This is a genomic window from Vibrio mediterranei (assembly GCF_900088415.1).
In the GTDB taxonomy this organism is placed as follows: Bacteria; Pseudomonadota; Gammaproteobacteria; order Enterobacterales; family Vibrionaceae; genus Vibrio; species Vibrio mediterranei.
Genome location: NZ_FLLQ01000004.1, coordinates 173014 through 288356, shown reverse-complemented (window position 1 = coordinate 288356; position 115343 = coordinate 173014). Strand labels below are relative to the sequence as shown.

Genomic DNA, 115343 nt, shown 5'->3' with positions numbered 1-115343 from the left:
AACACGCATGCTCTCTTGCTACTGAAATTTCAAAAAATTTTAATTCCGAAATAAATGTTACACCTAAAGAAGAAAAGCTGTGGGAAGCTCTACTTATAGAAACCGGGGGACAAGCTCATTCTTTATTGCGAGCGCCTGAAATCGCAGTTCCCCATAATGCGTCTATGTTAAAGCTCGAACGAGAGTTAGCTGAAAGTATGTATCGCCGTGAAAGTGGTGCAAAAGTCATAGTTGCAACACCTACTCTTGCTCAGGGGCTAAATCTACCTGCTCAAATCGCTATTTTAGCTGGAGATAAACGCGCTAACTTAGAAAGTGGTGGACGTGAAAGTCTAGCTTCACACGAATTATTGAATGCGGCAGCTCGCGCAGGAAGAGCTGGTCATCTTGCTAATGGGATAGTGTTGCTTATCCCTGACCCTGTCATATCATTCCCTGAAAACAAATTTTTAGATAGAGGAGTTGTAGGCAAGCTTCAATCTTTGATTCCAGAGGACGACAGATGTGTTGTTATTAGTGACCCGTTAACTGAAATTTTAGACCGGATATCTGAGGGTAACATCTTAGATAGAGATGTTCTCTATATGGTTAATCGTGTCGCTATCCTTGATGAAAAGGAAGTTAGCAACGAGTCTCTATTGAAGCTAAGAAAGTCGTTTGCAGCTTATAGAGCCAAACAAAGCAATGCTTTTGAAGAGTTTGATTCAAAAATTAATTCTCTTTTAACTCTTACTCAAAGTAAGGTTCATGAAGATGTCGATATAGCTCTATCAGTCTTGGCTTCTCAAAGTGGACTCCCAGTAGACACAATATTCCAGTTAAAAAGAAAAATTGAAGTAGAGTCTCACTGCTTACCTTTAACTATAGAAGGGTGGGTTCGTTGGCTAATTAGTTGGTTAAAAGGTGACAAACAAGTGAGAGACTTGTTGCTATATGATGTAAAACGTTCCATTTTGGGAGCTGTAGGTAAGAATAAAGATATAGAGATCCAAGAGGAAGATCTTGATAAAATTTGTAATGGAATCGTGTCTTGGATCAATGGTAAGTCTCTAAAAGACATAGATTTGTCTTTAGGTGGTAATCCAATGGCTAGTGCAGTAACTAGGCAACAGTGTCCACAAGGACGAGAGTTGATAACTAACGTCATTCCGAGAAGCATTTCATTTGCTATGGGGTTAATTACGAGGGTCGTTATAGAAGTAAATCCTTTCAGTCATATGCCGCTACAAAGCAGTGAGATGGTTGAATCGTTAAGTACAGCAGTTAGATTGGGTTATGACTCGGTTGAAAAATTGAATTTCGCTTTAGCTAATCCACAATTACTGTCTCGCGTCGCGACACATATCGAGTTTGAAAAAGTAACAGGATAAATAAACGATCTAACGTTTAGAAATGAGCCCGTAACGTGCTCACAAGATGAGCATGTTACGGGTAAAGCCTAAACTGTTGGAACTCCGCTATGAAACTTGAAATCTAGATCAGAAGAGGTGATTAAGTCAGCTTCAATGGATGTAAAAAAATCCACTCTTTCAGTTATATCTTTATCAGAAATTTGTTCGGCTAGAGCCAAATAATCTTGGTAATGACGTGCTTCTGAGCGAAGTAATGAGATATAGAACTTGTTCATGTCGTCATCCAAGTACGGGGCAAGCTTAGCAAATCTCTCACATGATCGAGCTTCTATAATAGAGCCAATAATTAACTTATCGACCAGTGCATCAGGTTCAAAGGTTTTGACGTGCTTGATCATACCACGAGCATAACGGCTAGCTTCGATTGGCGTATATGGAATCCCTTTACTTTCCATTAATTCAAGAACTTGATAAAAGTGATGTAGCTCCTCCTTAATCAGCATAATCATCTTATCGATCAAGTCTTGCCCATATGAACAAGATTCTTTTGGTGTGATTTGCTTTGTGAAACTACTATTGCTACGAAGGCTTTCTACATCACCAGTCTTTTTATAAGCGAAATCTTCATAAGGACGAATCCACTCGTTAAGACGATTCGCACTTTCAGGGTCTACAGCATATTTGCGAATCAAAAACAGCGCACTTTGAGCTGCTTTCAATTCACAAAGTAAATGGTCCCGTAAAATAATCGATAAGTTTTCTGGCTTTCTCGCCTCGATGATCCACTGTTCTGGAGTGGGTACTTTGAGAAAGTCATTAATGGGTTGTAGTAGGGTTGAAATCATAAGAAAAAAGATAGTTAATTTCGATTACAAAATCATACCATATAACGATACACAATTAGCTAACTAAGCTTCTTGGACGGTGCTTACACCTATCTACTGATGTGTAATTATCCAGAGTAAATTCCCATTCTCTAACTTCATGCGGAGATAACTGCCGGATTACTGTTGGTTTGCCTGTCAGAACCTCGCCTGTTGATATGTCAATGATTTCACATGCATCAATAGGTTCAGAATAGCTATAGAGTTTGAAGTCTTCTCTACATAATCTTGCCCACTTGATAGCCTCATCATGACTATTTAGTGAATACATCGCTTCCATGAACTTTTTTTGCCATTTGGGCTTACAAGAAAGAAAGGTAGGGTTAAGCATAGGTACAGGCTTACCATTAACGTTTACCACTGTTTTAAGTAAGCCTTTACTTTTCAATTTGCTGAATAGTCGATGAATTTTGCTCTTACTTTCATCCGTGAGCTGTGCAAGTTCACGGTAAGTACCCTGTCTAAAACAATTATCGTGTTTATCGAACACTTTCTTTGATTGTTTTCTTCTTGAATTGACAAGGCGCAGCAACAATTGATATTCACTTTTAGTGAGGGAATAATTCATTTTGATTCGAAAGCTCAACATTACTGCAAGTTTAAAGTCTTTTTAGAAAGCTCTTCCAAGGACTTAACTCTAGGATCATGACAACTCATAGAAAACATTTCCGAAACTAGGTTCTGAGTTTCGTTGTCGAGACGATAGTAAATTTGAGCTAATGTAAACTCATCATTCTCGTCGATATAGCTGTGCTTGTAGTCCCTAAAGCTCAGTAGCAGCTGAGCTAATAGGAGAGAGGAGTTTCCTCCAATAAGAAGACCTTGTTTGTAACGAGATTCAAAACTGTGCATGTTTTACCTACTGTTAGTTGAAGAGCGGTTAAATATAACAGCAAACACACAAGCTTCTGTGATCTGAATCACACCGGGGTTGATGTCAACATGTAAACAAACCATAAATATATCAATGACTTACATGTTTACATTTGATGTTTGAAGGCAAATTCTATGCGCAAAATGGGACAAAGGATTCTCCAAATTATTCAATTAAAACAGTCGATAACGCTAGATTTGGATTTATAATGCTATTATACAATTACATTTTTATTATATATTTAACGCGCGCTGAGATATCGACTGCCAAAATTAACCCGTATCTTGACGTGATGTTACGTGAAAATTATTTATTATTTTCACTAGGAAAACCAGCATTTATGCTGGTGCGCCATAGAAATAACTGACTATAATTTAAGCTTTGAACCTTTTCTTTGGTTTGGTACATTGTTTCTAGCCTTCATATGCTTGTCAATTTCCATAGCTATCCTTTCTTGTTCCTTTGATGCTGAGAATTTTTCTATCACATCAAGTTGATATTTCTGTTTACTTTCTTTCCATTTATCTCGATATTGCATAGCTAATCCTCCGAACTCATTTTTAAGCTTAGACTCTAGCTTAGACACATATTTATCGAGAGATGAAAGGAGACCTTCGACATATGATTCTACGATTTCATGTCTTTTCTTTTCTAGATCTAATTTTAAATGGTTAAGACTGTCGTTGACTAGTTTGTCCTTGTCATTGTTTAGTTGCTCGTAAAAAGCGCTAACTTTATTGTGACTAGACTTTGAACCGTGATTTGGGGGAACAAGGTTAAATTTTAATTTCATATGCTCAAAAAATGTTTTTTGATAGATAGATAGTCTCGAAGGGCTAAAGCTATCTCGTGCAGATAGATGCGCCTTGTTTTTTTTCATTACTAGGGGAACAATTATTGCGTGAATATGAGGTGTTGACTCGTCTAAGTGTAATGTGGCATTTATACACCTTCCTTTGAAGTATTTATTTAAATATTCAATGCTACTTACCTTAAATTTTTCAATGCTCGTATCTCCATCAAACGCCTCCGGAGATAAAGTTATAAGGCATTCCATTGCTAATACTGAGTTTTTTCTTGGAGTGATTCTATATTTTTTAAATATGTAGTCTAAAGAGTTGATAATATGGCTATTGCCAATCAATACTTCGTTTCTAAAATATTTATCTGGGTCAGCATTGGGTGTTTTTGAGAAGCGATTAATATGAGAAGCGCATTTTGAAATAGATGCTCTTGATTTTAGTTTTTCAAATCTAAGTATAGTCGTGGCCATTTTCTTTAAGAATAATATTTGCATACGCATACTACAAACAAAGTTTGTATACTCACTATACAAACTTCGTTTGTGTGAGGCCTTTCAGGCAAGAGAGCTAGTTCGAAAAATTTGATCTAACATGATATTTATCAGTGTCTTATGTGGTAAAATTCCAAAATGATTGAAATTATTGGAATAACCTAATGACATCTCAGGCTATCTCACCTAAAACCTTAGGCAAGTGTATCTATGAAGGTGATATCTACAATTGTGTCGATATACTCGATCCTGAAAAGAAGAAAGAGCTCATCGATTCGGCTTATAGTGCCTCTTTGTCCTCTGAACTATCTTTCTCTACTGTGCAGATAAAAAGAAATGGTAAAAGCTGTTATACACTGAAAGATTTCGATCAAGTTTTAATATCACGGAGTTTGGCAAACAACTTAAGAAAGGTATTAGATAAATCTAAAAGTAGGAATCAAATATCTAGACAGTTAGTACAACATCTGAAAGAAGGCACTAGTTATCGAATATATCGATTGGATATTAAGTCATTTTTCGAAAGTGTGGAATTTTCAACCATTCGAAGTTCATTGGAAAAAAGTAAAGTCAGTAATCAAACAAGATTATTAATTAGCTCTATTATTAAAGGGTTAAATCAACCTGATAATAAAGGTATACCAAGAGGGTTAGAGTTTAGTCCAAGTCTAGCAGAGCTAGTATTAAGTGATTTTGATAAAGAAATGAAAAATCACAAGGATGTCTTTTTCTATTGTAGGTATGTAGACGATATAATTGTTATTACTACTGGTTTTGAAGATAAAAAAACCTTTTTGAAATGTATAAAAAGCAAATTACCAAATGAACTTTCCCTTAACTATAACAAGCAGAAAGTTATTTTCGTTGATAGTAGAACTAAGCAAGATAAAGTCGTAGCGACATTTGATTATCTTGGATATAACTACTCAGTTAGAGATACTGAGACCAAAGCGAATAAAAATCTTTTTCGTGAGGTTGATATATCACTTTCTACTTCAAGAATGAAAAAGATAAAAACAAGAATATCAAGATCTGTTTTTTGTTTCTCTAAAGATGGTAACTTTGAAATATTAAAGCAACGCTTAGACTTTCTTACGTCAAATAGGTTGATGAAAGATAAAAAATCTAAACGTATTATTGCAACAGGGATATATTACAATAACGTTAACTTGACTGATGATAGTGAAAGCCTAATAGAACTCGATGAATATTTGAAAAAAATAATTCTAGGTTATTCATGTAAGCGTGGTGCTAATTTTACTAACATACTCTCTAAGAATCAGAAAAGAGAGTTGCTCAAATTCTCTTTTATGAACGGCTACCGAAATAATAATTATAAGAAGTTTTCACCGAATAAATTGGGTGAGATTAAAAATGCTTGGAGGTATTAAATGAAAAGTATAAAACTAGACAAAAAAGATTACTCTAGAGCATTGTTGACCGATACATATCCAGCAGATGTCCCTATTATATTTAGTAATGATGGTTTATATATAAATGGTCATATTGTCAGGAAACTGGTATCCGATAGTAAAACAAAAGTTGTGTCTGATATCTACATAACACTGATAAATCCCGAGCTAAATAATTCTTTAAATGTAGCTGATAGAAAAAGAGACCAGCTAAAGCAAACTACACCATTTAAATATAAGATAATAAAAAATGATGTAAGCTTAAGAACATTGTCTCTGATCCATCCTCGCTCTCAAATTAACTATTCAGATATATATAGAGAGCATTCTGATTATTTGGTTTCTCTGTGTGATAAGAGTGACTTTTCTATAAGATCTCCAATGAAAGTTTGTAATTCATTCTATATTAAGGGTGAGAAGCAAGTAACTGGCAATGCCTATAAAGAAATAAAAATAGAAACAATAGAAGAAGAAATATATAAAAAGCACGCATCTTCATTTTTTTCATATAAAGGATTTAATCGTATTCACAAACTATATTCTTCTCCTTTATATAAGGAGCTAGAGTCTAAGTTTCCGTTTATGTTTTTCCTTGATGTAGCTAATTGTTTCGATAGTATCTACACCCATACAATTGCTTGGGCTGCGAAAGATAAAGACTATATAAAGGATAATTATGTCAATTGGTCTAACCAATTCGCTCAGAAACTTGATACCACTATGCAAAGAAGTAATGCCAATGAAACAAATGGCATTCCAATTGGTTCGGAGTTTAGCAGGATCTTTGCTGAGGTGATTTTCCAACGGATAGATATTAACATCGAAAAGACTCTCAAGAGCGAATATTCGTATGTTAATAGGGTGGACTATCAAGTTTTAAGATATGTAGATGACTATATTGTATTCGGTATGACAGATGAAATATGTACTGTCGTCTCTAATACTATAAGCGATTGCCTTTCAGAGTATAATCTTTACATTAATTCTGAAAAGGTGACTAAACTTGAACGTCCTTTCTGTACAGATAAATCTAAAATAATCATTTCGATGTCTAAGTGTTTAGATTACTTTGAAAGCACGATATTTTCAAAAGATCACCTTTCTTCAAGGAAATACTTCCCTGCACAAATATACAAAAAGCACAACTTCATGAATAAGTTCATGAATGAAGTTCGACTTGTTGCATTAACAAGTAATAAGAATGGTTATTCAGAGGTTTCATCATATTTAGTTTCATTCTTCTCAAAACGAATCGAAGCTGCAATGAATTGCTATTCAGAATATATTGAACAAGGTGGAAAGACGGGCATTTTCATAGCAAATGTTGAGATAATGATCGAGTTGATGTTGTTTTATTATAAAGTTCACCCAACGGTGAACGCATCCAATAAAATAGCAAAAGTTATTGTTTCGCTAATGGATTTTTTGAAGTCAAATCAATCACTATCTACATTTGAACCTCAAATAAAACTGTTGATTACTAGTTCAATTATAGATTTTACCTTTGATAGAAATAAAAATGGAAAAAGGAAAGGTTACCTTTCGATCGAGCGTTTGAATATCATTCTATCAACTAGTGACTTTGGTGATTGTTTCCGACTACCGGAATCTTACTTCGTTGATCTAGTACAGAGCTCTTGTAAGCTTAATTACTTCGAAGTGATTTCTTTACTTTATTACTTTAAAAATCATCAGGAATACCTTGATATTCAGAGTCAAGTTGTAGGCTTTGCTATTGAAAAGCTTTCTTCGTTTGAAAAGATAGAAAACGACTCGGAGCGTGTTCATATGCTCCTTGACTTAATTGCTTGTCCTTACTTATCTGAGCCTCAAAGGGTTAAGCTACTCTCCATTGTTTACGATGGGATTGCTGCCCCAAAACCGTCGGAAGAATGTTTACGGTCATACCTTGAGGCTATCGATAGCGTGTATTGGTTTGTAAACTGGAAAAATCTAAACATCAAACAACTAATTGAACGTAATGAATTGAAATCTCAATACTAATGCTATAAATTATGCGTGTGGTGGAGGTCACGCCATATTACTTCTTCGACTCCTGCTCTTGAAGGCTACGCTGATGACAGTTTACTTGATTCAGATTGTTGGATGGGGTGGGGGGCGACATTCGGTAATTGAAAACAGTGATGATTTACCGGAAACGGGACGTCATTTCGGGCCGCAAGCCCCTCATGAGCAATTGCCTGAGAGCGCCGAAAGGTGCCACACACCAGATGTTGAAGCGTGACCTTTTCCCACCGCACCTATTAGATTTTCTCTTTGTCTTCAAGCATCAAAACTTCTTCATTGAAACTTGCAGTTGGCATAAAGTACTTTTTACCTAGTACCTCCCACTCATATGCTCTTTTCTTGCGACTGTATCCTAGATATTGCCACTCAGGAGCTTTATCGCTGAGTCCCTCTGTGTTGAGAGAGTACTCACCAACAACAATTTTGAACCCCAGCTTATGCATTTCAAGATTAAAATTTCGTGGCGTTAGTACGAGGTTATTAGCTTCGTCTGAGATGAAAAGGTTATTGCTAGCCTTGATTGAACTTTGAATTGAGTCTCTTTCCCTCTCTAAATCTTGAATCCTTTCGTCTGTTTCGAGCATAATTTTAAGTATTAATCGGCCACTCTTACCTTCTGATGACGCTTCATCGTATAGTTGTTTTTCTTCTTTGAGTTGTGTTTTTAGTTTGACTAGATCATTGTCAATTTGACCTAATTTAAGAGCATTTTCTTTTGAGACTGTTTTCTGTGTATATAGACGAGATGCTCTTTTTCTAACCGTGTTGAACATATAAAGGTGCGCAAGAGCGTACGGGAAAGTTGTTTTACGTTGGCATGACTTATCCCTCTGTTTTGAGCTACAACGAATCACAGGCAAAGAGCCTTTCGATTTTTGTATGGACATACCTCGACCACAAACACCACATTGTAGAAGTCCACTAAGGGGCCAGTTGCGATCAGGTTTGACGTTGTGATACAAACGAGAGTTATGTACGGTTTGTACATTGAAATATAAAGTATCGTCAACGGCTGCTTCATACACTTTGTACCCTCGCCACATCCCACGGACAACGTCAGAGTCCAACCATCTCATAACAGTTGAAGGATTCATCTTCTGTACTGATGGAACCGATTGATATTTTTGTTTTAGTTTGACAATGATCCTTTGTTGCCCCAAACCTTCCATATACCAATTAAAGATATCTTTGATTACCACGTGGTGGTCATTCAAAGTACCATCTTTATTTAGCCAGAAAGGTCTTCTCATTCGAGGTGTTAGACCATTTTTAGCGTCTTTTTCCCGTTTGACATATGAACCTTTTACTTTTGCCGAACGCCACTCACTCTCTTTGAAGGCCTGTTCAATTTCAACAATTAGCCTTATGCGCAATGGCATATCATTAATAGTTGAAGGAGGATACAGACCATTATCGCGAATGGTGACAATGGTTATTCCGTGTTGCCAGATTTTACGAAGTAGCTCTTCTGTTTTGTCTATGTTTTGACGAGACAGTCGCGAGAAATGCTCAACCAATATTAATGTTTCAGGCTGTACTATCCCTTCTTCTATTGCCTGTAAGAGTTTTCCTAAAGAACCTTGTTCAATATGCTTACCACTCCACCCACTCATTGCTTCATCAACATACTGATCGATGAGATCGACGTCGGGGTTTTGTTTTAACCAGCTTTTTATTGAATCTGATTGGCGATCTAATGAGCTATTGTTTCGTTGTCGATCACTACTAAATCGTTGATAAGATATAGCTTGTTTGCGTTGTCCCATAGTGCCTTAACTTCGTAGAAAAGAGGAATACTGATGAGGAGGTTACCATCATATGCACACCTAAGCTATTAGCTCACACAATAAGTGGTCGATAAGTATGGTAGGTAGGTTGTCGGGCTTTTTTGCTTCTTCAACCCACTCGTTAGGCGTTGAACATTGTAGAAACTGATTAATCGGAGAAAGAATCGCGTCTATTTGAGATGAAGTAATCATAATACTTTTCGTTGAGCTAATTGAAAAAGGCCGCCAAAGCGACCTTTTATGAACCGGTAAAGATTACCATTTTTTCTTTTCACCAAACAGTGCGTTGATGTCGTCATCACGCTCCCTATTGGTTTGTTGCTGTTTTTCTTCGGCTTTAGCTTGTCGGCTATTTTGAAGTTGCTCTAGCATTTCAGACAGCTTCTCTTTGGCTTGCATCGAGTAGTTGTCATTTTTTGTGCTTAGCGCATCAATGCCCTTTTTAAGCAGTTGAGCGGCGGTACCTGGTTGACCTTTTGCGATAGATTCGTGAGCGCGTTTAACCACATTTTCGATATTGATTCGAATCTGAATAGTTTCGAGTCGAGCATTCTCAACCATATACGACTGTGTATCCATCCGGCCTTTATTGTGTTCAGTGCGAACAGTGTCTCGTAGGCGTTTAACCAGTTTAAGCATGATAATGGCTTGCTTATCGCTCGTTGGTACTTTAAACGATGTAGCGTCGTTACCTTCATAACTGTCTTGAATCTGCTGAACTTGACCTTTGGCAGACTCAACTCTTTGGGCAAGGTGTTTATTCTTAGGATCGAGCTCATACATGTTCATTAGAGCATCGAGAATGCGATTATGAAGGCACAGCATCAATTCCTTGCTGTAAGGAAGGTAACTAGCACCGCTTATCAGTTCTTCAGTAGCATCAATTAAGGCTACGTAGCGAGCGGATTCTTGACGTCGTGTCGCTTCCGCCTTTAATTTGTACTGTAGCATGATGTTGTACCCAAGGATCAGGACAAGCAACAGTGCAACCAGTGCGATGATTAAACCAATATTCATAACGTTTTGTATCTACAATGAGTTTCCCTACAATTCGATAAACAGGATACACCAAAGACAAAAGCATCAACACTGCTAAGTTGTCGATTCGGTCATAAAGCAAGGAATTCGATAGCTTTTCATCCAGCAAAAATGCAAATGAGCATTTTGTAGTCAAAAAAACTGTTAATCTTTCTAGTAATTCGTTATAACTAATAATTATATGCTTGTTTTGAGTTGTGATGGGCTCAATGCAATATCAACAGGGATGATGAGAAGCCGATGAAGTTACAGCAGTTAAAATACATTGTCGAAGTAGTGAACCATAACCTGAATGTGTCTGCCACGGCAGAGAGTCTTTATACCTCTCAACCGGGTATTAGTAAGCAGGTTCGCTTACTAGAAGACGAGTTAGGTATTCAGATTTTTGAGCGCAGTGGCAAACATCTTACGCAAGTCACTACGGCTGGTGAAGACATCATTCGTATCTCTCAAGAAATCCTTTCTCGAGTTGAGAGTATTAAAGCGGTTGCCGGTGAGCATACTCACCCTGAAATGGGAACACTTAATATCTCGACTACCCATACGCAAGCTCGCTATGCGCTTCCTGAGGTCATTAAAGGATTTACGGCTCGTTATCCTAAAGTGTCTCTGCACATGCACCAAGGTACACCGTCACAAATGTCAGAGGCGATTGCCAAAGGCACCGCTAACTTTGCTATCGCGACAGAGGCATTGCATCTTTATCAGGACGCCATCATGTTGCCTTGCTACCACTGGAATCGCTCTATCGTGGTACCAAAAGACCATCCTTTGGCACTGAAACCACAGATCACCATTGAAGATTTAGCTGCGTATTCATTGGTAACATATGTATTTGGCTTTACGGGTCGTTCAGAGCTTGATACTGCTTTTAACAAGGTTGGATTGACGCCTAAAGTAGTCTTTACTGCAACTGATGCTGATGTCATTAAAACGTATGTAAGAATGGGGATTGGTGTAGGTGTTATTGCTAGTATGGCCATGGATGAATCGCAAGACACCGATCTTGTCGCCATTGATGCAAGCCATATATTTGGTGCTAGTACTACCAGTATTGGCTTTAGAAAAGGCACGTTCCTGCGTTCGTATATGTATGATTTCATGGAGCGTTTTGCTCCTCATTTGACTCGCCCAGTTGTTGAACAAGCCATCTCTCTCAAGTCCAATGTGGAGATTGAAGAGATGTTTAAAGATATCGACTTACCCGTTCGATAGCATAAACTCCTTTCGTTGTTGAACACTTCCTCCTACAATCGGTGCGATTAACGCATTGCACCGGGAATAGGGGGACGCAAATGCATCAGTCGTTTGCAGACATCACTTCATTTCTTCTTCGTCATCAAAACTATTGGCGCCATGATCCTTTTCATCAAGTGATCTCTGAACAAGTATTATGGCGAGAGTCAGCGCCTCAATTGTTTGAATGGCTCCAAACACTGTCCCCGCAAGAGATACTGGAACTCAAATCATCGACTGAGTGCGCCATTGAAGCGTTAGAGCCGTATATTTCCGATGTTCGAACTGCTCATATCGCAATTGAACTCAGCTCAATGCATTCGGCAGAGGAGCTTGTGTTGCCAAGAGGTCTCGATGCCGGGATTCCTGGCCGTAAACTAGAACAAATAAAGCAGATGACAACGGCGTGTTTGAATGACCATGCTGGTAATGAATGGCTAGAGTGGTGCTCAGGGAAAGGATTTTTAGGGCGGTTATTGGCTTCAGAGTCGAAGCAGTCCGTTACAAGCTTTGAGTTTCAATTAGCACTTTGTAAAGCAGGGCAGGAAGAAGCCGATAAACGCGCGTTACCCATGCGGTTTGTTCAAGGCGATGCTTTTTCTCCGCAATCTAAATTGGTCTTTAAGCCAACTCAACATGCTGTTGCGCTTCATGCATGTGGCGATCTACACGTTACTCTTATTAAACATACCGTAGAGCAGCATTTATCCGCACTGACGATATCACCGTGTTGTTATCACCTTATCCAAGGAGAGAATTACTCGCCATTGTCCAAAGAGGGGAAGGCCGCAAAACTGTCACTAAGTAAACATGAGTTGCGAATCCCACTTCAAGAAACTGTGACAGGAGGAGAGCGTGTTCGTCGTCATCGTGAACAAGAGATGGTGTTTCGTTTAGGCTTTGATGCTTTATGCCAGAGTCATAAGTTAAGTGAAGGCTACTTACCTATACCGAGTATAAAAAAATCGCAGCTATCGAGTGGTTTTAAAGCATTGTGCAAATGGGCGGCTAATAATAAGCAACTCGACTTACCTGATGTTGATTTTGGCCATTTTGAACAAATGGGTCACCAACGATATCGGCAAATGGAAGCATTAAGCGTAGTACAAGGCGTTTTCAGACGACCATTGGAAGTGTGGCTGGCTTTGGACAAAGCCTTATACTTACAAGAGCAGGGGTATAATGTGGGGCTCAGTACATTTTGTGAACCCAGTGTGACACCAAGAAATATTCTGATTCACGCGAAGAGAGCGTATTAAAAAACGGGCATGACGCCCGTTTTTAACTTTTGAGGTTTAGAACATAACGTTCAAAATAGATTTGCGATTAGTTAAACATCGCAATAGCCGTTGCTGGCTCGACGTATTCTAGATCGAAGCTCTCTGCTACTTCTTTACAAGTCACTTTACCGTGAATAACGTTCAAGCCATCTAGGAAGCCTTTGTCTTCTGTCAGTGCTTGTTGATAACCTTTGTTCGCCAATTTGATGATGTAAGGCAGAGTTGCGTTATTCAGAGCGAAAGTTGATGTACGTGCAACCGCGCCAGGCATGTTTGCTACGCAGTAGTGAACCACATCATCAACAATGTAAGTTGGGTCTGCATGAGTGGTTGCGTGCGATGTCTCGAAACAACCACCTTGGTCGATAGCAACGTCAACGACTGCGGCACCAGGCTTCATCTTAGCGATGTGCTCTTTGGTGACTAGCTTAGGTGCAGCAGCACCAGGTACTAAAACAGCGCCAATGACAAGATCAGCTTCTAGAACATGCTTCTCTAGAGCGTCTTCAGTAGAATAAACGACTTTTGCACGACCCTGGAATTCTTCGTCCAAAACGCGTAATGTATCAATATTGCGGTCGAGGATTGTGACGTCTGCACGCATACCTACAGCCATGCGGGCAGCGTTAGAACCCACTACGCCACCACCAACGACGACGACCTTCGCTGGTTCTACACCAGGTACGCCACCTAGGAGTAGACCACGTCCACCATTGGACTTTTCGAGTGTTTGTGCACCAGCCTGTATAGACATTCGCCCAGCGACTTCAGACATTGGTGCTAATAGTGGCAAGCGACCCATATTATCTGTTACAGTCTCATAAGCAATGCAGACAGCTTTGCTCTTGATTAGCTCTTCAGTTTGTGGAAAATCTGGTGCTAGGTGAAGATAAGTGAATAATATTTGTCCTTCGCGTAACATAGCACGCTCGACAGCTTGAGGTTCTTTGACCTTTACAATCATCTCTGCTTTCGCGAAAACGTCAGCAGCGGTAGGAAGAATGGATGCGCCTACAGCGATGTAATCATCGTCTGAAAAACCGATACCAACGCCAGCGTTAGTTTCAACGTAAACATCGTGGCCGTTTGAGATTAGCTCTCGAACGCTTGCTGGAACCATACCAACACGGTATTCGTGGTTTTTAATTTCCTTAGGTACGCCAATTATCATCCTGACTCCTCATTATATTGTGGTTGTATTAACTGTTTGTAGGGTGTTATTGTCGAATTACGTACTAGTATAGAAGCTAATAAACAAAATTTGATACTGAATATTACAGAGTTGTAGTATATTTTTTTGCAAGGAAGTAACAAGGTGGAATAAAAAATGGCAGACAACTATAAGAAGCCGTCCAAGGAACTAGACCGAATTGACCGCAACATTCTAAATGAGTTGCAGAAAGATGGTCGAATCTCAAACGTCGAACTCTCTAAACGAGTGGGACTTTCTCCTACTCCGTGTCTAGAGCGTGTACGTCGACTTGAGAGACAGGGATATATTACGGGCTATACTGCTCTTCTTAACCCTCAATATTTAGATGCGTCACTACTTGTTTTCGTGGAGATTACACTAAACCGTGGTGCGCCGGATGTGTTCGAGCAGTTTAATACTGCAGTACAAAAGCTGGATGACATTCAAGAGTGTCACCTAGTTTCTGGTGATTTCGACTATCTTTTGAAAACAAGGGTGTCGGATATGGGTGCTTATCGTAAGCTTCTTGGGGATACTTTACTTCGTCTACCGGGCGTCAATGACACTCGTACCTACGTTGTAATGGAAGAAGTGAAGCAAACCAACCAACTTGTGATTAAAACCCGCTAAACTGTAGTTACAGTAAGTCTTACAGGAAGCTGACTAAAGTAATGAAAATCCATGCTTTATTCTCTACCTAGATTGGGTTTTAATCCTTGATGTGGTTAAATCAATGAATACACCGAGCGGCTTTTGCCGCTCGGGCTGTTTTCAATAATTAGATGTTGGTTATGTTCAAACAGGACAAAAAAAGAGTCGAAACGATTATCAAGACGAGCGAAGAGCAAGACGCGCTTCGCCTAAACGGATTTCAACGGCTGAGAGAGTGTTGCTTTATCTTGGCTGTGCTTACGTCCATTCTACTCGCTGTAGCGCTATTCACCTTTAACCCTGCTGATCCTTCATGGTCACAGACCTCATGGGGAGGAGACATTCAAAATGCAGGGGGTATTGTCGGAGCGTGGTTGGCGGACACCTTATTTTTTGTCTTTGGCTCTTTGGCATACCCAATACCATTCATTGTGGCTTTTAGTGCCTGGGTCTTTTTCCGCAATCGCGATGAAGACGATGAAATTGACTTGATGATCTGGGGAACGCGTATCCTCGGTCTGGTGATACTCATCTTAACCAGTTGCGGTCTTGCAGATATCAACTTCGATGATATCTGGTATTTTTCATCGGGCGGCGTAATTGGTGATGTTCTGACGAGCCTCTCTCTACCTACGCTTAACGTACTTGGCACAACCATTGTTCTATTATTTCTTTGGGGCGCTGGGTTTACGCTACTAACTGGTGTCTCATGGCTGAGTATTGTCGAATGGATTGGCGATTCTGTGCTGTCTATGTCTTCCAACGTCGTTAATAAAGCACGTGGTACCAAAGAAGAAGTGTATGAGCCTGTTTTATCGCAGCCTGAGCGAGAAGAGTCGGCTGAAGATATGCCACACTTCTCAGCAAAAGCGAATGAGTCTGAAACCGATAATGTAGATACGGTGCCGGTTGCGAAGAAACAATACAACATCCATGTACCAGAACCAGTTAACACTGTCGCGGCTCAACCCGCATCAAACAAAGAAGAAGAGTTCGACCCACTGTTCTCTTCGGATTGGCAACAGCTAGACACGGACACACAGCGTATTGAGCCGACGATGACAATCCCTGAGTCTGAAGTTGAACCAGAGCCAGAATATCATCCTGCAGCACCGATTATTGAGCCTGTCACGCCTGTATTTGACGCCCCAGTACAAGAGCAGCCATCGGTTCATTCTGAGACCAGCAACGAACCTCAGGTTGAACGAACTCGTCAATTGGGCGCTACTATCGAAGAACTCGAGATGGCGGCGCGCTCTAGTGATGACTTTGCTGCACAAGATAATGATGAGCCGGAATCGGATGCCTCTATACCACTAACCTCTACGGCCATTGGAGCAGCATTATCGTCTACCTCCGCACAGGCTGAAACTGCGACTGAGAGTGTCAATATTGATACCATGCCATGGGAAGTGAGTGAGCCGACAACGCAAGCTGTATCGGTGGACACAAATCGTGTTGATGAGGCGACTAACGTTGCTCCATCAGAGCCGGTGCCTAAAGCAAGTAGCGAGTTGGGGAATTTTGAGGAACTTGAAGTTGAACCGTCTCGTACCCATGTAGAGCCTACATTCGATATTGATGCGCTCGAGCAAGAGGAAGCGTCGCATGCTTCAGTGCCTCAAGAAAGTAATGAGCCTGAACCTGAAGCCGTCGACCCAGATTCCGCTGCGTTCCAGAACTTAGTCGCAGATGCTCAAAAAGCACAAGTGGCTAAGATGAATCCGTTCTTAGTACAGCAAGAGCAGAATCTTCCTAAGCCAGCAGAGCCAATGCCGACCTTGGAACTTCTTTACCATCCAGAGAAGCGTGAGAATTTTATTGACCGCGAGGCATTAGAAAACATCGCTCGTTTGGTTGAATCGAAATTGGCTGACTACAAGATAAAAGCCGAAGTGGTGGATATCTTCCCTGGTCCAGTGATAACCCGTTTTGAGCTTGATCTTGCTCCGGGCGTTAAAGTGAGTCGTATTTCAGGTCTGTCGATGGACTTAGCGCGTTCACTGTCAGCAATGGCAGTTCGTGTGGTGGAGGTTATCCCTGGTAAACCATATGTTGGACTAGAGCTGCCGAACATGTCTCGTCAAACTGTCTTCTTCTCTGACGTAGTGGGCAGTCAAGCGTTCATTGAAGCGAAATCTCCTACTACAGTCGTGCTTGGTCAAGACATCGCAGGTGATGCCGTCGTTGCAGACTTGTCGAAGATGCCTCACGTGCTGGTGGCAGGTACAACCGGTTCGGGTAAGTCGGTCGGTGTGAACGTTATGATTCTGAGTATGCTATATAAAGCGACACCAGAAGACGTTCGCTTTATTATGATCGACCCGAAAATGCTTGAGCTATCGGTCTATGAGGGTATCCCTCATCTGTTATCTGAAGTTGTGACGGATATGAAAGACGCCTCAAATGCACTACGTTGGTGTGTAGGAGAAATGGAGCGTCGCTACAAGTTAATGTCGGCATTAGGCGTGCGTAACATTAAAGGCTTTAACGACAAACTTAAGATGGCTGCTGAAGCTGGGCATCCAATTCATGATCCACTGTGGCAAGCCGGGGACAGTATGGATCCTGAGCCGCCATTACTCGAGAAACTGCCTTACATCGTCGTTATCGTCGATGAATTTGCTGACTTGATGATGGTAGTTGGCAAGAAGGTTGAAGAATTGATTGCTCGTTTGGCGCAAAAAGCACGTGCGGCAGGTGTACACCTTATTCTTGCGACGCAGCGACCTTCTGTTGATGTTATCACTGGTCTTATTAAGGCGAACATCCCAACACGTGTGGCTTTTACTGTATCGACAAAAACAGACTCACGAACCATTCTCGATCAAGGCGGCGCGGAATCGCTATTAGGTATGGGTGACATGTTGTATTTGCCGCCTGGTTCAAGTCATACCACGCGTGTTCACGGCGCATTTGCATCAGATGATGATGTGCATGCGGTGGTGAATAACTGGAAAGCTCGTGGTAAACCTAACTACATTGAAGAGATTACCAGCGGTGAACAATCACCAGAAACTCTACTTCCAGGTGAAAAAATGGAAGGTGACGAAGAGATGGATCCGTTGTTCGACCAAGTAGTCGAGCATGTTGTTCAGTCTCGTCGAGGCTCGGTATCAGGCGTACAAAGACGATTTAAGATTGGCTACAACCGTGCCGCTCGCATCGTAGAGCAACTTGAAGCGCAAGGCATTGTTAGTGCGCCAGGCCATAATGGTAATCGCGAGGTACTCGCACCGCCGCCACCTAAAGATTAATGATGATTGATAAGCTCTGAGGAGACTACATGAAGAAATGGTTAACGCTCGCCGCTTTGAGCTTTTCCACGCTAGGTTTTTCTGCACTAGCAACTGCGACGCCTCAGCAGGAGCTAAGCGACAGACTACAGCTAAACGATGGATTTAGTGCTACCTTCACTCAAAAAGTCACTAGCCCTGAAGGTGAGGTCGTGATGGAAGGCAAGGGCAACGTTGAAATATCACGTCCTAGCATGTTCCGCTGGGTGACAACCATGCCTGATGAAAATGTCTTGGTATCAGATGGCAACAACTTGTGGTACTACAGCCCATTCATTGAGCAAGTCAGTATTTACAATCAGGAGCAAGCGACCGAGCAAACCCCGTTTGTATTATTGACTCGTAATCGTGCCAGTGACTGGGACAATTACAACGTCAATCAAAAGGGCGATGTATTTACTCTGATTCCTACTGCTGTTGATTCAACACAAGGGCAGTTCCAGATTAATATCGATAGTAAAGGTATTGTGCATGGCTTTAATGTTATTGAGCAAGATGGTCAGAAAGGGACCTTTGCGTTTGACAACATTAAGGTAGGCAAACCTTCTGCCGATCGATTTACCTTTGTGATTCCTAATGGCGTCGAAGTGGACGACCAAAGGAACTAGGAGATTGCGTGAGTAATTTCAGTTTTGACTTTTCAGGGGACGAAGATTTTCGTCCCCTTGCTGCTAGAATGCGCCCAGAAAATGTTGAGCAATATATTGGTCAGCAGCACATTCTGGGTGTGGGAAAACCGCTTCGACGTGCGCTTGAAGCGGGTCAATTGCACTCAATGATTCTCTGGGGCCCACCAGGTACAGGTAAAACGACGCTTGCTGAAGTGGCTGCAAATTATGCGGATGCAGAGGTAGAAAGAGTCTCGGCAGTGACGTCAGGTGTTAAAGATATCCGTGCGGCTATCGAAAGAGCTCGTGAGAACAAGCTGGCTGGTAAACGAACGATTCTGTTTGTGGACGAGGTCCATCGTTTTAATAAAAGCCAGCAAGATGCGTTTCTACCTCATATTGAAGATGGCACAGTAACCTTTATTGGTGCGACTACCGAAAACCCGTCATTTGAGCTTAACAATGCACTATTGTCTCGAGCTCGAGTCTACAAGCTGACGTCTTTGGACAAAGCCGATATTTTATTGGTACTGGAGCAAGCAAGAGATGATGAAAAGCGAGGCTTGGGAACTATCGCGGCAAATTTCCATGACAACGTTCTGGAGCGTTTAGCGGAGCTGGTTAATGGCGATGCGCGTATGTCGCTGAACTACCTAGAGCTGCTCTACGATATGGCCGAAGATAATGCACAGGGTGAGAAGGACATTACGTTAGCTCTATTAGCGGAAGTCGCAGGCGAGAAAGTCAATCGCTTCGATAATAAAGGCGATATCTGGTACGACTTGATTTCTGCGGTACATAAGTCCATTAGGGGGTCAAACCCAGATGCGGCGCTATATTGGTCTGCGCGCATGATAGCGGCGGGTTGTGACCCTCTCTATATCGCACGCCGACTATTAGCCATTGCGTCAGAGGATGTAGGCAACGCTGATCCTAGAGCGATGCAAGTTGCACTTTCTGCATGGGACTGTTTCACTCGTGTCGGACCCGCAGAGGGTGAGAGGGCCATCGCTCAAGCGATTGTCTATTTGGCATGCGCTCCAAAAAGTAACGCCGTGTATACCGCGTGGAAGCAGGCTTTAACTGACGCCCATAACCTACCAGAATATGAAGTCCCGCATCATCTTAGAAATGCACCGACTTCACTGATGAAAGATATGGGGTATGGAGCAGAGTATCGGTACGCTCACGACGAGCCGGGTGCGTATGCGGCTGGTGAACGATATCTTCCGCCCGAAATGGAAGGAACTCGCTATTATCAGCCAACAAATCGTGGTCTCGAAACCAAAATTGGCGAAAAGTTAGATTATCTGGCGGATTTAGACGCAAAAAGCCCACAAAAGCGCTATGAAAAGTAGTGGCTTTTAGTTATCTTTATCCGGTTAACAAATCAATATCTACAACTGGTTGGAAAGTAATCAGTTGTAGAGGTATTCACAACTAAAAAGCATAGGATTGGCAATGCTGGATTCTAAATTACTTCGTACAGAGCTGGATGAAACAGCTGAAAAATTAGCACGTCGCGGCTTTAAGCTAGACGTAGAGACTATCCGTAAACTTGAAGAACAACGTAAGTCCATTCAAGTAGAAGTTGAGAATTTACAATCCACGCGTAACTCCATTTCCAAGCAGATCGGCCAGAAAATGGCTGCAGGCGACAAAGAAGGCGCTGAAGAGATCAAAAAGCAGATCGGTACACTAGGTAGCGATCTTGAAGCGAAGAAAGAAGAGCTCACTGCGGTAATGGCTCAACTTGAAGACATCACACTGTCTGTTCCTAACTTGCCAGCGGACGACGTTCCTCAAGGTAAAGATGAAAACGACAACGTAGAAATCTCACGTTGGGGTGAGCCTAAGTCTTACGACTTTGAAGTTAAGGATCACGTTGATCTTGGTGAGATGGGTGATGGTCTAGACTTTGCTAGCGCAACGAAGATTACTGGTGCACGCTTTATCGTTATGAAAGGCCAATTCGCTCGCCTTCACCGTGCAATCGCTCAGTTTATGCTGGATCTTCACACGGAAGAACACGGCTATACAGAAATGTATGTTCCTTATCTAGTGAATGCGGACAGCCTGTTTGGTACTGGTCAGTTACCTAAGTTTGGTAAAGATCTTTTCCACACTGAGCCACTAACTGAAAAAGCGAGCGATGAAGAGCCACGTAAACTGTCTCTTATTCCAACAGCAGAAGTGCCAGTGACGAACTTAGTTCGTGACACTATTTCTGAAGAGGCGGACTTGCCACTTAAGATGACGGCGCACACGCCTTGTTTCCGCTCTGAAGCGGGTTCTTATGGTCGTGACACTCGTGGTCTTATTCGTATGCACCAGTTCGATAAAGTTGAATTGGTACAAATCACGAAGCCAGAAGATTCAATGAACGCGCTTGAGGAGCTAACAGGTCATGCTGAGAAAGTACTTCAGTTGCTAGAACTTCCATACCGTAAAGTGGTACTTTGTACTGGTGATATGGGCTTCGGTGCTCGTAAAACTTACGATCTTGAAGTTTGGGTTCCTGCGCAAGAGACGTATCGTGAGATCTCTTCTTGCTCAAACATGTGGGACTTCCAAGCTCGTCGCATGCAAGCTCGCTTCCGCCGCAAAGGTGAGAAGAAGCCTGAGCTGGTGCACACTCTAAACGGTTCTGGCCTAGCGGTTGGCCGTACTATGGTTGCTATCCTAGAGAACAACCAAGAAGCAGATGGTCGTATCGCGATTCCAGCTGTGCTTCAAAAGTACATGAGTGGCGCAACACATATCGGTTAATGATAACCTACTAATTATTAAGCCCAGCATTGCTGGGCTTTTTTATATCTAGAAGTCAACTTTCCCCTTGTGTAGGTATGCGACGTCTGATTTAACTATTACAACAATGTAATAGTCTTTCCTAATTTCGACTGATTATTAACCTAACCCCAATAGTTATAATGTCCGCCTTACCACGGTAAGTATTCATTTCTCGACCTAACTGAGGAGGGCATATGGCCGTAGGGTGGGCAAATGACGATAGTGTCAGCCAACAGATTCAAAATACCATTGACGATGAGATTTCACGGGTAAGAAGCGCGACGAGTCGCGGAGAAAGTGCGCTTTATTGTGATGAGTGTGGGGAGTTAATTCCTGAAGCGAGACGCATAGCGATAAAGGGTGTGAGATTTTGTATTCAATGTCAGCAATCGCTAGAGCACTTAACTCAACGTCAGGCGTTGTTTAATCGTCGGGCGAGTAAAGATAGCCAACTACGTTAATTATCATCGATATACAAAGCGGTTTGAAACCAAGCGTCAAACCGCTTTTCAGTACACGTTATCCTGCGCTTGATTCAACGAAGCAAGCTTCATTTTCCAACGCTAAATCAATCGCTTTAACTAAGGCGTCAATATGTTCCGGCTGGCTTATGTAAGGTGGCATCATATAGATCAACTTGCCGAAAGGTCGAATCCAAACCCCTTGTTCGACGAAATGCTTCTGAATCACTTCCATATTTACGGGGTGTTTGGTTTCAACCACACCAATTGCGCCAAGCCAACGCACGTTCTCAACTTGTTGGTGGCGAGTTAAGGAAGGGAGCAGCTCAGCAAACAGTGCTTCGATACTGCTGACTTGTTGCTGCCAGTGGTTCTTGGCAATGAGTTCTAAGCTGGCTGAAGCAACAGCGCAAGCTAAAGGGTTCCCCATAAAAGTAGGCCCGTGCATAAAACAGCCAGCTTCCCCGCCACATACAGTATCAGCGACATGCTTCGACGTGAGTGTAGCGGACAAAGTCATATAGCCGCCAGTTAATGCTTTGCCAACGCACATAATGTCTGGCTGGACATTGGCGTGCTCGCAAGCAAACAGTTTTCCTGTTCTTCCAAAGCCCGTAGCGATTTCATCCAAAATCAGCAAAATACCGTATTGGTCGCAAAGCTCACGCACTCGGGAAAGAAATTTGGGGTGGTAAATTCGCATCCCACCAGCGCCTTGGACAATAGGTTCAAGGATTACTGCAGCGATCTCGCGGTGGTGTAGGTCAATCTTTGCTTTAAAGTCGGCAATATCAGCCTCTTCCCACTCTTCGTCAAAACCGATCGTTGGCGATTTCGCAAAAATATGCTCCGGAAGAAACCCTTTATACAAACTGTGCATCGAGTTGTTGGGATCGGTTACCGACATAGCCGCAAAGGTGTCACCATGATAACCGTGACTTAACGTCAGGAGCTTAGGTCGGCTCTCTCCCTTTGCATGCCAATATTGCAGAGCCATCTTTAGACTTACTTCAACAGAGACCGAACCAGAGTCAGCTAAGAAAATGTGTTCCAGATTATCAGGTGCCAGTGCTAACAACCGTTTGCTGACGTCGATTGCCGGTTGGTGAGTAATGCCACCAAACATGACGTGAGCCATCTTTTCACTTTGTTGAATCAACGCTTGATTGAGCTTTGGGTGGTTATACCCATGTATCGCAGACCACCAAGAAGACATGCCATCTACGAGTTCAAGGCCATTTTCTAGTTTAAGAAGTACGTCATTAGCAGAGATGACGGGGTAACAAGTTAAAGGGTTAAGGGTAGAAGTGTAAGGGTGCCAGATATGCTGTTTATCAAACTCTAAATCCATGAAATAAGCTCTGATTGAAAATTAACCAAGTGTAAACTTGTTGATGTGGTCGGTGTTGACAGTGTACCGCTTGTCAGTACACTAGCCAAGACTAATTATAAGTGAGCAAAGGATAAACCAGTGGAAGTACGACACGATTGGACCCATGCCGAAGTGCAAGCGTTGATGAACAAACCCTTTATGGATCTGCTGTTTGAGGCGCAATTGGTGCACAGGCAGTTTCAACAAACAAATCACGTCCAAGTTAGCACTTTGCTGTCGATTAAAACCGGTGCGTGCCCAGAGGACTGTAAATACTGTCCCCAAAGTGCACGTTATAAAACAGACGTAGAATCTGAACGCTTGATGGAAGTGGAGCGTGTACTAGATGCTGCTAAAAAAGCGAAAAATGCAGGCTCAACGCGATTCTGTATGGGGGCTGCATGGAAAAACCCCAAAGAGCGCGATATGCCTTTGCTAACTGATATGATTAAAGGCGTGAAAGATATGGGTTTAGAAACCTGTATGACCTTAGGCATGCTAACGCCAGATCAAGCAAGTCACTTAGCTGAGGCTGGACTTGACTACTATAACCACAACCTTGATACCTCACCTGAATTTTACGGCAACATCATTACCACAAGAACTTACCAAGACCGCTTAGACACTCTTAGCCATGTTCGTGATGCTGGTATGAAGATTTGCTCAGGTGGCATTATTGGCATGGGTGAGAGTGCTAATGACCGCGCCGGTCTGCTGATGGAGTTAGCCAACTTACCAGTGCAACCAGAAAGCGTGCCTATCAATATGTTGGTCAAAGTAAAAGGCACGCCGTTAGAAGAAGTGGATGATGTAGAACCGTTCGACTTCATCCGTCTAATTGCGATTGCCCGTATTATGATGCCAAAGTCAGCAGTGCGCTTGTCTGCTGGGCGAGAAAACATGAATGAGCAAATGCAGGCCCTGTGTTTCATGGCCGGAGCAAACTCAGTGTTCTATGGTTGTAAGTTGCTGACGACCCCTAATCCAGATGAAGATACCGATCTTCAATTGTTTAAGAAGTTGGGTATTAATCGCGAAGAGACATCGCAAAAGCCAGATGAAATCCAAGAAAGCGAGTTACTAGATAGAGTAGTAGAGCGTGTTGCTGCGCGTCCAACAAAAGACGATTTGTTCTATGACGCGAGCGTTTAACCAGCGCATCTCGGATGCTCTAATGGAAAGGGAGCGGAGCAACTTGCTTCGCTCTGTCCAAACATTGGAGTCAGGGAATCAATCTGTTTTTCATAAAGACGGTCAGTCATTCCTTAACTTCTCTTCCAATGACTACTTAGGTCTAGCGTCAAGTTCTGAGCTAAAAGACAGCTATCAGCAAGCCATCTCAGAGCTTGGAGTGGGTAGTGGAGCCTCTCCTTTAGTGACGGGTTATTCCACACAGCATGAGTCATTGAAATCTGCGCTTACTGAATGGTTGGGTTTTGATACTGCACTGTTTTTTTCGTCAGGTTATGCTGCCAATCAAGCGCTGCTGCTCACGCTATTAACTAAGGGGGATTTGTTACTTCAAGATAGACTCAATCATGCCTCACTGATGGAAGCGGGTATGCTTTGTGGCGCAGATATGAAGCGCTTTCGTCATAACGATCTTGCCCATCTGGAGTCATTGGCTAGAGCCGAGCGTTCAACACTCGCGGTCACCGAAAGTGTGTTTAGTATGGATGGCGATCTATCCGACATCGAAGCGTTTGTCGGAATTTGCCAAACGCTCGGTATGTTGTCGATGGTCGACGATGCTCATGGCATTGGGGTAATTGGCGACAATGGATTGGGAGCTTGTGGGATCAGTGAGCTCAAGCCAGAGATATTAGTCGTGACGTTTGGCAAAGCGTTTGGTCTTAATGGTGCTGCAATACTTTGCTCAGAAGAAATGGGCCAATATCTAACCCAATTTGCTCGTCACTACATTTATTCAACGGCATTTTCAGCAGCTCATGCCCGTGCTCTGTTAAAGGCTCTGTCAATGATTCAAACGCAACATTGGCGCAGAGAAAAATGGATGGAATTGTCTACCATGTTTGAGGAGCTGTTAAGCGATTGCCCAGAATATGTTTCCACCTCTACGCCAATTAAGCCTTGGGTTGTCGGTGACTCAGCTCGCGCTTTAGCGCTTTGTTCTTCTTTAAAAGAAAAAGGTGTGTGGACCACGGCTATTCGTCCTCCAACGGTACCCAGAGAAAGTGCAAGGTTGCGTATTACTCTCTCTGCGTCGCATCAGCAACAAGATGTGCTAATGCTTGCCACCCATTTGACACGTTTTTCGGAGGAAGGATAAATGACCGAAGTGTTAGCTCATTTGCATACTCCATTACCAAATAAAGATGCAATTTCCGCAGCGTTTGGACGCGCTGCGGAGCATTATGACCAGCATGCTGAACTGCAACGAAAAGTGGCGGACCGTTTGCTGGACAAACTGCCCAATGACTTATCTGGATGCCGAGTGCTCGATCTTGGCTGTGGAACGGGATACTGCGCGCAGCAGTTACTGCGCAGAGGCGCTAACGTGGTCTGCGCTGATCTCTCTGCTGAGATGCTAGCAGAGGCTCAACGTCGTTGTGGTATCGAAAATGTGACTTATCAATTGGCAGACGCTGAGCAGCTACCTTTTACGTCAGCTGAATTTGACTATGTAGTCTCCAGCTTGGCATTACAGTGGTGTGCGGATTTGTCGATACCACTGCGAGAGATGAAACGCGTGACCAAAACTGGAGGCGCTGTATTCTTCTCATCTCTTGTCGATGGCTCTCTTAAAGAACTCAAGAGGTCATGGGGTAAAATTGATGCATATCAACATGTAAACGACTTTACGACGTTGAATCAGGTAAAAATTGCGTTAGCGCAATCTGGATGTCGTGACCATCAACTAGACTTGCCGGAAATGGTTATGTGGTATCGCACCGCACTTGGTTTGATGAAGGACTTGAAAGGCATAGGAGCCAATCACGTAGAAGGTCGCTCAAAAGGGTTTACTGGTAAACAGGCTCTCAAGGCACTTGAAATGGAATATCAAAAATACGCAAACCAAGATGGGTTGCTACCTGCTAGTTATCAAATTTGTTTGGGGTCAGTTGCATTATGATGAAAGCACTATTTATTGCCGGTACGGATACTGAAGTTGGGAAAACCGTTGTATCAAAAGCGATATTAAGTGCTGTAGGTGCACAAGGAAAATCAACGATAGGGTATAAGCCTGTCGCAGCAGGATGCGAAATTACAGAACACGGTCTGAGAAATTCAGATGCGTTACATCTTCAAGCGGCTGCGAATCAAGATATCGACTACGACTTAGTCAATCCTTATGCGCTTTCGTTACCTGCGTCGCCGCATATTGCTGCGATAGCCGATGATGAAGTAATTAGTTACGACAAGCTCTCTACAACCTTACACCAGCATAAAGAAAACAGTGACTTTGTGTTAGTTGAAGGCGCTGGTGGTTGGCGCGTACCAGTTTCGAAAGACGATTGTCTGTCGACTTGGGTTCAACAAGAAAAGTTGCCAGTTGTCTTGGTCGTAGGTATTAAATTGGGCTGTTTGAGCCACGCTATGCTTACTGCTGAAGCGATTAAAGCGGATGGTCTTGAATTAGTCGGATGGGTAGCTAACCGCGTAAACCCTGGTGTGGAGCATTACGCTGAAATTATAGAGATGCTAGAAAACAAAATTGATGCACCCAAGTTAGGGGAGGTGCCTTACGTTCCTGGCTGTAAGAAGCGAGACTTAGGCAAATATATCAAGTTAGATGTACTCGAAAGCATATAAATGCAAAGGGCTGTCATTATGACAGCCCTTTTTAATTGGATAACATGTAGGAAGTTACTTATCTTCCGATAGGCCCATAAGTGCAGACTGAGTTTCCATAAGATGAATGTCTAGCTCAGTAGTGTCTTGAATACCTAGTTGCTCACGAGCTTCGTCTTCGCTGATACCGAGGTGGCAGCAAAGCAAATCAATTGCCATCTGAAAGTTGTTGTTCTCTACCATGGTATTTTCCTTTTCTACATGGAGTGTTCAATCTCACTGGACTTTAACTCGCACACTTATCACTCACAATACGACCAAAGTCTAAGACCTTTTCATCAATCACAATGAAATCTTAGCTCCATATTTTATATGCGTATAATTGCAATTGTCGGTAGTTGATGTGCTTTTCTGTTATTTCATGGGCTTATAGTTTATGAAGTAATCAAGATATTAACTGTTTGTTTCAATTTAAAGCTTAACCTTGATTTTTAAATCTAAGACTATATGTATATAGTGAAATCGAAAAATGCCACACGGATCTCAAACTTGGGCCGTAGAACTTTGACTAAAACTATAAGCAAAATGGCATTTTCGTCATAATCAAGCTTCTTAATTTGGAGAAATGTGAATGAAGCGAGTATTACTCTTCCTAGCAACTAACCTTGCTGTGGTTCTAGTGTTAAGTGTTGTTCTTAACATTGTCTATGCAGTTACTGGCATGCAACCAGGCAGTTTGTCGGGTTTATTAGTCATGGCGGCAGTATTTGGATTTGGCGGTTCATTCATCTCTTTGATGATGTCAAAGAAAATGGCGCTACGTTCAGTTGGTGGAATGGTGATCGAAAGCCCTCGTAATGAAACAGAGCATTGGTTACTAGAAACCGTTGGTCGACAATCTCAGCAGGCGGGCATCGGTATGCCAACCGTTGCGATTTATGATTCTCCAGATATAAACGCATTTGCGACGGGTGCAAAGAGAGATGACTCGTTGGTGGCTGTATCTAGCGGCCTACTACACAATATGACACGAGACGAAGCAGAAGCGGTACTTGCCCACGAAGTTAGTCATATCGCGAATGGCGACATGGTTACTATGACGCTAATGCAAGGTGTCGTGAATACGTTCGTTATCTTCCTGTCTCGCTTTATTGCAAATATTGTTGCGTCAAACAATAACAGCGATGAAGGCGAAGGCGGCACTAACATGATGGTGTACTTCGGTGTTTCTATGGTGCTTGAACTGGTGTTTGGCTTCCTAGCGAGCTTTATCACTATGTGGTATAGCCGCCATCGTGAGTTCCATGCGGATGCGGCAAGTCTTGTTGGCAAGCAGAAGATGATTGCAGCATTAGAAAGATTGAAAATGAGCCAAGAGTCTCATCTTGAAGGTTCAATGATGGCATTTGGTATCAACGGTAAGCGATCGATGACCGAACTTCTAATGAGCCACCCGCCTTTAGAAAAGCGTATTGATGCGTTACGAAATCAGCAGTAATAATTCTTAGAACTTGTTAAAAAGCTTGGAAAAATTTCCAAGCTTTTTTTTTGATCCTTTCAAACCTCCCCACCGTAACACTTATACAAAAAGTTGTACTTTCCAAATCTTGTATAACTTTCAGGCTGTACTAGCTTGTACTTTAGAGACTTTTGAAAAAACGAATTAAGGGTTGTTATGAATATAGAAATGGTTAGCGAGGTGTATCAGAAGCTAAACAAGAACAACCTACATCTTCTTGAACAGATTTATCACAAGGATGTGGTGTTTGAGGACTCAGCTCATCGCTTAGAGGGGTGGGTTCAGCTTTCCGCTTACTTTGACTCTTTGTATACCAACGTCATCAAATGTGATTTTGACATTCGCCATCATCAACAGGTGGAAGACTCAGGTTTTCTTACTTGGACCATGCAACTACAGCACCCCAAGCTTAATGGTGGGGAAGCCGTAAACGTAAATGGAGTTAGTCATATCAGGTTTAGTGGCGATCGAGTCATCTATCATCGAGATTACTTCGACCTAGGGGAAATGCTGTACGAAAACATACCGTTGCTCGGTTTTGTGATTAAGAACATCAAACAGAGGTTGGGTAAGTAATGGCGCACTCGCATCAATCCGTATTCATTACCGGCGCGTCATCGGGCATTGGATGGCAGCTGGCTAATGATTACGCTGAACAAGGTTATCTCGTTTACGCCTGTGGACGCTCAAAGGAGAAACTTCAGTCGTTGCAAGCGGGTAGGGAGAACATTGTCCCACTGTCGTTTGACGTAACAGATAGGGAGGCGGTAGCGCAAGCATTTAGCAAGATTGAACAACATCCAACGCTGTGGATAGTCAATGCTGGTGATTGCGAATACATCGATGAAGGGCTGATCGACGCAGCGTTGATAGAGCGAGTGATGGCAGTCAATGTGATGGGGACGGTCAATGTATTGGAACAAATGCAGACAAGATTGAAATCGGGGCATCATGTTGTGGTCGTCAGTTCAATAGCGGGTGAGTTGGCTCTGCCTCGCGCTGAAGCTTACGGTGCCTCGAAAGCCGCTATTACCTATTTGGTGCGCACTCTTCAGCTCGATTGGAAAAACAAAGGGGTTGCCATCAGCTGCGTTTTCCCTGGATTTGTGAAAACCCCACTTACTGATAAAAACGATTTTGATATGCCGATGATGGTATCGGTAGAAGAAGCTTCAAATGCGATTCAAACGGGAATAGACAAACGGTCTGCTTACATCTATTTCCCCAAGCGCTTCACATGGATTCTTCGCCTCGTCGGTATCATGCCTTATGGCTTACAAACTAAATTAGTAACACGCTTACTAAATCAATCGTGATAGGTATAGGACATTCTTCTATGAAAATAGCAATTATCGGTACAGGAATTTCAGGCTTAACGTGTGGTTACTATTTACACAAGCATCACGATGTAACTCTGTTTGAGGCCAATGATTATATTGGTGGTCATACTGCCACAGTGGATGTTGAGGTACAGGGAAAGTCCTATGCCATCGATACTGGATTTATCGTTTATAACGATAGAACTTATCCCAATTTCATGAGCATGATGGAAGAGGTTGGAGTAAAGGGCGTTCCTACACAAATGAGTTTTAGTGTAAAGAACGCGGCCACGGGCTTAGAGTACAACGGCCACACGCTATCAACTTTGTTCGCCCAAAAACGCAATCTACTCAATCCAACCTTTTACCGCTTTATCTTTGAAATTTTGAGATTTAATAAGCTTGCTAAATCGTCTGCGGAGTCAGACACATCCCTGCTAGCAACTCAAACGCTAGGTGACTTTTTAAGTCACCATCGTTTCTCTGATTATTTCACTCAAAACTACATTCTACCAATGGGCGCAGCAATTTGGTCTTCGACTCTGGCCGATATGCGAGCATTCCCGCTTGGCTTCTTCCTGCGCTTTTTCCTAAATCATGGTTTGCTTGATGTGGTTAATAGACCGCAGTGGTATGTGATTGAAGGTGGGTCACGCAGTTATATCGGTCCGCTGACGCAGGGCTTTGCAGATCAAATTCGGCTGAACTCTCCTGTCACCTCGGTATCTCGCGATTCCGCTGGTGTAACAGTAACGTCTAATGGCAACTCAGAGCGTTTTGACAGAGTGATTTTTGCTTGTCATAGCGACCAAGCATTAGCGATGCTTGCTGAGCCGACACAATCCGAATTATCGATTCTTGGTGCCATGGAGTATCAATCAAATGAAGTAGTGTTACATTGCGATGAAAGTCTACTTCCAATGAGAAAGTCTGCATGGGCGTCGTGGAACTATGCGTTAGATGGCTCGGAAGATGAACAATCTCGATTGCCGACATTGACCTATGACATGAATATTCTTCAGCATATTGAATCTGATACGACATTTTGCGTGTCGCTCAATTCATCTAACGTGATTGACCGCTCTAAAATACTCAGGACCTTCAACTATAGCCACCCGGTGTTCTCGACCCAAAGTATCGAGGCACAGCAACATAGAGAAAAACTGTGGGGTCAAAATAACACGTGGTTCTGCGGAGCCTACTGGTATAACGGATTCCATGAAGATGGAGTGAGGAGTGCGTTAGATATTGTTGAAGGTATTTTAGCCAGTGTTGACGATGATTCCGGCTTCGTACGAGGAGCTGCGTGATGGTTTCCAACAGCCAACTTATGGTTGGGCACGTAGCGCATCGCCGTTATACGCCTACCAAGCACCATTTAGATTATCCATTATTTATGCCTGCTATCGATTTAGATGAGCTCGATTCCTTGCAGCAAAAAGTTTGGGGTTTTGGGGAACGTTGGTGGCATTGGGCTCGATTTCGTCGAGAAGACTACCTAGGTGAAGGCGATTTGAAGTTGGCGGTGCAGGATAAAGTTGAAGCGCTCACTGGTAAAAGAATCGAGGGTAGAGTGGTTGCGGTTTGCCATCTGAGATACCTAGGTCTGTATTTCAGTCCGGTCAACTTCTATTACCTTTATGATGAAGAGTGTAACTGGCGTTATCTGTTGGCAGAAGTAAGTAACACCCCTTGGAATGAAAGACATTATTACGCTATAGAGGCTGACAAAGGCGTAGACCATCAAAACTGGCGCCATGACAAGGCCTTCCACGTCTCGCCGTTTAATCCTCTGGATCAGCAGTATCAGTGGCGTCTAAAGCCGCTCGGGCAGCGCCTGTTTGTATACTTAGCGTGTCACAAGTCAGAAAAAGTATTTGATGCCACTTTATCAATGAAAGGGCGTGAGTTTACCTCGAAGAATTTAATCGGACAACTGGTCACAACCCCAATTATGACGGTGAAAGTCGTGGTTGGGATTTATTGGCACGCCTTAAAGCTATGGCTTAAAGGAACACCTATCTATGACCATTCTAAACCCAAGAAGGCTTCGGCTCATCCAGCTCCTTCTGACGAATTTTCGCAGCATACGAACTCAAAGAATTAGGGAGAATTCAATATGTTAAATACGACCTCAATAGAGGCGCCTAGAGCCCTAACTGGTTTACAAAAAACCGCGAAAAGTATTGCATTCAAATGTTTATACAAACTAGAGATAGGTTGTTTAACCATCATAGAGAGCTTTCAAGAAGAAGGAAGCGTCGGCAAACATGTTGGTGAACGCTTTGGTAAACCCAAAGATGGGGAACCGACAGCGATTATCGAAGTGAAACACCCAGAGTTTTACCGTCGACTAATCCAAGGAGGCAGTATTGCTGCGGGTGAAGCGTACATGGATGATTGGTGGGATAGCCCTGATTTGTCCGCGTTAATGGAGTTGATGGCAGTCAACCTCGCCGCTCTTGATTCTATTGAAGATCAATCAAGTCTACTCACGAAAGTGATGTATAAACTTGGACACTGGGTGAACCGTAATACGGTTACTAAATCAAAAGAGAATATTCAGGCTCATTATGATTTGGGTAACAGTCTTTATGAGACATTTCTCGATGAGAGAATGCTCTACTCTTCGGGCATTTATGTAAGTCCGACAGACACGCTAGAGCAAGCCCAACTCAATAAAATGGAGCGGCTTTGTCAACAATTGCAATTGGTACCGGAAGATCACGTAATAGAAATAGGCACAGGGTGGGGCGGTATGGCGATTTATATGGCCAAAAACTATGGATGTCACGTCACCACAACCACTATCTCTGATGAGCAGTTTGATTATGCAAAACAGCAGGTCGAAAAAGCAGGACTCGAAGATAAGATTACTCTCTTGAAGCAAGACTATCGCTTACTCGAGGGAGAATTCGATAAGCTTGTTTCCATCGAAATGATCGAAGCAGTTGGTAAGCAATACTTAGTTTCCTATCTGCAAAAGTGTCAGTCTTTACTGAAACCTCAAGGTTTGATGGCGATTCAGGCTATTACTATTGCTGACCAGCGATACGATTACTATGCCGATAATGTCGATTTTATTCAGAAGTACATTTTCCCAGGGGGCTTCTTGCCTTCCATCACAGCCCTCACCACTAATAGTACCAAGCACACGGATCTCATCGTGAGAGATCTGTTTGATATTGGTTTGGATTACGCAAAGACATTGGTGGATTGGCGTCTAAGGTTTGAAGCATCATTAGAGAGAGTTAGAGCCTTGGGTTACGACGAGCGATTTATTCGTATGTGGCGCTACTATTTTTGTTATTGCGAAGGTGGGTTTAGGGCAAAAAGTATCAGTACCGTTCATATTACATTCCAGCGTGGTCGTTAATAAAACGTTTGAGGCTAAATAGGGGAGGTCACAATATGTCGCCAGGGTGGAAACTTCTCATTATCAGTAGTTGGTTTCAGGTGATCTGGTTACTGTCAGTCATTGGTCAAACAAGGTTTCAGTGGCTAGCGCTGATATTGAGTATTGTCACCATTTTGGTTTCGTATCGAATGTTAAACCTTCGGTTGATGCAACTGTCGCTGTTGGTTGTCGCTGGCTTAGTAATTGATAGTCTGAACATGTTCGCTAGTCTACTTGTGTTCGACACTCACGTTTTGCCAGTATGGCTTATGGCGCTTTGGTTAATTTTCTCTTGGTATGCGTTTTATTTGAAAACTTTTTTGACGTCTTACCCAATTCTCCTCGTATCAATAATTGGTGGATTCGGTGGTGCGATTAGTTACTTGGCGGGTTTTAAGCTTGGAGCTGTAACCACGCAGTACTCGTTGCTGGTCACTCTCGGACTCCTTTTTATTGAATGGGTCTTAATCGTTTACTTAATCGTGCGATATCCAAGACCAAACGAGAGAAGTTGGACTCATGAAACATAAGATGATTTTGGCGGCAGTGCTGAGCTTGTTACTGAGCTCTCACAACGCAGTCGCCTCAAAGGATTCCCCAGCCAGTTATCAAGCGTGGGGCCAGTGGCAAGTCGTAGGGGAGGCGCAACTCAGTTGGTTGTTTTTTGACGTTTATCGTTCCCAATTGCTCGCACCTCAAGGCATTTACGAAGTGTCAGAGGACATTTCTCCTCATCCCATAGCATTAAGAATTCAGTATCAAAGAGACATCAGTAGACAACAACTTTTAGATGCGACGCTAGACCAATGGCGAAAAATGGGTGTTGATAAAGCGACAAGAAATCAATGGATTGCCAAGTTATACGATATTTTTCCAAGTGTCTCAAATGGACAGCAGCTCATTTATGTCAGTGATGGATCATCGGGTAAGTTCTATTATCTTACGAATCAGAAGCCGCTCCAACTGGTTGGCTCCATTGATGATGAGTCGTTAAACGACGCCTTCCTTGGTATTTGGCTAGCTCCAAATAGCCAGTATCCGAAACTCAGAGCCCAACTTATAGGGATGAAGAGATGACGTTATTTCGTTGGCTTATACTGCCTCTCGTACTCATTTTAGGTGCGTGCAGTGCAGACCTGTCTGATTATAAAAACAGTGAACCCAGATTTGACTTGTTCGGGTACTTTGAAGGAGAGACAAAAGCTTGGGGAATGGTTCAAGACTACACCAACAAACAGAACCGACGCTTTGACGTCACTATTATCGGCACAGTGCAGGACAACAAGCTTGTCCTCGTTGAAGACTTTGTTTTTGATGACGGAGAAATAGACCAAAGGATTTGGACCATTGAGAAGCTCCAAGATGGCTCTTATCGTGGGGTAGCTGATGACATCATTGGTGCGGCAACCGGTAAGGAAGAAGGCAACGCTTTGCAATGGCAGTACGACTTCGAACTCAAGGTTGATGGCTCAACCTACACTGTGGCTTTCGATGATTGGTTGTATCGACAAGATGATAAACACGTATTTAACCTAACGAGTATCCGCAAGTTTGGTATCGAGGTAGGAAAGATCACACTGTTTTTTCAAAAACAGTAGCATTTGATAGAGTTGGCCCAGAACATTTATCGTTGATGATATCCACAAAAAAGGCTGCAATATAAGCAGCCTTTTTGAGTTTATGTACTGATTAATGATTATAGCTTATCGGTGAGCTCGATTGCTTGACCGATGTAGTTAGCTGGCGTCATTAACTTCAAGCGTGCTTTCTCTTCTTCTGGCAATTCCAGGCCATCGATGAAGCTGCGCATTGCTTCGCCATCTACACGTTTACCACGAGTTAACTCTTTAAGTTTCTCATAAGGCTTTTCAATACCGTAACGACGCATAACGGTTTGTACTGGCTCTGCAAGTACTTCCCAGTTTTTGTCTAGCTCAGCAAGAAGTGCTTCACGGTTAACTTCAAGTTTGCTGATGCCTTTTAATGTCGACGTATAAGCGATAATCGCGTAACCACAACCAACACCTAGGTTACGAAGTACCGTTGAGTCAGTAAGGTCACGTTGCCAGCGAGAAACTGGTAGTTTCTGTGCTAGGTGAGCGAACACTGCATTGGCTAGGCCTAGGTTACCTTCCGAGTTTTCAAAGTCGATCGGGTTAACTTTGTGAGGCATAGTTGAAGAGCCGATTTCACCAGCAACAGTTTTTTGCTTGAAGTGACCAAGAGCGATGTAACCCCATACGTCACGGTCGAAGTCAATTAGGATAGTATTGAAACGAGCGATAGCGTCAAACAACTCTGCAATGTAATCGTGTGGTTCAATCTGAGTCGTGTAAGGGTTCCAAGTCACACCTAGAGATTCAGTAATGAACTCTTCACTAAATTTGTGCCAATCCAACTCAGGGTAAGCAGATAGGTGTGCGTTGTAGTTACCCACTGCACCATTGATCTTACCTAAGATTTCTACAGCTTCGATTTGCTTGTATTGACGCTCCATACGGTAAGCAACGTTTGCCATCTCTTTACCCATAGTAGTAGGTGAGGCAGGTTGGCCGTGGGTACGTGAAAGCAAAGGAATGTCACGGTACTCTTCAGCTAGTTTGCTGATCGCATCGATGATATTGCGGATCTCAGGAAGAACCACAGTATCGCGTGCTTCTTTAAGCATAAGAGCATGAGACGTGTTGTTGATATCTTCAGAAGTACATGCAAAGTGGATGAACTCGTTTACTGCGTGCAGTTCAGGAACGCCAGCGACTTTCTCTTTTAGGAAGTACTCAACCGCTTTTACATCGTGGTTAGTAGTACGCTCGATCTCTTTAATACGCGCCGCATCTTCTTCGCTAAAGTTAGCGGCTAGCTCATCAAGAAACTGGTTAGCTTCGGCACTGAATGCTGGAACTTCTTTGATCGCATCCGTTGCTGCAAGTTTTTGCAACCAACGAATTTCAACGATAGAGCGGTACTTTAGTAGGCCAAACTCACTAAAGATGCTGCGAAGTGCAGTTGTCTTACTACCGTAACGGCCGTCTACTGGTGAAACAGCAGTCAATGCTGACAGTTCCATGATGTTCTCCTGAATTGGGTTTCTAAATTTCGTGAGCTTTATACCAATAACTGCGGCATTTGTCACGAATATTGCGCAAACGTTTGCGCTAAATTTATTTTGGTAGGAAAAAATAACTCGCGACAAGGTCGCGAGTCGATGATTACATTCTAGCGAGTAGAATCTGAGCTTGTTCGATCATTTTCTTACGACCGAACACGAGGTGACGTCGTTTGCCACCTACCTGTCGCCAAAGCACTGCGCTGCGGATACCTGACAACAGAAGCGCGCGCACCTTTTGTTGGGTGCCAGTTTGTTGAAGTACTGCCGGTGTGCCTGTGACTTGAATTCTAGGGCCAATCGGACTAATGACATCTAAATACACGCTAGCTAAATTACTGATCATCTGCTCGTCAAGAAGCTCATAGTGCTCAAGTTGACGACTGACCATTTGTAATCGGTCACCAAGTTGAGACATGGCATCATTACGCCCATTTAGCTTACGCTCTAGTGCCATTAAGCTGATGATGTAACGAGTAATCTCACTTCCGCTTGGTGTGCTATCAATGCCTTTTACCAAACATTCAAGTCCAACTTTAAGGTCGGATTCAACACCAAATACATCTAAAGTACTGGATGGGTTCATATTGGTAATGGCTTTGATAGAAGTTTCGAACGCGTCTGAATCACAGTAACCGTCTTTAGCAACTCGTTGAACAAGGGCAACGGCTTGGCAAATTCCTGCAAATGCTATTGTACGGTCATAAAGTGTATTAGCCACGTAGCTCTCCTAAGATAATAAACGAATAAATGTTAGATACGCTCTTCGATGATGCCGCCGCCCAAGCAAACATTGTCGCTATAGAAGACAGCAGACTGTCCCGGAGTGACAGCTACTTGTGGTTCATCAAAGATAACCTTAATGTTGCCATCGTCAATTGGGATAATCGTACAAGGGATATCTTGTTGACGGTAGCGCGTTTTCACTGTGCATTGCATTGGTTCTTTAATCGCTTCGCGACTCACCCAATGAAGTTGAGATGCACGCAGTCCGTTTGATTTAAGTAACGGATGATCAGCACCTTGAACCGCAATCAATACATTACGTTCAAGATCTTTTTCAGCAACATACCATGGATCTTCGTTACCGCCGCCACCTTTTTGGCCCCCAATATGTAACCCTTTACGTTGACCTAATGTGTGGTACATCAGACCTTGGTGTTCACCAATGACTTTACCTTCCGGTGTTTCAATTTTACCCGGTTGTGCTGGCAAATAGCGAGACAAGAAGTCTGTAAATTTGCGCTCACCAATAAAACAAATACCTGTCGAGTCCTTTTTCTTCGCGGTAATTAAGCCTTGTTCTTCAGCAATGCGACGTACTTCTGGTTTCTCTAACTCGCCTACAGGGAATAAGCTACGACCTACCTGGTCGTGACTTAATGTATAGAGGAAATAACTCTGGTCTTTGTTGCTGTCCAAACCACGAAGCATTTGTGGTTTTTCACCGTTTTCAGGGAAGGTACGGCTAACGTAGTGACCCATTGCGATATAGTCTGCGTCGAGAACTTCGTCTGCAAATTCTAAAAATGCTTTGAATTTGATTTCTTTGTTACAAAGAATATCTGGGTTTGGTGTACGACCTGCTTTGTATTCTGCTAAGAAATACTCGAATACATTATCCCAGTATTCTGCTGCAAAGTTGATCGTATGTAGGTGGATACCTAACTTATCACAGACCGCTTGTGCGTCGGCTAAATCTTCCGCTGCAGTACAATATTCCTCGTTATCATCTTCTTCCCAGTTCTTCATGAACAGGCCTTCTACTTGGTAGCCTTGCTGTTTCAGAAGGTAGGCAGAAACAGAGGAGTCTACACCGCCGGACATACCGACAATCACTTTCTTTTGGCTGTTATCAGACATGTTAAAATACCACCTATATCAATTGGACGCAGATTCTAGCAGAAACCGAAGGCGCAATACAGATCCGCGAACTAAATCACACTTTCTAAGAGCATGAATGTGTGTACAAATAGAGTGAAAAACAAGGTCAGTGATAAAAAAAATTGTAGCGTAAACGTTTGCTAAGGTTGCCTATGTTGCCGAGGTAAACTATACAGAGTTAGAATTGTCGCCCTTACATTCCTGTTACGAAGATATCCTTATGAAATTCCCCGGCCAAAGAAAATCGAAGCATTACTTTCCGGTTCACGCTCGTGACCCATTAGTCAGCCAATCTCAAACTAGTAAAAAAATGTCGAGAACCCATATTATCGGTATTGACCAAACACTAGTTGATATAGAAGCGCGAGTGGATAGTAGTGTTATTGAGAAATTTGGGCTGAGCAAAGGGCACTCTCTGGTTATTGATGACCAAGCAGCTGAAAATCTGTATAACGAACTGAAACAGCAAGAGCTAATTACCAATGAATTTGCTGGGGGCACAATAGGGAATACATTACATAACTTTTCCGTGTTGGCAGATGACAAATCGGTATTGTTAGGTGTAATGAGTGCTGATATCCGAATCGGTAGTTATGGCTATCGATATCTATGTAATACTTCTAGCCGTATGGACTTAAACTATTTACAAGGCGTCGATGGTGCAATTGGACGTTGTTTTACGTTAATTACTGAAGACGGCGAGCGAACTTTTGCAATTAGCGAAGGTCAAATGAACCAACTTCGTGCTGAGAGTATTCCTGAGAAAATTTTTAAGAAAGCCTCGGCGTTGGTATTAACAGCCTATTTAGTTCGTTGCAAAGATGGTGACCCAATGCCGGAAGCAACCATGCAGGCAATAGAATATGCGAAGAAATACGACGTACCTGTGGTATTAACGTTGGGAACTCGCTTCGTTATTCAAGATGATCCGGAATATTGGCAAGACTTTTTGAAACAGCATGTTTCGGTTGTTGCTATGAATGAGGATGAAGCTGAAGCATTAACAGGTGAAAAAGATCCATTGGCTGCTGCGGATAAAGCACTTGATTGGGTTGATCTTGTTTTATGTACTGCTGGACCAATCGGTTTATTTATGGCTGGTTATACAGAGGATGCTGCCAAAAGAGAAACTTCGTTACCATTATTACCAGGGTGTATTGCTGAATTTAACCGATATGAATTTAGCCGACCTGCTATAAAGTCTGCATGTGAAAATCCTACAAAAGTTTATTCACATATTGCTCCTTATATGGGTGGGCCAGAAAAAATCAAGAATACCAATGGTGCGGGCGACGCAGCTTTATCTGCATTACTGCATGATATGGCAGCGAATAAATACCACAAAGAAAATGTGCCAAATTCAAGTAAGCACCAACACCCATACCTTACTTACTCTTCTTTCTCACAAGTATGTAAATACTCAAATCGAGCAAGCTATGAAGTGCTGGTTCAACATTCTCCACGTCTTTCTCGTGGTCTACCAGAGAAAGAAGATAGCCTTGAAGAGGCATATTGGGAACGATAATAAAAAAGCGCCGAAAGGCGCTTTTTTTATAAATCTAATATTACTTAAAGATATTAGATTTCGAATTCTTCTAGAGATTTACCTGCATCTAGAGCAGTTTGGATTGCAGAAGGCGTACGACCTTGACCAGTCCAAGTCTTTTCAGCGCCACTAGCGTCTACATATTTGTATTTTGCTGGACGAGGAGCACGTTTACTCTTCGCTTTACCTTTAGATTCACCAGATAGTGCAGCGATAAGATCTTCAACGTCAATACCGTCTTGAGCAATCATTTGAGCGTACTCGCTTAATTTAGCTTCGCGTGCTTCTTTCGCTGCTCTTTCTTCTGCTTCCGCTTCTTGTCTTTCACCAACAACAGTAGTCAGCTTTTCTAGTGCTTCTTCTAGTTGTTCTATAGTTAGCTCACGAGCAAATGCACGTAGGCTACGAATATTTAGTAGAGTTTTGGTTAATTCAGACATGACAGTTCCCATGAGATTATTATTTGGTTCGGATTAATAATAAACAGCAAATATTGAATTGACAATATTTTCTTAGTGGATAAGAGAAGAAATATAATAATTCTTACAAAAACCTGATAATAGACGACGATAGAAATACATAGTGGCGTATATAGCGCATGAAATTGGAACATTAATAATTACTGAATCTTGGTATGAACTACACAAAAGACGGACTTTGAGTGGATTTTGTTGCATATTGTACTAAGTATGCTTAGCCAGACTTATAGTTTATTTGTAAGTATTAAGGAATTGATTGAGATCGATATAAATGAACTTCTATAAAATTAAGTTGTCGGTGATGGTCGTTCAAAAAATGTTTATCTCTGAGTAGTTAATGGTCGATTTGAACCTTGCGCTATAACTAAGCTGCAACACTGTTTACAAGGTGATAGCAACATTCATGTTGCAATTGATGCTTCGGTAAGTACAATGACGTCCACCTAATGCAAAAGTAAGAACATTCTTTCAACATGCTAGCGCATAATAGTGAATGATTTTTCTTTTGATGTAGAGGCGCGACTGCGAAAAGTCCTTGTCGTTGGGGTGATGCCAATGAACGACAACAAAAGGCGCTGTCGCCGAAGTGAGAGTTGATTATCAAGCGCTCTCGCTGGGGTTGTATCCGAAACGAACAACACTGCCATAGTCTATTATATTGTTAAACTATGGAGCGCTACTGTAGGGTTGGGTGAAGTGTTCACTTCCCTTTCGCTTAGTTCAACGTTTGCGTATGAACTTATAGATACGCATGTCTGCAGTAGATCTCTAACCATAATTAAAACTGGTTTTTGAAGATCATGAATTTAATCGATTTTGCTTCGTCACCATTATCACTGCTACCGCCGATCGTAGCTTTGAGTTTGGCGATTATCACACGTCGCGTTTTGCTTTCCCTAGGTGTAGGTATTGTATTAGGCGCTTTTCTACTTAACGATTACTCGGTAATGAATGCTGCAGGCTATGTCTATGACACAGTATCTGGCGTTGTTATTGAAGATGGTGGTCTAAACACCTGGAATATGAGTATCGTTGGCTTCCTATTGCTACTTGGTATGATGACGGCGTTATTAACGTTGTCAGGTGGTACCAAAGCGTTTGCTGAGTGGGCACAAGCACGCGTCAAAAGCAAACGTGGCTCCAAGCTACTTGCTGCATTCCTTGGTGTGTTCATTTTTGTTGATGATTACTTCAATAGCTTAGCAGTTGGCGCGATTTCTCGTCCTGTTACTGACCGCTTTTACGTATCGCGCGCTAAGCTTGCTTATATCTTAGATTCAACGGCTGCTCCTATGTGTGTGCTTATGCCAGCTTCGAGCTGGGGTGCATACATTATGACTATCGTTAGCGGTATTCTTATCTCACATGGTATTACTGAATACTCAGCGATTGGTGCGTATGTTCGCCTAATCCCAATGAACTTTTACGCAGTATTTGCGCTGTTAATGGTGTTCGCTGTAGCTTGGTTCCAATTAGATGTGGGCCCAATGCGTAAGCATGAGCTTCGTGCAAAACAAGGTCTTGGTTTTGATAAAGATAAAGAGAACGATTCTGCTGAAGCTCATGAGCTGAATGAAGAGTTGGATATTAAAGAAAGCGACTTTGGTTCAGTTTCAGATCTGATTCTACCTATTGTTGTCCTTATTGGAGCGATGGTAGCTGCGATGATCTTTACTGGTGGTCAAGCTCTGGCTGCAGATGGCGTTGCATTTAATGTTCTTGGTGCATTTGAGAATACGGATGTTGGTACTTCTTTAATTTACGGTGGCTCTGCTGGTTTATTAACAGCGGTCTATACCGTCGTAAAACAGAAGCTTTCTGCGGCTGATATTGCAACAACTATGTGGATTGGTGCTAAGTCGATGTTTGGCGCAATCTTGATTCTGTTCTTTGCATGGTCTATCGGTTCTGTCATTGGCGACATGAAAACAGGCGCTTACCTATCGTCAACAGTGCAGGGTAATATTGATGTCCATTGGCTACCAGTTATTCTGTTCATGCTTTCTGGTCTTATGGCATTTTCGACCGGTACATCATGGGGCACATTCGGAATTATGTTACCAATCGCAGGTGATATGGCGGGTGCAACGGATATCGCAATGATGCTTCCAATGCTTGGTGCGGTACTAGCGGGTTCAGTATTTGGTGATCACTGTTCACCAATCTCAGATACGACCATCTTGTCATCGACAGGTGCACGCTGTAACCATATTGACCATGTGTCTACGCAGCTGCCATATGCATTGTCAGTGGCATTTGTTTCTTGTGTTGGTTTTATCACATTGGGTATGACAACGTCGGTAGCACTTTCATTCGGTGCTGCAACAGTGACGTTTGTACTTGTCTGTTTCATTCTTTCTGCTTTATCTAAAGCAAGAATGGCTAAAGAAGCGAATGCGTAAATAAATTGCTTTAATATCAAGGAGCCTACCAAGGCTCCTTTTTTTATGTCTTTTGGCTTACTTCTGCCGATATTCGTAATAACAAATCATACTTGTTGGCGAGTACGAAAAAAAAAAGCGCTGATCTGCAAAATAGTGGTTGAAAATCATAATGAGCTTCGTTAGTGTGAAGGTACAGACACAAAGGACCTAAACATAAGTATGCTAAATTTTGATATGAACATTCATCATCACCATCATCACCCAGCTTAATCTTTCGGGAGATGAACGCATACCCGAGAGATAGGTAAAACTCTCGGAGGTTCGATTTAAGATTAAAGAATTAAACCCTCGGGAGACCAAAGCTCCCGAGGGTTTTTTCGTTTTATAATTTAAAATCAATATCTTGCACAGGGATACAGCAATGCAAACACAACGCCTAAGAATCGCAATACAAAAGAAAGGTCGTCTTAGCAGAGAAAGCCAAGACCTACTAAAAAAATGCGGAGTTAAGTTCAACGTAATGGGTGAGCGTCTTGTTGTTCACTCGTTAAATATGCCAATTGATCTACTGTTGGTTCGTGATGACGATATCCCTGGTTTGATCATGGATGGTGTCGTCGATCTTGGCTTTATTGGTGAGAACGAGCTAGAAGAAGTTCGTTTAGACCGCAAAGCACTTGGTGAACCCAATGAGTTTGTAACGCTTCGTCGTCTTGATTTCGGTGGTTGCCGTCTATCTATTGCCATCGACAAAGATGAAACGTACAACGGTCCACAAGATCTAGCAGGCAAACGAATTGCGACCACTTACCCGCAATTACTGAAAGCTTATATGGATGAGCAAGGTGTAGATTTCAGTACTTGTATGCTGACAGGATCGGTCGAGGTTGCACCGCGAGCTGGTCTAGCTGATGCTATTGCCGACCTTGTTTCTACTGGTGCGACTCTGGAAGCGAATGGATTAAAAGAAGCAGAGGTGATCTTCCGTTCGAAAGCGACACTGATCCAGCGTAAAGGCGAGTTTGATGCTGATAAAGAGGCGCTTATCGAGAAGCTACTAACGCGCATGCAAGGCGTTCAGCAAGCGAAAGAGTCCAAATACATCATGCTGCACGCACCAGTCGCAAAACTTGAGCAAATCAAAGCGCTTTTGCCGGGTGCAGAAGATCCGACAGTATTACCTCTCTCTTCAGATAAAGAGCGTGTGGCGGTTCACCTAGTTAGTACAGAGAACTTGTTCTGGGAAACTATGGAACAGCTGAAAGAACTTGGAGCGAGTTCTATTCTTGTGCTTCCGATTGAGAAAATGATGGGGTAAGGCCATGAGAACTGTAGTTTGGCAATCATTAAGTCAGTCGCAACAAGAGTCTATTCTTGAGCGTCCTGCGATCACTGAAGGCGCAAATATTACTTCTGCGGTATCGGCGGTTATCGAGCAAGTACGTAGCGAAGGTGATAAAGCGCTGCTAGATCTAACAGAAAAGTTTGATCGAGTTCGACCTGATTCAATTCGAGTCTCTAGCGAAGAGATTGAAGCTGCGTCATCGCGCCTCTCTGAAACAATGAAACAAGCGCTCGAGCAAGCGTATTCTAATATCGCTAAGTTTCACAAAGCTCAGCGTCCTGAACTACTGCGAGTAGAAACTCAGCCAGGCGTTGTCTGCGAGCAAGTGACTCGTCCTATTAATACCGTTGGACTGTATATACCGGGCGGCAGCGCACCACTGCCATCAACCGTGCTCATGCTAGGGGTTCCTGCTCAGATTGCTGGTTGTCGTAAGGTGGTACTATGTTCCCCACCGCCTATTGCGGATGAAATCCTCTATGTTGCCAAGCTATGTAAAATCGATGAAGTATATAACGTCGGTGGTGGTCAAGCCGTAGCGGCGATGGCGTATGGCACAGAGAGCGTTTCAAAAGTAGATAAGATCTTCGGTCCTGGCAATGCCTATGTTACCGAAGCCAAGCGTCAAGTGAGTAATGATTTCCGTGGAGCAGCGATCGATATGCCTGCTGGCCCATCTGAAGTGTTGGTTATTGCTGACGAAACAGCGGATGCCGACTTTGTCGCGGCCGATCTACTAAGCCAAGCTGAACATGGTCCAGACTCTCAAGTAGTGCTTGTCACTCCATCTCCAGTGATTGCAGACCAAGTAACAGAGGCGGTGAATAAACAGCTCAAGCAACTGTCGCGTGCTGATATCGCGCAGCAAGCATTAGGCTCAAGTCTCATTATTATCGCTGAATCGATCACTCAGTGTGTGTCTATTTCAAACTACTATGGCCCTGAGCACTTAATTGTCCAGACCAAAGCACCACGTGAACTGTTACCGCTACTTGATAACGCAGGTTCTATCTTCTTGGGCGATTGGTCACCAGAGTCTGCGGGCGATTACGCTTCAGGTACTAACCACGTACTGCCGACTTATGGCTACACTCGTACTTATTCAAGCTTGGGCTTAGCTGACTTTTCTAAGCGAATGACGGTACAAGAATTAACTGCCGATGGGTTACGAAATCTGGCTCCGACGGTTGTGACTATGGCCGAGGCAGAAGGGCTGGATGCGCACAAACGTGCTGTGACCATTCGTGTCGAGAAGCTTGCGCAGGAGAGTAACTAATGGAAAAGCTCGCTCGTAAACAAGTTCAACAGCTAACGCCATATATGTCAGCACGACGTATTGGCGGTAGCGGTGATATTTGGCTCAATGCTAATGAATCACCATTTAATAATGAATATAAAACAGATTTTGCACGTCTTAATCGCTACAGCGAATGTCAGCCTAAAGCGCTAATCGAAGCCTATGCGGCATACGCTGGTGTTAAACCAGAACAAACACTGACTTCTCGTGGTGCTGACGAAGGCATTGAGTTACTTATTCGTGCTTTTTGTGAGCCGGGTGAAGATAGCATCTTATTCTGTCCGCCTACCTATGGCATGTACGCCATCAGTGCTGAAACCATTGGCGTTAACCGTAAAACGGTACCCTTGACTTCTAATTGGCAACTCAATTTGCCGGAAATCGAAGCCAATTTAGATGGCGTCAAAGTACTGTTCGTTTGTAGCCCAAACAACCCAACGGGTAACTTGGTTAAGCGCGAAGACATTATCGCTTTATTGGAGATGACCAAAGATAAAGCTATTGTTGTCATGGATGAAGCGTATATCGACTTTTGTCCGGAAGCGTCAACCGTTGATTTGTTGGCCCAATATCCGAACTTAGCTATCTTACGTACATTATCAAAAGCTTTCGCTTTGGCTGGTCTTCGCTGCGGATTTACGCTTGCCAATGAAGAGCTAATCAACGTACTGCTTAAAGTGATTGCACCATATCCGGTACCAATTCCTGTCGCAGAAATCGCGGTGCAAGCCTTGTCGGAACAAGGGTTAGCGCGCGCTAAGTTCCAGGTGCTGGATCTCAATGCCAATCGTGCCTACCTACAAGCAGGTTTATCGACCTTACCAGGTGTTACCGTATATGAAGGTTGGGGTAATTATCTACTCGTTGAATTTGCTAATGGCGATGAACTATTTAAAGCAGCGTGGAATACGGGAATTATTCTTAGAAATTCACCGATTGAAAACTGCGTAAGAATCAGTGTTGGTAATCGTGATGAATGTGAGAAGACATTGTCATTTATTCGCAATCAACTAGAACAAACAGCGGCATAAGCTAGCCATCAAGAAAAGGATTTATAAAGTGAGCAACCAACAGAAAATATTATTTATAGACCGTGATGGTACGTTAATTGTTGAGCCTCCAGTGGACTTTCAAGTTGACCGTTTGGATAAACTCAAACTCGAGCCGTTTGTTATTCCAAGTTTATTGGCTCTGCAAGACGCAGGGTACCGCCTTGTGATGGTGACTAACCAAGACGGTTTAGGTACTGCTAGCTATCCTCAGGAAGACTTTGACGCTCCTCATAATATGATGATGGAAATCTTTGAGTCTCAAGGCGTTAAATTTGATGATGTTTTAATTTGCCCGCACTTTGATGAAGACAACTGTTCATGCCGTAAACCAAAACTTGGTTTGGTCAAAGAGTATCTTCAAAGTGGCAAAGTGGATTTCAAAACCTCAGCTGTGATTGGTGACCGACAAACTGACCTTCAGCTAGCTGAAAATATGGCGATTCGTGGAATTCAGTACAATCCGGAGACCATGGGTTGGCCAAGAATCTTAAAAGACTTAACGGTAAAAGCACGTACAGCGGAAGTAATTCGTACCACCAAAGAAACGGATATCAAGGTATTTGTAAACCTTGATGAAGCGGGTGGTAATGAAATCTCAACTGGCATGGGCTTTTTCGACCACATGCTTGATCAAATTGCCACTCATGGCGGTTTCCAGATGAAGTGCATTGTGGATGGCGATCTGCACATTGATGACCACCACACTATTGAAGATACCGCTTTGGCTCTTGGGCAAGCTTTGAAAGAAGCGCTGGGTGATAAGCGCGGTATCGGTCGATTTGGCTTTAGCTTGCCAATGGATGAGTGCTTGGCGCAATGTGCCTTAGATCTATCTGGTCGCCCATATCTTAAATTTGATGCCAAGTTCTCTCGTGAGCAGGTGGGGGACTTGTCTACAGAAATGGTCGTTCATTTCTTCCGATCTTTGACCGACACGCTCGCATGTACACTGCACTTATCTTCTTCTGGCGATAATGATCACCACATCATTGAGAGTTTGTTTAAGGCTTTCGGCCGTACACTGCGTCAGGCCATTAAGGTAGAGGGGAACGAGTTACCAAGTAGTAAGGGAGTCTTGTAATGACCAGCAGCAAACAGAATGTAGTCATTATTGATACCGGTTGCGCTAACGTCTCGTCAGTCAAGTTTGCTATTCAGCGTCTTGGCTACGATGTCGTTATTTCTAAGGAACCTCAAGTGGTTCTTAGTGCTGACAAGCTGTTTCTGCCAGGTGTAGGTACGGCAAGTGAAGCGATGAAAAACCTTCAAGAGCGCGATCTTATCGAACTGGTCAAGCAGGTTGAGAAACCAGTACTTGGTATTTGCCTAGGTATGCAGCTGTTGGGCAAGCTTTCACAAGAAAAAGGCCAAAAGGCGGACGAACTTGTTGAGTGCTTAGGCCTTTGTGAAGGGGAAGTAAAACGTCTGGAAACAGGAGATTTACCTCTTCCTCATATGGGGTGGAATACCGTAAAGGCTGTGGCTGGCAATCCGCTGTTTCAAGGGATTGAAGAGGGTGAATACTTCTATTTCGTGCACAGTTTTGGGATGCCCGTCGGCGACTACACCATTGCTGAATGCGAGTATGGCAAACCGTTTAGTGCTGCGATACAAAGTGGCAACTACTACGGCGTACAGTTTCACCCAGAGCGCTCGTCGAAAGCCGGTTCAAAACTAATTCAAAACTTCCTAGAGTTAGTGTAATTCCTTACTTACAAGAAGTTATCGATAGAATTTATCAGCTTCACACGGTCGTGAGGCTTTGAAGGAAATGATTGTGATTATTCCAGCATTAGATTTAATTGAAGGACAAGTGGTTCGTCTGTATCAAGGCGATTATGGTCAAGTTACTGAATACAAAGTAGATCCGGTTGAGCAGTTCAACCTCTACCATCAAGCCGGAGCAAATTGGCTACACCTTGTCGATCTGACTGGCGCGAAAGACACATCAGCGCGCCAGCTTGATTTAATTGCCAAACTACTAGCAGGAACGCCAGCAAACATCCAGATTGGTGGTGGTGTGCGTACTGAGCAAGACGTAGTTGATCTTCTGGAGGCTGGGGCTCAACGTGTTGTTGTTGGTTCGACCGCAGTTAAACAACCAGAGTTGGTCAAAGGATGGATGGAAAAATATGGCGCAGAGAAAATTGTGCTAGCACTCGATATTAACATCGATGAAACAGGCACACGCAAAGTTGCCATCTCAGGTTGGCAAGAAGACTCTGGCGTCACCATTGAAGCGTTAATTAATGATTATCTAACAGTGGGCTTAAAGCATGTGCTGTGCACTGATATTTCACGTGACGGCACATTAGCAGGTAGTAATGTCGAACTCTATGTAGACCTGTGTAAGCAGTACCCACAAGTGCAGTTTCAGTCTTCAGGTGGTATCGGTAGCCTTGCCGATATTGAAGCACTAAAAGGTACAGGCGTGTCGGGCGTGATTGTTGGCCGAGCGTTATTAGATGGTAAATTTACCGCAGAGGAGGCATTCCAATGTTGGCAAAGCGAATAATTCCTTGTTTGGATGTCCGTGACGGTCAAGTGGTGAAAGGCGTTCAGTTCCGGAACCACGAGATTATTGGTGATATCGTTCCGTTAGCCGCACGTTATGCAGAAGAAGGTGCAGATGAGTTAGTCTTTTATGATATCACTGCCTCAAGCGATGGCCGTGTAGTGGATAAAAGCTGGGTAGCGCGAGTGGCAGAAGTGATTGATATTCCATTCTGTGTCGCTGGTGGTATTAAGTCTGCTGAAGATGCGGCACGTATCTTAGAATTTGGTGCTGATAAAGTATCAATCAACTCGCCAGCTTTGGCTAACCCTGAATTGATTACCGAGCTTGCCGACAAGTTTGGTGTTCAGTGTATTGTCGTCGGTATCGACTCCTACTTTGATAAAGAAACGGGTAAGTATCAGGTGTATCAATTCACCGGTGACGAATCACGTACTAAAGCCACTAAATGGGAAACCCGTGATTGGGTTCAAGAAGTGCAAAAGCGTGGTGCAGGGGAAATCGTACTTAATATGATGAACCAAGATGGGGTGCGAAATGGCTATGACATCGAGCAACTTAATATGGTTCGCGAAGTGTGTAAGGTGCCTCTCATTGCTTCTGGCGGTGCGGGTGCGATGGAGCACTTTGCAGAGGCGTACAACAAAACCAATGTTGATGGTGCGTTGGCCGCTTCCGTATTCCACAAGCAGATCATCAATATCGGTGAGCTTAAGCAATATCTAAAACAACAAGGTGTGGAGATCAGACTATGAGTGAAGCAGCAGTAGCGCTCACCGAGCGTATCGACTGGGAAAAAGTAGATGGTCTTGTACCTGCTATTATTCAGGACTTTCAATCTAGCCAAGTTCTAATGATGGGATATATGAATCCTGAAGCGTTGGAAAAGACGTTAGAAACTGAGCAAGTGACCTTTTTCTCTCGCACGAAATCCCGATTGTGGACGAAAGGAGAAACGTCAGGCAACGTACTCCAACTTCGTAATATCGCTCTAGATTGTGATAACGATACAGTACTCGTGAAGGTTGACCCAATTGGACCAACGTGTCACACAGGTACGACTACGTGTTTTGATGGTGACCCACAAGAAGAGTCTCAAATGGTGTGGCTTCATCAGCTTGAGCAATTGCTTGCCGCTCGAAAAGATGCGGATCCGCAATCTTCTTATACCGCGAGCCTCTATGCCCGTGGTACCAAACGTATTTCGCAGAAAGTGGGCGAAGAGGGCGTTGAAGTCGCGCTTGCGGCAACGTCGGGTGACAAGGCGGAGCTAATATGCGAATCAGCTGACTTAATTTATCACCTAATGGTTTTACTTCAGGACCAAGGTCTATCGATGAATGATGTGGTTAATAAGCTGAAAGAACGCCATAAATAATCTTTCAATCAATAAAAAGAGTCAGTAAGTTACCTTACTGACTCTTTTTATTTGTGGGTTAGTAGCCGAATGCAGGAGCAAGTACGTCATACATCAGTGGTGGAAAGTCATCCAATAAATGCAGGGTATTGTTATACGTGTATCCAGTGTCTAGATCGGTAATATCGACTCTAAAATAAAATCGCTCTGAATTCTTATAGACGTCCATATCAAAGTCTGTATTACCATAATAGTGTGTGCCATCAGAAAGGACTTTTGTATGGTCAGTAGAGATATTTAAAGTATGGACTAGTGAACGACATTTTTTGTCGGCGTCTTCGCATTGATAACGAATGTTGAAACTTGCCGCGTCTTCCGCAATGTCTATGTTTCTGTGTGAGTGACCAAGCGCGTCGTGATTAATCGCAGGCCAAATTTCGCCCAATCCAATTTTCTCGTCACTGACGACCCAAATAAAGGCATGTTCATAAAAATAATCAGGGTCAACTATACCTCGTGAAACGTAGTAGACAATGGTCAGCTCTTCTCCGTCCCATTGGCACGATACATGGATATTAATTTGAGGGTAATCGCCTTGATAGCGGCATACCGCTCCTAGTGATTCTAGTGACATACCAAACCGAGCTGATACTTCATTGAACCAAGCTATGGGTAACCTATCGGGTGTAAGGTCTCCCGGTAAATGGCCTGGGTCACCAATATCTGGGTGAGGTCGGTCTGGTTCAGAGCCTTCTGGAAGGTGGACTGGTGGGGACTGTGGTGCGACTTCAGTCTCACTACTGGAAGAGTTACAACCTGCCAATAGAACTAATGGTAGTAGAGCGAAAATATATTTCATATCTGTTGCCTAATGTACTAATTGATTGGGCAAAGTTATAGCACTCAACTAGGAATTAGGCTGCTTAGCTCTGTTTATATCTATGATAAGCGGTCATTATTGGTATTGTATCTTATGGGATCAAGTATGGGAGTGACTCGACTTCTGCGCTTTGTTGAATTTCACATCAGGCAAAGGAACAATCGCCAATTTTAGATAGCAAGCTCCCACGCATAGACTAATTAATATCCCGATGGAGAGCTGAGAAAGCTCGTGTAGTGAAGATGTCACAATGTTATGCAGTAAATAGGCCGTAAGTGAAATAAAAAGTGACATCAACCATTTACTGTGGTCGTAGGGTAAAAATTCAAGTGATTGGCTAACCACATACAGCATGACTAATCTCGCGAAGTATGATGTTGCGAGAACAACTATCACCCCAACGAGTCCCCATATAGGTACCAACACAAAATAGCCAATAACCGCAATTGCGGCACAGATGCCTTGAATCCACATTTGTGCCTTACTGGAATCGCCACTGTAACATCCCAAATTTAAATAATCTCCGGCGTTTTTAATTACGCCTATGACAAGGAGTGCAACCAGAAGTGTACTTGCTGATTGATAGGTGGTTGGTAATATCAAAGTAACGAAGCTCGGTGCGGTTAGAATCATTACAGTAGCAAGCAAGATTGCAATGTTCACACCGAGAACTGCCTTATTTGCACACTCTTGTTTACCATTGGCTCCGTTTAGTATCGCTACTCGATTAGGAAACCACCACAGCGCGTAGGGCTGGAGAGCAAGCCCAAGTATTAGAGCAAATTTAGCACTGACGGCATAGATAGCAAGTTGTTCCACACCAACAAAACTGGCAAGGAACCAACGATCAAGCCCGTTAATCATATAAACTGATGCACCGCCCACCAGCACGGGCAAACCAAAACTCAAAATTAGACGTGACGAGCCTAGATAACCAAAACTCCCCATTTGACTCCATTGATACTTGAGCAAGCACATTAGCAGAAGCAAGCTAGAGCAGGCTGCTGATATTAATACACCATCGATACCATACCCTGCTTCGAGTAGAACAAAGGTCATCATCGCTTGAACGAGCGCTTTAATGACATTAAGAATGCAGAAGCGTTTCGCCATGGCATTCATACGCATTAATGTTAACGGGATGGATATTGCACCATCGATCATGGTGGGGATGAGCAGTAATAAAATTTGGTAGCTTTCGAAGTTAACAGGTAAAGCGTGAATCAACCAGGGGAGGGATATTCCAATGAGGCTACCGCCAATGACACAAACGATGATACTTAAGGTAAAGCAGTTTGAAATAAGCTGCTGCTTCTCTGTACCTTTTGCGGTACCAATATATCGATACATCGCATCGACTATGCCAAAACTGAATAGGATAGTGCCGATATCAGCGAGTAACACTAAAGCTTCAAGTGAACCATACTCGGCGAGCGACAACTTATGCGTGATATAGGGAATCATGACGAGGGATACCCCTTTCATCATCAAGATGCCGATAGCATAATAAGCGGATTGCTTTAGTGAGTTCATGATGCCGATCTACTTGGTAGAAGGATAATGCTTTTGCAGTCTCCAAGTAGACTGCGTAAACGTCGTTTTTCTGGAGCCAAGGATAGTGAGCGTAGGCCAAGTAAGATCGCCGATAAAGGTTGGTTAAGACAACGGTGGTAGTCGGCGTATCCTTCAAGAATGCGTGCTTTTGAACTTCTTAAAGCAGATGAGGAAATGTTCCAATAAAGGTGAGCAGATGTGTACCTGTGCAAGATAGCTTCTAAAGATTTTAAGTTGCGCAACCGATTATCGTCTGTTTGAGTAGTTGAACCTTGTCTCATGACATAGCCTGCTTCAATAGAGTTCACCGCACCGAATGGGTGTTGCTCGCAAATGCGTAGCCACAAATCGAGGTCTTCTCCATATTCTAAATTAGAATCGAAGGGTGCGATGTCTCGAAAAATCTCAGCCTTAATCATTACCGTTGAAGTACCAATCACGTTATTTTGAAGGACAAACTCCAAGGCATCGTTCATCACGATATATTGACGACTGTCAGACTGAAACTGATTCCAATAACCAAAGCAATCAATTATTTCTTCGTACTGTTCGGTAACGTGTTGGTAGTTAGTAAAGGTACCTGCAAGCTCAGGGTGGCATTGATGAAAGTGGAGCTGCCTTTCTAACTTATTAGGCATCCAGTAGTCGTCAGCATCAAGAAAAGCAATATAGTCTCCGCTAGCTCTGTTAATTCCCAAGTTTCTTGCACCCGAAGCACCAAGACCTGACGTTGTAATTATCTGCATTCGAGAATCACTGATGCTGTTAAGGTAACTTGAGGTGTTGTCAGTACTATTGTCATCGACAACAATAACTTCAATGTCCTGGTGTGTTTGAGAGAACACACTTTCAACTGCTTTAGGTAAGTACTCAACGCAGTTATAGGTTGGAATGATGATCGAGATTTTAGCCATATCCTTAGCTCTCTTATCTGCAGCGGTATACGACAAGTAGCACTATACATGCCAAGACCAATATTGTTTTAAAACATGTACTTATGACTATTTGTCGCAAATTGATTGTTTTCAGTTGGATAACAAGTGTCAGATTAGGCAAATTGATTATCGAAATGCGAATAGAGCGTTATTTAAGCGATAAATGGTTGCTTAACAAGCTTTAAGCCTTTGGTGCGTATCTTGCTTAGAACAAAAGACATAGTTAGCTTTTGGGACGGAAGAATGAAAAAAACCGCGTTCATTGCGCCTACATACCCGGTGTTGAGTGAGACTTTTATTCAAACAGAAGTAGATTCGATTAGAGCATGTGGGCACCCCGTCTGCGTGTTTGCATTTGAACTGGAACAAACGCAATCAACTTTTGATTATGATGTTATTAAAATCGGTGAAAATTTCTGTTTGTCTGCACTGGTCCAGTTTAAGTACAAAAATTTGCTAGCGGCGGTGAAGTTTGTTCGTAATCAGAGCTCACTTCCTAAGCGTTCGTTGCTCGTTTATGGCGCCAAATTAGCAACTCAACTCGCAGAACTTGATGTTGAGCACGTTCACGCTCACTTTTGCCAGCACACCACGGCACACGCCATTGTTGCAGCAAAGCTCCTCGGAATAAGTAGCTCTTTTGTTGCACATGGACACGATGTTTATGAGTCTCCTTTCGACGTCGGAGAGAAACTTGCCGCCTGTGACTTCGCAGTCGCTGTTTGTCGTGACATGCTGGATGATTTTAAAGACATGGCGGGCAAAAATATCAAACTGTTACACTGTGGAGTGAAAACCGAGCAGTTTACGTATTCGCCTAAATTGCCTCGCCCTGAAATCTCACTTGTCTTTTTAGGCCGCCTAGTGGAGCAGAAAGGTGTTCAACACTTGTTGGAAGCGATGGCTCCGGTAGCCGAAAAGCTCAACATTTTCCTTGATATTGTTGGTACCGGAGAGTTGGAAGCCGAGCTGAAGCATCAAGTACAACGGCTTGATTTATCCGATAGAGTAAACTTTTGTGGTGCAAAATCTCACGATTGGGTGAAAAAGTCTCTGCCAAATTATGATTGCTTAGTCGCGCCGTTTTGTATGGCCTCTACGGGTAATGTAGATACGGGCCCCCTCGTCCTTAAGGAAGCAATGGCAGTAGGCACACCCGTAATCACGACAGACATCATGGGGTGTAAAGAAATTGTGACTCCAGAGACGGGCTTCGTTGTCCATGAAAAAGATGTCACAGCGCTCAGGGCGAGCATTGTGGAGTTTTCTCAGCTCAGCTTTAGCCAAAGAGTGATGATGGGGCGATTGGCGCATGAGCGCGTTCAAGTAAAGTTCAACGCGCTGTTACAGGCCAGAAAGTTGTCTCGTTGGATAGAGAATCCAGCTTAACGAATGTACCTTGCGTTGATGCTTACGTGCCAACGATGCAGTTGACCGTTAGTTTTCTCTATCCATAAATCATTATGATATTCGTAGATGCGACCATTTACGGTGAGGGTGAATCCATTTTCTTTGACGCTTTCTAACTTTGTGAATTGGTCGGAAGTGACCAGAAAAGGCTCACTGTTATCTATTGACGTTGCGTCAGACAAGACAAAGTAGGCGTATTTGGGACCAGCATCGGGGTCGGTAGAATGAATTCGGTGCGCGACGAGCTTGAACTCATCACTCAAAGGGGCGCTGAGAGTTTGTTTGCCCATTGTTTCGTGGGTAGGTATAAACACCCATGAGAGGGTTGCGATGATGGCAAGTAAAACCACACCAAAAGCTAGGAGTAATTTGTTCATAAGATACGAGTTGAAACGAAAGATAAAGAGACAGTGCCAAGCTTACCATTGAAGGTAAGGGAGTGCTAAAAATTATCTGGTCGCAGGTAGGAACCCACGACCAGTAGAAAGGTTAGATAGTAGAATTATAAGGTTCCCGTTTAGGGCAAGTCCCAAGAATTTCCCTTCGTCCAGACTCCTTCACTTCTTCTAAAATAACATCGAACCCCCAAAGTCGATAAAGGTGCTTCAAAACTTCGTCATGGCCTTTATCCAGAGGAATGCGATTATGTGGAACATGTTGTAATGTAAGCGAGCGGTCTCCTCGAACATCCACATTGTAAACTTGGATGTTCGGCTCGAGATTACTCAGGTTGTACTGCGCTGCGAGTTTTTCACGTATCTGACGATATCCCATTTCATCATGAATAGCGGAGACTTCGACGAAGTTCTTTCGGTCATCATCGAGAATGGAGAAAAACTTAAACTCACGCATTAAATGCGGAGATAAATATTGGCTAATAAAGCTCTCATCTTTGAAGTTGTGCATAGCAAAATGCATAGCATCGAGCCAATCACTGTCGGCCAACTCTGGGAACCATTCTCTATCCTCGTCCGTTGGTTCTTCACAGATGCGCTTAATATCCCTAAACATTGCAAAGCCTAGAGCGTAAGGGTTTATACCACTAAAATAAGGGCTGTTATAAGCGGGTTGAGCAACCACACTGGTGTGGCTGTGCAAGAACTCGAGTATGAACTTATCAGACACCAGACCTTCATCATACAAATGATTAAGAATTGTGTAGTGCCAGAAGGTTGCCCAACCTTCATTCATTACCTGTGTCTGTTTCTGCGGATAGAAATATTGACTTACTTTGCGCACGATCCTAACGATTTCACGTTGCCAAGGCTCTAGTAATGGCGCGTTCTTTTCAATGAAATAGAGGATATTTTCCTGAGGTTCACTTGGGAAGCGTACCTTTTGGTCCTCTTCTGGTGTTCGATTTTGAGGTACAGTGCGCCACAGGTCATTAACTTGAGATTGCAAATAGGCCTCACGTTCTTCTTGGCGAATCTTCTCTTCTGCAATTGAGATTTTTTCTGGACGTTTATAACGGTCCACACCGTAATTCATTAAGGCATGACACGAGTCTAGAATTTGCTCTACCTCTTCTTCACCATACTTTTGCTCGCAGTCAGCAATGTATTTCTTAGCGAAAAGCAGGTAATCAATAATAGAACTAGCGTCCGTCCATGTTTGAAATAGATAGTTGCCTTTAAAGAAGGAGTTGTGACCGTAACAGGCATGAGCCATAACCAGCGCCTGCATGGTGACTGAATTCTCCTCCATGAGATACGCAATACATGGGTTGGAATTGATTACGATTTCATAGGCCAAACCCATTTGACCATGTTTATACCCCTGTTCTGTCTGGATGAACTTCTTACCAAATGACCAGTGATTATAGTTAATGGGCATCCCTATACTCGAATAGGCATCCATCATCTGTTCTGACGTAATAACTTCGATTTGGTTAGGGTAGGTGTCGAGACGGTAATGCTCTGCGACACGCTTTATTTCCTTGTGGTAGCGTTCCAACATGTCGAAAGTCCAATCAGGACCGTCTGGAAGTACCTTTGACTTAACTTTAGTATCTGTCGTCATATGCACGTCTCCCTATGCGGTCTCTTTTTGAAACAACTCCCTAAACACTGGGAATATGTCTTCAACAGAACGAATGTTCTTCATTGCAAAGTTGTCGAATTCATTCTCTAACTTTTCATATTCATGCCACAGTGTTTGGTGCGTTCTACGAGTGATTTCGATGTAAGAGTAATACTGGCAAGCTGGTAACAGTTTATTGACGAGTAATTCGCGACAACGAGGCGAATCATCAGCCCAGTTATCGCCATCTGAAGCTTGCGCTGCGTAGATGTTCCACTCTCCGAGAGGATAACGGTCTTCTACAATTTCCTTCATCAATTTGAGAGCACTTGAAACGATGGTGCCACCAGTTTCTTGAGAATAGAAGAATTCGTGCTCATCAACCTCTTTCGCCTGAGTATGATGTCGAATAAACACCACTTCAACATTCTCATAGGTGCGTGTTAAGAATAAATACAACAACACATAGAAGCGTTTAGCGATATCTTTGGTTGCTTGGTCCATTGACCCAGATACATCCATCAAACAAAACATTACGGCTTGGCTTGAAGGAACTGGACGTTTTTCATAGTTTTTAAAACGAAGATCGAAGGTGTCGATAAAAGGTACGCTATCGATTTTTTTGCGAAGCTCAGCGATCTCTTCTTTGAGTCGGTTTTCCTCAATTGGTTTAGCTGGCTCGCTCATCTGGACGTCATCAAGCTCTTTACAAAGCTCATCGAGCATACGTCGTTTGCCCGCTGTCATCGCGGTGCGTCGTGCTAACGACTGTTGTAAGGAACGAACGATGGCAATGTTAGAAGGCATACCAGCAGTTTGATAACCTGCTCGATGCGTTTTCCATTCTTTAATTTTGTTGATTTGATTCTTTTTGAGGTTCGGTAGTGCGAGATCTTCAAACAGAATATCAAGGTATTCGTCTTTAGAAATCTGGAACACGAATTCGTCTTCACCTTCACCGTCAGGACTTGCTTCCCCCTGACCAGAGCCACCACCTTGTCCGCCTTTTGGTGGGCGTTCAATTTTGTCCCCTGTGATGAATTGGTCGTTACCAGGATGAACGCGCTCTTTCACGCCTCCTTGGCCTTGATGGAAAATCGGCTCACTAAGATCTTTTGCAGGAATCGAAACATCCTCGCCAGTCTCAGTATTGGTAATGGAGCGGCGATTGACGGCATCGGTAACCGATTCTTTGATTTTCTGTTTATGCCTGCGTATGAAACGCTGCCTGTTAACGGCACTTTTGTTCTTGCCGTTCAAGCGTCTATCGATAAATTGTGCCATGAGTTACTCCCTGTATTCCTCTCACCAAACAGCCACCGAGCTTTCGCTCGGGGCTGAGATAAACAGTCAGGTGTACTTATGAGGATTTACGAACTCTCAAGTACCACTCAGACAGCAATCGTACTTGTTTCTCGGTGTAGCCTTTCTCCATCATACGATTAACAAAGTCGTCGTGCTTACGTTGGTCTTCGGATGATGTTTTCGCATTAAATGAAATAACAGGTAGTAGTTCTTCCGTATTGGAGAACATTTTCTTCTCGATAACCGTGCGAAGTTTTTCGTAACTTGTCCAAACGGGGTTTGAACCATTGTTATTAGCACGAGCACGAAGCACAAAGTTAACGATCTCGTTTCGGAAATCTTTAGGATTACTAATACCCGCGGTTTTTTCGATTTTTTCTAGCTCTTCGTTAAGTGAAGCTCGGTCGAATAACTGACCTGTTTCCGGGTCACGATACTCTTGGTCTTGAATCCAGAAGTCCGCATAGGTGACGTATCGGTCGAAGATATTTTGTCCGTACTCTGAGTATGACTCCAAGTAAGCGGTTTGAATTTCTTTACCAATGAATTCCACATAGCGAGGTACTAGATAACCTTTAAGGAATTCTAAATACTTCTCGCCCACTTCTTGAGGGAACTGTTCACGTTCAATTTGCTGTTCAATGACGTAGAACAGGTGCACTGGGTTTGCTGCGACTTCAGATTGGTCGAAGTTGAAGACTCGTGACAGAATCTTAAAGGCGAAACGAGTAGACAGGCCAGACATGCCCTCATCGACGCCGGCATAGTCGCGGTATTCTTGATAGCTCTTCGCTTTAGGATCGGTGTCTTTCAATGTCTCACCGTCATAAACACGCATTTTCGAGAACAGAGATGAGTTTTCTGGCTCTTTTAGGCGCGATAGTACGCTGAATTGACCTAGAAGCTCTAGGGTACTTGGTGAACAAGGTGCTTTTGAGAGCTCACTATGATCAAGAAGTTTCTGGTAAATTTTAACTTCTTCAGAGACGCGCAAGCAGTATGGCACCTTAACGATGTAGACACGATCCAAGAACGCTTCGTTGTTCTTGTTATTACGAAAGGTTTGCCATTCTGATTCGTTCGAGTGAGCCAATATCATACCGTCGAATGGCAGAGCTGAAAGTCCTTCAGTACCGTTGTAGTTACCTTCCTGTGTTGCGGTTAGGAGTGGGTGCAAGACTTTAATCGGAGCCTTGAACATTTCCACGAATTCCATCAAACCTTGGTTTGCGCGGCACAACGCACCTGAATAGCTATACGCATCTGGATCGTCTTGTGAGAAGTGTTCAAGTTGGCGAATATCAACTTTACCTACTAGAGCGGAAATGTCTTGGTTGTTCTCATCACCGGGTTCAGTTTTAGCTATCGCGACTTGGTCTAAAATAGATGGTCTGACTTTGACAACCTTAAACTTAGTAATGTCGCCGCCAAACTCGTGTAAGCGTTTCGCTGCCCAAGGTGACATGATTGAGCGTAGGTAGCGTTTCTCAATACCATATTCACTTTTCAGTAGGTCTCCGTCTTCTGAAACATCGAACAAACAGAACGGGTGATCGTTGACCGGACTGCGCTCGCCGTTGGCAGATAACACGTAAATAGGCATTTTCTGCATTAATGCTTTAAGCTTCTCTGCAAGCGAAGATTTACCGCCACCTACTGGGCCTAGAAGGTATAGTATTTGTTTTCTTTCTTCTAGACCTTGAGCGGCATGCTTGAGATAAGACACAATTTGTTCGATGGCATCTTCCATGCCGTAGAAATCTTCGAACGTTTTGTAGCGAGAAATGATGCGATTTGAAAAAATACGACTTAAGCGAGGATCCTGAGCGGTATCAATAACCTCAGGTTCACCGATTGCGAGTAAAAGACGTTCCGCTGCATTGGCGTAAGCACTCTTGTCGTCTTTACATAGAGATAAGAATTCCTTGATAGACAATTCTTCATCTTTTGCGGCTTCGTAGCGCGCTTGATAATGATCGAAAATACTCATAGCTGATTCCCCTTAAACCTGCAAAGCTGACCATTGACAGATATACAATGCGACTCCATGTCATTTTTAAGACTAGTAGGGTTTTCAGATTTATGCTTATCAATTATGCATTTATTTACAAAACTTCCTCAATTTAGTCCGCTGATTATCCCCCTGTCTCAACTTTTATACGTGAGTCCCGATTATTAGATTAGACCGGTTGAGAGTAAGAAAAGTTGCTTAAAAAAAGCCCTCTGCCTAGGAAGGAAGAGGGCTTTTTGATAACTGATTGTTTTAATGCGTTAAAGTTAAGCGTTAAAAATCTGTCTGAATTCTGCTGCTGATAAGTGGTACTGACGTGGACAATTTCTCCATGTCACCAACATACGACGATATTTCTCAAGCATAGGTACATGGCTATTGAAGTGATGATCGCCTTTGTCGAATTGTGGATAAAGTCCCTCAGAATCGATTAGGAAGCGAACATAATTAACCAGTTGTGCTTCAGTTGCGATATCAAACCCTAAAAACTGTAAACGACGTTGGTCTACATCGTTACGTTCTTCATCTGAAAGCATCTTGTTGGATTCTTGCATGGCGTGGTACATTTCCATGATGTCGATTACTTCACGACACTCGTCTTCAACTAAACAGCCATACTCTTTGTTTATTTCACGCATTTGCAGTTCATAACCACGCTCTACAATTGTTTGCAGGCGCTTATACTTTTCTGCGTTTTCTGGCGTAAGCTTAGCCATTAGATAATATTGATTAGATAGGATTAGACGTTGAGCATTTGTCATTTCCATGGTGAAAAGCCTCACTAAAAAGTCATCATTATAAGTTTACGAATGAATTCGCTATACCGACAGGTTATCAGCTTCTCGATATTGTGTAACATGATCTCAACACGTATTTATTACAAAAAAACGCGCTTTCTAGCGCGTTTTTTTCGTGTCAAAAGATTTCTGAATCTACTGTTAGTACTTAACGGTATCAGTATATTGCAGAAGAATATTTTGGATGTTATCCATGACTTCTTTGGTCGGCGGCTGCGTTCCCTCGAGAGGGTACTCAAAACCGAGCGCTTCCCACTTATGTGCGCCTAACTTGTGGTATGGCAACAGTTCGACCTTCTCGATGTTGTCCATATCTTTAATAAACTCTCCAAGCATGTGAGCGGCTTCTGGGTCGTCCGTATAACCCGGGACGACAACATAGCGAATCCATGTTTTTTGGCCAATCTTGTGTAGATAACGAGCGAAATCTAATGTGCGGCGATTAGATACACCGATGAAATCTTGGTGAATTTCATCTTTCATGTGCTTTATATCGAGCATCACTAAGTCGGTAGCATCCAAAACTTCGTCGATAACATCAGTATGCTTACGGATGTAGCCGTTAGTGTCCAAGCAGGTATGAATGCCTTCCGCTTGAGCGGCGCGAAAGAAGTCACGGACAAACTCAGGTTGGAGCATGGCCTCACCGCCTGAACAAGTAATACCACCACCAGATGCATTCATAAAGTGACGGTAGGATTTTGCCTCGGCAATCAACTCGTCGACGGACACTTCTTTACCGCCATGAGTATCCCAAGTATCACGGTTGTGGCAATACATACAACGCATGAGACAGCCTTGAAGAAAGACAATAAAACGGATCCCAGGTCCATCGACCGTACCGCAGGATTCGAATGAGTGAATGCGACCAGTTGTTGACATATGCTCTTCTCTACTTACTTATTTTTACGCGTCATTTTATTACAAAATGGCCCCCTACGACAGGAAAAGTGGTACCCCATTCATAGTCTGTATCGATCAAAAACCGACTTCTGTTGCCCATAGTGAAATAATGTTATAGCGTTGTTAATTATATTATTAATACATGGTACATAGATTGCTAGTTTGCTTACTTTAAACCAGTATCAACTGGTTGCGTCTGTTGCAGATAATATCGGTCAGGAGACCGACATGCTTATCGTCACAAGGGGAAATACATGGAAGTAGCCTTATCACAAAAACAAAAAACTGCCTTTTCGATGCTCACTCTTTGGTCTGGGTTCATCATTTTGGTGTTTTTTATTTTTAACTCACTTTCCAGTTTAAGCGAGAAATTCACCAGTAGTAGTGAAATGGAGCGAGCCAGTGCACATTTAGCCTCTACTCAAGTGTTGTTGATGGATACCGTTAATCGACGAACCACATTAGTGGCTGGTGGCATGGATGCGTTTGAAGATAGCATGGACCGATTGGAAACCAGTGCGGAGCAAGACCTAGCGTTCTTAAAGCAAGCCGGTTTGACTACTGAGAGTGATAATGTTTCCAATACGTTAGAGTCGTTTATCTTTAATTTGAGCCCTTGGCTGACCATCAAATCAGAGTTGGGTTTCTCCGTGAATGACGGATTGCTACAGCAGCTACAGCAGAATAACGCCAAGATCGATGCCGCTATCAAAGAAACAGGTATGGTGACGCTGACTTCAGATTTTCAGAAAGTAGTGACCAGTTTGCAGGAATACTTAATTCAGCCCAACGAACAAAACGAAAAAGGCTTTAAGCGAGCTCTTGCAGGATTTGTTAATGCATCAAATACCTATGCCATGTTGGAGCTTTATGAGAATGAAGTCAAAGCATTGGAACTCGGCTTCGCGCGAGTGGTTGAGCTGTCAGGTACTTTAGTTGGTTTAGAGCAGAAGTTAGACCAAGCTCAGGCGATTACTTTAGAGGCCTTTGACAAAGCCGCTCTAGCACTGAATCAACAAGCACTTTCATTAGGTAATCAAGCCGCCGATGTATCGAGCATGACCAAGGCTTCCGTCGGTATCGCTTGTGCTTTATTAGCACTATTTACTACAGCTATCTTCCTCACATTAAATGTCTCTCTGGCTCGCTCGTTAAAGCAAACACTGTCAGCACTTAAACTCGTAGAACAAGGTGATCTTTCGACGCGTCTTGCCGTGAGTAATAATCATCGTGATGAGTTCAACCAGCTTAAGCAAGCCATCAATGTGAGTTGCGAAAATTTAGGGACTCTGGTTGATGGTGTGAAAACCAACAGTCAGCAACTATCGAACAGTTCTGGTGAGCTAGACAGCGGAATCAATCAACTAAGACAGCACCAAAGTCAAGTTATTGAACAAACGCAGTTATTGGCGTCCGCGACTGAAGAGGTGAGTGTTACCACACAAGAAATTTCTGGTTCTTTAGAGTATGTGGCAACCATTAGTAAAACCTCAGCAGAGTCTGCGCAAGCGGGTGGTGAAGTTATTGTAGATACCATCGCTGCTTTTGAACAAGTTGGCACTATTCTGGAAGAAGCCGCTACCCATATCGAACAGCTGGAGCAAGCTTCCCAAAAGATAGACTCAGTGATGGAAATCATTAATGGTATTGCTGAGCAAACCAACTTATTGGCACTGAATGCCGCGATTGAAGCGGCGAGGGCAGGAGAGCAAGGTCGAGGTTTTGCTGTGGTGGCAGATGAAGTGCGAAGTCTCGCAGTAAGGACAGTACAAGCGGTAGAGGAAATCTCTGGTACGATAGACACAATGAAACAGGAAAGCACGCAAGTCATTCAGTTTATTGCTCAATCTGACAGTTCCATGCAGTCAGGTCGAGAGCAAGGGAATCAAGCGAAAACCGCACTTGAAGAGATCATGAATAAGGCACAAGAAGCTAGCTCTCAAACTGAAGTGATTTTTGCCTCTGTTAAGGAACTAGCGACAACTTCGCAATCGATGGCCAGCAACATGGCGCAAATCAGTGACTCTATGGGTGAACTTGAGGCGAGTAGTCAGAGTTTGAAAGAAACCAGTGATGGGGTAGATAAGCGTTCCACGGAGCTCTATCAAGAATGTGAGAGATTTAAGACGGCGTAATAAACGCTATGGTAAAGGTATATATCGATGAAATAGGCACCTAGGAAGGTGCCTATTTCACTTTAGAAGAAAGCAAAAAGCGAAATTCCTCCATTGCCATAGATAGACTTTGACGCTTCTTTATATTCTGCGGACTTAGAACCGGCAAAGGCACTAATACCAACATAGGCGTTATACCACGTCACACCAAGAACTGCCTCACCTTGCCACGGCTGTAAAGTGACGTCGTAAGCATCACTTGGCTCTGGTATTCCGGGTCTCTCTCCTTGAATAGTAAGATCATTAAATCGGTAGCGAGCTTTTAAGCCAAAATAAGTAAACCAGCCTTTATTAGAGGCGCCGATCATCCCGGCCTTAAACGGGTTTTCTGTACTGATGTTTGCAGAACCGAAGTTACCTCCAAGTTCTGAACCAAAGCGAAACATCATCCCCGTGGAAACATCACTTCTAAAATTCCCTAGGTTTGCTTCGGTGACGTTTGAGACTTCCCATCCGGTATTGCCAAAAAGTGGCTCGCGTTTCCAATTTAGATGAGTTAAGTAACCAATACTGCCTGCGACTTGATCCTCAATCTGATATTCCCAGCCTTTTGGGTCTGCTGAACCCACAATCGAGTGCACCAACTGCTGCGCTTTATCGGCAAATGACCCTTCACCAGTGCTACCTAACGTGAGATTGAAACGCTGTGCCTGTTGAGGGTGCAAACTAATGTAATTCAGTTCGCCATGGAAATAACCTGCATAGGGGCGGTCATTAGCCAGAGGTACAGTGGCTTCAATATCCGAAGGGGTCCACATCTTATGTCCAAGCTGAAATTCAAACTTATCAAGAGAAGCGCTTCCCCAATAAGACAGACTAAGCGGTTTGAATAAAGCCCAAGGGGTGATGGCGCTGCTGGTATAAGAAAGAAAAATACCGTTGGTATAGTCTTCGTCTGTGCCAAAGATACCGTCATTATCGAGTGAAAATGAGACGGTAGAGCGCTCAGAGGCTAAGACAACACTACTGACAAAAATCAAAGGTAAAATGGCGGCTGCTTTCATATGTGTCACTCTCTTCAAATACGGCTAGTAGAGATGTTTTATTATTAAGTTGAGTGTGACACGAAAGAAAAAGGTTAGTCAGTGATCTATAGATGAAAAAGTATCTCTATCGTAGCGAAATTGTAAACAATCCTTAACCAGTGAGAACTACGTACTTTTTGTTGATAGGAATCAAAATTAGACAGAAATAAAAAAACCTCGCCGAAGCGAGGTTTTTATCTAAATCAGTATAATCTCAGATTATAGAGATTCAGTGAACGTACGTGCGATTACGTCAGCTTGTTGCTCTGCAGTTAGAGAGTTGAAGCGAACAGCGTAACCAGATACACGGATTGTTAGCTGAGGGTATTTCTCAGGGTGCTTAACAGCGTCTTCTAGAGTTTCACGGTTAAGAACGTTCACGTTCAGGTGTTGACCACCCTCAATGCCAGCTTCGTGGTGGAAGTAACCATCCATCAGACCAGCAAGGTTAGCGCGTTGGCTGTCTTCTTCTTTACCTAGAGCGTTTGGAACGATAGAGAAAGTATAAGAGATACCATCTTTAGCGTGTGCAAACGGTAGTTTACCTACAGAAGTAAGTGAAGCTACAGCACCTTTCTCGTCACGGCCGTGCATTGGGTTAGCACCTGGTGCGAAAGGAGCGCCTGCGCGACGACCATCTGGAGTGTTACCAGTTTTCTTACCATATACCACGTTAGAAGTGATAGTTAGGATAGACTGAGTAGGCACAGCGTCACGGTAAGTTTTCAGTGAACGGATCTTGTTCATGAATACTTCTACTAGTTCACAAGCGATGTCATCTACGCGAGCATCGTTGTTACCGAACTTAGGATAGTCGCCTTCGATTTCGAAGTCGATTGCAACACCGTCTTCGTCACGTACTGGCTTAACTTTAGCGTACTTGATAGCAGCTAGAGAGTCAGCAGCAACAGAAAGACCAGCGATACCACAAGCCATAGTACGACGAACGTCACGGTCGTGTAGAGCCATTAGTGCAGCTTCGTAGCTGTACTTGTCGTGCATGAAGTGGATGCTGTTTAGTGCAGTTACGTACTGCTTAGCTAGCCAATCCATGAAGTGGTCTAGTTTGCCCCATACATCGTCGAAGTCTAGAACTTCGTCAGTGATCTTAGGCATTTGTGGGCCAACTTGAATCTTAAGCTTCTCGTCCACACCGCCGTTGATAACGTATAGAAGAGTCTTAGCTAGGTTCGCACGAGCGCCGAAGAATTGCATGTGTTTACCAATAACCATTGGAGATACACAACATGCGATTGCATAGTCATCAGACTCGAAGTCTGGACGCATTAGGTCGTCGTTCTCGTACTGGATAGAAGAAGTATCGATAGATACTTTTGCACAGAACTTCTTGAAGCCTTCAGGTAGCTGCTCAGACCAAAGTACAGTGATGTTTGGCTCTGGAGAAGGACCCATAGTGTATAGAGAGTTTAGGAAACGGAAGTTTGAACGCGTAACAAGCGTACGACCGTCAAGACCCATACCACCCATAGACTCGGTAGCCCAGATTGGGTCACCAGAGAACAGATCATCGTACTCAGGAGTACGTAGGAAACGAACCATACGTAGCTTCATTACGAAGTGGTCGATCATTTCCTGAGCTTCAACTTCAGTAATCTTACCTTCAGCGATGTCACGCTCAATGTAGATATCTAGGAAAGTAGAAGTACGACCTAGAGACATTGCAGCACCGTTTTGAGACTTAACAGCAGCTAGGTAGCCGAAGTAAGTCCACTGAATAGCTTCTTGAGCTGTTTCAGCTGGGCGAGAGATGTCGCAACCGTATTTCTCAGCCATAACTTTCATTTGGCCAAGTGCACGGTGTTGCTCTGCGATTTCTTCGCGAAGCTGCATAGTCATTTGAAGATCTTCGCCGTTCTCGAAACGCTCTTGTAGAGAAGCGAATTGAGCTAGCTTGTCTTGCATTAGACGGTCAATACCGTAAAGAGCCACACGACGGTAGTCACCGATGATACGACCACGACCGTATGCATCTGGAAGACCAGTTAGAACGCCTGACTTACGGCATTTCATGATGTCTGGAGTGTAGATATCGAAAACACCAGCGTTGTGAGTTTTACGATATTCAGTGAAGATTTTCTTAACTTGTGGGTCTAGTTCGCGGTTGTACGCTTTGCATGAACCTTCAACCATACGGATACCACCGTTAGGGATGATTGCACGCTTAAGCGGCGCTTCAGTTTGAAGACCTACGATAGTTTCAAGATCTTTTTCGATGTAACCTGCATCGTGAGCAGTGATGGTAGAGATAACTGAAGTATCAAAATCAACAGGTGCGTGAGTTGAGTTTTCTAGTTTGATACCTTCCATTACCTTAGCCCAAAGCTTGTTAGTTGCTTCAGTACCTTCAGAAACTAGGAAAGACTCGTCACCCTCGTATGGAGTGTAGTTCTTTTGGATGAAATCACGAACGTTAACTTCGTTTTGCCACTCACCTGCAGCAAAACCTTCCCAAGCTTTAGCAAATTGCTCTGCCATGACATACCTACCTTTTTAGTAGAAAAAACACGTACTGTACGCTATTACGCATGTTCACCGGAGGGTGAACCAGTACACTTGAATAAAAATATCTATAACCACTTAGGGTTAGTATGGATATAGATATTGTCATTCCCTACGTTAAAATCAAGCTTACACTAAAAATAATTTGTAAAACTTAAACTAAATCAATAAAAGTTAAAAAAGTTTGATAAAAATATGGGCAGTGAATGTCACTGCCCAAATAATCAACTAGATATTATAGGAAAGCTGGAATGCCGTACTGGCCTTCTAACATACCTACAGCTAGCATCGCTACTAAGCAGATAACGAACACACCCACAGGGATGACAATCTTATCTACAAAAGATAGACGAGAAGCACGTTCTTTGTCACCAATTAGACCATTATTATCTAGGAACATGGTCAGCGCCCATGCCAACACCGGGTTAGCAACGACTGATGCAAAGATACAAATACCTGCCGCTTGTGAATCCTTAGTCTCTTTTACCATCTGCATACCAGCTTCAAGTAGAGGAAGGAATACACCCACTAGTAGCGCAACGCGCATTACTGGAGGCCATACTGCTACGTCCATTGGGAAACCAAGAATAGCAACAATGATACATAGAGAACCAAGTAGAATCGCACCTGCTGGAATTGGACGCTTAGCGATCGCAGCTGGGATCATGTAAGTACCCCAAGAAGACGTGATGTTACCACCACCAACCGCAGTACCTACCATTTGACGGATTGAACACATAGTCATTGTGTCATCTACATCCATGAGTACTTTTTCAGTCTTACGTGGGTAGTTAAGTTCTTGGAAAATACGGTGACCAAGGAAGTCAGGTGACCACATCGCAACCGCTAGAATCGCAAATGGTAGAGAAGCAATAAAGTGCTGTAGGTTCGGAAGACCTAGCATCCAACCTTCTTCTGTGCTGCCCCACCAATAAACTGGATTTAGGTTAGGAAGACCCATTTCAGTTTCGAACGTCAAGTCGAAACCAGCACCCAGACCAAGGGCCAGTAGAAGACCCGTAACGGCACAAACCGGAATAGCTAGCCAACGCATGTTTATCTTAGCGAGGTAGGCGTACACTGCGATGTTGATGCCAAGTACGACCAAGCCAACATAACCCATGCTGCCTGCTTCAACACTCGCAGATTGCAAACCTACTGCCCATTCTTGAATGGAACCGATTTGGCTCATCGTACCGGTGAAGCCGAGGAAGATTAATAAGCCCCCCGCCGTACCTTGGGAGGTTAGGTTTACAAGCTTCGAGCCACCCTTGAAGTAACTTAGCAAAAGGCCGAACACACCAAGAAGGATTGCAAGAGCAAGAGGGTGAGCACCAGCAAGCGCGATAGAACCGATAAGTGGGATCATCGGACCGTGGTTACCAGCAAGGTTAGCTCTTGGGTTGATGAAACCTGATGCAAGAACACAGAAAAGAAGTGCTGGGATTAGCATTTCTACACGTGCAACTTCGATCGCAAACTCTTTCCCAAGGTTTACGTGATCCCAAGCAGCGGTTAGACCGTCAGCCCATGACATCATTACTGCAGAGTACATCGCAATAATGCCGATGGTACCAGCAAGAGCAGGTACTAAATCTTCTAGTTCAAAGCGGAAGTCACGGCCTGGTAGGTTTAAACCAAAGCGGCGCGGTTTCATGATTTGAAGTTCGTGGTCTAGGTATTCAGAGCGGCTGGCAAACTCAGATGCTGGACGGTGAAGCTCTTGATAGCTCTTAGTCTCGATATCCGAATCAGAATGCGCTTTGTTAACTGCGTCTGACATAGATTCCTCATATATATAAAAAGTTAGTCGTTTGGCTTGATAAACGAACTGGTTCACACCGACTTGGCTAGGCTGCTGCACGTTAACGACGTGCTAAGAATAGACGAGATTCCTAAAAATGGGGTGAATAATTCGTGCTATATCAATGGAGCCGAGTCTAACAAGCAACACTAAGACCTTGATTGATCTTGATCACTTTAAGAAAAAATGTGAAAGAAAACTACAACAGTTGTTTGAATCAGCGCACTTTATTAACAGTGAGCGTAAGCGACTTTCAATATGAAAATTTTATGAACAACATCATTTTTATCAATAAGTATTGGTTGCTCGGTTAGTTAACGGAGTTGGCATGGAGATTGCGATAACTATGAAAATGATATAGAGACGGCAACTTGTTGCCGCTTACGTACGGGTTAGGAACAAACGATGAAAAAAGCAGTAATGTTGCCGTTAGTTGCAGCAATTTCGGGTGCAATGGTTGGTTGTGGTGGCGGTGGCGGCGGTGGCGGTTCTACAACACCAAGTCCAAAATCTTACACATTTCAGTTTATACAAATGGAAGTGAATAAAGATCCAGCCACAATTAGTTGCGCAAGTCCAACGATTTTCAAAAGCTACAGTGACGGTAACGTGGATTATGCGAAGATAGCATCGGGAAATATAGATATTCACACTTATAATGCTGACGGCAGTTTCAATAAAGATCTCTCGAGTAAGCTCGGAAGCGATGGAAGGCTAACGTTTACGGTTAACGATGTTCAAGATGGTGGTTATGTAACCGTAATTGATAATTTAGGTTCTAGTTCTAGCCCCGTTCTTCACTCTCTATCCATTCAAAAAGAACTACTATCAGACTTGTTAATCAACGTAGAATCTTTACAAGGAAATCAAGCAAGCTGCTATACGAGCAATAAACTTAATTCTTCGGGAGACTTAAAGAAAGCCTCGTTAGGTTCTAGTGATGGAGGGCTCACCATTGATGCATACTCCTATGAAACATACATAGATGGATATGAGTCTAGTACCGCTAACATAAAGACGGAAATGCCAATTACAAGTAATAATGAACAGGTAATGTTTACCGGTTTGCATGCTGGAAAAGTTGTTGCTGCTAAGATGGTTACAGCAGGGACACTTACTGCGGATTCAGCCTCTTCACCAGGTTCTGTAGCCTTAGACACTCTAACTTCTTCCATCGATCTAAACTGGGCTATATCCGGAACACAGGTTTTAGGTAGCAGCTTTGCCTTGGCGTTTAGCGACAGTGTCATGTTTAAATGGCAAGAAATATCCCAGTCGACTTTGGACCTATTAGTGTTAGATGACTTGGGCTATAGCTTTTTATTAGAGGGGCAAGAAGCCGGTTGGAGCATCCTATCGAACACACCAGTAAATGCTAACCAAGTGGTTACAGAAGTAGCGTTGACAAACGCAACAATTTCAACAGGAATAACCCCTCAAATAAATAGCTGTGCTTCCGGTTGTGTCGTTGATACACAAAACGCAGTCGATAGCAATGATAATGGTTTCCAACGCAGCTACTTTGAAGTCTCCGCAAACTCAAAGCACACTATTTATGCGAAGGTTCCTAATAATAGTGAAACAGTGATACCGAACTACAATATTAATGATGCATATAAGCCTATAGACGGATTGGCGCCTGAAGTATCATTCTTTTTGAGTAAAGACGATCTAACAGAGTCATTTACTAAATTTGCTATGAACAAATACAACAACCCTGGGTCGACTTCTTCTTTTGTAGATAAGGTCTCGGTAGTGGCTCTACCTTCCGAGTCTCTGATCGACAAGCAGAAAAATGCAAGTTTGCAATATGAAGTAATAGAGCGTTAGATAAAAACATATTGTCCAAAAGCCTCTCACTGAGAGGCTTTTTTGATCTAACTATCAAAACACTCAACTAGTTCATTATCTTTACTAATGTGCCATTAGATAGGCTTATATCCCGGCATTTAACTTGTTGGCAGAGATAAGGTCTAAATCACAGTTGATTTATGTAACATTTGCGCAATAAAAGCACCGGAAGAATAAAAAATCATCAATGACTAAATGCGCAGCATCCAGTAAAGATTATTCACAATTATAAGTTATAAACTCTTTAAATTGCATAAATCGTCAGATACAATCGCTGTGTTAAGAATGAAAACAGGTTAATAGTTTGTTGCAAACTGTACATTGTAGTGCTAGCTTGTATCGAACAAATAAAAGGTCGGAGTACCTTTCGCCTCTAACAATAGGCATAGCAGTCAATAATATACAGGGAGCACAAGCGCATGAATGATGTACCAGCGCTGGACATAAAAGAACTGCACAAGACCTTTGGTCAAAATGAAGTTTTAAAGGGGATTTCCCTTTCTGCACACAAAGGTGATGTCATCTCGATTATTGGCTCATCTGGTTCTGGAAAAAGTACATTTCTTCGTTGTATCAACCTTCTTGAAACACCCACAGAGGGCGAAATTTGGGTTAACGGTGAGTTAATCGAAATGAAGCGCAATCGTTCGGGTGAGTCTCTTCCTGCCAATGAAAAACAAGTTCAGCGAATCCGTTCTCGCTTGGCTATGGTATTTCAAGGTTTCAACTTGTGGTCTCATATGACGGTGCTGGAAAATATTATTGAAGCACCCGTTCATGTTCTGGGCGTGCCTAAAGTTCAAGCTATTGAAAATGCAGAACTGCTTTTGAAAAAAGTAGGTTTGTATGAGCGCAAAGATTATTACCCAGGACACCTTTCTGGTGGTCAGCAGCAACGTGCTGCTATCGCTCGTGCACTGGCGGTTGAGCCTGAAGTTATGCTTTTCGATGAGCCAACTTCGGCTTTGGACCCAGAACTTGTGGGTGAAGTACTGGGTGTAATGCAAGATCTTGCGGAAGAAGGTCGCACCATGTTGGTAGTGACTCACGAGATGGCGTTTGCCCGTGACGTTTCAAATCATGTGATGTTCTTACACCAAGGTCTAGTTGAAGAGCAGGGCGATCCCGCCAAACTGTTCACTAACCCTGAATCTGAACGTTTACAACAATTTATCTCATCCATCTACTAATATAGAGGGTGGCGTGTCGGAACCTAGGTTCCGAGAAAAATCAAACAAACACAACATTAATAACAAAAATCTCAATCACAGGAGTATGGAAATGAAAAAGTGGTTAATGGTAGCAGCACTTGCTGCAACGGCGGCAACTGGGGTAGCACAAGCTAAGGAATGGAAAACTGTGCGCTTTGGTATTGAAGGTGCTTACCCTCCATTTAGCTGGACGGAAGCTGACGGTTCACTAAAAGGTTTTGACGTTGATATGGCAAACGCATTATGTGAAGAGCTTAAAGCGAAGTGTGTGATCGTTCCTCAAGATTGGGATGGCATCATTCCTTCACTATTGGCGCGTAAATATGACGCAATCATCGCAGCAATGTCTATTACGGAAGAGCGTAAGAAGAAAGTTGACTTTACTGGTAAATACGCACAAATCCCTAACAAGTTTATCGCTAAGAAAGGCGCTGGCTTGGACTTTGATAACCTAAATGGTGCGAAAATTGGTGTACAGCGTGCAACTACGCACGACAAGTACCTAACAGATAACTACGGTGACCAAGTGGAAATCGTTCGTTACGGCTCTTTCGATGAAGCGTACTTAGATCTAGCAAACGGTCGTATCGTTGCTGTTCTTGGTGATGCATCAGCACTTGAAGAAGGTGTAATCAATAAAGATGGCGGTGACGCGTACGAGTTCGTTGGCCCTTCTTTGACAGATCCTAAGTGGTTTGGTGAAGGCATGGGTATCGCAGTTCGTAAACAAGACAAAGACCTAACTAAGCAACTTGATGCGGCTATCAAATCTCTACGTGAGAAAGGTAAGTATCAAGAGATTGCAGCTAAATACTTCAATTACGATGTATACGGCGACTAATCACTTAGCTTAAATAACGATAAGGGCTTGAGCTAGTCTCAGGCCCTTTTACTAAAAAGCGTGTCACAGGTGTTTTTTAGTATGACTTACCAACAAATTTGCTGTGCTGTTGGAAGGAACTATGCTCGATTTACAAGGATATGAAGCCTCAATATTAAAAGGGGCCGTACTGACCATAGAAGTGGCAATACTTTCGCTATTGCTTGCTATGCTCTTAGGTATGTTAGGCGCGCTCGCTAAGCTTGCTCCCTATAAGTGGGCACGTGCGATAGCGACACTTTACACTACCATTATTCGAGGCATCCCAGATCTCGTTTTAATGATGCTAATCTTCTTTGGTGGACAAATACTGCTCAATAACAGTTTGTACGCCGTCAACGAATGGCTTAACAACTGGTTTATGTCCAGCGACCCGAACCATGAGTGGACTTCATACTTACCTGACTATATTGATGTATCTCCATTCGTTGCAGGGGTATTAACTATCGGATTTATCTTTGGTGCTTACATGGCCGAAACTTTCCGCGGTGCAATCATGGCCGTTGATAAAGGTGAAATGGAAGCAGCGAAGGCCTATGGTATGAGCTCTGTCTTAGCATTTAGACGTATACTTCTACCTCAAATGATTCGACATGCTTTACCGGGTTTTGGTAATAACTGGCTGGTACTTCTTAAGACAACTGCACTTGTCTCCATCATTGGACTAGAAGACATGGTACGCGTGAGTTCATTAGCGGCGGGCTCAACCAAGATGCCATTTACCTTCTATATGTCGGTGGCGATTATCTTCTTACTGTTCACCAGCATCTCAACCGGTTTCTTAAAGCTGGTAGAGCGCAAATTTAGTATTCATGTGAGGTAGATATGGACTTTTCATTGATAGTAGAAAGTTTCCCAGTCTATCTGGACGGCCTTTGGACTACCGCATGGTTGGTGTCGCTAGCCCTTGTGATTGGTTTGTGTGTAGCAATACCTTTAGCGGTAGCTAGAAACAGCACAAACTATCTATTCAGTTTACCATCGTGGGGTTTTATCTATTTCTTCCGTGGTACGCCACTGTTGGTTCAACTTTATTTGATTTACTACGGCATGGACCAATTCTTCCCTGTCAAAGATACGCTGTGGGAAAACGCATGGTTCTGCGCGTTAGTCGCGTTTGTACTTAACACATCAGCGTATACGGCAGAAATTATCCGCGGTGCGATAAATGGCCTACCAAAAGGTGAAGTCGAAGCTGCAAAAGCTTATGGAATGAGTCCTTGGAAGACTTATCGTCGCATTATTTTGCCAAGCGCATTACGCAGAGCCTTACCCGCGTACAGTAACGAAGTTATCTTTATGCTTCACGGTTCGGCGGTAGCTGGTATCGTCACTATTATGGATTTAACCGGTGCTGCTCGCCTAGTGAACTCTCGTTACTATGCGCCATTTGAATCATTCCTGACCGCAGGTTTGTTCTATATGGGACTGACCTTCATTATTCTTTGGGTATTTAAGAAAGCAGAGAAGCGATTCCTAGCGTATATGAGACCACTAGAGTCACAGTGATGTAGTTATTTCTCAAGAAAGAATAATTAGAATTATTATCCCCGATTGTTGCAAAAGTGATCATCGGGGATTTTTTCACTGCGCTTTGGGTAGGTTCCTGCTCTGAGGCAGGAATGACGGGAAGTTAGACGTTAACTAAGGCGTACGTCATCCCTGAATTTGCGCTAGCAAATGTCAGGGATCTACCGTTGTGGTGTAGTGGACTTTTTTGGGACTAGGTGCGCGCTTTGGGCAGTTTCCTGCTCTAGGCAGGAATGACGTTATAAGAGCGCAAACCAGTGCTTGGTTTAGCCAAACACAGACCAAATTGGCGCGTGATCAGATGGCTTCTCAATGCCACGTAGTTCGTAATCAATACCTGCTTCTGAACACGTTTCAGCAAGACTCTTCGTTGCTAATACCACGTCAATTCGTAGGCCGCGATTATCATCGAAACCGCGAGAGCGGTAATCAAACCATGAGAATTGATCATCGACGTTTGGATGCAGCTGACGGAATGTATCCACGAAGCCCCAGTCTAGTAGGGTTTGTAACCACTCACGTTCAATTGGCTGGAAGGAACACTTACCAGTCTTGAGCCAGCGCTTGCGATTTGGTTCACCGATGCCGATATCTAGGTCGATTGGACTGATATTGATGTCACCCATAACGATAAGCTTCTCATCATTACTATGGTGGTCATTCAAATAGGTCATCAGATCTTTGTAGAAAGTTTCTTTATAAGGAAACTTGGTCTCATGGCTAATGTTATCCCCTTGAGGGAAGTAGCCATTTAACACGGTCACTTTGTCGCCATTCGAATCTTCGAATGTTGCCATGATCATACGTTTTTGATGATCTTCGTTGTCGGTAGGGAAGCCTTTTTGGACCGAGATAGGTTCCTGCTTACAAAGCATAGCAACACCATAGTGTGCCTTTTGGCCGTGGAAATAGACTTTATAGCCCATAGCTTCTACCGCTTCTACTGGGAAGGCCTCGTCATGAACTTTGATTTCTTGTAAACCAATGACGTCTGGCTGGTGCTTATCAATCAAAGCTTGAAGTTGATGAAGTCGAGCGCGTAGGCCATTGATATTAAAACTGATGACTTTCATTTCTCACTAATCCTGTGATTTTTATATCAGGGTCAAAATACTAGCATTGAGCATCCTGAACGTACAACGCTTCAGTTGAGGTGGAGATGTAAAAATGATGTAATAAATCGCTAAATAAAAACGACAATACGTCGATAAAAAAACATACTGGCTCACGTTTGCAAAAAGGATGTACTATGCGAACTCTTTCCGTGCAGTGGAAAATCACGGTGTTAGCAGGCTGTTGCTTGCTATTTACTTCCATAGCTTTGATAGGCTTTTCACTCTATAACGCCATCAACAGCCAAAAAGCAATTCAGACACTCAGTTCCGAATCGGTGGTTGAAAAATCACAAGCGTTACTTGAGGCCCGTGCGGATATTAACGCACGAGAAGTCAAAGATTACTTCAATGAAGCGATTTACCGCGCAGAAATGTTGATTGCTAACGCTAAGTTCCAAAAGTATAACGCGGAAGAAAACTTCGTCCCCAGTGAAGACCTGCGAACGGCACTAGATGAAATGATTCGACAGGCCGTTATCGAGTTTCCCTCTATTCAAGGCGCATACTTAGTATTTAAGCCAAACATGCTTGATGGAGAAGATTCAAACTATGAAGGAGCCGACTATGTTGGTTCTAATGAGCTTGGACAATTTGCGACGTATTGGCAAATCACCGAGACGGGCGAAAATGCCGTCCGTACGGTTCTAACTAAGCGTAAGCTTGACGCTTTAGAAGATGGAGAGCGCTTCTATTGTCCTCTCGCTACCGAAGCATCGTGTGTCAGTACCCCACGACTCAGTACTATTGGTGCTCAGCAACATCTCACTTCATCGCTATCAATTCCAATTGAAGTCGATAACATGTTAATTGGTTTTTTAGGTATCGACCTTAAACTGACTGAGCTTGCCAATACTGTTATGGAGTCAGATGCCAGCCTCTTTAATGGCAGTGGACATGTGAACATCATCAGCCTCGATGAAAGTGTAATTGCCAGTGATGATTCGAGTATTAAAGTTGGCTCTCCTTATCAAAGCGCCATTTTATCGTCAGAGCAGATTACAGACCTGATGTTTGGAGAAGAAGCCAGCGCTCAATGGAGTGCAGATGGTCAGTGGTTAACGGTGTTTAATCCAGTCACTATTGCTAATCAAACATGGGGCGTGTTCTTTGATATGCCTCGTAGCAGCGTTCTCAGTGATGCTATTGAGCTTGATAGCATTATCTCTAAGCAGTTAGAAGAAGGAATTGTATTTGAAGTCTTAGTGGGTGCTGGCTTTGTTATTGTAGGGCTCGTCATCATCGCTTTAATGTCGCTACGTCTAGTTAAGCCAATTAGAGAGGTAGTTACACGTCTCGAAGATATTGCCAGTGGAGAGGGAGACCTAACGCAGCGTTTGGAAGTCAAATCGGGCGATGAGATAGGTCAGCTTGCAGAGCAATTCAATGCATTTTTAGCAAAATTGCAAACGACAATCCAACAAGTTGCCGTAACCACTGAACGCATTGCTGGTACAGCTGAAAGTGCCAATGCCACAGCGGTAGCGACACGAGAGAGCAGTGAAGCTCAATTTAGAGAAGTTGACCTCGTTGCCACTGCGTCAGAAGAGATGACACAAACGGCGTCACTCGTGGTGCAAAATGCTGAGGTTGCGGTGCAAGCTGCGGCGTCAGCAAATGAGTCTGCTAGCCAAGGTCAGGAAGTCGTTGAACTGTCAGCCAGTGAAATGGTTCGTTTGGTTGAACAGATGAAAGCTACCGTTCCGGTGGTAGAAGAGTTAGCGAAGAACAACGCTAATATCACAGAGATCCTTGCGGTCATTGAAGGCATTTCCGAGCAGACTAACTTACTGGCACTAAATGCCGCCATTGAAGCAGCGCGAGCAGGGGAACAAGGTCGTGGGTTCGCGGTAGTTGCAGATGAGGTTAGAAGCCTAGCAAGTCGTACTCATGATTCGGTCGGTGAAATCCAAGAAGTAATTGAGCGTGTACAGAAAGGAACACGCGATGTGGTGAGCGCGATTCAAGAAGGGTCACAACTTGCAGATTCTACGGCGACGCATGTTCAGCAAGCCGTGGCAGCACTGAGCAGCATCTTCGAGTCTATCTCTGCGATTAACGATATGAATAGCCAGATTGTTAAGGCAGCAGAAGAGCAGCAATCTGTATCGGCGGAAGTTAATCAAAACGTCAGTAACATTCGTGATTTAAGTGCTCAAATCTTAGAGAAGGCGGGAGACTCAGAAAAAGTGGGCAAAGAAATTAACCAGCTTTCTGGCGAGCAACAAGGGTTGATGAGCCAATTCAAGGTGTAACTGCTCCAACTGAACATAACGGTAATAACAAAAAACGCGACCTAATGGGTCGCGTTTTACTTTAATAATTCAGCGAAGACAGAAGTCAGTGCAGAAAAGACATCATCAAGGAAAAGTTATGACGTTTCTTCCCCATTAACGTGCCCAAACATCTTAGCCGCATAGGCAACGCGCTCTTCTGGAGAAGGGTAGGTGAACGGGTTTGGTTCGCCTAACGATTCGATGTGCTGCAGTCTCGGTAAGATGCCACTTCCATTGGCGATTTGAATCGCAAGACCAGGACGAGCATTAAGCTCCAACACCATTGGCCCTTCTTCCTTATCTAACACCATATCCGTACCCATATAGCCAAGGCCTGTCATCTCATAAGCACTAGAGGCAAGAGTGAGGAGTCGTTCCCAGTGAGGTACTGCGAGCGTTGCAAGCTCTTTGCCAGTGTCTGGATGGTGAGTTACAGGTTGGTCAAACTGAACCGCTCTAACCGCTTTACCGGTAGCGATATCGATACCAACACCTACTGCACCTTGGTGAAGGTTGGCCTTGCCGTCGGATGCAGATGTAGAAAGACGCATCATCGCCATCACTGGATAACCTTGGAATACGATGATCCGAACGTCAGGAACCCCTTCGTAACTAAAGCCTTCAAAGCAATCATCAAACTTGATGAGGTTTTCGACCACCGCTACATCGTTCTTACCACCTAATGAGAACAGTCCCGCTAGCGCGTTACTGATATGGCGTTCAACGTCTTCTTTGTTAATGGTAGAACCAGATGGTTTGGTGTAGACCCCATCTTTGTGCTCTGTGACTACCAAGATACCTTTACCACCACTGCCTTGAGCAGGCTTAATTACGAATCCTGGCCAGTCTTTGACCATCTCGTGGATGGTTTTAACTTCAACTTGGCTTCGAATAACGCCAATCAAGGCTGGCGTGGTTGCGCCAGCTTTTTCTGCGATGATCTTGGTTTTAAGTTTGTCATCAACCAACGGGTATTTAGAACGATCATTGTAGCGACCAATGTAACTATGGTTACGCTGGTTCATACCCATGATACCGCGTTCACGTAACTTAAAAGGACTGGTTAGCTTTCGTAGCATAAATTAGTCCTCCGTTAGAGGTTTGAAACGGCGTAGCTCAGTCAGACGGTAGCCTGTGTAAGTACCTAGCATTAGGATACCGCCAAGGATAACCAATTGCAGACCGATAAAGTTAAACGTCAGATGCTGTACATATGGGTTGGTCATCGCAAGATAAACCAGAACCGCTGTAAGTAGTGAGCCACCACCCTGCAGTACAACCTCTTTCGCACCTTCCTCTTCCCATAGAATCGACATACGTTCGATTGTCCAAGACAGGATGATCATTGGGAAGAAGGTAATCGACAGACCTTCGGTGAGACCAATCTTGAAGGCAACGACGGTAAAGACTGAAATAATCAAAATAACGGTGATGATAACCGCTGATATCCTGGCAACTAATAGTAAGTTGAGTTTAGATAGATAGCTACGGATCACCAGACCAGTACCCACTATCAGCAAGAAGCCGACAATACCGGTGACTAACTGTGTTTGAACGAATGCTACGGCAATCAGTACTGGCATGAAAGTACCTGAGGTCTTCAGGCCAATCAGTATTCTCAGGAATACAACAATCAAGGCACCAATTGGTATTAGCATGATGGTCTTAAACATGGCTTGCTCTTCGAGAGGCAGGCTATGAATAGAGAAGTTAAGAAGACCGTCAGCATCAACTTTACTGTTTGTTGCTTCTTGAGGGGATACCTCTTGCGAAATCATGGTGAAATGAACTTTACTGTCTTTACCACCGACGACATCAAGCAAAGAGACGTTAGACTCATCCCAAACCAATAGGTTCTGTTGTTTTTTACCTTCGGTTGTTTCCGGAGAGAAAATTTGCCACTTTTTGCCATCCCAAACTTGCAACATTTGTTGGCTGGATTGACGGCGACGACCATCTTCTAATTCAATCACACCGACAACTTTGCTTGGGACATCAGCATACGCAAGAAGCTTAGAGGCTGCTTGCAACTTAGTCATGCTGTTCAGAATGAGCGCCGAGTTTTGGCTATCACCATCGTTCAGGGCCTTGATAAGTTCTCGAGTGAAAGTGATATTGTCAGAAGAGCGAGAGGTGGCGCGTTCTACGAGGGCAATAGCAGCGGCTTCTTCTGGACCATCAAAGGTCGGTTTAATGATTTCTTCTGTAGGAGGTGTCGAGTTAGCAAGCGCTTGGTCATCAACAAGAAATTGAGTTTTGTAGTAGATGGTTTGAGGACCTTGGGCTTGGCGGATTGACCACTCTGCTCGGCGTCCTGCATCAGAATCAACATACGAAACACCGTAACCTGGTGAAGATGCTGACTCTCCAATGAGTGTAAAGCCTTCTTGAGTATAAGGTGCCGCTAAAGAAACTTTGGCGGGCTTGCCAATGGCGTTAAATTCAACTCTAGCTTCGATATCCCAGACTTGGCGAGTTTCACCTGGAGTCCATGGAACGCCGTACGTCTCGTGTCTGATGACACTAAGCGCAATACCTGCGGCAATCAGTAAGCCTACTGATAGGTAAAATGGAATACGTGAAGTCATAAACAACCTTATTATTGTAATTGCTTTCCCTGAAAGTGTTATTCAAAAGAGATTTATTTGTTAGATGAAAGTATATATTGCTGACTTACATCCACTAAAGCAATATCTTTGATAAATTCTCTTCCTAGTAGTATAGGGTGGGTCATTTGCGAGCGATCCGCCAGTGTAAATTGCGCTTTTTCATGGATTTTTCCTACACGGATCCACAATTCAACTACAGCTCTACGTTCCATTTCATCGCTGGTAGATTGGCGTATTTTAACGTATCGGAGTACAGGGGCTTCAATCCAACGTTTTTCCTGCTCTTTGACTTTGTCATTAACGAGATGGAATTTCACCCATTGCTTTCCATCTCTCTCAAATGCTTGAATATCACCAGCATTTAATGAAGATGTGGCTGCACCTGTGTCGACACGTGCATCGAAGGTTTGTTTTAAAACATCGAGTTTTACTTTTTCAACAGAGCCCAAAATGACAGGGTTAGAAATTGAAGGTACAGCGACAATAGCAGGTAGAGGCTTAGACTCATCGATTTTTTCTAATCCTGCCGCTTGATTACTTTCAAGTACTTTTACTTGCTCGGTAAGTGCGATGATTTCAGATTCCAAACTATCAATGTAGTCGGTTTGGTTGCTTAACTGCAGGTCGATATTGGTGAGTCTATTCTCGAGACGCTGCTCAGATTTTTCGATTGCAGTGAGTGTACTTTGGTGAAGTTCTTGGTGATTAATAGTGGAACAGCCGGAAAGTAAACCGATGGCGACAAGTGGTGCCAAGCGTTTGTACATCTTAAACCCTAAAACAGTAAATAATGGAACAGGAAGTGGTATGGATTTTAGCTGATCAATAAGGGAGTTTGATACTCCCTATTGTCAGAGCTCCGTTAGAGTTATAAACGTCATGTCAAAACTCGATAAAGTGAGACGTATACAACACTTACGATTGATTAATTGCTTGGATTATCAGCAATTAAGATAGCGCGACGAGGAGCAGGGTAGCCCTCGACAGTTTTGCTAGGATCGTTCTGATCTAGATATTCAGGTAACGAGTTATGTGTCATCCATTCAGTGGTTCGTTGCTCACCGATTGTCGTCACGTTCTCATCAACGATACGTACATTTTCAAAGCCAACTTTCTCGAGCCAAACTTTCAGTGCACGTGCTGACGGGAAAAAGTAAACATTGCGCATTTGAGCGTAGCGATCGTGCGGTACTAGGACTGCATTCTCATCACCTTCAATCACCAAGGTTTCTAAAATCAGCTCGCCACCCGGTACCAACTGGTTCTTTAGTTGAATAAGATGATCGAGCGGCGAACGGCGGTGATATAACACACCCATGCTGAATACCGTATCAAACGCTTGCAGTTCAGGAAGCTGTTCAATACCCAATGGCAGTAAATGAGCGCGTTGGTCGTTGCCCATCATTTTGCGAATCGCTTCAAATTGAACCAAGAATAGGTGTGATGGGTCAATGCCCACGCATAGACGTGCACCTTCACCTAGCATGCGCCACATGTGATAGCCGTTACCACAGCCGACATCCAGCACAGAGCGATTCTTTAACGGTGAGATATGTGGAAGCACGCGATCCCATTTCCAATCAGAGCGCCACTCAGTATCAATATGAATGTCATGAACATGGTACGGACCCTTACGCCAAGGGTGGAAAGTACGAAGTAAGCTCTCGAGCTTTTTCATTTCGCCAGTGGGCAGTGGCTCAGAGTTTGAAATAGTTACACTGTCTTTCAGCTCTACGTTATCAGGCTGACCCACATCAATCTTTGCTAGGGCTCTTAACCAACGATCAAAATCGCCATGCTGAGCGTTTTGCCAGTCAGTCAGCTGCAGAGGCAACACATTAAGCCATGGCTGTAGGCGTGTATCTTGAGCAATAAGTTGGTAGAAGTCTGCAAAATTAAACATTGGATTCTCTAATTTTTAAACTTAGCGATATCTCGCTAATGGTATATCTAGGTAATGGTCGTAATGCGCTATTTAATAGCAAACATAGAGCCGAAGTTGAAACATTGGAACCAAACTTCACAGCTACTAAAACCGATCTCTTCAAAGCGTGCTTTGTGCATTGTAATTGAGTCTGGGCGCATGACGTTCTCAATGGCGCTGCGCTTTTGGCTAATTTCGAGCTCGCTGTAGCCATTGGCGCGTTTGAAGTCATGATGCAAATCGATCAATAGTTCATTGGCGCTTTCGTCTTCGAACACATATTTCTCAGATAAGATCAAAATACCGCCCGGGCGCAAACCCGCGTAGATCTTTTCAAGCAGAGTTCTGCGATCCTCTGGAGATAAAAATTGAAGCGTAAAGTTAAGCACCACAACGGATGCGTCGGTGATATCAATATCACGAATATCAGCTTCAACGACACTAACTGGAGTATCAGAGCGGTAAGCATTCACATGAAGTTTGCAACGCTCAACCATAGCTGGAGAGTTATCGACCGCAATGATTTGGCAACCTTCTTGAGTAATGTTACGACGCATAGATAGCGTAGCAGCGCCCAAGGAACAGCCTAAGTCATAAATAGTGGAGTGAGGCTTTGCAAAGCGTTCAGCCAGCATTCCAATAGCAGAAATAATATTGCTGTAACCCGGCACGCTGCGTTGAATCATATCTGGGAAGACTTCCGCTACGCGTTCGTCGAAGGTAAAGTCACCAATTTTGTCGATAGGTGCAGAGAATATCGTATCTTTGTTCTGCATATCATTGTTCCCCATGCGGTCTCACTCAGTCCTAAACTTGGTTCAGCGCTTTGCTAAGTACAAGTTCAGAGGCAATAAAAAAGGCGCGCATTTTACGTTATTCATCAAGAAAAGTCATCCTACGTAGCTGTATCGCAACTTGTGTTAGGTCAAATCAGTGAGAGATAGACACGCAGTAATGAATTAGAACATTGAAATTTGATGATCGTCGCGCAATGCTGGAATTGCGTTGAGTGGGGAAAGCGTTATTTGTAGCGTCGCCATATGCTGGCTTAGCACTTCATAAAGCTTAATGGCAAGCTCAGGCGCTTCGACATTGTCAGGAGTATGAATCATAACGTAAGGCTGCTTACCTTGTTGAACCCACTCGGCAAGTTTGTTTTCCCAAGGCTTAAAGAAGCGAAGATTTTGTTCCATATCTGGGTGACCAATAAAGCGAATCATTGGATGTTCTGCGGTTGCAATAGCGTGAACAGGTACTTTTGGTTTCTTTTCATGAGCATCGATGACGGCAGGGGTATCCGGCTTGGCCGCGAAAACAGGACGACTATCCATAATAATGCGGTCGATATTTTGCTCCATTAACCATTGGTTAAACCGTCGTTCGTCATCAGATTTATTGAAAAATCCCAAATGGCGAACCTCAACCCCCAACGGCATGTCGCTAGGGAACCACTGGCAAAAAGATTGCAGTGATGCGAGTTGTTCGGGAGCAAAACTGCTCGGAAGCTGAATCGTCCACATACCAATTTTCGAGTGCAGCGGTTCCATAACTTTGAGGAAGTTGTTTAGCTCTGCTCGGCATTGAGTGAGCATTTGCTCGTGGGTGATCTGTTTTGGGAGTTTGAAGGTAAACCGGAAATCTTCAGGAGTCGCACGATTCCAGCTATCGACAGTAGAATTATTCGGTGTAGCGTAAAAGGTGGTATTGCCTTCCACAGTGTGAAAAACAGATGCATAACGCTCCAAGCGCTCATTTGGCTTGGTACCTTTACCATAGAATGAGTGCTGCCAATCACTGTGTGACCACATGGTTAAACCCAATCTTAACTTAAGCTCGCTCATCATCTTCCCTTGCTTTCGTTTCCATCTATGGCATCTCGTGTATTGATTGCAATGTTCTAGCTTCAGTCGTATCAACAGGATTTGTTGATATTTTATCCATTTCAAGAGTTCTAGTGCCGCAACTGGCAATTAAACACAACAATTCTGTCAAATTAGGTCGATTTTAGACGATTTTCCGAGTATAAATGAACCTTTGATTTTATGGGTGTAATGTAAGTTGGCTAGATAATAGTCACTCGCCCATACTATACGTTTCATTATCACTATTGGAAATTGGGAAATTCACTATGCGTAGCCATTACTGTGGTCACCTGAACAAGTCCCTTGCAGGACAAACTGTAGAACTGTGCGGCTGGGTAAACCGTCGCCGAGATTTAGGCGGTCTTATCTTTATCGATATGCGAGATCGTGAAGGTATCGTTCAGGTAGTTGTTGATCCAGATATGGCTGATGCTTACGAAGTGGCAAACCAACTTCGCAACGAATTCTGCATCAAGCTGACTGGTGAAGTTCGTGTTCGTCCAGAAAGCCAAGTTAACAAAGACATGGCAACTGGCGAGGTTGAGATCTTGGCAACTGGCCTTGAAATCATCAACCGCAGTGATGTATTGCCACTAGACTTCAACCAAACCAATACTGAAGAGCAGCGCCTCAAGTATCGTTACATCGATCTTCGTCGTCCAGAAATGAGCGATCGTATTAAGCTGCGCGCTAAAGCATCAAGCTTTGTTCGTCGTTTCCTTGACGAAAATGGCTTCCTAGACATCGAAACACCAGTACTAACTAAAGCGACACCAGAAGGTGCACGTGACTACTTAGTGCCTAGCCGTGTTCACAAAGGCTCGTTCTACGCACTACCTCAATCACCACAGCTATTTAAGCAGCTGCTGATGATGTCTGGTTTCGACCGTTACTACCAAATCGTTAAGTGCTTCCGTGATGAAGACTTGCGTGCTGACCGTCAGCCTGAATTTACTCAAATCGATATCGAAACTTCTTTTATGTCTGCGGATCAAGTTCGTGAAGTGACAGAAAAAATGGTTCGCGATATGTGGCAAGAGCTATTGAACGTAGACCTAGGTCAGTTCCCAGTTATGCCTTTCTCTGAAGCGATTCGTCGTTTTGGTTCAGATAAGCCAGATCTACGCAACCCGCTTGAGTTAGTAGACGTTGCTGATCTACTAAAAGACGTTGAATTCAAAGTGTTCTCAGGCCCAGCTAACGACGAAAAAGGTCGCGTAGCGGTTATCCGTGTACCAGGCGGTGCTTCTCTAACTCGTAAGCAAATTGATGGTTACGCAGAGTACGTTGGTATTTACGGCGCGAAAGGTCTTGCGTGGATGAAGGTTAACGACCGTGCCGCAGGTATGGAAGGTATCCAGTCTCCAGTAGCGAAGTTCCTAAACGAAGAAGTGATCAACGGTATTCTTGAGCGCACTGAAGCTGAGTCTGGCGACATCATCCTATTTGGTGCAGACAAAGCGAACACGGTTGCTGAAGCAATGGGCGCACTTCGTCTTAAGATTGGTAAGGATCTTGAGCTTACTGATGAGTCTAAGTGGGCACCACTTTGGGTTGTTGATTTCCCAATGTTCGAAGAAGATGACGAGGGTAACCTGCACGCGATGCACCACCCATTTACGTCTCCTCTAGGCATGACTGCGGAAGAGCTAAAAGCGAACCCAGCGGCAGCAAACTCAAACGCGTATGACATGGTTCTAAACGGCTATGAAGTAGGTGGTGGTTCTGTTCGTATCCACAACGCAGAAATGCAAGCAGCAGTATTCGAGATCCTTGGTATCGATGCAGAAGAGCAACGTGAGAAGTTTGGTTTCCTACTAGATGCACTTAAGTTTGGTACACCACCACACGCAGGCCTTGCATTCGGTCTTGACCGTCTCGTGATGCTACTTTGCGGTACGGAAAACATCCGTGACGTAATCGCATTCCCGAAAACAACCGCGGCAGCGTGTCTACTGACAGATGCACCAAGTGCAGCAAACCCAGCAGCACTTGAAGAGCTAGCGATTGCTGTGACGGCAGCGAAAGAGAAGAAAGACTCTTAAGGTACGACGTGGTTTTTTAGTTAGGTCGCATGTCTTGGGTAGATTCCTGCCTGCGCAGGAATGACACATCAACCTTTGGTGTGCTCAAGCTGTTGTCATCCCTGCGTATGCAGGGATCTTCTAACCGCGAGCACCAAAACTAAAACCCAAGATCACAACATACCCAAAACTCCCGCAACAGCGGGAGTTTTTGTTTCCAAAATCTGTATAGTTATACCAACATAAAAAGTAATCCAACTTCATAGAACTCAAAGGATTTGTTATGGCAGGTCATAGTAAATGGGCGAATATTCGTCACCGTAAAGCAGCGCAAGATGCCAAGCGCGGCAAAATCTTCACTAAATTGATTCGCGAAATTGTCGTTGCCGCTAAAGAAGGTGGTGGTGAACCTGAAAACAACCCTCGTCTTCGTGCCGCTATTGATAAAGCACTCTCCAACAATATGACTCGTGATACGGTAAATCGTGCCGTGAGTCGTGGTGCTGGTGGGGAAGGCGATGACAACATGGAAACGGTCATCTACGAGGGTTACGGTCCCGGTGGAACGGCAGTCATGGTGGAATGCATGACCGACAATCGTAATCGAACCGTATCTGGCGTACGCCACGCATTTTCTAAAGCAGGGGGCAACCTTGGTACTGACGGGAGTGTGAACTACCTATTCGATAAAAAGGGCGTCATCTCTTATGCTCCAGGTCTGGATGAAGACGAAGTGATGGAGGTCGCACTAGAAGGTGGTGCTGATGATATTGAAACCGGAGACGATGGCGCTATTGATGTTTACACCACACCTGCTGACTTTGGTGCAGTGAAAGATGCGCTAGATGGCGCTGGGTACCAAGCCGCCAATGCAGAAGTGACACTTGTGCCGTCAACCAAAGCGGAGCTTGATGAGACGACTGCACCAAAATTACTGCGCTTGATTGACGCACTGGAAGACCTTGACGATGTGCAAGAGGTCTATCACAACGGTGATATCTCTGACGAAGTCGCAGCAAGCCTTGAGTAATTAACGAGAAATCATGTCAATAATACTAGGAATCGACCCTGGCTCACGTATCACCGGATATGGTGTAATTCGTCAGCAGGGTCGCCATTTGCAATACCTCGGTAGTGGGTGTATCCGTACATCAGAAGCAGAGTTACCGGGCAGACTCAAACAAATCTACGCAGGTGTGAGTGAGATCATTACTCAATTTCAGCCAGACGTGTTTGCTATTGAACAGGTGTTTATGGCTAAAAACGCTGATTCAGCGCTTAAGTTAGGACAAGCCAGAGGCAGCGCAATTGTTGCCGCGGTGAATAATGACTTGCCTGTCTACGAATACGCAGCACGCTTAATCAAGCAAGCGGTAGTGGGCACGGGTGGAGCAGATAAAGCACAGGTTCAGCACATGGTTATGGCAATGCTGAAATTGCCGTCCAAACCTCAAGCTGATGCGGCTGACGCCTTAGGTGTTGCAATCTGTCATGCAAACACCAACAAAACACTTGTTGCTTTAGCGGGTAAAGCAACAGGCGCAAAAAAAGGGCGTTATCGCTAATCAAATTAATCGCATGAAGCCATTAAGGAAGCGTGGCGATATAAACGCCATACCGATAATTTTAACGATAGCCAGTCCACACTTTTAGAGCTTTTCGCCTAATTCTCCTTGTTAATTATTTGTTAACTTCCTAATATTGGTCCGATGAGTCAATTCAAAGGACCAAATGTCCGAATAATCAAATAACAAGGAACTCCAACGGCATGTGGCATTATTTTATCAATAATTCGGATAGCCTTTCTCGTAACACCCTTCGTAAAGCGGAAATCACCGCGGTCTTCTCAGTTGTGGCTTTGGTGGTTGGTTTATACAGCGCGATTAAGTGGCAATCCAATGGTCATGCGTCTCTATTTCTCACCTCTATCGCGTTGATCTTGGTCGAAGTTACTGCTTTAGCAGTGCTTCGTTTTAGTAAGATGATCACACTTGCACTGAATATCGGTTTCTTTGGTATGGTGTTGCATGCGGTGAATATTATTTTCCAAAGCGGTGGCATCGTTGATTCGACGCAGGCGTTCTGGGCACCACTGTTGATCGTAGCCTTCTATCTTTCCGCATCTCGTGTTATGGCATTAACGTGGAGCGTCGGGATTCTAGCGGTATCCGCTGTGATGACCTATTTGCATACTTCCGGCTATCAATTCCCAACGATTAACTTGTCGGCATCTAAGCAGAATATAGAGATTTGGTCTGGCATGTTACTGCCGCTCTTTGTCATTTGCTTCGCGCAAAGTTTTACTTCAAAACAGAAAGAAAGTGCGATTTCACGCGCTGAAAAAGCGCAAAAAGAGAGTGCGTTACAAGCAGAAAAAGCGTCAGAAGGAGAGAAGAAACTCGATAGCATGCTACTTGCTGTTAACGAAAGTGTTCAAGAGTTAGATGAAGTGATTCATCAAGTGAACACGCAATCTACACAACTGACAAGTAACGTACAGTCACTGAGCCTTAACAGCGCTTCTCAAGCCAGTGCCGCAGAGGAAATGAGTCAGCAATTGGAACAGCTGTCGTCGTTCACTCAAGAGTCGGTGAACTTTATGGAGCAAGTGATTACCCAAACCGATTCAATAAAGCAGCAAGCAGAGAGCAGCTCGGAAATGCTGAATGCTTCGACGCAGGCCATCACCAATATCGATAACAGTAATCAGAAAGTGGTGTCGGTTATTGAGCTGATTACTTCCGTGGCAGAGCAAACCAACTTGCTTGCGTTAAATGCTGCTATTGAAGCAGCAAGGGCAGGTGAACATGGTCGTGGCTTCGCCGTCGTTGCTGAGCAGGTCAGAGAATTGTCGTCTAAAACTAGTAATTCAGTGGATGAGATTCGCACTCTTATCAACAACAGTCAGCAAGAAATCAACTCCGGACAAAAAACCATTCAAACCACAGTCTCTGAGTTGAGTATGATGATAGAACAGGTGCAAACCATCTCTTCAGAAATTACCGAGCTCAGTGAGTTGGTCACTCAGCAGAATTTAGCCATTGGCGAATTAGACCAAGCAAGCAGTGATGTGGCGGAGTCTGTTGTCGGCAGTAAAGCGATTGCCGAAGACATTCAGACGATTAGTGATCAGCTTGGTCAGCAAATCCATGAGGGCACTGAACTCTCCGAGCGCCTACGCTCTGTCATGCCTTAAATTTTACTTAGAATAACTGGATACCTATCCAGTTATTCTATATCCTAAGCCCTATTGCAACTAACATGAGACATTGAACTGTGATAGGACGATTACGTGGAACTCTAATCGAAAAGCAACCGCCAGAACTGTTAATTGAAGTGGGCGGCGTTGGCTACGAAATTCAAATGCCGATGAGCTGTTTCTACGAACTACCTGAAATTGGCCAAGAGGCGATCATTTACACTCACTTTGTAGTACGTGAAGATGCGCAATTACTTTATGGCTTTAATACCGTCCGTGAACGTGCACTGTTCAGAGAGGTCATCAAAGCCAATGGTGTTGGTCCAAAACTTGGTCTTGGTATCCTATCCGGCATGTCGGCTACTCAGTTTGTTGCGTGTGTAGAGCGTGAAGACATTTCTACTCTGGTTAAGCTACCTGGTGTCGGCAAAAAGACAGCTGAGCGTCTAGTTGTTGAAATGAAAGATCGTTTGAAAGGTTGGGGTGCGGGTGACTTGTTTACGCCTGCGACTGACGCTGCACCAGTTGATAGTGTTGGTGCTATGAATGCTGACAACGCGGAAGAAGAAGCGGTCAGTGCACTGCTTGCGTTGGGCTATAAACCTACTCAGGCATCAAAAGTAGTTTCTCAAGTTGCGAAACCAGATATGACCAGCGAAGCGCTGATTCGTGAAGCACTGCGTGCTATGGTTTAAGTAGTGGGAATTCAAATCTCACCTTTATTAAATAAGCTGAATGAATAGCAAAGAGACAGCGTGACATGATTGAAGCCGATCGCTTAATAGCGCCTGAAAATCCTGTTTTCAAAGATGAGGACGTGATTGACCGAGCAATACGTCCTAAAAAACTGGCCGATTATGAAGGCCAAGAGCATGTTAGTGACCAGATGGAAATTTTCATCAAAGCGGCACAACTGCGTAATGAGGCGCTTGATCACTTGTTGATATTTGGTCCTCCGGGTCTGGGTAAGACAACCTTAGCCAATATCGTCGCCAATGAAATGGAAGTGAACATTCGCACCACGTCCGGTCCGGTGCTTGAGAAAGCAGGAGACTTGGCTGCGCTGTTGACCAACCTCGAAGAAAATGACGTCTTGTTCATTGACGAGATTCACCGTCTAAGTCCAATGGTTGAAGAAGTTTTGTATCCCGCGATGGAAGACTACCAACTGGATATCATGATTGGCGAGGGTCCTGCTGCACGCTCTATTAAGATTGACTTGCCTCCGTTCACTTTGATTGGCGCGACAACCAGAGCTGGTTCATTAACTTCACCACTTCGCGACCGTTTCGGTATTGTTCAGCGCTTGGAATATTACAAAATTGCTGATCTGCAAAAGATCGTGCAACGCAGCGCGTCTTGCCTTGGCTTGTCAATGGAACCAGAGGGCGCGTTGGAGATTGCTCGTCGTGCTCGTGGTACACCTCGTATTGCCAACCGTCTACTACGTCGCGTTCGAGATTATGCGGAAGTGAAAGGCAATGGACATATTTGTGCAGACATCGCAGACAAAGCACTGAATATGCTTGATGTCGACCATCAAGGTTTTGACTACATGGATAGAAAGCTTTTGCTAGCAATTATGGAGAAGTTCGCAGGTGGTCCTGTAGGTCTCGATAACCTAGCTGCAGCCATTGGTGAAGAGAAAGACACCATCGAAGATGTGATTGAGCCGTATTTGATACAGCAAGGCTATTTGCAACGTACACCACGTGGTCGTATCGCGTCTGACCGAGCTTATTTACACTTCGGTATCGACAAACATTGATAATTGTCAGATTTCATCCAAATAGTTCCTTTTTGTGAATAATTATTAAGCCGCATTATTGTAAATTTATATTGCAAATATGCGGCTTTGTTTTATTTGCCATATCTATGTTTTTGTGTGATTTGAAGTCCAATTTTGTTTCATATAGCTAACACTTCACGCTATAATCCCTTGCTACTAAAGGGGTATTCCCAATTCTTCCTTCCCTTCACACTTCCGTTAATTTGCTTACATAAATTCATTGAAATTGATCTGCATCAATGTGATTAAAGATCGTACAATCAACTCTTTGTGTTTATTGATGTAAATCAAAGCAACTCTGTAAATAAACCTTTTGAAACCGACTCAATTTACCAGTAATATTAGCGCCAGCTATATTAGCGCAAGCTTAACAATTAACTAACCATTGAGGTACATTTTTGCAACAAGGATGATGATTTGCTCAACAAGTTTAATGTCTATTAAACAAAGTCCTTGAAGCTAAATGTAGAAAGTGTCGTTCAGCTGACACAAAAGGAGTTACCATGATAGACGTTGTTGATCTGTCGAGACTGCAATTTGCACTCACGGCAATGTATCACTTCTTGTTCGTTCCATTGACTCTCGGTATGGCATTCCTGCTAGCCATCATGGAGTCCCTCTACGTAATGACCAATAAGCAAATCTACAAGGACATGACAAAGTTCTGGGGTAAGCTATTTGGTATTAACTTCGCTCTAGGTGTTGCCACCGGTCTTACTATGGAATTCCAGTTTGGTACCAACTGGTCTTACTATTCCCATTATGTTGGCGACATATTTGGTGCCCCGCTTGCTATCGAAGCCCTCGTAGCCTTCTTCCTCGAATCCACTTTTGTCGGACTTTTCTTCTTCGGATGGGATAGGCTCTCAAAACGTCAGCATTTAGCCGTTACATGGTTAGTTGCACTTGGTTCGAACTTCTCTGCACTCTGGATCCTTGTTGCGAACGGTTGGATGCAACACCCAGTAGGCGCTGAGTTCAACTTTGAAACCATGCGTATGGAAATGGTGAGCTTTGCTGAGGTAGTACTCAACCCAGTAGCTCAGGTTAAGTTTGTTCACACAGTAGCATCAGGCTATACAACGGGTGCAATGTTCATCCTAGGTATCAGCTCTTACTACCTACTTAAAGGTCGTGATGTTGCATTTGCTCGTCGTTCGTTTGCTATCGCAGCCTCGTTCGGTATGGCATCTATCCTATCGGTAATCGTACTTGGTGATGAATCAGGTTACGAGCTGGGTGATGTTCAAAAAGTGAAACTCGCAGCTATTGAAGCAGAGTGGCACACTGAGCCAGCACCAGCAGCATTTACTCTGTTTGGCTTACCAAACCAAGAAGAAATGCACACCGACTTCGCGGTTAAGATCCCATATGTAATGGGTATTATCGCAACGCGTTCTCTAGATACTCCAGTAACTGGTCTTCGTGACCTACGAGAAGAGCACGTCGATCGTATTCGTAACGGTATGTATGCGTACGAGCTGCTAGAAAAACTTCGTGCAGGTGACCGCAGCGAAGCTAACGTTGCCGCGTTTGATGAAGTGAAAGATGACCTAGGTTACGGTCTACTACTTAAACGCTACACAGACAAAGTTGTTGATGCGACTGAAGACCAAATCCAAGCAGCAGCGGATGACTCAATCCCTAAAGTTTGGCCACTATTCTGGTCATTCCGTATCATGGTTGCCTGTGGCTTTATCATGCTATTCGTATTCGGCGCAGCGTTTGTACAAACATGTCGTCAAAAAATCGAACAGAAGAGATGGATTCTCAAAGCAACGCTATTCAGTATCCCACTACCTTGGATCGCTATCGAGGCAGGTTGGTTTGTTGCTGAATACGGACGTCAACCGTGGGCTGTTGGTGAAATTCTACCGACTCACGTAGCCGCGTCAGCGTTAACGGTAGGCCAGCTATGGTCTTCACTGTTCGCAATCATCGCCCTCTACACTGTGTTCCTAATTGCTGAAGTTTACTTGATGGTGAAATTCGCACGTAAAGGTCCAAGTAGCTTGAAGACTGGTCGTTACCATTTCGAACAAAATGACGAAACGGTAGAGAACAAAGTTAGTCGCCAAGTAGAAGCGTAAGCAAGGAGAAAAAGAATGTTTGATTACGAAGTCTTACGACTCATCTGGTGGATTCTGATCGGCGTACTATTGGCTGGTTTCGCAATCACCGATGGATTTGATATGGGGGTAGGTGCTTTAGTGCCTATCCTAGGTAAAACGGACAGCCAACGCCGTGTAATGATCAACTCGATTGCCCCTCACTGGGATGGTAACCAAGTATGGTTGATCACAGCTGGTGGTGCGTTATTCGCTGCATGGCCACTTGTTTATGCAACGTCATTCTCCGGTTTCTACTTCGCAATGATTGTGACGCTAGCGGCGCTATGGCTACGTCCAATCGGCCTGGACTACCGTTCAAAGCTAGAAGACACCAAATGGCGTAACGCTTGGGACATCGCTATCTCAATCAGTGGTTTTGTTCCACCAATCATCTTTGGTGTGGCATTTGGTAACTTGCTACAAGGTGTACCGTTCCAACTGAGTGAATTCATGATGCCAACGTATCACGGTTCGTTCTTTGGTCTGCTAAACCCATTTGCGCTACTTTGTGGTCTAGTGAGCTTGTTCATGATTTTGCTACAAGGCTCAACTTGGCTACAAATGAAGACAACAGGTGACATCCATACACGTGCTCGCAACACAGCACAGCTAATGGGCTTACTGGTTGTTGCCGCTTTCGTAGCAGCAGGTTTCTGGATCCAAAACATTGATGGTTATTCAATCGTAAGCGCAATTGACGGCAATGCAGCATCGAACCCACTTAACAAAGAAGTGGTTCGTGAAGCAGGTGCATGGATGGCGAACTTTGAAAAGTACCCACTACTTTGGATTGCTCCAGCACTAGGTGTGGTGATGCCACTACTAGCAGTACTGGCTTCTCGTCTAGAGAAATGTGCAGTGTCGTTCATTGCTTCTTCTCTAGCGAACGGCGGCATCATCTTTACGGCTGGTTTTGCAATGTTCCCATTCGTAATGCCAAGTAGCCTAAACCCTAACCATAGTTTGACTATGTGGGATGCGACTTCAAGTGAGTTGACTCTGAACCTAATGACAGCGGTAGCGTTCGTAATGGTTCCAGTAATTCTTAGCTACACAGCTTGGACTTACTACAAGATGTTTGGTCGTCTTGATGACAAGTTCATCGAAGAAAACAAAAATTCACTTTACTAAGGAACATTTGATATGTGGTATTTCGCTTGGATTTTAGGTGTATTACTTGCGTGTGCATTTGGCATCATCAATGCTCTTTGGCTAGAGCATAGTGAGATGATGGACGAAGATAGTGAGTAACCTTAACCAACAGTTAGAGCAACTCCACAAACCAGTAGATAAGACGCTATTGCGCGTCTTATCCCTGATACTCGGCTTTGTAAATGTCGGTTTGTTTATGTGGAGTCCAGACCAATACGCTGACGCCATTGGTGGCTTCTCGCCATTCTTAGGATTGTTATTTGTATTGTCTGTTTGTGCCAGCATGGTGTTTGGAGTCGGATTCCGACCGAGGTTCTGGCTCTGGCAAGCGGTGTTCAGTCCGTACTTGTCACTAACTGTGTTGAGTTACTTAACGTTAATGTACGTTATCTAAAGAAAACCCGAGCTATGCTCGGGTTTTTTACCTTTTGAAACAAACAAACTTTCGAAACTGCTAATAACTTCATCAGTTGAGTGTAAATTTTGGCACTTTATTCAAAATTTTTTGTCAGCTCTTATAACAAACACAATCACTTGCGTTATATTAGAGCGCAGTATTCATTAGGAAGTTACCAGTTTGTCTCAGTTATCACCGTATTTCGAATTCCCCGTCACCGTCTATTATGAAGACACCGACGCAGGCGGCGTGGTCTATCATTCGAATTATCTCAATTTCTTTGAACGCGCTAGAACCGAGTTGCTTCGTAGCAGAAACGTACATCAACGTCAGCTGCTTGACCAACAAGTCGGCTTTGTCGTTCGTCATATCGATATTGATTTTATCCGCGGTGCACGGCTAGACGACCACCTCACAGTGAAGACACATATTTCTGAATTCAAACGAGCGTCATTAACATTTCAACAAGAAATTGTTGATGAGCAAAATGTGACAATTGCAAAGGCTCTCGTTAAAGTGGCATGTATCGATAATATAAAAATGAAGCCGAAGGCTATCCCTTCGACTATCTTATTGGAGTTAAAAAACAGTGACGGCTGATATTTCGTTTGTGGACCTCATTCTAGAGGCAAGTCTACTGGTTCAATTGGTAATGTTGATTCTGCTTGGGATGTCAGTCGTATCTTGGGCGATGATCATCAAACGCAGCAAGGTACTAAAACAGGCTACTAAAGACTCCGATGAGTTTGAAGATAAGTTCTGGTCAGGTGCCGATCTTTCGCAGATCTACCAAGATGTGAAAAAAAGAAAAGACGACCTTTCTGGTACGGAAGAGATTTTCTATAGCGGCTTCACTGAGTTTTTAAGACTTCGTAAATCTAACGCTGAATCACCAGCTTTCATTATGGAAGGAACGGGGCGTTCGATGCGTGTTGCCGTTTCTCGCGAAGTAGAAGATCTAGAGACAAACCTACCATTTTTAGCAACCGTTGGTTCTATCTCTCCATATATCGGTCTCTTTGGTACCGTTTGGGGCATCATGCACGCGTTCATCGCATTGGGTGAAGTAAAACAAGCCACACTAGCGATGGTAGCACCTGGTATCGCGGAAGCACTGATCGCAACAGCAATGGGCCTATTCGCAGCTATCCCGGCAGTAATGGCGTACAACCGACTCAGCAATAAAGTAGGCAAATTGGAGCACAACTATGCGACCTTCTCAGAAGAGTTCCACAGTATCCTGCATAGACAAGCAATGGCGGGTAGGGAGCAGTAATGGCTGGCTACCAACCAAAGAAACGCAAGCTGACATGTGAAATCAACGTCGTTCCTTATATCGACGTTATGCTAGTTCTACTTATCATTTTTATGGTGACATCACCCTTCGTCACTCAAGGTGTGGATGTAGAACTACCAAAAACGTCCACCGCCAAGCCAGCAACAGAGCTAGCCGGTGACAGCGACGCAAGTTTTATCATTGTTGAAGTCGACCGTGATGGGAATTTTGGTTTGAGCGTTAATAACGAAGACATGCAAAGAGGCCTTAGCTTACAAGACATTATTGTTCGCGTTCGAGCTGAACTGTCGATCAATCCAAACTCGCCAGTGGCAGTAGGCGGTGATGCAGCTACCCCTTACGCAGAGGTAGTGTTGTTGTTAGATGAGTTAAGTCAGGCCGGTATTCCAAAAGTGGGCCTACTAACCGATATCAGGGAATAGTCATCGCAACGGTATGAAAAGCAATAAGAAGAATAACTCTAGCTACGGAAAGCCAATAGCGATCTCTTTGTTTGCTCACCTGATGCTGGTTGTTGCTTTATTGTGGGGGACAGACTTCACAATGAATAAAGCGGAACCAACAGGCATGGTGCAAGCGGTGGTCATCGACCCTGCTAGAGTGCGCCAACAAGCGCAAGAGATTCGCAAGCAGCGCGAAACCGCAGCTAAAAAAGAACAAGACCGCCTTGATAAGTTACGCCGTGAAAGTGAGCAACTGGAGCGTAATCGCAAAGCGGAAGAAGAGCGCATTCGCAAGTTGAAACAGCAACAAGCGAAAGATGCTCAAGCAGCACGTGAGGCAGAGAAACGCCGCGAAGTGGAAAGGAAACGCGCTGCAAAAGCTGAAGCTGAACGTAAAGCCAAAGAAGAAGCTGTTCGTGTTGCTGAGCAACAACGAGTCGCTAAAGAAGCGGCGATAGCTAAGGCAGAGAAAGAACGTTTAGAAAAAGAACGAGCGATCAAAGAAGCACAAGAAAAAGCCCAGCGTGAGAAAGAAGCCGCTGAGCGTGCCGAAAAAGACCGTATTGCTAAAGAGAAAGCCGCCAAAGAAGCAGCAGAAAAAGCCAGAATAGAGAAGGAGCGTTTGCAGCAACTTGAGCGTGAGCGCAAGGAGCAAGAAGCCGCTCTAGATAACATTTTCTCTGGCCTTGAAAGTGAAGCAGCTCTGAATACTAGTGCGCGCTCAAAACACGTTGCATCAGAAGTACAACGTATGGGCGCCATCTACACTCAGCTGATTCAACAAAAGCTGCTTCTAGAGGACAGCTTTCGGGGAAAGCAATGTCGAGTTAACTTGAAACTGATACCTGCGGGTAACGGCGCTATCGCTGGTCAAGTTGCAGTACTCGATGGAGATAGCAGACTTTGTGCCGCGACTAAGCGTGCGATAGCTCAGGTTGGGACCTTTCCGCTTTCAAAAGAAGCGGATGTGAACCAACAACTTAAAAATATTAATCTGACCGTAGTTCCAGAGTAAAAAGGAAGACCTCGTGATTAAGCGAATACTATTAGGAATGGCATTAGTGCTGAGCTTCGCTGCTCAGACTGCAAATGCCGCTTTAGAACTTGTCATTACCGACGGTATTGATTCCGCAAGACCTATCGCTATTGTCCCATTTAAATGGGAAGGTGAGGGAAAACTTCCTCATGATGTTTCGGCCGTGATTGCATCAGACTTACAACGAAGTGGTAAGTTTAGTCCTGTAGCAACTAGTAAAATGCCGCAAACGCCATACGATGCGTCAGACATTAACTTTGAAGCGTGGACATCCATTGGTGTTGATTCGTTGCTAACGGGTACCATCGTGAAAAACGCAGAAGGTAACTACGAAGTAAGCTACCAACTGGTTGATGTGGTGCGCGGTCAATTGACTGGTGGCAAATCAAAGGCTCTAAGTGGTGATGGCCAACTGGTTCTGTCGAACGACCACGTCCTATTCAAGAAGAAAGCAACCGTTCCAGGCAATCGCCTACGTGAATATGCTCACCGCATTTCTGACCTTGTTTATGAAGAACTAACTGGTGAGCGTGGTGCATTCTTAACGCGAATCGCTTATGTCGTTGTTAATGACAAAGATCAGTACCCATATCAAATGCGTATTGCTGACTATGATGGCTATAACGAGAAGCTTGTTCTACGTTCTAAGCAGCCACTAATGTCTCCGGCTTGGTCTCCAGATGGGAAAAAACTTGCCTATGTAAGTTTCCAAAACGGGCAAGCTGAAATCTTCATCATGAACATCTACACCGGTAAGCGTGAAAAGATTACGTCATTCCCACGTCACAATGGTGCGCCAAGATTTTCTCCTGATGGCAAGACGTTAGCGTTAACACTATCAAAGACTGGGCAACTGCATGTATATACGTTAAATCTTGAAACAAGAAAACTGCGTCAAATTACTAGCGGTAGGTCAAATAATACGGAACCGTTCTGGAAACCAGACGGCAAATCCCTTATTTTTACGTCGGATAGGGGTGGTAACCCTCAGATTTATGAAGTAAATTTGTCCGACGGTAAAACCAAACGTATCACATGGCAGGGTAGACAAAACCTCGGTGGGCAGATCACCCCTGACGGTCGCTACCTCGTGATGGTAAATCGCTCGAACTCTGGATTTAATCTTGCAAAACAAGACTTAGAGACAGGTTCAGTGCAAATCCTCACGAAAACACTGCTAGATGAGTCACCAAGCATCGCACCAAATGGTGGCATGGTGATATACAGCTCTATTTATAACAAAACTAACGTCCTTTCTATGGTCTCCATCGATGGACGATTTAAAGCTAGATTACCGGCTACAAATGGGCGTGTAAGAGCCCCAGCATGGTCACCGTTTTTATAGCAATTAAATTTTTAGGTTAAGGAAATAACAATGCAATTAAACAAAGTTTTTAAGGGGTTGCTAATCGCACTGCCAGTTCTTGCGATGACAGCATGTAGCTCAACTGATGACGCTGCGTCATCAACAGGTGCAGAAACTTCTAACCAACAACAGCAAGAAACTGTTGTTGCTACTCCAATCGATGAGAATGCACAACTTTCTGAGCAAGAGCTAAAAGAAAAAGCGCTTCGTGAAAACCAAACTATCTACTTTGCGTTCGATAACTCTACAATTGCTGGTGACTACGAAGATATGCTTGCAGCACACGCAGCATACCTAAGCAAAGACCCATCACTAAAAGTGACTATCGAAGGTCACGCTGATGAGCGCGGTACTCCTGAGTACAACATCGCACTAGGCGAGCGTCGTGCACAAGCTGTAGCTAAGTACATCCAAGCTCTTGGTGTACAAGCTGACCAAATCTCTATCGTAAGCTACGGTGAAGAGAAACCACTAGTACTAGGTCAATCTGAAGACGCGTACGCGAAAAACCGTCGCGCAGTTCTAGTTTACTAATTCAATCTGCTTAAGATTGTTGAGTCGCAGCCTTTGCGCTGCGACTCATTGTTTTAAGCCACGGCAATTGAGGTAATAACCTTTATGAACAGTAACATTAAGCGCGTTGTTACGCTTACGTTACTAGCCGGCGCAGCAAGCACAGCTTACGCGACAAAAGCACCGGTTACCGACTTGAGCGCAACATCTTCCTCGGCAACTGCTGCCTCTATTTCAGCAGCCCATGCTGCAACCAATGAAACTGACGTTCAACGCTTAGAACGCCTGCTTCAGAACCGAAACCGAGTTCAGTTGCAAATGCAGCAACAGCTCGATGAAATGACGCAAGAAATCGCAACTCTACGTGGTCAGCTAGAACGAAACAGCTACGATATGGAGCAAATGTTGCAGCGTCAAAGAGAACTATTCATTGAGATCGATAAACTTCGCTCTCAAGCAAGCACGGCCGCAGTCCCAGTTCCTGTAGCAAAAGACAGCACAACACCTCAAGGCAAATTCAGCACAGACGCTGATGAGCAAACGGCATATCAAAATGCTGTAGACCTTATCTTGAAAAAACGCGACTACGCCGGTGCTATCGAAGCATTCAAGCAATTCCAAAAAGACTATCCAAACTCAACCTTTATGCCGAACACGCATTACTGGTTAGGTCAGCTTTACTTTGCTAAACGCCAAGATTCAGAAGCAGAAAAGAGCTTTAAAGCGGTATTAGGCTTTAAAGAATCCAACAAACGTGCAGATGCACTAGTTAAATTGGGCGATCTAGCGAAGCGCGGCAACAAAGCAGCAGAAGCGAAAAAGTACTACGAGCAAGTAATTGCTGAGTACCCTGGTAGTTCTTCTGCAAAAGTTGCTCAGTCCAATTTGAAGTAATAATCAGACAAGTGCGTTGTCGCTTTTATAGCCGGGCGCCTGCATTGGCAGGCAGGCGTTCACCTAAAGCGATCTCAACCAGCCAAAGCTCGTCATTCCTGCGCAGGCAGGAATCTACTAAAAGCGCGTTCCGTACTCGCTGTAACAAGACCCCTGCCTCCGCAGGGGTGACGCCCAAAATAACGCCTGTGTCAATTGTGGATGTAATTGCTCCGTCTTCCAGTTACATAGTATCCACACCATTCCGCTAACTATGTACCTGCACTGGCAGGCATTTACCTAAAGCGTTCCCAACCACCAAAGGCTCGTCATTCCTGCGCAGGCAGGGATCTACTAAAAGCGCGTTCAGTACTCGCTGAAATAAGACCCCTGCCTCCGCAGGAGTGACGTTTAAAGTAACAGCTGTATCAGTTGTGGATGCAATTGCTCCGTCTTCCAGTTTCATAGTATCCAAACCATTCCGCTAGCTATGCACCTGTACTGGCAGCCATTTACCTAAAGCGCTTCCAACCACCAAAGGCTCGTCATTCCTGCGCAGGCAGGAATCTACTAAAAGCGCGTTCAGTACTCGCTGTAACAAGACCCCTGCCTCCGCAGGGGTGACGTTTACAGTAACAGCTGTATTAGTTGTGGATGCAATTGCTCCGTTTTCCAGTTTTATAGTATCCAAACCATTCCGCTAGCTATGCACCTGCACTGGCAGGCATTTACCTATAGCGCTCCCAACCACCAAGGCTCGTCATTCCTGCGCAGGCAGGAATCTACTAAAAGCGCGTTCAGTACTCGCTGAAATAAGACCCCTGCCTCCGCAGGGGTGACGTTTACAGTAACAGCTGTATCAGTTGTGGATGCAATTGTTCCATCTTCCAGTTACATAATGCCCACAACCCATTCCGCTAGCTATGTACCTGCACTGGCAGGCATTTACCTAAAGCGCTCCCAACCACCAGGGATCGTCATTCCTGCGCAGGCAGGAATCTACTAAAAGCGCGCTCAGTACTCGCTGTAACAAGACCCCTGCCTCCGCAGGGGTGACGTTTAAAGTAACAGCTGTATCAGTTGTGGATGCAATTGCTCCGTTCTCCAGTTTTATAGTATCCAAACCATTCCGCTAACTATGCACCTGCACTGACAGGCATTTACCTAAAGCGCTCCCAACCACCAGGGATCGTCATTCCTGCGCAGGCAGGGATCTACTAAAAGCGCGTTCCGTACTCGCTGGAACAAGACCCCTGCCTCCGCAGGGGTGACGTTCAAAATAACGTCTGTATCAATTGTGGATGCAATTGCTCCGTCTTCCAGTTACATAGTATCCACACTATTTCGCTAACTATGCACCTGCACTGGCAGGCATTTACCTAAAGCGCTCCCAACCACCAGGGGTGGTCATTCCTGCGCAGGCAGGAATCTACTAAAAGCGCGTTCAGTACTCGCTGGAACAAGACCCCTGCCTCCGCAGGGGTGACGTTCAAAATAACGTCTGTATCAATTGTGGATGCAATTGCTCCGTCTTCCAGTTACATAGTATCCACACTATTTCGCTAACTATGCACCTGCACTGGCAGGCATTTACCTAAAGCGCTCCCAACCACCAGGGGTGGTCATTCCTGCGCAGGCAGGGATCTACTAAAAGCGCGTTCAGTACTCGCTGGAACAAGACCCCTGCTTCCGCAGGGGTGACACCCAAAATAACGCCTGTGTCTATTGTGGATGTAATTGCTCCGTCTTCCAGTTACATAGTATCCACACCATTCCGCTAACGATGCGCTTGCACTGACAGGCATTTACCTAAAGCGCTCCCAACCACCAGGGATCGTCATTCCTGCGCAGGCAGGGATCTACTAAAAGCGCGTTCAGTACTCGCTGAAATAAGACCCCTGCCTCCGCAGGAGTGACGTTTAAAGTAACAGCTGTATCAGTTGTGGATGCAATTGCTCCGTCTTCCAGTTTCATAGTATCCAAACCATTCCGCTAGCTATGCACCTGTACTGGCAGCCATTTACCTAAAGCGCTTCCAACCACCAAAGGCTCGTCATTCCTGCGCAGGCAGGGATCTACTAAAAGCGCGTTCAGTACTCGCTGTAACAAGACCCCTGCCTCCACAGGGGTGACGACCAATATTAACTGCTGTGGCAGTTGTGGATATAACTGTTTTATCTTCCAACCTCAACGCTTCTTTACAACCCATCACACTCTTAGCCCGATACGGCCACTTTCTATTCAACTTTGGTCGATTACCTCAGGCCTGCCTTTGTCCTTGTAGGAATATCCGTGTACAATGCTCGGACTATTTGGAAGTAGCATAGAGCATGCGCTATGAGCCACATCTTAGACACTATTGATACGGTATATCCGTTTCCCCCTAAGCCTGTTCCTCTAAGTGATGACGAGAAACAGCAATACATTGCAAACATCAAAACGCTATTAAAACAAAAAGACGCGGTTTTGATTGCACACTATTACACCGATCCTGAAATCCAAGCTCTTGCAGAAGAGACGGGTGGTTTCGTGGGTGACTCTCTTGAAATGGCGAAGTTCGGTAACCGCCACGATGCGTCGACGTTGATCATTGCTGGCGTTCGCTTTATGGGCGAATCAGCAAAAATCCTAACGCCAGAAAAACGCATTCTGATGCCAACTCTAGAAGCGGAATGTTCTCTAGACCTTGGCTGTCCAGCGGACAAGTTCACTGAATTCTGCGATGCGCATCCTGACCACACGGTTGTGGTTTACGCCAACACCTCTGCAGCCGTAAAAGCGAGAGCTGACTGGGTTGTGACGTCAAGTATCGCCCTTGAAATCGTCGAGCACCTAGACGCTGAAGACAAACCAATTATTTGGGGTCCAGATCGTCACCTAGGTTCGTACATCGCGAACCAAACTGGTGCGGACATGCTTTTATGGCAAGGTGAGTGTATCGTCCATGACGAGTTCTCTGCCAAAGCATTGAAAGACATGAAGTCAGTTTATCCAGACGCAGCGATTCTGGTACACCCGGAGTCTCCGGCTAGTGTCGTTGAACTGGCGGATTCTGTTGGTTCTACCAGCCAGCTGATCAAAGCAGCCAAAGAGCTACCGCACAAGCAGATGATTGTTGCGACCGACAAAGGCATTTTCTTCAAAATGCAGCAAATGGTACCAGAGAAAGAACTGATCGAAGCACCAACAGCAGGCGCTGGCGCAACATGCCGCAGCTGTGCACACTGTCCTTGGATGGCGATGAATGGTCTACGTGCCATTGAAAAAGCACTGAAAGATGGCGGTGAAGAGCACGAAATCTTTGTAGATGACGAGCTACGCGTTAAGTCGCTGATTCCTTTAAATCGCATGTTGGACTTTGCTGAGCAACTGCAAATTAAAGTGAAAGGCAACGCGTAACCACTAAAGTTAACGCCGTTCTCAAAAAACCAGTCTTCGGACTGGTTTTTTCGTATATGTTGTTCGCCATTTTCATATATGCTTAACACATAATCCGTCTACGAATAGGGAAGTCAGTGGCGATTTGGTTACAACTCAGAAAATGGTTTCATTCTCATCTGTTCGAACTCAGGTTTAAAAGCTTAGCGGCCGCCATTTTGCTTTATGCTGGCTTATCATGGGTATTACTCAGAGCCAGTGGCGAAACAGACCTGACGGTTCCTATTTCTCAATTCATCTATTTTATCGTCGTCACCGCTTCAACGGTTGGTTATGGCGACTTATCTCCAACGACGGAAGCAGGTCGTTGGGTGGCTATCTTATTTGTCATCCCTGGAGGACTAATGTTGTTTGCGGCGTTACTTGGCCGTTTAGCAGCACTCGGGCTCGATTCTTGGCGTTCTGGACAACTCGGTAAAAGGAAAGTAACTGTGGAAAATCATATTCTAATGTTGGGTTGGAATGGTCAGCGTACTATTCATCTTATTCGTATGTTGCAACATGAAGAAACAGGTCGCAGACCTATAGTGTTGTGCAGTCGTTCGGATATCGAAAACCCGCTTCCCGGTGAGATTTCTTTTGTCAAAGTGAACAGCTATACCGACGGACGAGAAATGGAAAAAACCAACATCGAAACCGCTAGTTGTATTCTTATTGATAATCCCGAAGATGATATAACCCTCTCTGCGGCCCTTTATTGCTCAAACCGCAACCCTAATGCTCACCTGCTGGTTTATTTCAAAGACGAAGCGCTGAGCGACCTTCTACATCAACACTGTCCAAACTCTGAATGTATCCCAGCTGTAGGAGCGGAAATGCTTGCTAAGGCTGCGGTTGATCCTGGTTCAAGTGCCTTACATCAAGAGCTATTAAGCTCAACACGAGGCATGACGCAATACTCGGTTCACTACCCAAGCGATGCTCCAGACTCATCGGTCGAAGCCTTGTTCAATTGGATGAAAGTAGAGTACCAAGCGACTTTAATCGCAGTGGATGTAGGAAATGGCATCATTCTTAACCCAGATCTCGAACAATCCATTTCCGCAGGCAATAAATTGTTCTATATCGCCGACGAGCGAATTGACAATTTTTCTTGGAAAAACCTCTAGCCACAAGCCTATGTCATCAAATTGTTCATCGATATTCGGAATGTGAATAATTTGAGAAAGAAAAATATCTTGATACGGAAATGTGTTCTGTTTATTATGCGCGCGCTTTTTTGAAAAAATGAATGAACGTTCATTCATTGATTATGGGAACCTTACAATTCATGCGCGTAAACTTGCTGTCGCTACTTGTCCTTTCTGCTATTGCACCATCTATTGTGGCCGCGAAAGAAGATGTCGTTATACCTAGCTATGCTCAACTTGAAACCAAGAAAGAAGACATGGTGTTCGAACACGACGTTACTAAAGCAGACGCTAAGGTAGACGAATACGATGACGCTATCTCAAAACTAAAAGACGACAATACCGATAGCCGCTATTCAGAGACCATCTCAGATCTAAAGTACGCAAAAAAATACTACCGTGAAGTGAATGGGTTACCGATGTTCAGCTTCCTAGGTGGACCTGCATTTACTCCGGAACAAGGTGTGCTTGTTGCGGTAGGTGGTTTGTATTCATTCAAAACCGACCGCGAACAGCAACAACTCCAGCGCTCAAGTGTCTCGGCATTTATCATCGGTAACTATGTTGATTCGGAAGTGGGCTATGGTTTACGAGCTAAACATGACCTGTTTTGGAATAACGATGATATTCAATTCCAAGGCGCATGGAACGCAGGTACTCAAGGCAAACACTATTGGGGGATCGGCTATGATGCCGCGCAACAGTTTGATTTTGGCGATGTCACTCAATACAAGGCCAACACCAACAATTATAAAGGCAATTTGATCTTTCGAATGGTCGACAACTGGTTTGTAGGCCCAGCAATTAAGCTGAATTACTTTAGTCCAACCACCGAACCTGATTCGGCGATATTGGATGAGAACTTTAACGAGTTCAAAGATAAACCTTTTACATGGGGTCTAGGTGGCAGCATTCAATACGATTCTCGTGACGTTGCCGTTAATCCTTGGAGTGGCTCTTTGTTTAGAACAGAGGTGCTGCTGTATAGCGAAGCACTAGGCAGTCAAGCTGAGTACCAAAAACTGGATGTGGAATATCGAACTTTCCACAGTTTCCAGAAGGGTCGAGTGTTGGCGGTGCTAGGTCGATTCCAACAAGCTTTTGGTGATACGCCGTATTACGACATGCCTGAACTAGGCGGCGCAAACTCGATGCGCGGTTACTATCAAGGCCAATATCGTGACAAGGTGACGGCAGAAGTAACCGCAGAATACCGACATACATTCCGTCGAAGCTCAGGCGCGCTATCTAACCATGGCATTACCGCATGGACGGGCGTGGGCTCGGTGGGAGAGTCTGTCGAAGATTTGTCGGGACACGCTATTTTGTCTTATGGCATTGGCTATCGCTATGAACTTCAACCGCGCATGAATATCCGCCTTGATTTAGGGATGGGTAAACATGGCTCGGCATTTTATTTCAACTTTACTGAAGCTTTTTAGGTAAACCGTTTTGATTAGATTACTAACCATACTCGTTGTTACATCTCTTTATATGGTATTTAATACTGTATACGCAGCGAGTGATGAACTGAAACAACAAGTAGAAAGAGAGAAGAACCAAGCGCACTGGAGTGGTCTACCGGTTTGGGGTGAGCAGGCTCGTGACCTAGGTTATGAGTTACCGATTCCCGTTGGTTTTGGCATCTATATGAACTCTCAAGATGTTGAGTATGTAGCGACGGATGATTTCAAAATTGACGCAACAGGCGGGCTACTTGGCGGTCGTAACAAGCCTAATCACTATGTCGTACCAGCAGATGATGTATCGATTAAAGGGTCTGATAAGAGTGTACAGCTTAGACTCGACGCATGGGTATTTCCATTCCTAAATGTTTATGGTTTAGCAGGCTATACCGAAGGAAATAAGGAGATCAGCGCCGATCTTTCCAACGCAACACGTAATGGCAGACCGTTTCCTGTACCAGCGACCATACCAATCAACATCGAATATGAAGCCTACAACTTAGGTATTGGTGCGGTACTTGCGACGCAGTTTGAAGTGATCGATGGATTCAACCCGATTATTGTCACGGCAGCGGGTGCTGTAACCAATGCTTGGACCACCACTACAGACAGTACCATTTTAACCAAAATCGGTGCGGTGCGAGTTGGTCAGCGTTATGACGTACCTTACGGTAAGTTAACGATGTTATTGGGTTATCAGTATCAGAGCATTGAGCAGAACGTGACAGGTAGCTTAACCGACTTGCAAGTTGGTGGTTTGAACCTCGCTGATGAACTGCGCTTTGACGTAAACCTAAAAAGTAAAGAAACATCCAACATGTCACTCGCAGCAGTCTACGACTTTGGCTATGAGAAAGAGTGGAACTTAATGGCGGAATACAGCTTCCTGAACTGGAATCAGCTAATTGTGTCGATGGGTTATCGTTTCTAGAAATAATAAAAAGCTCCTCATAATGAGGAGCTTTTTGCATTACTGCTGCTCAGCCAGTACCGCGCCTTTTTGCGTAATGCCACAAAGCATCATTGGCATGGCATTATAGATTTCAGCAAACTGCTCCAAACCTTCAATACCTTGTGCTTGTAGCGTTGCGATAGATGTCTCTGGGTCGTAAAGCATGCTCAATGACAGTAGCACGCCGCCTAACAGAGCGTTGTCTTCACTGTGTTCAGGCATGATGGTTTCCCAGTCATCTCTAGCCAATTGCCAACCTTGAAGAACACCTTCGCAGAAGTCTTTGGTTGCCAACGTCACGATCTCTTCTTCGTCTAGCTCACAACCTTCCGGCCACTGCCATTCGCCGTCTAATAGAGCAGGGCGGAAGTCATTCCACAAGCCAATAATTGCTTGTGCGTAAGTTTCTAATTGCTCACCGGATGTGAATGGTGCCACTTCCTCACCACCCCACAGAAACGGTAGCCACTCTTCAGGTGGTAAGGTATGTGGCGCAGCGGCCATCGAGGTGACAAAGCCTTGTGTTTGAGCTTCGTTAAGAAGTTTGCCTTCTAACTCAGGAAGGGAAAGTATGTCTTTTAATGTCAAAATGCTTTACCGTAAAGGCGAAAATGATGCTTAATAGTAACAAGCTACAGACGAATAAAATAGACGAAATTATCTGAGTCGAACAAGAAGAAAAGGATCGCTTCTCTAGTTATGGTTATCAACGAGTCTCTCAAAAAGAAAAGTGTCGTCGCGCTAGCGCTGTACCTAGCTCTGTTTATCGCGGTATTCGGAAGCATCACCTATATGGTGGTGGAGTCTCCAGTTCGTGCCAAGCTCGAAGAAAACCTCGATATCAAAAACGAGTTTCTCGCCGCCGAGATCTCAGCGCCACTTTCCAGCTCTGTGGGTGTATTGAAAAGCATCGTCGCTATGGCGCAGTCCATTGAAAACCGCACCGCACTCGATGAAGCACTCTGTCAGGTATTTAAGCTCAATGATGGCATCGCCGTGAGTGGTGGCATTTGGCCTGAACCGTATTCGGTAGACCCCAACGTTAAACTCACCAGCCTGTTTTATAACCGTACCAGTGACGGAACGGTAGATAAAATTGATCTTTGGAACAACCCCGAAGCCGACGGCTATCACCTAGAGCCATGGTACACCTCCGTCAAAAACCAGCCTGTGAATACCATTACATGGTCTGAAGTGTACATTGACCCTTATACCCACGTGCAAATGATAACGGCCTCGGCCCCTTACTACTTAAATGGTCAATTTGCCGGAGTCGCCACCGTCGACCTTTCACTAGAAAACCTAGTGAAATTCGTCAAAAGTAAAGCAAGAGAGCACGATCTTGGGGTGATCGTGCGCGACACCAACAATCATGTGATTACCGAGCACAATTTCCGAGTAGGGCGTGATATTTACGTCAGTCAACGTCAATTTGGTGATTTTGATTGGAGTCTAGAAGTCGTCAATGCGAGACGACTGGTATCTGATCAAGTGTCAGACATCGTAATGGCGGTCGAGTTGGGTATCGTGCCGGTCATGCTGCTTTGTTTGATGTTTGGCTATTACCTTATTAGCCAATATCTCATTAAGCCGATTACGGATATTGCTAAGAAAGTCGATGAGTCCAAAGAGGGCGGCAGTATCGATATTAACTATCAAAGCCCGGACGAGATTCGCTACCTAATCGACACCTTCAATGAAAAAACCATTTATTTAGACCAAGAACGCGTCAAAGCACAGGCTTCCACTAAAGCAAAAACGGCGTTCCTAGCCACGCTCTCCCATGAAATCCGAACACCGATGAATGGCGTATTGGGCACCGCTCAAATCCTGCTTAAAACCGACCTTAATCTAGAGCAGCGTAAACTACTCAAAACCCTTTATGATTCAGGTGATCATATGATGTCTCTGTTGAACGAGATATTGGATTACTCAAAGATTGAGCAAGGGCACCTTGAGCTTGAAAATCGTCCATTTCCGCTGAGCTCTATCATTGGCAGTATGCACAGCGTGTATCACACCTTATGTAATGAGAAAGGGCTACGTTTTAGCGTCTTCTCGGAAGTTGATGAAACTCGCTGGTATTCCGGCGATAAAGCGCGCCTGCGCCAAATCCTATTTAACTTGCTCAACAACGCGGTTAAGTTTACTTCGCAAGGAATGGTTGAAGTCTACTTGTCTGAAGAAGTGAATGATGGAGTGACGGCGCTCGTTATCCGAGTCAAAGACACCGGAATAGGAATCTCACCCGACGCGCAAGCAAGAGTGTTTAAGCCATTTGAGCAAGCCGAATCGAGCACCACACGCCGCTTTGGTGGTACTGGACTTGGTCTTGCGATAGTGCAAGAGATTACACACTGTATGGGGGGCAACATCACGCTAACCAGTCAGGAAGGGATGGGATCTGAGTTTACGGTTCGCGTCCAACTTGAACCATGCAAACCAAAAGCGTTAGATGTTCATATTGAACGTCACCTCGACTATCGTGGGCTCAAAGCGCTTATCGTCGAAGATAATCGTACCAACACCATCATTATCGAGACTTTTATGAAGCGCAAAGGCTTTATCACTTCCTCGGTAGAAAACGGCGAACTGGCGCTAAAAGCTGTCTCCACCCAACAGTTTGATCTTATCTTAATGGATAACCATATGCCGGTTATGGATGGGGTAGAGGCTATCGCGGGTATCCGTAATATGCTCGGCCGTGAAAAGGATACCTTGATCTTTGGTTGTACCGCCGATGTCTTTAAAGAGACTCGAGAGCGCATGTTAGGCGCTGGCGCCGACTTTATTGTTGGTAAGCCAATTGATGAAAGAGTATTAGACGATGCTCTGTATCAATACGCCAACAAGCTATTCCAGTTCTCAAGCAAACGCCGTTCGAACGTAGAGCCTCTGCGTTAAACCTTCGTAGTGACGCTGTTATTGGCGTCACTGCACCTTCCTAGCTTGTTATTCAACTCATTAGATTTCATAAAACACCCATTTCGGCACCATCCACCCCGTAAGCCTGAGTAAACTCTGCTTAGCCAAGAGCATCTAATTGTTTAGAGCTGTAACTATTGTACATAACGTGCCACTAACTCACTGAATATCAGTGGTATAGTCAATAAATGTAATCAAATTACAACAAATAGCGAGTTTATCTAGTTTGAACTTTAAAATTGGTGATTAATTTACCAAGTGACTTTAAATACGGTATGTAAAACTACCAAATTGGTGCTCTAATAGCGTCGAAATCTAGATAGTAAAAGATATCTAGTTATATGAATTGCCAAAAGCATTTTTTGATAGTTTATTATTCCGCGAGATTCCTGAATTGAAACCTAAAGCTCCTTTTTGTATTCGTAACGCCGCAGCAGACACTTTTGCTATGGTCGTCTTCTGTTTCGTCTCTGGCATGCTAATCGAAGTATTAGTATCTGGCATGACGTTCGAACAGTCACTGGCATCACGTTTACTGTCGATCCCCGTTAATATTGCAATTGCATGGCCATATGGCGTTTTCCGTGACTGGGCACTAAGACAAGGCGCGAAAGTATCAGGTTCGGGCACAATGAAGGCCATTTCAGACCTAATCGCCTATGTAGCATTTCAGTCGCCAGTATACGCAGCGATTCTATTTACTGTAGGCGCATCGACTGACCAAATCATCACCGCAGTATCGAGTAACGCAGTAGTATCATGCGGAATGGGCGTACTTTACGGCTACTTCCTAGACTTATGTCGCCGCTGGTTCCGAGTACCGGGTTACTACCAAAGCGTCTGATTTGCCGATCATTTGATCGAATTAATCACAAAGTAAGCAAACAATTAAAAAAGAGCGCTTTTTTCCCGATTTGCACTTGACCCCATCAAGGATAATCATTAAATTAGCGCCTCGTTAGCCAACAGCGCTAACAAAAAGTACGGTGAGTTGTCCGAGTGGCTGAAGGAGCACGCCTGGAAAGTGTGTATACGGCAACGTATCGAGAGTTCGAATCTCTCACTCACCGCCACATTCGAAGCCCCAGCAGAAATGCTGGGGCTTTTTCGTTTCCATACTTCCCCCCTTTCTATGACCGACAGCCTTTTCACTAAATAGTGACTTAGCTCAAAACATCTCGTACTAACCTAGCACCCTCTAGCTTTATGCAACTTGGACCTATAAGATGGTTTCAGTTCAAAACGGGGTATCATAATGTCCATAACCTCCTCTTTTTACGCGGAAAATGCAGATGAACTTGCCAAACAATATAATTCTCTAGCGGCTACGAAAGTCCATCACGTTTGGCGAAAGTACTGGCCCAGTGTAGGAGACAATGTATTAGATATTGGCGCGGGTTCGGGAAGAGATTCACTTTGGTTTACTCGTCTGGGCTGTCATGTGGTTGCATGTGAACCTTGCAAAGAGCTGCTCGTTTTAGGTAGTGCTCACACTGGGAAAGAGGTTGTATGGCTTGATGATAGGCTTCCTGGCCTTAACCAACTATCAAAGCTTAATACTAAATTTGATGTCATTTTGGTCTCTGCGGTTTGGATGCATATTCCTAGTAACTTGCGTAAAAAGGCGTTGAATGCCCTAGTTAACCATTTGAAAAATCGTGGTGTTATTGTGATTTCATTGCGTCATGGTTTATTCAATGATGGCCGCGAGTCTTACTCTGTTTCGGTTGAAGAGTTAACGGAACTAGCGAGTGACATCAACTTAGCTTTAGTTGATGTATTCAATGGCGAAGACATACAACATAGGCAAGGAGTCAGATGGCAAACCGTTGTGCTAAGAAACAATCCAAGTGTCGATAGGGAGGGACGAGATGGCTCTTGAGTTGTATCTGGATAAGTTCAGAAATCTCAATATGAATAGTGCAGGCGGTAAGAAAAGTCCTCACAAGGTTTGTATGCTACTGGCTGTTATGGATCTTATTCATGTGGGTGGCATTGCGTCGAATAAGATATTTTTTAATCAGGCTCTCAAAGATCAATTTACCCATCATTTTGATAACTTTGCTCAAGGAAGAGATAAAAATACGCCTGAGAATCCATATTTTCATCTAAAGAGCGAAGGCTTTTGGCATCTTAAATTGGAGGAAGGGTATAAGGAACAAGCTGTCAAACGTTACTCATCAAAAGCTATCTCATATGCTTATCTAGATGAGGAGCTTTTTGACTTTATGAAAAGTCATATCGTGTCAAACGAGTTGAAAGATGCCTTAGTAACCAATTTGTCCGACATAGCATCACTTTACTATCAATGGTTATTGGATTTAGGTAAGTCTGAGAAGACGGCAACCAATTACCTTGGAGCTATTCGTGGCTCAATTTCAAATTGGCTGATGGATGCAAACGAGATCCGCGAACCATTAACAGAGGTGAAATCATATAGCCGATTTGTTTCGTTGGAAGCGAAGGCCAAAACGATGGAGATCTTTAAACAGCGCGATAGCAAAGGTAAAGGCATGTATAGTGCGGCGCTGCTTCACTACAACAATTTCTTGGCAGATCTGGCTCAGGTAGACGTCAATGCAGATATACGTCAAGTTATGTCTGACCAGAAGCTTACTGAAACGGAAAAGACAATTCTGGTGAATACTAGAATTGGACAGGGCAATTTTAGGGCTCAGCTGGTTGAAATGTGGGGCGGTTGTGCCTTAACCGGATATAAGAACACTCAACTCCTTCTTGCTTCTCATATCAAACCTTGGCGGGATTCGAGTAACGAAGAACGTCTAGATAAATATAACGGGTTGCTCCTGCTGGCAAACTTAGATAAAGCGTTCGACCTTGGATTTATATCGTTCGATAATCAAGGAAAAGTGATGATCTCCAAATACCTCGAAAAGCCTGAGGTAGTTGGTATTCATGAAGCTATGTCATTTCAAATATCAAGTCAGCATAGGCGTTACTTGGAACATCATAGGGGTGTTCTTTTTAAAGGGCGTTAAGCAAGAGTCTCCTCCCGGATCGAGACTCTTTAGCACCGGCAACAAATACAATAAAGCTCCCAACGGGAGCTTATACACAAACTTCGATACTTAAAAAAAGAGCGTAATCACGCAAACTAACTATCTTGCTTTTCTGTTGCAAGAACAGATGACAAGGTATCTATTATTTCGTCAATCATTCGCTCTATATCGCATATTACACTGCTTTGGACAATGGAGTTTTCCGTTAGAAGCTGGTCAATTTTCTCTATATGATGAATAGCATATGAGTCTGGGGCAATAGTAGATATTGCTCCCTTGAGCTGATGAAGTGCTCTCTTAGACATATTAATATCATTACTTCTAACAAGTGCTTTAAGCTTACTAGCATCTTGTTTCGCTATGGAAATTAACTCAGGGGCATACTCATTAATTATTTGTGTTGCAGTTGCCGGCAAGTTCTCAAATTCTTGACTTGAGAGTTGAAGCTTCATAAGTAATTGTGCAATGTGTTCGCGTTCAAAAGGCTTAGTGATACTGCCCGAGAACAACTCTTCATATCGACTTTCTATAGGTTCTATACTGGATGAAATTATGGGTATCTTACCATTGGTGTTCGACTGAACATGCATTGCAAGGTCATACCCACTTTCGCTAGGGAGTACGATATCGGTAATTACGATATTGAATGAAGAGTTGTTAAACGTAGAAATTGCAGATACAACGCTTGATTCTACAACCACATCAATACCTAGGTCTGAAAGGATATCCTCCAAAATAAGGTTGTTTATAGGGTTGTCGTCAACAATCAAAGCTCTTATAGACATCACTCACCATCAATCAACATTTATATGCACCCAAAGGTATCTTAAATTAGCCTTACAAATCAATAAATAACAGATATTCCAAATGATATATCGAGCAAACTAGCAAGTTCACCTTACTAAGAGGAAAATGGAACGTTAAAGTTTTTACTCAAAACATTTTTTATCAGTTAAATCAAGTGCATTCCACAGAAAACTAAGTATTTTCCTACAAAATATATTCAGATTTTGGGATAACATTCGCAAATAGTCCAGTTGCGTACATGTCTTGTTGATCTGCACTCAAGTGCTCATGTCGACCAGCGTACTACAAACAGAGTTTTTTAT

The 115343-nt window shown here is 43.8% G+C and carries 102 protein-coding genes, 1 tRNA gene, 1 pseudogene, 1 riboswitch and 1 other annotated feature (1 of these 106 running past the window's edge); of the genes and pseudogenes, 69 read left to right on the top strand and 35 right to left on the bottom strand.

What is annotated here, in order from left to right:
* Positions 1-1370 carry the final stretch of a DEAD/DEAH box helicase gene (locus tag VME0621_RS13795; protein ID WP_062460354.1) on the top strand. It extends 1840 nt beyond the left edge of the window, so only the last 1370 of its 3210 coding nucleotides appear in the window; the start codon falls outside the window, past its left edge; its stop codon occupies positions 1368-1370.
* Between the two features lie 68 nt (positions 1371-1438).
* Here the strand turns inward: VME0621_RS13795 and miaE (VME0621_RS13790) are convergent, their stop codons facing one another.
* From miaE (VME0621_RS13790) to VME0621_RS13770, 4 genes are all read right to left on the bottom strand, one after another.
* Positions 1439-2197, bottom strand: coding sequence for a tRNA isopentenyl-2-thiomethyl-A-37 hydroxylase MiaE (miaE, locus tag VME0621_RS13790; protein WP_062460352.1), 759 nt, complete (start codon positions 2195-2197; stop codon positions 1439-1441).
* Positions 2198-2252: 55 nt separating this feature from the next.
* Positions 2253-2804: a hypothetical protein gene (locus VME0621_RS13785; RefSeq protein ID WP_065311698.1), complete on the bottom strand. Its 552-nt coding sequence runs from the start codon at positions 2802-2804 to the stop codon at positions 2253-2255.
* Positions 2805-2824: 20 nt separating this feature from the next.
* A complete protein-coding gene (locus VME0621_RS13780; RefSeq protein WP_062460348.1) occupies positions 2825-3088 on the bottom strand; it encodes a hypothetical protein in 264 nt (87 codons plus the stop codon).
* A 389-nt stretch (positions 3089-3477) separates the two neighbouring features.
* On the bottom strand, positions 3478-4407 hold the full coding sequence (locus tag VME0621_RS13770) for a plasmid recombination protein (RefSeq protein ID WP_157769580.1): 930 nt from the start codon (positions 4405-4407) through the stop codon (positions 3478-3480).
* 161 nt (positions 4408-4568) lie between these two features.
* Here VME0621_RS13770 and drt3a point away from each other — a divergent pair, with 161 nt between their 5' ends.
* The 3 genes from drt3a (at position 4569) to VME0621_RS26605 (ending at position 8061) form a co-directional block, all read left to right on the top strand.
* Entirely contained in the window at positions 4569-5795 is a 1227-nt protein-coding gene (gene drt3a / locus VME0621_RS13765) for an antiviral reverse transcriptase Drt3a (RefSeq protein ID WP_062460344.1), read from the top strand.
* A complete protein-coding gene (gene drt3b, locus VME0621_RS13760; protein WP_062460342.1) occupies positions 5796-7820 on the top strand; it encodes an antiviral reverse transcriptase Drt3b in 2025 nt (674 codons plus the stop codon).
* Between the two features lie 73 nt (positions 7821-7893).
* Positions 7894-8061, top strand: coding sequence for a hypothetical protein (locus tag VME0621_RS26605; RefSeq protein WP_156750271.1), 168 nt, complete (start codon positions 7894-7896; stop codon positions 8059-8061).
* A 19-nt stretch (positions 8062-8080) separates the two neighbouring features.
* On the opposite strand, the gene VME0621_RS13755 is transcribed toward VME0621_RS26605, so the two are convergent.
* From VME0621_RS13755 to VME0621_RS13750, 3 genes and pseudogenes are all read right to left on the bottom strand, one after another.
* Entirely contained in the window at positions 8081-9610 is a 1530-nt protein-coding gene (locus VME0621_RS13755) for a recombinase family protein (protein WP_062460340.1), read from the bottom strand.
* A 63-nt stretch (positions 9611-9673) separates the two neighbouring features.
* Positions 9674-9823 (bottom strand): annotated as a pseudogene (gene miaE, locus VME0621_RS26170) (tRNA isopentenyl-2-thiomethyl-A-37 hydroxylase MiaE); the annotation flags it as partial.
* A gap of 63 nt (positions 9824-9886) precedes the next feature.
* The gene (locus VME0621_RS13750; protein ID WP_006075564.1) at positions 9887-10648 is read right to left on the bottom strand and encodes a hypothetical protein; all 762 of its coding nucleotides are present in this window, start codon (positions 10646-10648) and stop codon (positions 9887-9889) included.
* A 261-nt stretch (positions 10649-10909) separates the two neighbouring features.
* Here VME0621_RS13750 and cysB point away from each other — a divergent pair, with 261 nt between their 5' ends.
* Both cysB and VME0621_RS13740 read left to right on the top strand, forming a co-directional pair.
* Positions 10910-11884, top strand: coding sequence for an HTH-type transcriptional regulator CysB (cysB, locus tag VME0621_RS13745; RefSeq protein ID WP_006075565.1), 975 nt, complete (start codon positions 10910-10912; stop codon positions 11882-11884).
* An 80-nt stretch (positions 11885-11964) separates the two neighbouring features.
* The gene (locus VME0621_RS13740; RefSeq protein WP_062460339.1) at positions 11965-13164 is read left to right on the top strand and encodes a methyltransferase; all 1200 of its coding nucleotides are present in this window, start codon (positions 11965-11967) and stop codon (positions 13162-13164) included.
* Positions 13165-13231: 67 nt separating this feature from the next.
* On the opposite strand, the gene ald is transcribed toward VME0621_RS13740, so the two are convergent.
* Positions 13232-14356, bottom strand: a complete 1125-nt coding sequence (gene ald / locus VME0621_RS13735) for an alanine dehydrogenase (protein WP_006075567.1) — start codon at positions 14354-14356, stop codon at positions 13232-13234.
* Between the two features lie 156 nt (positions 14357-14512).
* Between ald and lrp the strand changes: the two genes are divergently transcribed.
* The 6 genes from lrp to VME0621_RS13705 all read left to right on the top strand — a co-directional run bounded on the left by lrp (position 14513) and on the right by VME0621_RS13705 (position 22183).
* Positions 14513-15007, top strand: coding sequence for a leucine-responsive transcriptional regulator Lrp (gene lrp / locus VME0621_RS13730; protein WP_004734558.1), 495 nt, complete (start codon positions 14513-14515; stop codon positions 15005-15007).
* 161 nt (positions 15008-15168) lie between these two features.
* Positions 15169-18285, top strand: coding sequence for a DNA translocase FtsK (locus VME0621_RS13725; RefSeq protein ID WP_062460337.1), 3117 nt, complete (start codon positions 15169-15171; stop codon positions 18283-18285).
* Positions 18286-18314: 29 nt separating this feature from the next.
* Positions 18315-18932: an outer membrane lipoprotein periplasmic chaperone LolA gene (lolA, locus tag VME0621_RS13720; RefSeq protein ID WP_062460335.1), complete on the top strand. Its 618-nt coding sequence runs from the start codon at positions 18315-18317 to the stop codon at positions 18930-18932.
* 68 nt (positions 18933-19000) lie between these two features.
* Complete coding sequence (locus VME0621_RS13715) at positions 19001-20290, top strand: replication-associated recombination protein A (RefSeq protein WP_216613685.1); 1290 nt, start codon at positions 19001-19003, stop codon at positions 20288-20290.
* Between the two features lie 103 nt (positions 20291-20393).
* The gene (serS, locus tag VME0621_RS13710; protein ID WP_006074062.1) at positions 20394-21701 is read left to right on the top strand and encodes a serine--tRNA ligase; all 1308 of its coding nucleotides are present in this window, start codon (positions 20394-20396) and stop codon (positions 21699-21701) included.
* Between the two features lie 215 nt (positions 21702-21916).
* Positions 21917-22183: a DksA/TraR family C4-type zinc finger protein gene (locus VME0621_RS13705; protein ID WP_006074064.1), complete on the top strand. Its 267-nt coding sequence runs from the start codon at positions 21917-21919 to the stop codon at positions 22181-22183.
* Positions 22184-22241: 58 nt separating this feature from the next.
* Here VME0621_RS13705 and bioA read toward each other — a convergent pair whose 3' ends face one another.
* Complete coding sequence (bioA, locus tag VME0621_RS13700) at positions 22242-23534, bottom strand: adenosylmethionine--8-amino-7-oxononanoate transaminase (protein ID WP_062460331.1); 1293 nt, start codon at positions 23532-23534, stop codon at positions 22242-22244.
* 120 nt (positions 23535-23654) lie between these two features.
* On the opposite strand from bioA, the gene bioB reads away from it, so the two are divergent.
* The 4 genes from bioB to bioD are packed head-to-tail and all read left to right on the top strand — an operon-like array spanning position 23655 to position 27329.
* On the top strand, positions 23655-24707 hold the full coding sequence (gene bioB, locus VME0621_RS13695; protein WP_006074067.1) for a biotin synthase BioB: 1053 nt from the start codon (positions 23655-23657) through the stop codon (positions 24705-24707).
* Positions 24691-25845 (top strand): 8-amino-7-oxononanoate synthase, encoded by a 1155-nt coding sequence (locus VME0621_RS13690; protein ID WP_062460330.1) that lies wholly within the window; start codon positions 24691-24693, stop codon positions 25843-25845. Before bioB ends, VME0621_RS13690 begins: the two co-directional genes overlap by 17 nt.
* Positions 25846-26649, top strand: coding sequence for a malonyl-ACP O-methyltransferase BioC (bioC, locus tag VME0621_RS13685; protein ID WP_031494197.1), 804 nt, complete (start codon positions 25846-25848; stop codon positions 26647-26649).
* Positions 26646-27329 (top strand): dethiobiotin synthase, encoded by a 684-nt coding sequence (bioD, locus tag VME0621_RS13680; RefSeq protein ID WP_006074073.1) that lies wholly within the window; start codon positions 26646-26648, stop codon positions 27327-27329. The genes bioC and bioD overlap by 4 nt, the downstream gene beginning before the upstream one ends.
* A 54-nt stretch (positions 27330-27383) precedes the next feature.
* On the opposite strand, the gene VME0621_RS26830 is transcribed toward bioD, so the two are convergent.
* Positions 27384-27551: a hypothetical protein gene (locus VME0621_RS26830; RefSeq protein WP_006074074.1), complete on the bottom strand. Its 168-nt coding sequence runs from the start codon at positions 27549-27551 to the stop codon at positions 27384-27386.
* Positions 27552-27939: 388 nt separating this feature from the next.
* Between VME0621_RS26830 and htpX the strand changes: the two genes are divergently transcribed.
* The 9 genes from htpX (at position 27940) to VME0621_RS13635 (ending at position 35141) form a co-directional block, all read left to right on the top strand.
* Positions 27940-28806, top strand: a complete 867-nt coding sequence (gene htpX / locus VME0621_RS13675) for a protease HtpX (protein ID WP_065311693.1) — start codon at positions 27940-27942, stop codon at positions 28804-28806.
* Between the two features lie 177 nt (positions 28807-28983).
* A complete protein-coding gene (locus VME0621_RS13670; RefSeq protein WP_062460325.1) occupies positions 28984-29403 on the top strand; it encodes a nuclear transport factor 2 family protein in 420 nt (139 codons plus the stop codon).
* Positions 29403-30143, top strand: a complete 741-nt coding sequence (locus VME0621_RS13665; protein WP_062460324.1) for an SDR family NAD(P)-dependent oxidoreductase — start codon at positions 29403-29405, stop codon at positions 30141-30143. Before VME0621_RS13670 ends, VME0621_RS13665 begins: the two co-directional genes overlap by 1 nt.
* 20 nt (positions 30144-30163) lie before the next feature.
* Positions 30164-31456, top strand: a complete 1293-nt coding sequence (locus VME0621_RS13660; protein ID WP_062460323.1) for an NAD(P)/FAD-dependent oxidoreductase — start codon at positions 30164-30166, stop codon at positions 31454-31456.
* Entirely contained in the window at positions 31456-32253 is a 798-nt protein-coding gene (locus VME0621_RS13655) for a DUF1365 domain-containing protein (protein WP_062460321.1), read from the top strand. The genes VME0621_RS13660 and VME0621_RS13655 overlap by 1 nt, the downstream gene beginning before the upstream one ends.
* 12 nt (positions 32254-32265) lie before the next feature.
* Positions 32266-33522: an SAM-dependent methyltransferase gene (locus VME0621_RS13650; protein WP_031494848.1), complete on the top strand. Its 1257-nt coding sequence runs from the start codon at positions 32266-32268 to the stop codon at positions 33520-33522.
* 35 nt (positions 33523-33557) lie between these two features.
* A complete protein-coding gene (locus VME0621_RS13645; RefSeq protein ID WP_062460320.1) occupies positions 33558-34073 on the top strand; it encodes a DUF2878 domain-containing protein in 516 nt (171 codons plus the stop codon).
* The gene (locus VME0621_RS13640; protein ID WP_062460318.1) at positions 34063-34620 is read left to right on the top strand and encodes a chalcone isomerase family protein; all 558 of its coding nucleotides are present in this window, start codon (positions 34063-34065) and stop codon (positions 34618-34620) included. The genes VME0621_RS13645 and VME0621_RS13640 overlap by 11 nt, the downstream gene beginning before the upstream one ends.
* Positions 34617-35141 (top strand): DUF3833 domain-containing protein, encoded by a 525-nt coding sequence (locus VME0621_RS13635; RefSeq protein ID WP_038230053.1) that lies wholly within the window; start codon positions 34617-34619, stop codon positions 35139-35141. The genes VME0621_RS13640 and VME0621_RS13635 overlap by 4 nt, the downstream gene beginning before the upstream one ends.
* Before the next feature lie 98 nt (positions 35142-35239).
* Here VME0621_RS13635 and purB read toward each other — a convergent pair whose 3' ends face one another.
* The 3 genes from purB to mnmA form a co-directional block, all read right to left on the bottom strand.
* Positions 35240-36610, bottom strand: a complete 1371-nt coding sequence (purB, locus tag VME0621_RS13630) for an adenylosuccinate lyase (protein WP_062460317.1) — start codon at positions 36608-36610, stop codon at positions 35240-35242.
* Positions 36611-36752: 142 nt separating this feature from the next.
* On the bottom strand, positions 36753-37370 hold the full coding sequence (gene hflD, locus VME0621_RS13625) for a high frequency lysogenization protein HflD (protein WP_006074097.1): 618 nt from the start codon (positions 37368-37370) through the stop codon (positions 36753-36755).
* A 32-nt stretch (positions 37371-37402) separates the two neighbouring features.
* Positions 37403-38512, bottom strand: coding sequence for a tRNA 2-thiouridine(34) synthase MnmA (gene mnmA / locus VME0621_RS13620; protein WP_062460315.1), 1110 nt, complete (start codon positions 38510-38512; stop codon positions 37403-37405).
* Between the two features lie 241 nt (positions 38513-38753).
* On the opposite strand from mnmA, the gene VME0621_RS13615 reads away from it, so the two are divergent.
* Complete coding sequence (locus tag VME0621_RS13615) at positions 38754-40058, top strand: inosine/guanosine kinase (protein ID WP_038230056.1); 1305 nt, start codon at positions 38754-38756, stop codon at positions 40056-40058.
* A gap of 53 nt (positions 40059-40111) precedes the next feature.
* Here VME0621_RS13615 and VME0621_RS13610 read toward each other — a convergent pair whose 3' ends face one another.
* Positions 40112-40519 carry an H-NS family histone-like protein gene (locus VME0621_RS13610; protein WP_038230058.1) on the bottom strand — a complete coding sequence of 136 codons (408 nt, stop codon included), beginning with the start codon at positions 40517-40519 and terminating at the stop codon, positions 40112-40114.
* Positions 40520-41061: 542 nt separating this feature from the next.
* Positions 41062-41245, top strand: a riboswitch (Lysine riboswitch).
* Between the two features lie 113 nt (positions 41246-41358).
* Here VME0621_RS13610 and VME0621_RS13605 point away from each other — a divergent pair.
* The 9 genes from VME0621_RS13605 to hisIE all read left to right on the top strand — a co-directional run bounded on the left by VME0621_RS13605 (position 41359) and on the right by hisIE (position 50529).
* The gene (locus VME0621_RS13605; protein WP_038230062.1) at positions 41359-42960 is read left to right on the top strand and encodes a Na+/H+ antiporter NhaC family protein; all 1602 of its coding nucleotides are present in this window, start codon (positions 41359-41361) and stop codon (positions 42958-42960) included.
* A 227-nt stretch (positions 42961-43187) separates the two neighbouring features.
* Positions 43188-43323: a sequence feature (His leader region), on the top strand.
* Between the two features lie 40 nt (positions 43324-43363).
* On the top strand, positions 43364-44260 hold the full coding sequence (gene hisG, locus VME0621_RS13600) for an ATP phosphoribosyltransferase (protein ID WP_006074105.1): 897 nt from the start codon (positions 43364-43366) through the stop codon (positions 44258-44260).
* A 4-nt stretch (positions 44261-44264) separates the two neighbouring features.
* Positions 44265-45563 (top strand): histidinol dehydrogenase, encoded by a 1299-nt coding sequence (gene hisD, locus VME0621_RS13595; RefSeq protein ID WP_038230064.1) that lies wholly within the window; start codon positions 44265-44267, stop codon positions 45561-45563.
* On the top strand, positions 45563-46615 hold the full coding sequence (gene hisC / locus VME0621_RS13590; protein WP_062460309.1) for a histidinol-phosphate transaminase: 1053 nt from the start codon (positions 45563-45565) through the stop codon (positions 46613-46615). The genes hisD and hisC overlap by 1 nt, the downstream gene beginning before the upstream one ends.
* 28 nt (positions 46616-46643) lie before the next feature.
* Positions 46644-47717, top strand: a complete 1074-nt coding sequence (hisB, locus tag VME0621_RS13585; protein WP_006074110.1) for a bifunctional histidinol-phosphatase/imidazoleglycerol-phosphate dehydratase HisB — start codon at positions 46644-46646, stop codon at positions 47715-47717.
* Positions 47717-48340: an imidazole glycerol phosphate synthase subunit HisH gene (hisH, locus tag VME0621_RS13580; RefSeq protein ID WP_038230067.1), complete on the top strand. Its 624-nt coding sequence runs from the start codon at positions 47717-47719 to the stop codon at positions 48338-48340. Before hisB ends, hisH begins: the two co-directional genes overlap by 1 nt.
* A gap of 73 nt (positions 48341-48413) precedes the next feature.
* Complete coding sequence (hisA, locus tag VME0621_RS13575) at positions 48414-49151, top strand: 1-(5-phosphoribosyl)-5-[(5-phosphoribosylamino)methylideneamino]imidazole-4-carboxamide isomerase (protein WP_062460411.1); 738 nt, start codon at positions 48414-48416, stop codon at positions 49149-49151.
* Positions 49133-49906, top strand: coding sequence for an imidazole glycerol phosphate synthase subunit HisF (gene hisF / locus VME0621_RS13570; protein ID WP_006074116.1), 774 nt, complete (start codon positions 49133-49135; stop codon positions 49904-49906). Before hisA ends, hisF begins: the two co-directional genes overlap by 19 nt.
* Positions 49903-50529, top strand: a complete 627-nt coding sequence (gene hisIE, locus VME0621_RS13565; RefSeq protein ID WP_038230069.1) for a bifunctional phosphoribosyl-AMP cyclohydrolase/phosphoribosyl-ATP diphosphatase HisIE — start codon at positions 49903-49905, stop codon at positions 50527-50529. The genes hisF and hisIE overlap by 4 nt, the downstream gene beginning before the upstream one ends.
* Positions 50530-50587: 58 nt before the next feature.
* Here the strand turns inward: hisIE and VME0621_RS13560 are convergent, their stop codons facing one another.
* The 3 genes from VME0621_RS13560 to VME0621_RS13550 all read right to left on the bottom strand — a co-directional run bounded on the left by VME0621_RS13560 (position 50588) and on the right by VME0621_RS13550 (position 53856).
* On the bottom strand, positions 50588-51367 hold the full coding sequence (locus VME0621_RS13560; protein WP_062460308.1) for a DUF3558 domain-containing protein: 780 nt from the start codon (positions 51365-51367) through the stop codon (positions 50588-50590).
* A gap of 120 nt (positions 51368-51487) precedes the next feature.
* On the bottom strand, positions 51488-52921 hold the full coding sequence (locus VME0621_RS13555) for a lipopolysaccharide biosynthesis protein (protein ID WP_062460306.1): 1434 nt from the start codon (positions 52919-52921) through the stop codon (positions 51488-51490).
* On the bottom strand, positions 52918-53856 hold the full coding sequence (locus tag VME0621_RS13550) for a glycosyltransferase family 2 protein (protein ID WP_062460304.1): 939 nt from the start codon (positions 53854-53856) through the stop codon (positions 52918-52920). The genes VME0621_RS13555 and VME0621_RS13550 overlap by 4 nt, the downstream gene beginning before the upstream one ends.
* Before the next feature lie 264 nt (positions 53857-54120).
* Here VME0621_RS13550 and VME0621_RS13545 point away from each other — a divergent pair, with 264 nt between their 5' ends.
* Positions 54121-55266, top strand: coding sequence for a glycosyltransferase (locus VME0621_RS13545; RefSeq protein ID WP_062460302.1), 1146 nt, complete (start codon positions 54121-54123; stop codon positions 55264-55266).
* Here the strand turns inward: VME0621_RS13545 and VME0621_RS13540 are convergent.
* The 6 genes from VME0621_RS13540 to pflA form a co-directional block, all read right to left on the bottom strand.
* Positions 55263-55664: a hypothetical protein gene (locus VME0621_RS13540; protein ID WP_062460300.1), complete on the bottom strand. Its 402-nt coding sequence runs from the start codon at positions 55662-55664 to the stop codon at positions 55263-55265. The genes VME0621_RS13545 and VME0621_RS13540 overlap by 4 nt on opposite strands.
* 112 nt (positions 55665-55776) lie before the next feature.
* Positions 55777-57309, bottom strand: a complete 1533-nt coding sequence (locus VME0621_RS13535) for a SpoVR family protein (RefSeq protein WP_038230078.1) — start codon at positions 57307-57309, stop codon at positions 55777-55779.
* 12 nt (positions 57310-57321) lie between these two features.
* Entirely contained in the window at positions 57322-58593 is a 1272-nt protein-coding gene (locus VME0621_RS13530; RefSeq protein WP_006074131.1) for a YeaH/YhbH family protein, read from the bottom strand.
* A 76-nt stretch (positions 58594-58669) separates the two neighbouring features.
* Positions 58670-60604 carry a PrkA family serine protein kinase gene (locus VME0621_RS13525; RefSeq protein ID WP_006074135.1) on the bottom strand — a complete coding sequence of 645 codons (1935 nt, stop codon included), beginning with the start codon at positions 60602-60604 and terminating at the stop codon, positions 58670-58672.
* 287 nt (positions 60605-60891) lie between these two features.
* A complete protein-coding gene (locus VME0621_RS13520; protein WP_062460299.1) occupies positions 60892-61392 on the bottom strand; it encodes a YfbU family protein in 501 nt (166 codons plus the stop codon).
* 171 nt (positions 61393-61563) lie between these two features.
* Positions 61564-62304 carry a pyruvate formate lyase 1-activating protein gene (gene pflA / locus VME0621_RS13515; protein ID WP_006074139.1) on the bottom strand — a complete coding sequence of 247 codons (741 nt, stop codon included), beginning with the start codon at positions 62302-62304 and terminating at the stop codon, positions 61564-61566.
* Between the two features lie 275 nt (positions 62305-62579).
* Here pflA and VME0621_RS13510 point away from each other — a divergent pair, with 275 nt between their 5' ends.
* Entirely contained in the window at positions 62580-64460 is a 1881-nt protein-coding gene (locus tag VME0621_RS13510) for a methyl-accepting chemotaxis protein (protein ID WP_062460297.1), read from the top strand.
* A gap of 62 nt (positions 64461-64522) precedes the next feature.
* On the opposite strand, the gene VME0621_RS13505 is transcribed toward VME0621_RS13510, so the two are convergent.
* From VME0621_RS13505 to VME0621_RS13495, 3 genes are all read right to left on the bottom strand, one after another.
* Complete coding sequence (locus VME0621_RS13505) at positions 64523-65503, bottom strand: lipid A deacylase LpxR family protein (RefSeq protein ID WP_006074145.1); 981 nt, start codon at positions 65501-65503, stop codon at positions 64523-64525.
* A 240-nt stretch (positions 65504-65743) separates the two neighbouring features.
* Positions 65744-68020, bottom strand: a complete 2277-nt coding sequence (pflB, locus tag VME0621_RS13500; protein WP_062460295.1) for a formate C-acetyltransferase — start codon at positions 68018-68020, stop codon at positions 65744-65746.
* A 259-nt stretch (positions 68021-68279) separates the two neighbouring features.
* Complete coding sequence (locus VME0621_RS13495) at positions 68280-69827, bottom strand: DUF3360 family protein (RefSeq protein ID WP_031494604.1); 1548 nt, start codon at positions 69825-69827, stop codon at positions 68280-68282.
* A 426-nt stretch (positions 69828-70253) separates the two neighbouring features.
* Between VME0621_RS13495 and VME0621_RS13490 the strand changes: the two genes are divergently transcribed.
* From VME0621_RS13490 to VME0621_RS13470, 5 genes are all read left to right on the top strand, one after another.
* Complete coding sequence (locus VME0621_RS13490; RefSeq protein WP_062460293.1) at positions 70254-71678, top strand: hypothetical protein; 1425 nt, start codon at positions 70254-70256, stop codon at positions 71676-71678.
* A gap of 440 nt (positions 71679-72118) precedes the next feature.
* Positions 72119-72889 (top strand): ABC transporter ATP-binding protein, encoded by a 771-nt coding sequence (locus VME0621_RS13485; protein ID WP_062460291.1) that lies wholly within the window; start codon positions 72119-72121, stop codon positions 72887-72889.
* Positions 72890-72980: 91 nt separating this feature from the next.
* Entirely contained in the window at positions 72981-73751 is a 771-nt protein-coding gene (gene aotJ / locus VME0621_RS13480; RefSeq protein ID WP_031494603.1) for an L-arginine-binding protein AotJ, read from the top strand.
* A 121-nt stretch (positions 73752-73872) separates the two neighbouring features.
* Positions 73873-74613, top strand: a complete 741-nt coding sequence (locus VME0621_RS13475; RefSeq protein ID WP_038230091.1) for an ABC transporter permease — start codon at positions 73873-73875, stop codon at positions 74611-74613.
* Positions 74614-74615: 2 nt separating this feature from the next.
* Positions 74616-75299 carry an ABC transporter permease gene (locus VME0621_RS13470; protein ID WP_006075030.1) on the top strand — a complete coding sequence of 228 codons (684 nt, stop codon included), beginning with the start codon at positions 74616-74618 and terminating at the stop codon, positions 75297-75299.
* Between the two features lie 287 nt (positions 75300-75586).
* Here the strand turns inward: VME0621_RS13470 and xthA are convergent, their stop codons facing one another.
* Positions 75587-76393, bottom strand: coding sequence for an exodeoxyribonuclease III (xthA, locus tag VME0621_RS13465; RefSeq protein WP_038230093.1), 807 nt, complete (start codon positions 76391-76393; stop codon positions 75587-75589).
* A 176-nt stretch (positions 76394-76569) separates the two neighbouring features.
* Here xthA and VME0621_RS13460 point away from each other — a divergent pair, with 176 nt between their 5' ends.
* Entirely contained in the window at positions 76570-78687 is a 2118-nt protein-coding gene (locus VME0621_RS13460) for a methyl-accepting chemotaxis protein (RefSeq protein WP_062460289.1), read from the top strand.
* 116 nt (positions 78688-78803) lie between these two features.
* Here the strand turns inward: VME0621_RS13460 and VME0621_RS13455 are convergent, their stop codons facing one another.
* The 6 genes from VME0621_RS13455 to VME0621_RS13430 all read right to left on the bottom strand — a co-directional run bounded on the left by VME0621_RS13455 (position 78804) and on the right by VME0621_RS13430 (position 85082).
* Positions 78804-79787 carry an alpha-L-glutamate ligase-like protein gene (locus tag VME0621_RS13455; protein WP_006075033.1) on the bottom strand — a complete coding sequence of 328 codons (984 nt, stop codon included), beginning with the start codon at positions 79785-79787 and terminating at the stop codon, positions 78804-78806.
* Positions 79788-79790: 3 nt separating this feature from the next.
* On the bottom strand, positions 79791-81296 hold the full coding sequence (locus tag VME0621_RS13450) for an inactive transglutaminase family protein (protein WP_006075034.1): 1506 nt from the start codon (positions 81294-81296) through the stop codon (positions 79791-79793).
* A 53-nt stretch (positions 81297-81349) separates the two neighbouring features.
* Positions 81350-82084, bottom strand: coding sequence for an ATP-dependent zinc protease family protein (locus VME0621_RS13445; RefSeq protein ID WP_038230100.1), 735 nt, complete (start codon positions 82082-82084; stop codon positions 81350-81352).
* A gap of 158 nt (positions 82085-82242) precedes the next feature.
* On the bottom strand, positions 82243-83220 hold the full coding sequence (gene cmoB, locus VME0621_RS13440) for a tRNA 5-methoxyuridine(34)/uridine 5-oxyacetic acid(34) synthase CmoB (RefSeq protein WP_062460287.1): 978 nt from the start codon (positions 83218-83220) through the stop codon (positions 82243-82245).
* Between the two features lie 68 nt (positions 83221-83288).
* Positions 83289-84017: a carboxy-S-adenosyl-L-methionine synthase CmoA gene (cmoA, locus tag VME0621_RS13435; RefSeq protein WP_038230180.1), complete on the bottom strand. Its 729-nt coding sequence runs from the start codon at positions 84015-84017 to the stop codon at positions 83289-83291.
* A gap of 183 nt (positions 84018-84200) precedes the next feature.
* The gene (locus tag VME0621_RS13430; RefSeq protein WP_062460409.1) at positions 84201-85082 is read right to left on the bottom strand and encodes a DUF72 domain-containing protein; all 882 of its coding nucleotides are present in this window, start codon (positions 85080-85082) and stop codon (positions 84201-84203) included.
* A 287-nt stretch (positions 85083-85369) separates the two neighbouring features.
* Between VME0621_RS13430 and aspS the strand changes: the two genes are divergently transcribed.
* From aspS to VME0621_RS13320, 21 genes are all read left to right on the top strand, one after another.
* Positions 85370-87148, top strand: coding sequence for an aspartate--tRNA ligase (gene aspS, locus VME0621_RS13425; RefSeq protein WP_062460285.1), 1779 nt, complete (start codon positions 85370-85372; stop codon positions 87146-87148).
* Between the two features lie 262 nt (positions 87149-87410).
* The gene (locus tag VME0621_RS13420) at positions 87411-88157 is read left to right on the top strand and encodes a YebC/PmpR family DNA-binding transcriptional regulator (RefSeq protein ID WP_038230107.1); all 747 of its coding nucleotides are present in this window, start codon (positions 87411-87413) and stop codon (positions 88155-88157) included.
* Between the two features lie 13 nt (positions 88158-88170).
* Positions 88171-88692, top strand: a complete 522-nt coding sequence (ruvC, locus tag VME0621_RS13415; RefSeq protein ID WP_006075042.1) for a crossover junction endodeoxyribonuclease RuvC — start codon at positions 88171-88173, stop codon at positions 88690-88692.
* A 203-nt stretch (positions 88693-88895) separates the two neighbouring features.
* Positions 88896-90323 (top strand): methyl-accepting chemotaxis protein, encoded by a 1428-nt coding sequence (locus VME0621_RS13410; RefSeq protein WP_062460283.1) that lies wholly within the window; start codon positions 88896-88898, stop codon positions 90321-90323.
* A gap of 80 nt (positions 90324-90403) precedes the next feature.
* Positions 90404-91021, top strand: a complete 618-nt coding sequence (gene ruvA / locus VME0621_RS13405) for a Holliday junction branch migration protein RuvA (RefSeq protein ID WP_006075044.1) — start codon at positions 90404-90406, stop codon at positions 91019-91021.
* A 65-nt stretch (positions 91022-91086) separates the two neighbouring features.
* Positions 91087-92094, top strand: coding sequence for a Holliday junction branch migration DNA helicase RuvB (ruvB, locus tag VME0621_RS13400; protein ID WP_006075045.1), 1008 nt, complete (start codon positions 91087-91089; stop codon positions 92092-92094).
* Between the two features lie 524 nt (positions 92095-92618).
* The gene (gene cydA, locus VME0621_RS13395) at positions 92619-94205 is read left to right on the top strand and encodes a cytochrome ubiquinol oxidase subunit I (protein WP_038230109.1); all 1587 of its coding nucleotides are present in this window, start codon (positions 92619-92621) and stop codon (positions 94203-94205) included.
* Between the two features lie 15 nt (positions 94206-94220).
* Positions 94221-95357, top strand: a complete 1137-nt coding sequence (gene cydB, locus VME0621_RS13390) for a cytochrome d ubiquinol oxidase subunit II (protein ID WP_062460281.1) — start codon at positions 94221-94223, stop codon at positions 95355-95357.
* Positions 95358-95369: 12 nt separating this feature from the next.
* Positions 95370-95477, top strand: coding sequence for a cytochrome bd-I oxidase subunit CydX (gene cydX / locus VME0621_RS13385; RefSeq protein WP_006075291.1), 108 nt, complete (start codon positions 95370-95372; stop codon positions 95475-95477).
* The gene (gene ybgE, locus VME0621_RS13380) at positions 95470-95772 is read left to right on the top strand and encodes a cyd operon protein YbgE (protein ID WP_006075292.1); all 303 of its coding nucleotides are present in this window, start codon (positions 95470-95472) and stop codon (positions 95770-95772) included. The genes cydX and ybgE overlap by 8 nt, the downstream gene beginning before the upstream one ends.
* A gap of 183 nt (positions 95773-95955) precedes the next feature.
* The gene (ybgC, locus tag VME0621_RS13375) at positions 95956-96375 is read left to right on the top strand and encodes a tol-pal system-associated acyl-CoA thioesterase (RefSeq protein WP_062460279.1); all 420 of its coding nucleotides are present in this window, start codon (positions 95956-95958) and stop codon (positions 96373-96375) included.
* Complete coding sequence (gene tolQ, locus VME0621_RS13370) at positions 96365-97051, top strand: protein TolQ (RefSeq protein ID WP_006075294.1); 687 nt, start codon at positions 96365-96367, stop codon at positions 97049-97051. The genes ybgC and tolQ overlap by 11 nt, the downstream gene beginning before the upstream one ends.
* Positions 97051-97494, top strand: a complete 444-nt coding sequence (locus VME0621_RS13365) for an ExbD/TolR family protein (RefSeq protein WP_006075295.1) — start codon at positions 97051-97053, stop codon at positions 97492-97494. The genes tolQ and VME0621_RS13365 overlap by 1 nt, the downstream gene beginning before the upstream one ends.
* Before the next feature lie 13 nt (positions 97495-97507).
* Entirely contained in the window at positions 97508-98530 is a 1023-nt protein-coding gene (tolA, locus tag VME0621_RS13360) for a cell envelope integrity protein TolA (RefSeq protein ID WP_038230115.1), read from the top strand.
* Positions 98531-98567: 37 nt separating this feature from the next.
* Entirely contained in the window at positions 98568-99896 is a 1329-nt protein-coding gene (tolB, locus tag VME0621_RS13355; protein WP_216610687.1) for a Tol-Pal system beta propeller repeat protein TolB, read from the top strand.
* Between the two features lie 30 nt (positions 99897-99926).
* On the top strand, positions 99927-100451 hold the full coding sequence (gene pal, locus VME0621_RS13350) for a peptidoglycan-associated lipoprotein Pal (RefSeq protein WP_006075298.1): 525 nt from the start codon (positions 99927-99929) through the stop codon (positions 100449-100451).
* An 84-nt stretch (positions 100452-100535) separates the two neighbouring features.
* Complete coding sequence (gene ybgF / locus VME0621_RS13345) at positions 100536-101324, top strand: tol-pal system protein YbgF (RefSeq protein ID WP_062460275.1); 789 nt, start codon at positions 100536-100538, stop codon at positions 101322-101324.
* A gap of 2316 nt (positions 101325-103640) precedes the next feature.
* Positions 103641-104702 (top strand): quinolinate synthase NadA, encoded by a 1062-nt coding sequence (gene nadA / locus VME0621_RS13335; RefSeq protein ID WP_006075300.1) that lies wholly within the window; start codon positions 103641-103643, stop codon positions 104700-104702.
* 116 nt (positions 104703-104818) lie between these two features.
* Positions 104819-105850: a potassium channel family protein gene (locus VME0621_RS13330; RefSeq protein ID WP_062463651.1), complete on the top strand. Its 1032-nt coding sequence runs from the start codon at positions 104819-104821 to the stop codon at positions 105848-105850.
* A 122-nt stretch (positions 105851-105972) separates the two neighbouring features.
* A complete protein-coding gene (locus tag VME0621_RS13325; RefSeq protein WP_062463647.1) occupies positions 105973-107313 on the top strand; it encodes a BamA/TamA family outer membrane protein in 1341 nt (446 codons plus the stop codon).
* A gap of 10 nt (positions 107314-107323) precedes the next feature.
* On the top strand, positions 107324-108268 hold the full coding sequence (locus VME0621_RS13320) for a hypothetical protein (RefSeq protein WP_231892940.1): 945 nt from the start codon (positions 107324-107326) through the stop codon (positions 108266-108268).
* A gap of 39 nt (positions 108269-108307) precedes the next feature.
* On the opposite strand, the gene VME0621_RS13315 is transcribed toward VME0621_RS13320, so the two are convergent.
* Entirely contained in the window at positions 108308-108877 is a 570-nt protein-coding gene (locus VME0621_RS13315) for a UPF0149 family protein (RefSeq protein ID WP_038230123.1), read from the bottom strand.
* 111 nt (positions 108878-108988) lie between these two features.
* Between VME0621_RS13315 and VME0621_RS13310 the strand changes: the two genes are divergently transcribed.
* The 5 genes from VME0621_RS13310 (at position 108989) to VME0621_RS13290 (ending at position 114213) form a co-directional block, all read left to right on the top strand.
* On the top strand, positions 108989-111193 hold the full coding sequence (locus VME0621_RS13310) for a hybrid sensor histidine kinase/response regulator (protein WP_062463640.1): 2205 nt from the start codon (positions 108989-108991) through the stop codon (positions 111191-111193).
* A 415-nt stretch (positions 111194-111608) separates the two neighbouring features.
* Complete coding sequence (locus VME0621_RS13305) at positions 111609-112058, top strand: L-alanine exporter AlaE (protein WP_038223284.1); 450 nt, start codon at positions 111609-111611, stop codon at positions 112056-112058.
* Positions 112059-112199: 141 nt separating this feature from the next.
* Positions 112200-112287: transfer RNA gene (locus VME0621_RS13300), tRNA-Ser, on the top strand.
* Positions 112288-112469: 182 nt separating this feature from the next.
* Positions 112470-113096 (top strand): class I SAM-dependent methyltransferase, encoded by a 627-nt coding sequence (locus tag VME0621_RS13295; RefSeq protein ID WP_062463638.1) that lies wholly within the window; start codon positions 112470-112472, stop codon positions 113094-113096.
* On the top strand, positions 113086-114213 hold the full coding sequence (locus VME0621_RS13290; protein WP_062463634.1) for an HNH endonuclease: 1128 nt from the start codon (positions 113086-113088) through the stop codon (positions 114211-114213). The genes VME0621_RS13295 and VME0621_RS13290 overlap by 11 nt, the downstream gene beginning before the upstream one ends.
* Before the next feature lie 116 nt (positions 114214-114329).
* Here VME0621_RS13290 and VME0621_RS13285 read toward each other — a convergent pair whose 3' ends face one another.
* Positions 114330-115019, bottom strand: coding sequence for a response regulator (locus tag VME0621_RS13285; RefSeq protein WP_062463630.1), 690 nt, complete (start codon positions 115017-115019; stop codon positions 114330-114332).
* Between the last annotated feature and the right edge of the window lie 324 nt (positions 115020-115343).

Coding starts and splice junctions, on each gene's coding strand:
- miaE (WP_062460352.1), bottom strand. CDS start 2,197: ATGATTTCAACCCTACTACAACCCATTAATGACTTTCTCAAAGTACCC.
- VME0621_RS13785 (WP_065311698.1), bottom strand. CDS start 2,804: ATGAATTATTCCCTCACTAAAAGTGAATATCAATTGTTGCTGCGCCTT.
- VME0621_RS13780 (WP_062460348.1), bottom strand. CDS start 3,088: ATGCACAGTTTTGAATCTCGTTACAAACAAGGTCTTCTTATTGGAGGA.
- VME0621_RS13770 (WP_157769580.1), bottom strand. CDS start 4,407: ATGCAAATATTATTCTTAAAGAAAATGGCCACGACTATACTTAGATTT.
- drt3a (WP_062460344.1), top strand. CDS start 4,569: ATGACATCTCAGGCTATCTCACCTAAAACCTTAGGCAAGTGTATCTAT.
- drt3b (WP_062460342.1), top strand. CDS start 5,796: ATGAAAAGTATAAAACTAGACAAAAAAGATTACTCTAGAGCATTGTTG.
- VME0621_RS26605 (WP_156750271.1), top strand. CDS start 7,894: ATGACAGTTTACTTGATTCAGATTGTTGGATGGGGTGGGGGGCGACAT.
- VME0621_RS13755 (WP_062460340.1), bottom strand. CDS start 9,610: ATGGGACAACGCAAACAAGCTATATCTTATCAACGATTTAGTAGTGAT.
- VME0621_RS13750 (WP_006075564.1), bottom strand. CDS start 10,648: ATGAATATTGGTTTAATCATCGCACTGGTTGCACTGTTGCTTGTCCTG.
- cysB (WP_006075565.1), top strand. CDS start 10,910: ATGAAGTTACAGCAGTTAAAATACATTGTCGAAGTAGTGAACCATAAC.
- VME0621_RS13740 (WP_062460339.1), top strand. CDS start 11,965: ATGCATCAGTCGTTTGCAGACATCACTTCATTTCTTCTTCGTCATCAA.
- ald (WP_006075567.1), bottom strand. CDS start 14,356: ATGATAATTGGCGTACCTAAGGAAATTAAAAACCACGAATACCGTGTT.
- lrp (WP_004734558.1), top strand. CDS start 14,513: ATGGCAGACAACTATAAGAAGCCGTCCAAGGAACTAGACCGAATTGAC.
- VME0621_RS13725 (WP_062460337.1), top strand. CDS start 15,169: ATGTTCAAACAGGACAAAAAAAGAGTCGAAACGATTATCAAGACGAGC.
- lolA (WP_062460335.1), top strand. CDS start 18,315: ATGAAGAAATGGTTAACGCTCGCCGCTTTGAGCTTTTCCACGCTAGGT.
- VME0621_RS13715 (WP_216613685.1), top strand. CDS start 19,001: ATGCGCCCAGAAAATGTTGAGCAATATATTGGTCAGCAGCACATTCTG.
- serS (WP_006074062.1), top strand. CDS start 20,394: ATGCTGGATTCTAAATTACTTCGTACAGAGCTGGATGAAACAGCTGAA.
- VME0621_RS13705 (WP_006074064.1), top strand. CDS start 21,917: ATGGCCGTAGGGTGGGCAAATGACGATAGTGTCAGCCAACAGATTCAA.
- bioA (WP_062460331.1), bottom strand. CDS start 23,534: ATGGATTTAGAGTTTGATAAACAGCATATCTGGCACCCTTACACTTCT.
- VME0621_RS13690 (WP_062460330.1), top strand. CDS start 24,691: ATGACGCGAGCGTTTAACCAGCGCATCTCGGATGCTCTAATGGAAAGG.
- bioC (WP_031494197.1), top strand. CDS start 25,846: ATGACCGAAGTGTTAGCTCATTTGCATACTCCATTACCAAATAAAGAT.
- bioD (WP_006074073.1), top strand. CDS start 26,646: ATGATGAAAGCACTATTTATTGCCGGTACGGATACTGAAGTTGGGAAA.
- VME0621_RS26830 (WP_006074074.1), bottom strand. CDS start 27,551: ATGGTAGAGAACAACAACTTTCAGATGGCAATTGATTTGCTTTGCTGC.
- htpX (WP_065311693.1), top strand. CDS start 27,940: ATGAAGCGAGTATTACTCTTCCTAGCAACTAACCTTGCTGTGGTTCTA.
- VME0621_RS13670 (WP_062460325.1), top strand. CDS start 28,984: ATGAATATAGAAATGGTTAGCGAGGTGTATCAGAAGCTAAACAAGAAC.
- VME0621_RS13665 (WP_062460324.1), top strand. CDS start 29,403: ATGGCGCACTCGCATCAATCCGTATTCATTACCGGCGCGTCATCGGGC.
- VME0621_RS13660 (WP_062460323.1), top strand. CDS start 30,164: ATGAAAATAGCAATTATCGGTACAGGAATTTCAGGCTTAACGTGTGGT.
- VME0621_RS13655 (WP_062460321.1), top strand. CDS start 31,456: ATGGTTTCCAACAGCCAACTTATGGTTGGGCACGTAGCGCATCGCCGT.
- VME0621_RS13650 (WP_031494848.1), top strand. CDS start 32,266: ATGTTAAATACGACCTCAATAGAGGCGCCTAGAGCCCTAACTGGTTTA.
- VME0621_RS13645 (WP_062460320.1), top strand. CDS start 33,558: ATGTCGCCAGGGTGGAAACTTCTCATTATCAGTAGTTGGTTTCAGGTG.
- VME0621_RS13640 (WP_062460318.1), top strand. CDS start 34,063: ATGAAACATAAGATGATTTTGGCGGCAGTGCTGAGCTTGTTACTGAGC.
- VME0621_RS13635 (WP_038230053.1), top strand. CDS start 34,617: ATGACGTTATTTCGTTGGCTTATACTGCCTCTCGTACTCATTTTAGGT.
- purB (WP_062460317.1), bottom strand. CDS start 36,610: ATGGAACTGTCAGCATTGACTGCTGTTTCACCAGTAGACGGCCGTTAC.
- mnmA (WP_062460315.1), bottom strand. CDS start 38,512: ATGTCTGATAACAGCCAAAAGAAAGTGATTGTCGGTATGTCCGGCGGT.
- VME0621_RS13615 (WP_038230056.1), top strand. CDS start 38,754: ATGAAATTCCCCGGCCAAAGAAAATCGAAGCATTACTTTCCGGTTCAC.
- VME0621_RS13610 (WP_038230058.1), bottom strand. CDS start 40,519: ATGTCTGAATTAACCAAAACTCTACTAAATATTCGTAGCCTACGTGCA.
- VME0621_RS13605 (WP_038230062.1), top strand. CDS start 41,359: ATGAATTTAATCGATTTTGCTTCGTCACCATTATCACTGCTACCGCCG.
- hisG (WP_006074105.1), top strand. CDS start 43,364: ATGCAAACACAACGCCTAAGAATCGCAATACAAAAGAAAGGTCGTCTT.
- hisD (WP_038230064.1), top strand. CDS start 44,265: ATGAGAACTGTAGTTTGGCAATCATTAAGTCAGTCGCAACAAGAGTCT.
- hisC (WP_062460309.1), top strand. CDS start 45,563: ATGGAAAAGCTCGCTCGTAAACAAGTTCAACAGCTAACGCCATATATG.
- hisH (WP_038230067.1), top strand. CDS start 47,717: ATGACCAGCAGCAAACAGAATGTAGTCATTATTGATACCGGTTGCGCT.
- hisF (WP_006074116.1), top strand. CDS start 49,133: ATGTTGGCAAAGCGAATAATTCCTTGTTTGGATGTCCGTGACGGTCAA.
- hisIE (WP_038230069.1), top strand. CDS start 49,903: ATGAGTGAAGCAGCAGTAGCGCTCACCGAGCGTATCGACTGGGAAAAA.
- VME0621_RS13560 (WP_062460308.1), bottom strand. CDS start 51,367: ATGAAATATATTTTCGCTCTACTACCATTAGTTCTATTGGCAGGTTGT.
- VME0621_RS13555 (WP_062460306.1), bottom strand. CDS start 52,921: ATGAACTCACTAAAGCAATCCGCTTATTATGCTATCGGCATCTTGATG.
- VME0621_RS13550 (WP_062460304.1), bottom strand. CDS start 53,856: ATGGCTAAAATCTCGATCATCATTCCAACCTATAACTGCGTTGAGTAC.
- VME0621_RS13545 (WP_062460302.1), top strand. CDS start 54,121: ATGAAAAAAACCGCGTTCATTGCGCCTACATACCCGGTGTTGAGTGAG.
- VME0621_RS13540 (WP_062460300.1), bottom strand. CDS start 55,664: ATGAACAAATTACTCCTAGCTTTTGGTGTGGTTTTACTTGCCATCATC.
- VME0621_RS13535 (WP_038230078.1), bottom strand. CDS start 57,309: ATGACGACAGATACTAAAGTTAAGTCAAAGGTACTTCCAGACGGTCCT.
- VME0621_RS13530 (WP_006074131.1), bottom strand. CDS start 58,593: ATGGCACAATTTATCGATAGACGCTTGAACGGCAAGAACAAAAGTGCC.
- VME0621_RS13525 (WP_006074135.1), bottom strand. CDS start 60,604: ATGAGTATTTTCGATCATTATCAAGCGCGCTACGAAGCCGCAAAAGAT.
- VME0621_RS13520 (WP_062460299.1), bottom strand. CDS start 61,392: ATGGAAATGACAAATGCTCAACGTCTAATCCTATCTAATCAATATTAT.
- pflA (WP_006074139.1), bottom strand. CDS start 62,304: ATGTCAACAACTGGTCGCATTCACTCATTCGAATCCTGCGGTACGGTC.
- VME0621_RS13510 (WP_062460297.1), top strand. CDS start 62,580: ATGGAAGTAGCCTTATCACAAAAACAAAAAACTGCCTTTTCGATGCTC.
- VME0621_RS13505 (WP_006074145.1), bottom strand. CDS start 65,503: ATGAAAGCAGCCGCCATTTTACCTTTGATTTTTGTCAGTAGTGTTGTC.
- pflB (WP_062460295.1), bottom strand. CDS start 68,020: ATGGCAGAGCAATTTGCTAAAGCTTGGGAAGGTTTTGCTGCAGGTGAG.
- VME0621_RS13495 (WP_031494604.1), bottom strand. CDS start 69,827: ATGTCAGACGCAGTTAACAAAGCGCATTCTGATTCGGATATCGAGACT.
- VME0621_RS13490 (WP_062460293.1), top strand. CDS start 70,254: ATGAAAAAAGCAGTAATGTTGCCGTTAGTTGCAGCAATTTCGGGTGCA.
- VME0621_RS13485 (WP_062460291.1), top strand. CDS start 72,119: ATGAATGATGTACCAGCGCTGGACATAAAAGAACTGCACAAGACCTTT.
- aotJ (WP_031494603.1), top strand. CDS start 72,981: ATGAAAAAGTGGTTAATGGTAGCAGCACTTGCTGCAACGGCGGCAACT.
- VME0621_RS13475 (WP_038230091.1), top strand. CDS start 73,873: ATGCTCGATTTACAAGGATATGAAGCCTCAATATTAAAAGGGGCCGTA.
- VME0621_RS13470 (WP_006075030.1), top strand. CDS start 74,616: ATGGACTTTTCATTGATAGTAGAAAGTTTCCCAGTCTATCTGGACGGC.
- xthA (WP_038230093.1), bottom strand. CDS start 76,393: ATGAAAGTCATCAGTTTTAATATCAATGGCCTACGCGCTCGACTTCAT.
- VME0621_RS13460 (WP_062460289.1), top strand. CDS start 76,570: ATGCGAACTCTTTCCGTGCAGTGGAAAATCACGGTGTTAGCAGGCTGT.
- VME0621_RS13455 (WP_006075033.1), bottom strand. CDS start 79,787: ATGCTACGAAAGCTAACCAGTCCTTTTAAGTTACGTGAACGCGGTATC.
- VME0621_RS13450 (WP_006075034.1), bottom strand. CDS start 81,296: ATGACTTCACGTATTCCATTTTACCTATCAGTAGGCTTACTGATTGCC.
- VME0621_RS13445 (WP_038230100.1), bottom strand. CDS start 82,084: ATGTACAAACGCTTGGCACCACTTGTCGCCATCGGTTTACTTTCCGGC.
- cmoB (WP_062460287.1), bottom strand. CDS start 83,220: ATGTTTAATTTTGCAGACTTCTACCAACTTATTGCTCAAGATACACGC.
- cmoA (WP_038230180.1), bottom strand. CDS start 84,017: ATGCAGAACAAAGATACGATATTCTCTGCACCTATCGACAAAATTGGT.
- VME0621_RS13430 (WP_062460409.1), bottom strand. CDS start 85,082: ATGAGCGAGCTTAAGTTAAGATTGGGTTTAACCATGTGGTCACACAGT.
- aspS (WP_062460285.1), top strand. CDS start 85,370: ATGCGTAGCCATTACTGTGGTCACCTGAACAAGTCCCTTGCAGGACAA.
- VME0621_RS13420 (WP_038230107.1), top strand. CDS start 87,411: ATGGCAGGTCATAGTAAATGGGCGAATATTCGTCACCGTAAAGCAGCG.
- ruvC (WP_006075042.1), top strand. CDS start 88,171: ATGTCAATAATACTAGGAATCGACCCTGGCTCACGTATCACCGGATAT.
- VME0621_RS13410 (WP_062460283.1), top strand. CDS start 88,896: ATGTGGCATTATTTTATCAATAATTCGGATAGCCTTTCTCGTAACACC.
- ruvB (WP_006075045.1), top strand. CDS start 91,087: ATGATTGAAGCCGATCGCTTAATAGCGCCTGAAAATCCTGTTTTCAAA.
- cydA (WP_038230109.1), top strand. CDS start 92,619: ATGATAGACGTTGTTGATCTGTCGAGACTGCAATTTGCACTCACGGCA.
- cydB (WP_062460281.1), top strand. CDS start 94,221: ATGTTTGATTACGAAGTCTTACGACTCATCTGGTGGATTCTGATCGGC.
- cydX (WP_006075291.1), top strand. CDS start 95,370: ATGTGGTATTTCGCTTGGATTTTAGGTGTATTACTTGCGTGTGCATTT.
- VME0621_RS13365 (WP_006075295.1), top strand. CDS start 97,051: ATGGCTGGCTACCAACCAAAGAAACGCAAGCTGACATGTGAAATCAAC.
- tolA (WP_038230115.1), top strand. CDS start 97,508: ATGAAAAGCAATAAGAAGAATAACTCTAGCTACGGAAAGCCAATAGCG.
- tolB (WP_216610687.1), top strand. CDS start 98,568: ATGGCATTAGTGCTGAGCTTCGCTGCTCAGACTGCAAATGCCGCTTTA.
- pal (WP_006075298.1), top strand. CDS start 99,927: ATGCAATTAAACAAAGTTTTTAAGGGGTTGCTAATCGCACTGCCAGTT.
- ybgF (WP_062460275.1), top strand. CDS start 100,536: ATGAACAGTAACATTAAGCGCGTTGTTACGCTTACGTTACTAGCCGGC.
- nadA (WP_006075300.1), top strand. CDS start 103,641: ATGAGCCACATCTTAGACACTATTGATACGGTATATCCGTTTCCCCCT.
- VME0621_RS13325 (WP_062463647.1), top strand. CDS start 105,973: ATGAACGTTCATTCATTGATTATGGGAACCTTACAATTCATGCGCGTA.
- VME0621_RS13310 (WP_062463640.1), top strand. CDS start 108,989: ATGGTTATCAACGAGTCTCTCAAAAAGAAAAGTGTCGTCGCGCTAGCG.
- VME0621_RS13295 (WP_062463638.1), top strand. CDS start 112,470: ATGTCCATAACCTCCTCTTTTTACGCGGAAAATGCAGATGAACTTGCC.
- VME0621_RS13290 (WP_062463634.1), top strand. CDS start 113,086: ATGGCTCTTGAGTTGTATCTGGATAAGTTCAGAAATCTCAATATGAAT.
- VME0621_RS13285 (WP_062463630.1), bottom strand. CDS start 115,019: ATGTCTATAAGAGCTTTGATTGTTGACGACAACCCTATAAACAACCTT.